This window comes from Kitasatospora xanthocidica (assembly GCF_014656195.1).
GTDB classification, from domain to species: domain Bacteria; phylum Actinomycetota; class Actinomycetes; order Streptomycetales; family Streptomycetaceae; genus Kitasatospora; species Kitasatospora xanthocidica.
Genome location: NZ_BNBY01000004.1, coordinates 169,505 through 250,990 on the forward strand (window position 1 = coordinate 169,505; position 81,486 = coordinate 250,990).

The following is an 81,486-nucleotide window of genomic DNA, read 5'->3' on the forward strand; positions in this document are numbered from 1 at the left end:
ACCATGGCGGAGACGAAGGTCAGCACGGTGGTGGAGGCCCCGGCCGAGCGGGTATGGGAACTGATCGGGAGCTTCCACGGCCTCGGCGACTGGCACCCGGACCTGCCCGAGAGCAGCCTCGGCAACGAGCTGACGGGCAACGCGATCGGCGCGGTGCGGGTGTTCGAGTTCGACGGCACCGTGCTGCACGAGACCCTGCTCGGCTACGACGAGGACGCCCGGAGCTACACGTACAGCTTCCCCGACGGGACGTTCCACCTGGACGGTTACCGGGCGACGCTCAGGGTCACCCCGGTCACCGAGCTGGGCGCCAGCTTCGTGGAGTGGAAGGCGACGTACGACGCCGAGGCCGCGCACCGGAAGGAGTCGGGCGACCTGGTGCGCGGCGTCTTCGCGTCCGGCCTCGCCGCCCTGCGCGAGCGCTTCGCGGCGTGAGGATCACGACTCCGCCAGCGCCTCGGCGGTGATGTACGCCCAGCCGATCACCGTGATCGCCGCACACGCCCAGGCGACGCCCGCCGCCGCCTGCCCGCACTCACGGCCGCGGGCCCGCTGGAACGCGGCGATCAGGCCGGCGATCGCGGTGCTCGGCAGAGCGAGAAAGGCCAGATAGAGGGGCCAGCCCTCGATCGCCACCGCGAACAGGATGCCGACGAGACCCGCCGGGATCGACGCCGCCGCGACGCCCATCCCGGCGGCCGCACAGGCGACCCGGAAACGCTTCGGGTCACGAAAGAAGGGCGGCACGGCACAGGCGACGACACAGAGCAGCCCGGCCGCGTACAGGAACACCGCGGCCGTACCCAACTCGTCTGCGACAGCGACCACCGGCAGCAGGAACGCGACGACGCCCAGCCCGGACAGCCACCGGGCACTCACCGGCACCGCATCCATGACTCCCCCTGCACGCGCCTGAACTTTTGAACGCGTTCGAACCTAGCATGCAGGGGATCGTCTGCCACATCGCTACGCCGACTACCGCCGATCACTCGCGATCGTCGCGAGAACGCGGCGCCGAACGGCCGCCGACGCCTCGGGCAGCCAGCACGCCAACTCGGCGTCGAGGCGGCGCCGCTCGGCGCGGAAGAGTCGAGCGAGGCGGCTGCGGGAGCAGTGCAGGAACCACCAGTCCCGGATCACGCGGGCTCCCCGGAGGGGTTCGCCCAGCTGATGCGGACTTCGCGGTCGCCGACCGGGAGGACGAGGACGGGATCGGCGGCGAGGTCCCGGATCACGTCGCGCTTGGCGCAGGGGCCGGTGAGGCGGCGCTCCAGGGCGTGGTGCTGGGATCGGGGCATCGGGAGGTGGCAGATCACCGCCCAGATCCTCTCCAGCGCTCTGGGATCGAGGGTGACGATGACCGGCGGCCTGACGCCCGGGATTTCGACGAGGACGTCGTGATCGGCCCTCACGCGGCCACCTCACACCAGACGATCTTGCCCCGGGGCTCGCGCGGGCAGCAGCCCCAGCGCTTGGCGACCGAGGTGACGAGGTGCAGCCCGCGCCCGGCCTCGCTTCCGAGGCCGGGCGCGGAGAGGACGGGCACGTGGTCCCGCCGGGCGTCGTGCACCTCGATCCGGAGGCGGGTCGGGTCGACGTCGAGCGAGAGGTAGATGAGGTAGCCGGGCGGCGTCCCGTGCAGGACGGCGTTGGTGACCAGCTCCGAGACGGCGAGCAGCCCGGAGTCCTGGAAGCGGTCCCCATCCGGGACGGCGGAGAGGAGGGAGGAGAGCCGGCGGCGGGCCTCGGCCGGGGATCGACGGCTACGCGGCAACCAGATGGTGGAGGAGGTGGAGGACATGGCGAATTCACCTTCCGGGGAGAGGGGTTGAAGCCATGCGAGGACCGGGCGACGGCATGGGGATGCCCGGTCGCAGATCCGATCTTGATCACTCAGGCGATCCGCCGGACTACTCCCTGTAGCATGCACCCGCGAAGCAATTGCATGCAACTGCTTCCATCGAGCAATTGCATGATCTAGAGCGGGGGTTCAGCTCCCGAAGGGGTGGCAAACTATGCAAGGAAGCGAACAGCCAGGGAGTGTGACGCGTGGGCAGTCCGACCGTGCTGCGGCGTAGGCTCGGCAGCGAGCTTGGCAAGTTGCGTGCATCGCGCGAGATGAATGCCAAGGACGTAGCCGCCGCGCTGGGTTGGTCCGCTTCGAAGCTGAGTCGCATCGAGAGCGGCTTGGTACCACTACAGGATCGCGACGCCGCGAGACTGCTCGCTCACTACGGCATCACTTCAGCCGATGAGGTGAAGCACTTCCTCAATCTGACGCGCCAGAGCCGCCAGCAAGGTTGGTGGCACGCATATGGCGAGGCGGTCCCGGAGCGATTCCGTGCGTACGTGAGCTTCGAGTCCGACGCCACGAAGATCCTCACGTTTCAGTGCGAACTGGTTCCAGGGCTGCTGCAGACCGAGTCCTACGCGCGACATGTGATCCGATCGATGCAGCCCACGGAGTCAGCCACCGAGGTCGAACGCAGGCTCGCTCTTCGGATGGAGCGACAGCGAATCCTCGATCAGCACGACCCGCCTCAGATTTGGGCGATCATCGGCGAAGCCGCGATCCGCCGCCCGGTCGGCGGCAACACCGTCATGGCCGAGCAGCTACGACACATCGCCGACCTGGCAGAAGAACGCCCGAACATCACCGTGCAGGTGCTCCCCTTCTCGGCCGGCGCGCACGCCGCCATGGGCGCATCGTTCTCGGTCCTCTTCTTCAGCGACATCCCTGGCAGCATCGCCTACTCCGAGACCATCACCAGCAAGACATACGTCGAGGATCAGGCCGAGATCGCTCGCCACGAAGACGTATTCCACCGACTCATGGCCTCATCGATCCAACCCGAGAAGGCCATCAACCGGTTGAGGAACGTCGCAGAGGAGTACGGCATATGAGAGATCAATTCCATCAAGAGATCTGGCGCAAGAGCACCTACAGCAACGGCGACGGCGATTGCGTCGAGGTCGCCGACGGCATCACTGGCATCATCCCGGTCCGCGACAGCAAGGACCCAGGCGGCCCCATTCTCAGCTTCGACGCCAATGCCTGGCGAGCGTTCGTGGCCGGTATCCAAGCCGGCGAGTTCCCCATCTCCAGCTAGGCCAGTACCGTGGGCTGCCCCGCGCGGCGCGGGGCAGCCCACAACCAACTGGCCACTGCAGGAGGTCGTCCACGTGTTAGCTGACCTGACATGGCGCAAGAGCAGCTACAGCAACGCCGCTGGCGGCGACTGCATCGAAGTCGCCTCCACGCTCCCCGTGCAGTGGAAGAAGGCGACTGCCAGCAACCCGAATGACGATTGCGTCGAGGTCGCCGACGGCATCACTGGCATCATCCCGGTCCGCGACAGCAAGGACCCAGGCGGCCCCATTCTCAGCTTCGACGCCAATGCCTGGCGAGCGTTCGTGGCCGGTATCCAAGCCGGCGAGTTCCCCATCTCCAGCTAGGCCAGTACCGTGGGCTGCCCCGCGCGGCGCGGGGCAGCCCACAACCAACTGGCCACTGCAGGAGGTCGTCCACGTGCTAGCTGACCCGACATGGCGCAAGAGCAGCTACAGCGGCAGCGAGGGTGGGAACTGCATCGAAGTCGCCTCCGCACTCCCCGTGCAGTGGAAGAAAGCAACTGCCAGCAACCCGAACGACAACTGCGTCGAAGTCGCCGACGGCATCACCGGCATCATCCCGGTCCGTGACAGCAAGGACCCCCACGGCGCGGCCCTCACCTTCACCCCCGAGGCCTGGCAGTCCTTCCTCGCCGGCATCCGCTCCGACGACTTCCCCACCACCCTCTGAAGAACCTCCCGGGCGGCCCCGCGCACCACGCGGGGCCGCCCGCCTACCAGTGCGAGCGCTCCGCTCATGCGCCCCCGTACGCCTCTTGACTGGTCGCCAACTCCGCGAAACCGTCGCGCAAGTACCGGCAAGTGTGGCTCGCTACAGGAGGGCACCACCATGGCGCTACAGTTCACGGGCATTGATCCGAACACCGAGCACGAGGGATCGCCCACGGTGTGGGTGGACAACGAGACGCGGGAGATCGTGATCCAGGGATGGCGCCCGGATGCCGCCCTGCTGAGCGAGATCATCGACACCGAGTGGGCACCCGGCCATGCCAAGGGCATTCCCGACCCCGAAGCCGTGGTCCGTATCCCGGCCAGGATGGTTCCGATCTTGAGGAAGGCATGCGATGACGCGGAGCGCCAGTAAGGTGCCGGATTTCGCCGACCTGCTGGAGGGCGCTCAGCACTCGGCAGTTCACCTGGAGATGCGGGACACCTACGCCGGCCAGGACAGCGGCGGCTTCGCCGAGTACCTTCGCAGCGGGTACGCCGACAACGATCCGGAGTCACAGCACTGGACCCGGTGGGGGGCGATGGTACGTGCGGCCACCAACCGTGGTGTGCAGATGCGTCGAGCCCGGATCGTGTCCGAGCCGGTCACCGACTACATCCGCTACGAGCATGCCCTGACCGTCGCGAACCTGGCACTGGGCGAGCAGGTCCGCTGGCTTCCCCGCCGCGGCTCCTCCGACATCGCCCTGCCGGGCAACGACTTCTGGCTGTTCGACGGCACCGCCGTGCTGTTCAACCACTTCGCCGGCGATGGCGCGTGGGCGGAGCCGCGACTCACGTTCACCGAGGACCCGGCTGTGGTGAAACTCTGCGCCTCGGCTTTCGAGGCCGTATGGGAGCGCGGCATCGACCACGACGAATACACGGTGTAGCGCCAACTCGCCGGACAGACACCCATGCCCTCCTCTCCGTCCTCCAGCGCCCAGGCCGCCCGGCGCGCAGTCGCTTCGCGGCTCCGGGAGTTGATGCTGGACGCGGGGCTCCGGGGGCAGGAGCTGTCTGTCCGGTGTGGCTGGCACGAGTCCAAGACCTCCCGCATCATCAACGCCAAGATGCCGCCGTCCGACGCTGACATCCGGGCATGGTGCGCTGCCTGCAGCGCCGACGATCAGGCCGCCGACCTCGTCGCCACCACCCGCGCTGTCGAGTCGATGTACATGGAGTGGCGGCGTATCCAGCGCAATGGAATGCGCAAGGCGCAGGAAACCATCAACGCCCTGTACGAGCGGACGGCGCTGACACGGGTGTACGTCTCCAACGTAGTCCCGGGCTTCTTCCAGACACCCGCCTACGCCACCGCGCTGATGCGCAGTATCCGCCAGTTCCAGGGCCACCCCGACGACGTCACCGAAGCGGTCGCAGCCCGGATCGCCCGCAGCCGATTCCTCTACGAGGGCGGACACCGCTTCGCCGTGGTGATGGAAGAGGGCGTCCTGCGGCATCGGATCGGCAGGTCCGAAGAGATGGCCGGCCAGTTGCGGCATCTGCTTGCCGTCCTGCCGCTCGCCTCCGTCTCGCTCGGGGTCATCCCATTCGGCGCGGAACGAACCGTCTGGCCCCTGGAAGCCTTCTACCTTCACGACGACGAGCACGTCATGGTGGAGACTCTGACGGCAGGAATCGACGTCACCCAACCGCGAGAAGTCGCCGACTACGCACGAGCGTTCGCCGAGCTGAACCGGATGGCTGTCCACGGCAACGACGTGAGAACGCTGATCGCATCCGCGCTCGCTGCACTTGGGTGAATCCGCGCAAGAAGCCGCAAGTACGTTGAGTACCGGGTCAATTACTCCATACCGTCGGTGATGCCGCCCGGCGCGAGGACACCGATCCCCGCAGACACCGGCGCCGGCAGCATCCACCGCTTCGAGCACGAGAGGAGACCTCCATGCCCACCGCCTCCACGGCCCAACAGCCGTTCGCCATGCGCTTCGCCGCGCGGCAGACCAGCGAGCCGGCCGACGCCGCCGGCGTCACGTACGACCACGCCCTGCAGATCGCCGTCACCTCCGACGGCAACCCCTGGGCGCACACCGCCAGCGGCGAGACCAGCAGCAACACCAACTCCGACAGCAAGAACGACGAAGGCACCGACTTCTACTAGGAGAACCGAGGTGACGGAACCCGACGGCGAGGCGGTGCTCGTTCTCACGAACCGCCTCGACTCCACTGCGGATCTGGTGGTCGAGCACCTGAACAGCCGGGGCGTCCCGGTGTTCCGCTGCGACACCGCCGAGTTCCCGACCGAACTCACCCTGGCCGCAACCCTGGAGGACGGCTGGGCCGGGGTGCTCGACAACGGGCACCGCACGCTCGACCTGTCCCGGGTCCGGTCGGTGTACTTCCGCAGGCCCGAGGAGTTCCGGCTGCCCGACGGCATGTCCGAGGCCGGGCGGCGGTTCGCCGCCGCCCAGTCCCGGGCCGGCTTCGTCGGTGTCGCCGTCTCTCTTCCCTGCCTGTGGATCAACCACCCCGCGCGGGACCTCGATGCCAACCACAAGCCGTGGCAACTCGCGGTCGCCCGGCAGCTGGGGCTGAATCCACCGCGCAGCATCATCACCAACGACCCCGAGGCGGGCCGGCGCTTCGCCGCCGACCTCGGTGGTGTCCCGGTCATCACCAAGAGCCTGGGCGCCCCCGTGGACACCGTCGTGATCGACCCCGCGGCCCTGGACGACTCGGTGCGGCTGTGCGCCCACCTCTTCCAGGAGTGGATCGACAAGGCCCACGAGGTCCGGCTGACCGTGGTCGGCGACCGCTTCTTCCCCGTCGAGATCCACGCCGGTTCGGAGGCCGCCCGCATCGACTGGCGCACCGACTACAAGAGCCTCACCTACCGGCCGACGACCGTCCCCGGCCCGGTTCGCGAGCGCGTGTCCGCGTTCATGCGCGAATTCGGACTCGTCTTCGGGGCCTTCGACTTCATCGTGACCCCGGCCGGGGAATGGCGGTTCCTCGAAGTGAACCCCAACGGGCAGTGGTCGTGGATCGAGCACAGGACCGGCGTGCCGATCTCGCGCGCCATCGCGGATCTTCTGGAGAAGGGCAGCACAGGTGAGTGACAACCTGGACGGGACCGACGAGACGGCGCACCGACTGCGCGCCGAACTCACCGAGGAACTGGCGCGCGACGGCTCGCTGCGCAGCCCGCACTGGCGCGACGCGGTGCTGGCGGTGCCCCGCCACGTCTTCCTGCCGGCGTTCTACACCGCCGAGGACGGCCCGGACGGCATCACCCGCTACACCGCCGTCAGCCGGGACACCGACCCGCAACGGTGGCTGCGGCTGGCCTACGAGAACACCACGTGGGTCACCCAGCTCGACCACGGCGCCCTCCCCCGGCCGCATGCCGAACCCCGCACCGGGACGCCCACCAGTTCCTCCACCCTCCCCGGCGTCGTCGTCCGGATGCTCGAAGACCTCGACGTCCCGGACGGCGCGAACGTACTAGAAGTCGGAACCGGCACCGGCTACTCCACGGCGCTGTTGTGCGCCCGGCTCGGCGACCGGTACGTGACCAGCGTGGAGCACGACGCCGTCCTGTCCGCCGCCGACGGCGAACGGCTCGCCTCCCTCGGCCACCGGCCCCGCCTGGTCGTCGGCGACGGCGCCAAGGGCTGCCCGGACGGCGGACCGTACGACCGGATCATCGCCACGTACTCGCCCGACCACGTCCCGCCCGCCTGGCCGGCCCAGGCCCGGCCCGGTGCGATCATCCTGGTGTCGCTGGTCGGCGGCCTCGACGCCTACGGGTACGTGAAACTGCGGGTCGGCGACGGCGGCGAAGCACAGGGCCGGTTCATCGACTCCGACGTCTCGTTCATGCTCTCCCGCGAGACCCGGCGGCCCCCGATCGGTCCCCTCATGCGCGCCGCCCTCCGGGACCGCCACGACACCGCCGGCCTCGACACCGCCGTCCGTCCCGACACCCTGGACGACCCGTCCTTCCTGTGGACCGCCCAGATCGCCATGCCCGGCACGACCCGGCTGCGCATGGCGGCCGACGGCGTCACGGGCCGGTGGTTCCTCCACGCCGACGGATCATGGGCGGTCCTGGAGAGCCGACCCGACGGCACCACCCGCGCCTTCCAGGGCGGCCCGCGCTCCCTCTGGTCCGAGCTGGAGGCGGCGGCCACGGCGTGGATCTCCAACGGCCGCCCCGTGCTTGAGCGTTACGGTCTTACGGTGACCCCGGAGGCCAACACCGTCTGGCTGGACGACCCCGGCAGCCCGGTCGGCATCCTGGGCCGGTGACCGGATCACGAAGCCGTCGTCCGCATCGCCACACGGACGATTCCACTCCTACGAGAGTCCGGGAAACGGTCGGCCGTGGCGTGGTGATGCGACGTGCCCGGATCGTCTCCGATCCGGGCACCGACGACGGCCGCGACGTGTCCGAGCGCATCCCCTGCAACTGGAAGGCGGTAAAGGCATGGGCGAGTTCGCTCCCTGCCCCGGCGAAGCGCTGAAGGCCGCCGAGTCGATCTGCGGTCCGGTCACTCTCACCGGGATCACCGACCGACGAGGCTCGGCCGTCTGGAAGGCGACCGGTGTCCGGGGCTCCGTGGCGATCAAGGCCGGCCACGGCGAGGGCGAGGAGATCACTGCCCGGGAAAGCGCCGTCCTGGACCAGCTGCCCGGCTACACCGTCATCGCCGGCCGCTACGCCGGCGGCGTCTGGTACGTCACCCCCTGGCTCGCGGGACCGTCCACCTGGGACCTGTTCAAGCCCATCCGCGCCGACGGCGGCGACCCCGCGCAGGCCCTCGCCGGAGCCACCGCCCTGTGCCGGGCCGTCGCCGAACTGCACTCCGCCGCATGGGTCCACGGCGACCTCCAACCCGCTCACGGCGTCCACACCGCCCAGGGCGCGAAGCTGCTCGATCTGTCCTGGGCCTGGTCGCCGACGTTCCCTCCGTCGCCGATCTTCCAGGGCGGCATCACCCACCTCGTCGCCCCCGAACTGGCCGCCGCCGTCGAATCCGGTGAGCGTCCGGTCAGGACGACCACCGCTTCCGACGTGTACGCCCTCGCCGGAACGCTGTGGACCTGCGTCACGGGCCGGTGGCCGCTCGACTACGACGCCGCCGGCATCGGCCCCGATGCCGGCCCCTCCGCCCGTCGGGCCGCCATCGCCACCGGCACGATCCCCCTCTGCTCCGCCCCGTCCTGGCCCACCCTCCTGACCCCGCTGCGGGCGGTCCTGCGCGCACCCGCGCAGGACCGCCCCACGGCCGCCGAACTCGGCCTCGCCCTCGCGAAACTGTGAGCCTCCGGGAGCTCACGACCGATGATGCCCGCGCCGTCCAACGGATCTACAGCAGCGCATCGGTGCTCCACCTCCCGCGCGCGGCGATGGAAGGCACCGAAGCACAGCGGTTCGTGGAGCGGGCCGTCCGGTGCGCACGGGAGACACCGCGCACTCACCACGTCCTCGGGATCGACATGAACGGCGACCTTCTGGGCATCATCAAGCTCAACCGCACCAGCACCAATGGCAAGCTGAGCTACATCCTGCGCGATGACGCCTGGGGCTGCGGGGTCGCCACCGCCGCCGTCACCGAGCTTCTGGTTCTCGCCTTCGGCGTGCTCGGCCTGCCCGTCGTCACCGCGAAGCATCACGCCGACAACGCCGCTTCCGGCCGCGTGCTGGTCAAAGCCGGGTTCAGCCGGACCGAAACGACCGGCGGATTCGTGCACTACGCAGCCGAGCCGGGGTCGGCCGACCGACCCCGGCTCGGGCTCTCTCGATGCTCGACCGTCGTCCCCGCAGGGATGCGGACGATCCCGATCCCAACGAAAGGCCGGCAATGACGCAGAAGGTGCCCGACCTGACCGACCTGCTCAGGGGAGCACAGCGGACTGCGGTCCACCTTGAGATGCGCGACGGCTACATGCGCGACGACCCGCTGCTCCTCCGCTGGCTCGGCGGGCACCGGGACGATCCGGCGGACCGTACATCGTGGTGGAATCCCTGGTTGCAGCTGATGGAGGAGACCACCAGCCGCGGGGTCGACGTGCGACGAGCCCGGATCGTCTCCGAACCGGCGAGCGAGTACATCCGCTTCGAGCACGAGATCACGTTCCGGAACATCGCCTCCGGCGAGCAGGTCAGATGGCTCCCCCGCTGGCAGGCGACCGATCTGGCCCTCCCGGGCAACGACTTCTGGCTCATCGACGGGCGAACTCTCGTAGTCCACCACTTCAGCGGCGAAGGTGACGTCGTGGATCACGAAGTCACCAAGGCCCCTGGGACCGTAAGACTCTGCACCTCGGCGTTCGAGGCCGTCTGGGAGCGTGCAGTGCCTCACGAGGACTTCCGGCTGACCTGACCCGTGTCCGCCCTCCTGAGCCCGCTGCGGGCGGTCCTGCGCGCACCCGCGCAGGACCGCCCCACCGCCACCGAACTCGCCCTCGCCCTCGCCCTCGCCCTGGCAAATCTGTGAAGGTGCGGGCGATGCCACTCCTACGAAAGGCATGTGATGACGCAGAAGGATCCGGACTACACCGCTCTGCTCCGGGGCGCTCAGCGGACGGCCGTCCATCTGGAGATGCGCGACGTCTATGGAGTCGCCTACGAGGCCGAGGACTTCGAGGAGTTCAGGCGCTCGGGCCGGGTCGATCTGGATCCGGATTCCGAGGGCTGGGCCGGCTGGGTGCCGCTGGTCCGGGAGACCGTCGGACGTGGTGTCGTCATGCGGCGGGCCCGGATCGTCTCCGAGCCGGTCACCGAGTACATCCGGTGGGAGCACGCGCTCACGCCGGTGAACATCGCGGCCGGGGAGCAGGTGCGGTGGCTGCCCCGGCGGCTGGCCTCCGACATCGCGCTCCCCGGCAACGATCTCTGGCTGATCGACGACTGCTTGGTGCTGTTCCACTGGTTCACCGGCGACGGTGACTGGGCAGGCCACGAGTACAGCGAGGACCCGGCCGTGGTGAAGCTGGTCGCCGACGCCTTCGAGGCGGTGTGGGAGCGCGGCACCCCGCACGACCGGTACGCCGTCTGACCCGCCGCCCTTTGTCGAAGCTTTGCTCCGACCCCCTTCGGAGCAGCCCTCAGCACCGCGCGGAACGGCCCTTTCCCGGCCCCGCGCCGGGGCGTCACCGCGCCCCGGCCCGGGGCTGAACCACCCGTTCCCACCGCGACCACCGGATCCCCAACAGCCCACGTCACAGCGGGTTTTGGGGCACTCGCACGCATCCGCCGGGCCGCCTAGGCTCGACCGTATGAACCGTACGATCCGCACCACCGAGGACGTTCTGGCGCTGCTCGACCGGCTCTTCCCACCGGCCGAGTCCTGGTGGGACCGTTTCTACGCGGACCGGTCCGCCGATCGCCCGTTCTTCACCCCGGCGCCGGACGAGAACCTGGTCTCCTACCTCGACCGCGGCCTGCTCCTCCCCGGCCGCGCTCTCGACCTGGGCTGCGGCCCCGGCCGGAACGCCGTCCATCTGGCCTCCCGCGGCTTCGAGGTGGATGCCGTCGACCTCTCCTCCGCCGCCGTCGCCTGGGCCGGGGAGCGCGCCCGCGAGGCCGGTATCGGCACCGGGCTGCGCTTCCACCGGGCGAGCATCTTCGAGGCCGAACTCCCCTACGCACAGTACGACTTGGTCTACGACTCCGGCTGCCTGCACCACCTCCCGCCGCACCGCCGGGTCAGCTACCTCGCGCTGCTGGACCGTGTCCTCGCGCCGGGCGGGCACTTCGCGGTCACCGCGTTCGCGGCCGGGGCGATGGGGTCCGAGCGGCCCGACGAGGAGCTGTACCGGCTGGGCGAGCTGGAGGGTGGCCTGGCCTACTCGCCGGACGAACTCCGGTCACTGTTCCGCGACTTCACCCCGCTGGAGGTCCGCCCGATGCCCGCCCAGGAGCCCGGTTCGGCGACCTTCGGCCTGCCCTTCCTGCTCACGGCCCTGTTCCGGCGGCCCACCGGCACCTGACCCGACCCCCGGCCGAAGGCGTCAGTCCCGCTCGGCGCCCACGGCGGCCTCGTACGCCAGGAGCGTGTCGACGGCCAGCCGCCGCTGGGCCGGGCCGAGCGGGCCGAGGGCGGTGCGCCAGGCGGTGGCGCCCGGCTCCGCGCTCTTCGGCGCCCCCTTCCCCCTTCCTCCCCCACCCTCTCACAGCTCCCTCCCAGCGAACTGCCAGCCTCTCACCAGGCTCTCATCCTCCCCGCGTAGCCTCCGGCCGCATGAACGTCTCCCTGCTCGACGGCTGGTTCCCGTGGACGGTCCAGGCCGCGGCGCTCGTGCTGTTCCTCGGCGCGGTGGGCCGACGGGACCGGGCGTGGCGGGTGAAGTGGGGGCCGATCGCGCTGGGGACGGCGCTGGTGGTCACCGTCGTCGCCGCCGTGGCCGTGCCGGCGCTGAGCGGGATCACCGACCCGATCCCGTACGGGGTGTGGCTGTGGAGCGGGGTGGCGGTCGGGGCGTTGTGCGTGCTCGGGTTCGGCTGGCGGGGCGCGCGCTGGTGGCGGCGGGCGCTGGTGGTGCCGACCGCGCTGCTGGCGCTGTTCTGCGCCGCGAACAGCCTGAACGCCGCGACCGGCTACTACCCGACCCTGGGCGACGCGTTCGGTGAGCTCAGCGGGCAGCCGCTGCCGGAGCAGATCACGCTCGCCGAGCTCGCCTCCGTCCACGGGAAGACGAGGACCGGCCGCATCGTCCAGGTCGACATCCCGGACACCGGCGGCGGCTTCGCCCACCGCCCGGAGCTGGTCTACCTGCCGCCCGCCTGGTTCCGCAGCCAGACCCGGCCCAAGCTGCCGGTGCTGGAGATGATCGGCGGCGAGTTCGCGGCGCCGGACAACTGGATCCGCTCCGGCAACGCGGTGAAGACCGCCGACGAGTTCGCCGCCCGGCACAACGGCTTCGCCCCGATCCTGGTCTTCGCGGACGCCACCGGCGGCTTCCGGGTGGACACCGAGTGCGTGGACGGTCCGCACGGCAACTCCGAATCCCACCTGGTCAAGGACATCCCGCCGTTCGTCCAGAAGACGTTCAACGCCGCCACCGACCCGCACAAGTGGGGCGTGGCCGGCTGGTCGATGGGCGGCACCTGCGCCGTCGACCTGACCGTCGAACATCCGGGTGTCTTCACGCACTTCGGCGACTTCTCGGGCGACAAGGGCCCGTTCATCGGTGACAAGGACCACACCGTCCAGGAGCTGTACGGCGGGGACGCCGCGGCTTGGGCCGCCCATGACCCGCTGACCGTGCTCGCCCACCACCCCAAGTACCAGGGCGTCTCGGGCTACTTCGGCCAGGGCGACGAGGAGCACGGCCAGATCGAGTCCGCCAAGGCCCTGGACGCGGCGGCCAGGAAGGACGGCATCCGCACCGTGTCCACCGTCGGCTCGGGAAAGCACAGCTGGCAGACCGGCGCCGCCACCTTCGCCCAGGCCCTCCCCTGGCTCGCCCAGCAGCTCGGCGTCCCGGGCGCCCACGGGTAGCGCACCGTACGCGGGCCGCTCGGAAGCCCCCGGAGGCCGCCTCGGCGGCACCCATCGCCCGCCGCCCGCTCCAGAATTCCCCCGCGCCCCGCCCATAGCTCCCGCCACGCCCGCACACATGTTCCCCACCAGTGCCGGGCGGCCCTCCCGGCCGCCCGAGCGTCCGCCGGAATCCCGCTTTGCTCCCGGCGGTCGCTTGGCGTAGGTTTCGACCGCCGTCGACGCAGCACCGGCGCTGACCGCCCCTCAGACCCGAGCGGGCCGCAGCGACCAGGAGCCGGACGGCCGCACGACAACGGGGGAGGAACAGCCATGCCGAGTGCCCGCGACCACGGGTCGCCCGGGCGGCGGGGGCGAACGGGCGGTGCCGCGGATCCGCGGCCCGCGGCCGATGCGCACCGGACCCCGATCCACGCCACCGGACACTTGAGGAATCGTCAGTTGCGCAGCACCCGACTGGTCACCGCCACCGCCGCCGCCCTCGTCTGCCTGGGCGCCCTGAGCGCCTGCGGCCCGGACAACGCGGGTCAGGACGCCGGCAAGACCGCCGCCCCCGCACCGTCCGCCACCGCCGCCCCGGCCGGCACCGGAACCGGTGCCCCCGCCACGGGCGCCCCGAAGCCGGCCGGCACCGGCGGCGCCGAGGGCGCGGGCAAGGGCATCCCGGCCAAGGCCTGGATGGACACCAAGAGCATCCCGATGGACGAGACCTACCACTACGCGCCGCTGGCGGCCAACGCCAAGCCGCAGACCGGTCCGGTCCAGTTCAAGGGCATGGAGCTGTGCCACGCCCCGATCGCCAAGGACGACGAGTACGGGTTCGCCGGCGCCGCCTCCGCGAAGGCCTCGGTCGGCTTCGGCGGCGACCGCTGGACGGCCCAGCAGACCCTGCTGTTCGTCGGCGACCCGACCCACAGCAGCGGCACCAAGCAGACGACCAACATGGTCGACTCGCGCCTGACGGACGCGCTGAAGGGCTGCGCCAAGACCGCGCCCGGCGCCACCGTCAAGGTCAACAGCGCCGCGGACGCACCGTACTTCGCGGCCGTCCTGACCGTCCCGCAGGCCGACGGCGGCACCGTCACCCTGCACGAGTACGTGGTCACCGACGGCGGGGCGGTCAGCGAGCTGTCCGTCTGGGCGACCACCAAGGGCGGCGCCCAGCCCAAGGACGCCTGGAAGGCCCCCGAGGACCGCTACGTCGGCACCGGCATGACCGCGCCGATGTGCGAGGCCCTCCCGGGCTGCGGCTGATCCGCACGACGGCCGCAGCCGATCCAACACGACGGCCGCGGCCGATCAGCACGACGACTGCGGCTGATCCGCACGACCGCCGCGGCTGATCCGCGCGGTCGGCTCGCGCGGCGCTCCATCCGAGCGCCGGCACCCCATAGACGGCCGCCCGGTCCGCCCGGCACAGGGGACCGGACGGGCCGGGCGGCTCCTTCACGCCCGGGCGCGGTGAACCGGCTTCACCACGCCCGGGGCGCGGGTCACAGCCCCAGGACGCCGAGGGCGGTGGTCCAGTCCTCGGCGATCGCGGCGCGGGCGTCGTCCAGGCCGACCCGGCCGCCGCAGACCGCGTTCTTGAGCTTGGTCTCGACGGAGTCCTTGCTCTGCGCCGGCTGGCTGCCGTAGCGGGGCTCGGGCCAGAGGTTGGCCGGGTCGCGCGGGGCGCCGCCGAGCTCCAGCGGCACGAGGTGGTCCTCCTCGTAGTCGGCCGTGCTGGTGTCCGCGTAGCCGTACTGGGCGATCTGCCGCACCTTCAGCGGGTTGGTGTAGCTGGTCGGCGGGCGGACGGTGGCGGTCCAGCCGGAGACGCAGATGGTCTGCCCGATGGTGTCCTGGGTGACGTCCGGGTTGTACGCGCCGGGGGTGCAGCTCGGGTCGGGCAGGGGAAGGTAGGCCTGCGAACAACTCGCGGTGACGGTACGGGAGTTCGCGGTGACGGCGTGGGCGGTGCCGACGGCGAGCCCGGCGGCGGCGAGGGCGGTCGCCGTGGCGACGACGGTCAGGCGCTGACGGAGCATCATGGGGAAGTCTCCTGGGCCGGCCCGGTCGGTCACCGGGCGACTGTGTTCATGACACCACCGCACCGGCGACGACCGTCAGTCCCGGTGCGTGAACGCCCGGTGACCCGGTCTTCACAACCCCGGCCGGCCTTCACAACCCTGCCCGGCCCTGGCCGACCGCGACCGGTCCCGGCCCCGGCCCCGGCCGTCGAGGAGCCCCGATCAGCCCCGGAGCACGGCGAGTTCGATCTCCCGCCCCGGCACCCCACCGGGCACGGGCAGCGCCACGCCGGTGTGCTCGAAGCCGGCCTTGACGTACATCGCCTCGGCCCGGGCGTTGTCCTCGTGGACGAACAGCCGCACCCGCTCGATCCGGGGGTCGGTCAGCGACCACGCCCAGTCCCGGGCGGCCCGGATGAGGTCGGGCGCCAGCCCGGTGCCACGCGCCTCGGGCCGGACGTAGACCGCGACGATGTGCGCCTGCTCGACCTCGATGACGTCGCCCTCCAGGGCGGCCGGCCCGCCGGGGTGCTCGATCAGCACGCTGACCGTGCCGAGCCAGCGCCCGTCCGCGTCCTCGGCGACGAACTGCGCCACCGCGGAGCCCTCGGCTGCGCCCGTCGCGCGGCCCTGCCAGAACTCGTCGGGCCTGGCGGCCGCCTGCTCGTGGGTCTCCAGGAAGGCGATGGCCGCGACCGGGTCCCGCAGCGCGTCCAGCCGGATCTCCCTGACCCGCGCCCAGTCCTCTTGCCGTACACGTCTGATGATGGTGCTCATCTCGTGATCATTTCATCGGCCCCGGTGGCCGCCGCAACCGGAAATCCGGGTGCCCTCCGCAGCACGCCGACCCGCACCACACCGCCCCGCCTCAAGCCGCCCCGCCACCGCCCTCCCCCAGCAGCCGCGCCAGCAGCGCCGCCGGCCCCTCCGGCAGGCTGCCGTGCACCAGCTCGGTGCGGTGCACCAGCCGGGGCGCGGCGATCGGCGCGCACGCCACCCCGGGCACCCCGGCCGGCAGCGGTTCGGGCAGCAGCGTCAGCCCGTGCCCGGCGGCGACCAGCGCGAGCAGCCCGTGCAGGTCGGTGCCCTCGTAGCGGGTGGCGGGCCGGAAGCCGTCGACGCCGGTGGCCGCGCGCAGCCGGGCCACCGGCGGGGTGAGGTCGGGGGCGTCCAGCCAGCGAGCGGCGGAGAGGTCGGCGAGCGCGAGGCCGCCGCGGCCGGCCAGCGGGTGGCCGGCCGGCAGGGCGACGGCGACCGGCCGTTCGGCCACCGCGACGGTGCGCAGCGGGCCGACCTCGGGCAGCGGCAGCGGGTCGCTGGGTGCGGCGAGGCCGTCGATCAGGGCGAGGTCGACCTCGCCGGTGGCGACCTGGGCGGGCAGCACGTCCTGGGCGAGGACCCGGACCACCGGTTCCACCCGCGGGTACGCCCGGCGCACCTCGCCGAGCGCGCGCCCCAGCGCCGCCCCGACCGCCAGCGGGGTGGCGCCGAGAACCAGCCGGGCGCTCGGGGCACCGGCCAGGCGCGCGACGTCGGCGCGCGCCGCCTCCAGCCGGACCAGCAGCGGCGCGGCGTGTTCCAGCAGCCGCCGCCCGGCCTCGGTCGGGCCGACCGGGCGGCGGACCAGCAGGGCGGTGCCGAGGTCCGCCTCCAGCGCGGCGATCTGCTGGGAGACCGCGGACTGGGTGTAACCGAGTTCCCGCGCCGCGTCCGAGAAGGAGCCGACACGGGTGACGGTGACGAAGGTGCGCAGCTGCTGGGGATCCACGGCGGCCATCAACCGATCTGATCGAGAGGTAAGAAATCATCGTTGGCGCTGATCTCGGGTGCGGGGTCAGGATAGCCGCATGACCTACCTGACCCCGCGGATCGCCCTGGTCGGCGACCGCTCCCCCGCCGTCCGCTCGCACGCCCGCATCCCCGGCCTGCTCGACGCCCTCGCCGAGCACGACCGGCTCGTCCTGGACGCCTACTGGATCCCGACCGAGAACGCCGGGGAGCCCGGCGCCCTGGACGGCTTCGACGCGATCTGGCTGCTCCCCGGCAGCCCGTACCGCAGCGAGGCCGGCGCCCTGGCCGCCGTCCGGACCGCCCGCGAGCGCGGCATCCCCTTCCTCGGCACCTGCGCCGGCTTCCAGCACGCGGTGCTGGAGTACGCCCGCGACGTCTGCGGCCTGACCGACGCCGTCCACGCCGAGGAGCACCCCGACCGGGAGCAGCAGGTGATCGCCCCGCTGAGCTGCTCGCTGGTCGGCCACGAGGGCGCCGTCACCGTCACCCCGGGCAGCCTCGCCGAGCGCGTCCTCGGCACCACCCGCACCCAGGAGCGCTACCACTGCGCGTACGGTCTCAACGCCGCCTACCTGGACCGGCTGCGCGCCCACGGCCTGCGGTTCAGCGGCGCCGACGAGTCGGGCGAGGTGCGGATCCTGGAGCTGTCGGACCAGGACCACCCGTTCTTCCTCGCCTCGCTGTTCCAGCCCGAGCTGTCCGGCGACGGCACCCGGGCGCACGCCATGATCCGCGCGCTGGCCGGCGCCGCCGTGGCCCACGCGGACACCGCCTGGTCCGTCACCGCCTGACCCGGCCGTCGCTGCCTGACCCGGCTGGCACCGCCCGACCCGGCCGACACCGCCCGACCCTGCCTCACATCGGCAGCGACCGCAGCCGCACCGGCCCCTCCGGCCACCCGGCGCCCGCCGCCAGCGGCGCCCACATGGTGCGCAGCGGCATCACCGCCAGCCGCCCCTCCGGCTGCTCCACCGTCACCTCCTCCGCCACCTCCCGGAAGCCCATCCCCCGGTAGAAGGCGGCCAGCGGTGGACGGCAGAACAGCAGCGCGTGCCGGTGGCCGAGCGTGCGCGCGTGGTCCAGGGCGGCCCCGACCACGGTGCGCGCGAGGCCGCCGCCGCGCCGGTCGGGGGCCACGCAGACCCCGCCGACGCCCATCACCACCAGGTCGGTACCGCCCGCGGTGAGCGGCAGCGGCAGCAGTCCGGTGTGGGCGACGAGCCGGCCGTCGGCGGCCCGGACCCCGAAGTGGATCTCCTTGGGCAGGAAGGTCAGCCCGGTGTACGCGACGCCGTACGGGTCGGCCCCGGGGCCGAGGACCTCCTCCTGCTCGGCGCGGGTGTACCGCGCCAGCCGCTCGACGGCCGGCGGCCCGGTGACGACCGGCGCCCCGGCCGGGTGCTGCTCGGTGCCGTCCTGCTCGCTCGGGTGCTGCTCGGCCGGGTGCTGCTCCGGCTGAAAACGATCATTCATCCCGCCATGCTCTCCCCCACCGGCGGCTCTTCGACAGTCCCTTCCCGGCCACTCGCTCCGGAGACCGTCCCGGCCGCACCGCGCTGTGGAACCATTCCCCTCATGCAGCAGCCCACCGACCCGTCGGTCGCCGACCCCGACGCCCCGCTGCTCGGCCCGCCGCTGCGCCTGCCCCACCCGGTCCGGGCCCTGGGACCGACCGCGCTGGTCCTGCTGGTGCTCGTCCCGCTCGCCGCGAAGGACCCCGACTTCGGCCCGACCGTCTCACCGCCGGTCAACGCCGCCCTGATGGCGTTCGGCGGCCTCGCCCTGGCCCTGCGCCGCCGGCACCCGGCGGCGGTCACCGCGGCCACCCTGCTGAGCGGTCAGCTCCCGCTCGCCATCGCCCTGTACGGGCTGGCGGCGCGGCGCGGCGGCACGGTGCCGCTGTACGCGCTGGCGGCCGCGGCCGAGCTGCGGCTGCTCGTCCCCTTCGACCTCGGGGACGTCGGCACCCCCTCCTCGCTCGCCGGCCTGGTCGAGGACCCGCTGGTCTTCGGCGCGGTCCCGCTCGTCCTCGGGCTGGCCACCCACGGCCGCGCCCACACCGTCCGGGTGCTCGCCGAGCGCAACCGCTTCCTCGGCGAACGCAACCGGCTGCTGGAGGAGGCCCGCCGGCACGCCGGGGAACGCGCCACGGCCGCCGAACGCGCCCGGCTGGCGCGGGAGATGCACGACGTGGTCTCCAACCGGGTCTCGCTGATCACCCTGCACGCGGGCGCCGCCCAGGTCGCCCACGCCGGGGACCCGACCGCCGTACGGGAGACGCTCGGCCTGATCCGCGCCCTCGGCCTGCAGGCGCTCACCGAACTGCGCGGCCTGCTGGGCGTACTGACCACGCCCGCCGACCGGGCGCCCTCGCTGCGCGGCCTGCCCACCCTCGTCGAGGAGTCCCGGCAGGCCGGCCTCGCGGTCGGACTGACCGTCACCGGCCCGGCCGACGGGCCGGCCGCGCCCGGGCCCGCCGTGCAGTACGCGGCCTACCGGATCGTCCAGGAGGCGCTGACCAACGCGCACAAGCACGCCCCGGCCGCCGAGGTGGCCGTCACCGTCGAGGTCCGGCCGGACGGGCTGCGCCTGGCGGTGGTCAACTCCCCCACGGGCGGCACCGACCTGAGGGACACCGGGCCGGACGGCGGCCCGGAGCTGCCCTCCGGCGGCCACGGCCTGACCGGCATGCACACCCGGGCCGGCGACCTCGGCGGCGCCCTGCACGCCGGACCGACCCCGGAGGGCGGCTTCGCCGTCCGGGCCCGGCTGCCGCTCGGCGCCCCGCGAGCCGTACCCGCCACCTGAGCCCCGCGGGCCCCGAGCAGCCCTGAAGGCCTCGCACGGCCCCCGGCTCAGGCCCGGCTCAGGCCGCCGCGCGCTCCGCCAGCTCCGCCCAGACCTCGTCCACCCGGGCCGTCAGCTCCGCCAGCCCGCCACCGTTGTCGATCACCAGGTCCGCGATCGACAGCCGGTCCACCCGGGAGGCCTGCGCGTCCATCCGGGCCAGGGCCTCCGCCTCGGCCATCCCGCGCAGCCGCACCAGCCGGTCGAGCCGCACCTCGTCGGCCGCGTCGACCACCACGATCAGGTCGAACAGCGACGCCAGCCCGTTCTCGGCCAGCAGCGGCACGTCGTGCACCACGACCGCGTCGGGCGCGGCGGCGGCCTCCAGTTCGGCGGAGCGGGCCCGCACCAGCGGGTGGACGATCGCGTTCAGCGCCTTCAGCCGCTCGGGGTCGGCGAACACGATCGCCCCGAGGGCCGGGCGGTCCAGCGTGCCGTCCTCCCGCAGCACCCCCGGGCCGAACTCGGCGGCCACGGCCGCCAGACCGTCCGTCCCGGGGGCGACCACCTCGCGGGCGATCACGTCGGAGTCCACGATCACCGCGCCGTGCGCGGCGAACAGCCGGGACACCTCGCTCTTGCCCGCCCCGATGCCACCCGTCAGTCCGATCTTCAGCATGGCGCCAGGCTACCGGCGCACCACCGGACCCGTCAGCACCGGGCAGCCGCCCCCGCGGCAGCAACCGGTCAGCCCAGCTCCAGGCTCTCCCCGTCCCCGAGGAGCGCCAGCTCCGCGCCCGTGCCCGGCCCGTCCGGCCCGACCAGCCGGCTGTGCACGGCGAACCCGGCCGGGCTGAGCACCGCCTCGTGGACCGGCACGGCCCGGCGCGGCCCCGCCTCCCGGACGTAGTCGACCACCTCGGAGGCCTTGCTCCACGGCGCGGCGAGCGGCAGCAGCAGGGTGTCCACGGCGTGCGGCGGCACGGTGAAGGCGTCGCCGGGATGGAAGAGCCGGCCGTCGAAGAGGAAGCCGATGTTCCTGACCGGCGGCATGTCCGGGTGGATCACCGCGTGCCACTCGCCGTGCACCGAGACGCCGAGCCCGCCGAGCTCGAAGGCGTCGCCCTCGCCGACCGCGGTGACCCGCTGCGCGACGCCCTCCAGCTGGGCGGCGACGGTGCTGTTGGTCCACACCCGCAGCGCCGGGTCGGCCTCCAGCGCGGCGCGCAGCCGGGACTCCTCGAAGTGGTCCATGTGCTCGTGGGTGATCAGGACGGCGTCCGCCCCGGCCAGGGCGGCGGGGTCGGTGAACACCCCGGGGTCGACGACGACGGTGGTGTCGCCGTGCTCGACGCGTACGCAGGCGTGTCCGAACTTGGTGATTCGCATGGCAAAACACTACAGCAAAGCTGTACAGCAGTGCTGTGGAAATTCCGGATAGACTGCTCCCATGCCCAACGACGCCCCCGACACCGGCACCCCCGGCACCCCGCACCCGGACACCCTGGAACTCGCCGCCGACCTGCGCGCCGCCCTCGGCGGCCTGGTCCGCGCCCTGCGCGACAGCGACGACCTGCCGCCGAACCAGGCCGCGGTGCTCGGCCTGCTGGTCCGCGACGAACGCTCCTGCACCGTGGCCGAACTCGCCGACCTCCGGCGCGTCCGCCACCAGTCGATGGCCCGCACCGTCGCCCTGATGGCCGAGGCGGGCCTGGTCGCCCAGCAGCCCCACCCCACCGACGGCCGCAAGCAGCTCATCGCCGTCACCGCGGCCGGCCGCGCCGCCCTGCTCGACCAACGCGCCCGCCGCGAGCACCACATCGCCACCGCGATCGAGGCCCGTCTCACCCCCGAGGAACGGGCCCGCCTGCGCGGCGCCGTCGCCCTGCTGGACCGCCTGCGCTGAGCTTCGGCCCAGCTGGGCCTCGGACCAGCTGACCCTCGGACTAGGAGACCTTCACCAGGCCCTTGTCCACCGGCTCCCCGGCCACCGACTCCCCCTCCGCCGCCCGCGGCGTCGGGATGACCGCCGCCGGCCGGATCTCCGGCAGGTCGACGTGCTCGCTCAGCCCGAACCGCCGGTGCAGTCGCCGCAGCGGCGCGGGCGCCCACCAGTTGAACTCGCCGAACAGGCTCATCGCGGCGGGCACCAGCAGGCAGCGCACCAGGGTGGCGTCCACGGCGACGGCGACGGCCAGGGCGATGCCCATCTGCTTGACCATCAGCATGTCCCCGAGCGCGAACCCGGCGAAGACGATCACCATCAGCAGCGCCGCCGAGGTGATGATCCGGCCGCTGCGCTGGACGCCCAGCTCCACCGCCCGGGTACAGCTGTGCCCCTTGTCCCGCAGTTCCTTGATCCGGGCGAGCAGGAACACCTCGTAGTCCATGGACAGCCCGAAGGCGAAGGCGAAGACCAGCACCGGGATGAAGGTCTCCAGGCCGCCGGTCGGGCTGAAGCCGAGCAGCCCGCTGAACCAGCCGTCCTGGAACACCAGGGTGAGCGCGCCGAGCGAGGCGCCCAGCGAGAGCAGGTTCATCAGCAGTGCCTTGACCGGCATCACCACCGAGCCGGTCATCAGGAACAGCAGCACCAGCGTCCCGACCGCGACCAGCCCGAGCGCCCACGGGCCGCGCGAGAGCAGTTCCTGCTGGAAGTCGACCACCGAGGCCGCGCCGCCGGTGACGTAGGTCTTCAGCCCGCCCCGGTCGGCCCGCAGTTCCTCCACCACGTGCTTGGCCTGCCCGCCCTGCGGGTCGCCGTGCACCAGCACGTCGATCGTGGAGACCGCGTCGTTCACCGGGCTCACCGCCCGGACCCCGCTGACCCCGGGCAGCTTGGCGACCACCTCGTCCGCGTACGCCTGCGCCACCGCCGCGCCGCCCTCGACCACCACCGTGATCGGCGCGGCCGCGACCTGCGGGAAGCGCTGGTCGACGGTCTCGGCGACCTGCCGCCCGGCCGAGGAGGCGGGCAGTACGGCGGCGCCGGAGTTGCGCATCTCGGCGTGCAGGAAGGGCGCGCCGGCGGCCATCAGCAGCGCGGTGCAGGCGAGCGCGACCGCGACCGCCCGTTTGCGGACCCGGCGGACGGTCCGGCTGAAGAAGCCCTCGTCGGGCACCGGCGCGGTGGGTGTCTTGATCCGCGAGCCGGCGAAGCCGAGCAGCGCGGGGATCAGGGTGAGCGCGGCGGCGACGGCGATCACCACCACGCTCACCCCGGCCGCGGCCACCGCTCCCAGGACCGGGCTGGTGAAGACGAACAGGCCCGACAGCGCGACGGCCACGGTCAGTCCGGAGAAGGCCACGGTGCGCCCGGCGGTCGCCGCGGTGCGTTCGACGGCGGCGGCGATGCCCGCGCCGTGGCCGCGTTCCTCGCGGAAACGATTCACCATGAGCAGCGCGTAGTCGATCGAGAGTCCGAGCCCCAGCACGGTGGCGATCGGCAGCACGCTGGTGTCGATGTCCATGATCTTGCTGAACCCGAACATGGCCAGCAGCGCGCCGCCCACCGAGGCGACCGCCCCGATCACCGGCAGCGAGGCCGCCGCGAGCCCGCCGAAGACCAGCACCATGACGACCAGCGTGAGCGGCAGCGTCACCATCTCGCCGAAGCGGGTGTCCTTCTCCGTCTGCTTCTTGACCTCGTCCTGCAGCACCAGGTCCCCGCCGACGGTCACGTGCGCGCCGCCCGCGCCGTCCAGCGCGGCCAGCCGCTGGGTGACGGCGTCGGTCTGGGCGGAGGTGGCGGTGTCGGCCAGCCGTACGGTGACCAGGCTCGCCGTCCCGTCGGCGGAGCGCAGCGCGGCCGACGCCGGGCCGGAGCCGTACGCGTCGAGGGCGGAGGAGACCCCGGGCAGTCCGGTGATCTCGGCGGTGGCCTTCTCGACGGCGGCCCTGACCGCCGGATCGTCCACCGGCTTGCCGTCCACCACCGCGGTGACGGTGCCCTTGGCCGGGTCGACCGCGGCGACCACCGCGCCGCCCCGGTCGGCCTCGGCGGTGGCGGAGGAGGCCCCGGCCACCGAGCCCTCGAACACCCGACCCCCGATCAGGACGCCGACGACCAGGACGACGGCCCAGAAGCCGAGCACCCAGCGGCGGTGGCGGAAGCAGAACCGGCCGAGTGCCGCGAGCCGGCCGCCGACCACGGCGTCGGGGGCGGCGGAGGAGGGTTTGCGCATGAAGGAGCCTTTCGGGCAGTTCCACTCAATGTAGGTGCAACCCGAACTCCGGCCTATAGAAGGGCAATGAGCCCCTTCTCACACTTGCCTTCACATAAAGAACACATCAGTTGCAAAGTGCAAAAGTCACCCGGGAAAACGAATTGGGCCCCACCCGGAAATCCGGGTGGGGCCCAATTACCAGCTGTCAGCTAGTAGGAGGCGAGAGCGTCAGCTCTGGCCGCCCGCCAGCTTCTCGCGCAGGGCGGCCAGGGCCTCGTCGGAGGCCAGGGCGCCGGAGCCCTCGTCGCTGGAGGACGAGTAGGAACCACCGGCGGCGGCGGCGACGGCGTCGCCACCCTCCTCGGCGGCCTGGGCGTCGGCCTCACGGCTCTTGATGACCTGGGCCTGGTGCTGCTCGAAGCGGGTCTGCGCCTCGGCGTACTGGCGCTCCCACTCCTCACGCTGCTTCTCGAAGCCGGGCAGCCAGTCGTTCGCCTCGGGGTCGAAGCCCTCCGGGTAGATGTAGTTGCCCTGGTCGTCGTACGAAGCGGCCATGCCGTACAGGGTCGGGTCGAACTCGACCTCGGCCGGGTTGGCACCCAGCGCCTCGTTGGCCTGCTTCAGCGACAGGCTGATGCGGCGACGCTCGAGGTCGATGTCGATGACCTTGACGAAGATCTCGTCGCCGACCTGGACGACCTGCTCCGGGATCTCCACGTGGCGCTCGGCCAGCTCGGAGATGTGGACCAGACCCTCGATGCCCTCGTCCACGCGGACGAACGCACCGAACGGAACCAGCTTGGTGACCTTACCCGGGACGACCTGGCCGATCTGGTGCGTACGGGCGAACTGCTGCCACGGGTCCTCCTGGGTCGCCTTCAGCGACAGGGAGACGCGCTCGCGGTCCATGTCAACGTCGAGAACCTCGACGGTGACCTCCTGGCCGACCTCGACAACCTCGGACGGGTGGTCGATGTGCTTCCAGGACAGCTCGGAGACGTGCACCAGGCCGTCGACGCCACCCAGGTCCACGAAGGCACCGAAGTTGACGATCGAGGAGACGACGCCGGAGCGCACCTGGCCCTTCTGCAGGGTGGTGAGGAAGGTCTGGCGGACCTCGCTCTGGGTCTGCTCCAGCCAGGCACGGCGGGACAGGACCACGTTGTTGCGGTTCTTGTCCAGCTCGATGATCTTGGCCTCGAGCTCCTTGCCCACGTAGGGCTGGAGGTCGCGGACGCGACGCATCTCGACCAGCGAGGCGGGGAGGAAGCCCCGGAGGCCGATGTCGAGGATGAGACCACCCTTGACGACCTCGATGACGGTACCGGTGACGATGCCGTCCTCTTCCTTGATCTTCTCGATCGTGCCCCAGGCACGCTCGTACTGAGCGCGCTTCTTGGACAGGATCAGACGACCCTCCTTGTCCTCCTTCTGGAGAACCAGGGCCTCGATGTTGTCACCGACGGCGACGACCTCGTGCGGGTCAACGTCGTGCTTGATCGAGAGCTCGCGGGACGGGATGACGCCTTCGGTCTTGTAACCGATGTCGAGGAGGACCTCGTCACGGTCGACCTTCACGATGACGCCCTCGACGATGTCGCCATCGTTGAAGTACTTGATGGTCTCGTCGATGGCGGCGAGGAAGGCCTCCGCGTCGCCGATGTCGTTGACCGCGACCTGCGGGGTGGTGCTGATGGAGGAGTCGGTGGGGCTCGTCATTAGGAAAAGGGCTCCGGTACGGACATGAAGTCGTAGGTAATGCCACGCGGAGGGCCCGTATCGCTCCCACCGAAAAGCCGGACAGCCCAAGACACGGCCCACCGGAACTTCCCGCACAGCGAGAAAACCGGCGTCCGTCTTGCGACCGTGGGGGTCTTCGACAGAATGCGAGCGCGACCTGCTCCGTCCGAGGCGCGCAGGCCCGCAGCGCAACTTGTAGCATACGGGGACGGCCAGGCACGGTCAACGCCAAGAGAGACAAGACGGTGGAGCCTGGTACGGATCAGGCCATATCCTCACGGTTGCGCGCCTCGCGGCGGCGCCCGCAGAGGGGCCCTTCCCCGGATGCCACCGCCAGGATCCGGACCCTCTCGGGCCGGTTCGCGGCAGCGGCGCTTCCGCACTCCATACCCTACGCGATGGGCATTGTCACCGTGGCCACCACCCCCCAGTCCTCCTTGGACGATCTTGCCGACGTCGAACTCGCGCCCGAGACCGAGGCCGGTGCCGAGGGCTACGACGAGGCCGACGACGAGGGCGACGACGACGCGGTGCGGCGCGAGGCCGGCGTCGGGGAGAGCAGCCGGGCCAGCCGCCACTGGTGGGACCGCAACGCCGACGAGTACCAGGACGAACACGGCGAATTCCTCGGCGACGACCGCTTCACCTGGTGCCCCGAGGGCCTCGACGAGGCCGACGCCCGCCTGCTCGGCGACGTCCGGGGCAAGGACGTGCTGGAGATCGGCGCCGGCGCCGCCCAGTGCTCGCGCTGGCTGGCCGGCCGCGGCGCCCGCCCCGTCGCGCTCGACATCTCCCACCGCCAGCTCCAGCACTCCCGCCGGATCGACCTCGGCCGCGGCGTCACCCCGGTCGCCGTCGTCCAGGCCGACGCCGCCGTCCTGCCCTTCGCCGACGGCGCCTTCGACCTCGCCTGCTCCGCGTACGGCGCCGTCCCGTTCAGCGCCGACACCGAGGCCCTGATGCGCGAGGTGCACCGGGTGCTGCGGCCCGGCGGACGCTGGGTGTTCTCGGTGACCCACCCGATCCGCTGGGCCTTCCCCGACGAGCCCGGCGTCGAGGGCCTCACCGCCGTGTCCTCCTACTTCGACCGCACCCCGTACGTCGAACAGGACGAGCAGGGCCGCGCCACCTACGTCGAGCACCACCGCACCCTCGGCGACCGGGTCCGCGAACTCGTCGCCGCCGGCTTCCGGCTGGTCGACCTGGTCGAGCCCGAGTGGCCGGCCGCCCTGGAGCAGGAGTGGGGCGGCTGGTCCCCGCTGCGCGGGCGGCTCATCCCCGGCACCGCGATCTTCGTCACCGAGCGGGGCTGACGCCTTGCCGAACCCGGTCTCACCGAACCCGGCCTCGCTGAACCCGGCCTGGCGCGACCTGCCCGTCCGCACCGCCCTGCCCGCGCTGGCCCGTGCGCTGAACGAGCACGGCACCGCCGTCCTCGCCGCGCCGCCCGGCACCGGCAAGACCACCCTGGTGCCGCTCGCCCTGGCCGGGCTGCTGGAGTCCGGACCGGTTCGCCGCGTCCTGGTCGCCGAGCCGCGCCGGCTCGCCGTCCGGGCCGCCGCCCGGCGGATGGCCTGGCTGCTCGGCTCCTCCGTGGGCCGCGAGGTCGGGTACACCGTGCGCGGCGAGCGCCGGGTCGGGCCGGAGACGGTCGTCGAGGTGGTCACCACCGGCGTGCTGCTGCAACGGCTCCAGCGCGACCAGGAGCTGCCCGGCGTGGACGTCGTGGTGCTGGACGAGTGCCACGAACGCCACCTGGACGCCGACACCGCGCTCGCCTTCCTGCTGGACGTCCGGGCGGCGCTGCGGCCCGAACTGCGCCTCGTCTGCGCCTCGGCCACCTCCGACACCGAGGCCTGGGCCGAACTCCTCGGCGGCGCCCCGGTGGTGGAAGCCCACGGGGTCTCCCACCCGGTGGACGTCGTCTGGGCACCGCCACCGCGCGCCGTCCGGCCCGCACACGGCACCCGGGTGGACTTCGCGCTGCTCGACCACGTCGCCGCGACGGTACGGCGGGCGTTGAGCGAGCGGGAAGGGGACGTGCTCTGCTTCCTGCCCGGCGTCGGCGAGATCGCCCGGGTCGCCGGCCAGTTGGGCGGAGTGGCGGCCGAAGTGCTGCAACTGCACGGGCGCGCCCCGCAGGCCGTCCAGGACGCCGCGCTCACTCCGTCCGAAGGGCGGCGGGTCGTGCTCGCCACCGCCGTCGCCGAGTCCTCGCTCACCGTGCCCGGCGTGCGCGTCGTGGTCGACGCCGGGCTCGCCCGGGAGCCGCGCACCGACCACGCCCGCGGCTTGGCCGCACTGGTCACCGTACGGGCCTCGCTCGCCGCCGCCCGCCAGCGCGCCGGACGGGCCGGGCGCGAAGCCCCGGGCACCGTCTACCGCTGCTGGCAGGAGGCCGAGGACGCCCGCGCCGCCCGCTTCCCCACCCCCGAGATCGCCCTCGCCGACCTCACTTCCTTCGCTCTCCAGGCCGCCTGCTGGGGCGACCCGGACGCCACCGGCCTCGCCCTGCCCGACGCTCCGCCCGCCGGGGCGATGGCCGCCGCCCGGGAGACCCTGCTCGCCCTCGGGGCGGTCTCCGCCGACGGCCGGGCGACCGACCGCGGCGTCCGGCTCGCCCGCACCGGGCTGCACCCCCGGCTCGGGCGCGCCCTCGTCGACGGCGCTCCCGCCGTGGGCGCCCGCCGGGCGGCCGAGGTGGTCGCCCTGCTCTCCGAGGAGCCGCCGCGTGCGCTGGGCGACGACCTCGGCGCGGTGTGGCGGACGGTGCGGTCCGCCAAGGACCCGTACGCCGGGCGCTGGCGGGACGAAGTCCGCCGGCTGCAGCGGGCCACCTCCGACGAACCCGCCACCGCCTTGCCCGACGCGACCGCCGTCGGCCTCGTCGTCGCCCTGGCGTTCCCTGAACGCATCGCCCGAGCGAGGGTCGAGCGACCCGCCCCGGGCGAGCGCAGCCCGTACCTGATGGCCTCGGGGACGGCGGCCGAACTCGCCCCGGGCACGGTGCTCGGCGCCGTGCCCTGGCTCGCCGTCGCGGTCGCCGACCGGCCTGCGGGGGCGCACTCGGCGCGGGTGCTGCACGCCGCGGCACTCGATGAGGAGACCGCCCTGCTCGCAGGCGCGTCCCTGCTGAGCACGCGCGAAGAGGTCCACTGGGACACCCGGCGCGACGAGGTCACCGCCCGCCGGGTCGAATCCCTCGGCGCCATCGAACTCGCCGAGAAACCTCTGGCCCGTCCCGATCGCGCCCTCGTCCGCGCCGCCATCCTCGAAGGCCTCACCCGCGAGGGCGTCAGCACGCTCCTCACGTTCACGGGCAACCTGCGCGAACGCCTCGCCTTCCTGCACGCTGCCCTCGACGAACCGTGGCCGGACGTCAGCGACGAGGCGCTGCTCGACCGCGCCGAAGAGTGGCTGGAGCCCGAGCTCTCCCGCGCCCGCCGCCGCGCCGACCTCGCCCGGATCGATACGACGGCCGCCCTGCAACGCCTGCTCCCCTGGGCCAGCGGACAGGCCGGCCGCCTGGACGAGTTGGCACCCGAGCGCATCACGGTGCCCAGCGGCTCGAAGATACGGGTGGACTACAGCACCGAACGCCCGGTACTGGCCGTCAAGTTGCAGGAACTCTTCGGCTGGAAGGCGGCCCCTGCGCTCGCCGGCGGCCGGGTACCGCTCACCGTGCAGCTGCTCTCCCCCGCCGGCCGCCCCGCCGCCATCACCGGCGACCTGGAGGGATTTTGGCAGAACGGCTACCACGCTGTCCGCGCTGACCTCAGAGGTCGCTACCCCCGCCACCCCTGGCCCGAAGATCCGACCACGGCCGAGCCCACAAAGCGCACCAACGCCCGGAAGTGACCGAAGTTCAACGGGTACGGTCCTGAAAAGGCCACTCCACCGGAGGACGGAACGCGCCATGGCACTGACCACACCGAGCGTCACCCGCTCCCCCGCAGTCGAACGCCCCTTCTCGGCCCTGATCCTGGACTTCGTCGGCGTACTCACCGCCAATGCCGGGCCCGCCCACCGCACGTGGTGCCTCGCCCAGGGCCTCGACGCCGACGCATGGCGGCACACGCTCGGCCACGACCCGGAGGCCGGGCGCCTGTACACGGAACTCGAAGCCGGACGACTGGGCCAAGCGGAGTGGAACAGGCAGGTAGCACCGATACTCGGCCTGGCGGAGCACGAGAACCTGATGGGCCGGGCATGGGCAGGCGTTCGACCGGCGGGCGACATGATCGCGCTCGCCCGCTCGGCGCGGCAGGCCGGTCTGGCCGTCGCCCTGCTGTCCAACTCCTTCGGCCTCGACCCGTACGACCCGTACGAGGCCCTGGGTGTGTGGGAATTGTTCGACGTGGCGGTGGTCTCCGAGCGGGAGGGCATCGCCAAGCCCGACCCGGCGATCTACCAGCTCACCCTGGACCGGCTCGGGCTGCCCGGCGAGGCGTGCGTCTTCGTGGACGACCACCCGAGGAACCTCCCCCCGGCCGAAGCCCTCGGCATCACCACCGTCCTCGCGGACGGTGCCCCAGGCATTGCCGACCGCATCGCAGCCCTGCTCGGCCTCCCCGCACCCACAACCAGCTGAGAAGCCGTCAATCCGGCTGGTCATCCCTCGATTCCGGTTCCGGGAGCAGGACGGCGGGGGTACGGTCCGCCTTGAGGCCGCTCACCTTCGGAGGCACCCATGACGCAGTGGTCCGACTACTCCACCGGCCAGCGGATCAAGATGCTGCGGGCCGGGATGACGCAGGAAGAACTCGCCGAGGCCGCCGGCGTGTCCGTGCCGACCGTCCGCAAGGCCGAGAAGGAGGGAGGCAGCATCGGACTGCCCTCACTGCTCAAACTGTCCGGCGCACTGCACGCGGACGTGTCGGTGATCCTCGGGCAGCAGGCCCCCCGGAGGGCGTCGCTGATCGGCGACCGGGCGATGCTTCGGGCGCTGTCCCGCGCGGTGCACGACACCGCCGCGGGAGTCGGCGCCGACGTCGAACCGCCGGACGCCGCAGTGCTGCGAGCCGACCTGGATCGGGCTTGGGCGGACTACCGAGCCGGGGACTACACCCGGGCCGGCAGCCTCGTCGTCCCCGCCATCACCGAGGCGGCCGCCCTGCTGAACTCCGCCCCGGAAGACGAGCGGTGTGCGGCCCACGGCACCCTCGCCGACGCATACCGACTCGCCTCCTACACAGCCCAGTTCCACGGCGCCCGAGACCTCGCGTACGCAGCGATCGGCCACGCCCGCCACCACGTCCACAAGGCCGCAGACCCGCTGCGGGCCGCGATGGTGGAGTGCGGCCGGTCCTGGATCTACATGCGCGATGCCCGCCTGGACCAGGCCACCACCACTGCCGAGGACGCGTTCACGTCGATCGAGCCCCGTTACGCGGAACGGAATCCGGAGACGCTGGCCACCTACGGGTGGCACGTCACCTTCGCCGCCGTGGTCGCCTCCCGCCACGGTGACGCCGACCGGGCTCGCGACCTGCTCTCCCAGGGACATGCGGTCGCCGCCCGCATGGGCCGCGATGTCATGATCAACGGCACCAGCTACGGGCCCACCACGGTAACCGCACAGGCCATCGGTATCCACACCGTCATGGGCGACCCCGCCAAAGCCCTGGCGCTCGCCCGCAACCTCGGCGACCTGTCCCCGCTGCCTCAGGCCGCCCGCAACCGGCTCGCCCTGGATGTCGCCCTCGCCCAGGCCGACACCCGCCAGTACGACGCCGCCCTGGACACACTGCTCCAGGTGTGCAGTGCACAACCCGACTGGGCCCGCCACCAGGCCCTTCCGGGGGCGATCATGCAGCGCGCCGGCCATGCCAGCACCACCCGCGTACGAAAGCTCGGCGGCATCCTCGGTATCAGCCTGTTCACCCACTGAGACCGTACCGATACGAGACGTATCACGCGAGGCCGGTATGACTTCCAGAACTGGCACGCACCGCACGTTCACGATGGCCTGACTCGACGAAATTCTTGGCGTCATGACGCCAAATCAGCCCGACCGTACCTCCGTCCGCCGCGTCCCCGTCGCCCTGTACATCGCGACCAGCGGCGCGGCCGCCGCCCTCCCCCTCACCGGCCATGCCCGCGCCTTCGCCGAGGCCCGCGACTGGACGGTCATGCTCACCGTCGTGGATGACGACCCGACGCATCCCCTTGACCAGCGGCCGGGCTGGCAGGTCATCGTCAGCGCCCTGCGCGCGCGCACCATCGACGGCGTGGTCACCTGGACCCACGACATGGTGACCGGCGGCCGGGCCGTCGAGACGCGCGACCACCTCCCCAAGGTCTTCAGCGACGGGGGCGGCTTCCTCGCCGCCGCCATCCCCGACTTCTGCGGCGAGCACCCATCGCGCCCCACCTCGGGAGACCCCGTGCGCCGCCGCCCCCGCACGTTCGCCGCCCGGCTCGACTCCCACCCCGCCTCCACCCCCATCGCCCGCCACCTCCTCCGCGCCTACCTCACCGCCCTCCCCGCCGGCGACCGCTACCGCGACACCGCCGAACTCCTCCTCGGCGAACTCTTCGCCAACGCCGTCCAGCACTCGGACGCCCCCACCGACCGCCTCATCGAAATCCGCTTCGCCCTCATCGGCGACCGCCTGCGCCTCGAAGTCCACGACGCCGGCACCGGCCACCCCACCCCCCGCACCACCACCCCCGACGACGAACACGGACGCGGCCTCCACCTCGTCAACGAACTCGCCGAACGCTGGGGCCACCACCCCCGCACCGGCGGCATCGGCAAGTTCGTCTGGGCCCACATCGCCCCCACCCCCCACCCGCCTCGCCGCCTGAAAGCCACCCCACTCATGCGACAGCCCTGCCTCACCACCCTCGCCCGCGACGCCCTCAACCACGCCGCCACCCCCGCCCAGGCCTACGCCCTCCTCGCCCGCCGCACCCACCAGCCCCTCCCCTCCGCCCGCGCCGTCTGCCTCGCCCTCTCCATCCCCCTCGCCGAGACCACCCGCCGCCTCAACGACTGCTACCACTCGCTCCTCGCCCACCCCCGCCCCAGCTCCGAGAACGACACCGGCGAACTCCTCGAAGCCCTCGGCGTCTTCGACATCCCCGCCACCCTCACCCCCACCCAACACGCCGTCATCGACCTCTTCCTGGTCGCCATCGACGCCATGGGCGGCATCCGACCCGGCCACCACCACGGCCTCACCCGCTGGTTCACCACCGGCAACCTCACCACCGCCTACCTCTCCCTCACCGCCGCCAGACCCCTCCCCCGCACCGGCGACCCCACCACCTACTGGACCACCCTCGTCCAGGCCGGCGAACTCCTCACCACCACCACCCCCGACACCCGCATCACCTACGCCCTCACCCACTGCCGCACCCAAGCGGCCAATCTCTGATCGCGCACTGGGAGTCGACCCCACCGACTTCCCACGCGTGGGCATCGCCACGCGGAACGCCTCCCCGGTCAACGGGGGAGATCGGCATGCCTCTCCAGGAACGTGCCCACTGCGACCGGGTCCTCCAGCGGCAGCGGGTAGACCAGCAGCCGGTCCACGCCGAGTTCCGCGTAACGCAGCGCGCTGTCCGCGTCCACCTCGACCAGATCGATCTGCATGAAGTTGATCTCCAACCGGCCCAGCCGCGCCGGTCGGCACACCTCGGTCGCCGCCTTGCGCAGCCCTTCGAGGTGGGTGGCCAGGTCCTCCGGGGAGCTGCCGTTGCCGATCCAGCCGTGCCCCTTGGCGACCGCCCGCCGGTACGCGGCCGGGCTGTGCCCGCCGATCACGATCCGCGGACCGTCGGGCCGCACCGGGCGCGGATGGGCGTCCACGTGTTCGAAGTTCGCGTACCGGCCGTGGAACTTCGGGTCCGATTCGGTCCACAGCTGCCGCATCGCGTCCAGGTACTCGTCGGTCCGGCCGCCGCGCTCGGCGAGCCGGACGCCCACCGCGGCCATCTCCGGTTCGAGGTAGCCGGGTGCGACACCGAGGAGGACCCGGCCACCGGACAGCACGTCGAGACTGGCGACCTGCTTGGCCAGCACCACCGGATTGCGTTGCGGCAGGATGAGGATCCCGGTGCCCAGTTCCAACCGCTCGGTCAGCGCGGCGACGTAGGACAGGTGCACCAGGGGGTCGAGAATCGGGTCGGTGGGCGCCATCGGCGAGTCGGGTACCCGGGGGCTGGGCAGCACCACGTGGTCCCCCACCCACCAGGAGCGGTAACCCAACTCCTCGGCCCGGCGGGCCAGCCGTGCCGTCTCCGCCGGCCCCACCGTCGCCTTGGCGCTCAGACCGTACACACCCAGTTCCACGAGGCCTGCCTCCGTCGATTCCCGCCCGACAACCGCACCGCGGCCCCGGACCGCACACGAGGTACGCACGGCCGGGTCGCCGCCGAACGGCCTCGAACACGCCGAGTCCGTCGGCACGGCCAACCGGCCGTGCCGACCGCCCATTCCCGAGCGGCACGCGATACTTGCTCCAACCTTCCTTCCCCACCGGCTTGTTGGGAGAGCACTGTGTACCGCGACGACCGCCCGCGCGAGCTCCGCATCCCCACCGACCGCGAGACCGCCGAGGAGTGGGGCGAGCGGATCGCCGTACTCCGCGACGCGCCGCCCGGGTGGTTCGTCCTCCTCGGCCGGCAGTCGACCAACGACTACCTCTGCCACCTCGACCTCGACTACCACCTGGGCCGCGAGTTCATCGCCATCGTCCAGACCTCGCGCCCCCTCCCACCGGTCCACCGGATCGGCTCCGTCACCACCCCGGAGTCCCAACTCGGCAACTTCCTCGCCAACTCGGGCCGCATCGACCCCCGCACGATGCTCGGGCCGCTCGACACCGTCACCTCCACCGGCGAACTCCGCCTCGACGGCACCCCCACCCCCGTCGAGATCCACCACAGCCACGGCTGCCGCAGCGCCCTGCTGCCTCGACTTCCCTCCCAGCAGGGCTACGTGATCGTCACCGCCCCGGATGAGCACTGGCCCGCCGTCACCGACCTCGCCCTCGCCTCCCCGTCCGCGTTCTGACCCGGGCGGCGGCACGGAAGGGGCCCACCCAAGGACCGACGGGGCGCGCCACGGGTCGAGTGGATCGAGCGAGGCGAGGCCAACGCCCTGGCGCTGCTCGACGCGACCGGCTGCCCCGCCGCCTGCCGGCCGTGGCCCGAGGTCCTCGGGCCACGGCCGAACCCACCCGCCGGGTCGAACACCCGGAAGTGACGCCGGTACTCAGGCGGTCAGGGCGATGATGCGGGTCCAGTCCGGTTCCAGCTGGCCCTCGGCGAGTTCGGCGAAGATCCCCTCGGTGTCGATCCGGCCGGTGGAGATCACCCCGTCACCGGCCCGGTAGAACAGCAACTCCCGCCCCACGGGGACGATGATCGACCAGTTCGGCGCCAGACCGCCCTCGGCCAGCTCGGTGAAGAGGCCTTCGGTGTCGATCCGGCCGGTCGAGATCACTCCGTCACCCGCCCGGTAGAACAGCAACTCCCGCCCCACCGGCACGATCAGCGACCAGTTCGGCGCCAGACCGCCCCCGGCCAGGTCGGTGAAGATCCCGTTGGTGTCGAGGTTGCCGGTGGCGATTCCGCCGTCGCCGGCGCGGTAGAACAGCAGCTCGCGGTCCACCGGCACGATGTGGGTCCACCCGGCCGCCAGCTGCCCCTCGGCCAGCTCCGCGAAGATCCCGTTCGTGTCGATCCGGCCGGTCGAGATCACCCCGTCACCGGCCCGGTAGAACAGCAACTCCCGTCCCACCGGCACGATGTGGGTCCACCCGGCCGCCAGCTGCCCCTCGGCCAGCTCCGCGAAGATCCCGTTCGTGTCGATCCGGCCGGTCGAGATCACCCCGTCACCGGCCCGGTAGAACAACAGCTCCCGCCCGACCGGCACGATGATCGACCAGTTCGGGGCGAGCTTTCCGTCGGCCAGTCCGGCGAAGATGCCGTCGGTACCGAGTCTTCCCGTCGCTATCAGGCCGTCGTCGGTCCGGTAGAAGAGCAGTTCCCTGGACATGCTTCCTCCTCAGTCGCAGGGACCGGGGCCGCGTCGTCCGAGGTGGACGCACGGTCACCGTCGGGTCGGTCCCGTGCCGACCGGCTCCCTCCACGCTACGCGCACGCACCGTCGGGTGTCACCAGCCGGACCGGCCGCCACCGCGATGCCTTTGAAGGCTCAACATCCCGATGACGGAGCGCAGTTACGGTGACCACGAGTCACCGGCGCGGCCCTACCGCCCGTCCGTCCGCGCGCAGGAAGTCGGCCCCACCGACTTCCTGCGCGGCACGGGGCGCGAGGCCGTCGTTCAGGAGGACGCCCACCAGGTCGAGGGCGTGGCGACGGTGTAGCCCAGCGACTCGTACAGCGGCCTGCCCAGCTTCGAGGCGGTGAGCGTGGCCGGCAGGTCCGCCAGGTGGGCGAGGGCGCCGAGCATGACGGCCCGGCCCACGCCGCGCGACCGGAACGCCGAGGACGTGGCGACCCAGTAGTGGCTGCCGACGCCGTCGTCCAGCACGCTGACGCAGGCTCCCGCGGTCTCGCCGTCGATCGAGGCGATGAAGACGTCCACGCCCGGCTGTTCGATCAGTGCCGCCGGGAAGAGCTCGCCGGCGCGGTAGGGCTCGAACCCGTCCAGCTCGAAGCCCTCGATCACGACCCGCTCGGCCGTCCGGAGGTCCTCGGGCTCCCGGACCCGGATCACGTCCAGCGCCGGTTCGGCGACGGGCCCGGGCAGGCGGAGCATGATCGGCATCTGCCAGTTGCGCAGGCCCAGGTGGTTCAGGTCGGTCGAGCTGAACGGGTCCTCGACGTACGCCGTCCCCGCGGCCCCGCGGACCAGCTCGCTCACCTCGGCCAGTTCGCCGGGGTCGAGGTCGGGCTCCTGGATCAGGACCCGCAGTCCTGCCCGCTCGTCGCCGTCGACCGCGACGTATCCGCGGCGCCGGATCACCTCGTGCCCCCGGCTCCGGCCGGTCGCGGTCCAGAAGGCGGCGGAGTTGCGGGCCTGGCGCGTCGGCGCCTCGGCCAGGGAGACGGGCTGGTCGGTCGAAGTGGCTCCTGTTGTCATTGTGCCTACGGTAGTACGGAATTGACCCATCGCACGGGCCAATTCCGCACGGGCCGGCTGGGCCACCGGCCACCCCGGGCCCGCACACGCCCCGCACACGCCCACTGCACCACCGTCGGGCCGACGTGACGGCGGGCCCGGACGCTCCACGCGTCCGGGCCCGCCGGGTACCGCACGCCGCCGTCAGTGCGCGGCGGCCTCCCAGTTGGCGCCGAGGCCGACGGAGACGTCCAGCGGGGCGCGCAGCGGGTAGGCGCCCGCCATCTGCTCGCGGACGATCGCCTCGACCTGCTCGCGCTCGCCGGGGGCCAGCTCCAGGACGATTTCGTCGTGGACCTGGAGCAGCATCCGGGAGGTGAGCCCGGCCGCCCGCAGGGCCTCGTCCACCCGGAGCATGGCGATCTTGACGATGTCGGCGGCCGAGCCCTGGATCGGAGCGTTGAGGGCCATCCGCTCGGCCATCTCGCGGCGCTGGCGGTTGTCGCTGTTGAGGTCCGGCAGGTAGCGGCGGCGGCCCAGCAGAGTCTCGGTGTACCCGGTGGCACGGGCCTCGTCGACGACCCGGCGCAGGTAGTCGCGCACGCCGCCGAAGCGCTCGAAGTAGGTGTCCATCAGGCCCTGGGCCTCGGCCGGCTTGATGCCGAGCTGCTGCGAGAGCCCGTACGCGGACAGGCCGTACGCCAGGCCGTAGGACATCGCCTTGATCTTGCGCCGCATCTCGGCGTCGACCGCGTCGCCGGGGACCTCGAAGACCTGGGAGGCGACGGTGGTGTGCAGGTCCTCGCCGGTGGCGAAGGCCTCGATCAGCGCCTCGTCCTCGGAGAGGTGCGCCATGATCCGCAGCTCGATCTGGGAGTAGTCGGCGGTGAGCAGCGACTCGTAGCCCTCGCCGACGACGAAGGCGCGGCGGATGGCGCGGCCCTCCTCGGTGCGGACCGGGATGTTCTGCAGGTTCGGGTCCTGCGAGGAGAGCCGGCCGGTGGCGGCGACCATCTGGTTGAAGGTGGTGTGGATCCGCCCCTTGGGCGAGACGGTCTTGAGCAGGCCCTCGACGGTGGTGCGCAGCTTGGCCTGGTCGCGGTGGCGCAGCAGGATGACCGGCAGCTCGTTGTCGGTCTGGGTGGCCAGCCAGGTGAGGGCGTCGGCGTCGGTGGTGTAGCCGGTCTTGATCTTCTTGGTCTTGGGCAGGGCGAGCTCGCCGAAGAGGATCTCCTGGAGCTGCTTGGGCGAGCCGAGGTTGAACTCGTGTCCGGCGGCGGCGTGCGCCTCCTCCACCACGCGCTGGATCTCGGCGGCGAACTGGGCCTCCAGGCCGGTGAGCCACTCGCGGTCGGCGGCGATGCCGTAGCGCTCCATCCGGGCCAGCAGGGCGGCGATGGGCAGTTCCATGTCGTGCAGCAGCCCGGCGGCGCCGACCTCGGCGAGGCGGGTGTCGAAGAGCGCGGCGAGGTCGAGCACGGCGCGGGCCTGGAGCATCAGCGACTGCGCGGCGGCCGTCTCGTCCTCCTCCGGCGCGTCGAAGGTGAGCTGGCCGCTCTCGGCGGCGGGGGCCGGGGTGAGGGAGCGGGCCAGGTACTCCTCGGCGAGCACCTCCAGGGTGAAGGTGCGGCGGCCGGGCTTCTCCAGGTAGGCGGCGAGCGCGGTGTCGGCGACGACCCCGGCGATGGTCCAGCCGCGCTCGGCGAAGGCGCGCATGACCTGCTTGGCGATGTGCAGGGCCTTGGGGGCGGCCGGGTCGGCGAGCCAGTCGGCGAAGGCCCGCTCGTCCTCCTCGGCGAGCAGCGTCGGGTCGAACCAGGCGGCCGACTCGCCCGCGGCGAGGGCCACTTCGGTGACCTCGCCGGTGCCGAGCGCCCACTGGTAGACGGCGGCGAGGGCGACCGCGTTCTTGCCGTCGGAGGCGTGCTCGCGCAGCCAGGCGGCCAGGGTGCCCGGGTCGGTGAGCAGTTCGCCGTCGACCTCGACGCCGGGGGCGAGCTCGGCCTCCTCGGCGGCCTCGCCGGCGGCCGGGTCGATGCCGAAGACGCGGTCGCGGAAGTTGGCGTTGCGGAACTCCAGCGACTCCATCAGGGTGCCGACGGCGGACTTGTCGAACGCGGTGCGCGCCAGGTCGGCGACGCCGAGCGGGAGTTCGACGTCGCGGACCAGCTCGGTGAGGACGCGGTTGCGCTTGACCGAGTCGAGGTTGTCGCGCAGCTTCTCGCCGATCTTGCCCTTCACCTCGTCGGCGCGGGAGACGAGTTCGTCGAAGGAGCCGAACTGGTTGACCCACTTGGCGGCGGTCTTCTCGCCGACGCCGGGGATGCCGGGCAGGTTGTCGGACGGGTCGCCGCGCAGCGCGGCGAGGTCCGGGTACTGGCGCGGGGTGACGCCGTACTTCTCGGTGACCTTCTCCGGGGTGAAGCGGGTGAGCTCGGAGACGCCCTTGGTGGGGTAGAGGACGGTGACGTGGTCGGTGACCAGCTGGAGCGAGTCGCGGTCGCCGGTGACGATGTCGACGTCGTAGCCGGCCGCCTCGGCGGCGGTGGCGAGGGTGGCGATGATGTCGTCGGCCTCGAAGCCCTCGGCCGTCAGCCGGGGGATGTTCATGGCGTCGAGCAGCTCGCCGATCAGGCCGACCTGGCTCCTGAACTCGTCCGGCGTCTTGGCGCGGTTCGCCTTGTAGTCGGGGAACTCGACGGAGCGGAAGGTCTGCCGGGAGAGGTCGAAGGCGACGGCGAGGTGGGTGGGCCGCTCGTCGCGGACGGTGTTGGCGAGCATCGACGCGAAGCCGTAGACCGCGTTGGTGGGCTGCCCGGTGGCGGTGTTGAAGTTCTCCACCGGCAGGGCGTAGAAGGCCCGGTAGGCCATCGAGTGCCCGTCGAGCAGCATCAGCCGGGGCCGCGGACCGGCTCCGCCGCCACCCGTCGCGCCCTTGTCCGTACTCTGCGTAGCCACGTCAACGTCCGTTCCTGCCGATTCCACTACCGGCCACCGATCCTATGGCCCGGCACCGACAAAAGGGGCACGGCACCGGCGGGGTCGGGGCCGTACCGGCGGCCGGCCGGCGGACCCGTCGGCACCCACCCGGCCCCGCCACGCCAGCCCCCGCCCGCACGGGGTACCGCCGAGTAGGACGGTCGTACGATCACAGGCAGCAGCACCCGTGATCCCCCAGCGGCAGGAGTTCCCCGATGACCGATGCGGCCCCCGACACCGCCCCCGACACCGTCCCCGACAGCACCCCCGTCCTGAACGTCCCGCAGGAGGTGCTGGACCACTTCGCCAAGCTCGGCGTCAGCCCGGAGACCTTCTCCGGCGGCCACCTCGGCGAGAAGCTCGGCATCCGGATCGTGGAGGCCTCCGGCGACCGCGTGGTCGGCACCATGCCGGTGGAGGGCAACCAGCAGCCGTACGGGCTGCTGCACGGCGGCGCGTCGGCGGCGCTGGCCGAGACGCTGGGCTCGATCGGGGCGATGCTGCACGCCGGCCCCGGCCGGTACGCGGTCGGTGTGGACCTCAACGCGACCCACCACCGCTCGGCGACCTCCGGCCTGGTCACCGGGGTGGCGACGGCCGTGTTCAAGGGCCGCACCGCCGCCACCTACGAGATCGCGATCACCGACGACACCGGCAAGCGGGTCACCAGCTGCCGGCTGACCTGCATGCTGCGCGACCTCTGACGGCCACCGCACCACCTCCGCCACACCCGCCACACCCCCGACCTCCACGACGTCGTCAACGTCTTCAACGTCTTCAACGTCTTCAAGGCCTTCGACGTCCGCACGGTCGGCGCAAGTTCAGTCAAGACAGCATCAAGTCCCTTTACCGCCCCCTTGTTTGACCATCTGCCACTCTGGGCAGGCGTTGGTCTGGACGAGGGGGCGGTTCGCGTCTCCCGCGCGCGCCGATGTTTTCCATGCGCGTAACGCTGTGTAACAGGCAGGAAATCCGGGCGCGCTTCGGTTCCAGGACCTCCCGCCACCGCCGAAACCGCGTCGCCACACGCTCAAGGTCCGGATTCCGGACTCGCGCGGCCGAAACGCGGGAATCGAACGCGACCGTCCGGATATCGGTGATGCCAGCTGCAACCCCTATTTCTGGGCCTTACATCGCCCCATCAGCGCCTAAACGCCCACGATCGCCGGATCGATCGAGCCGAAACGACCACATGCTGAGACAACTGCTCCGTGTGCTCATAACAAGAGAATCACAGCCTGCTCGCAGCACTGCCCGAGCCGCCCAACGGCGCCTAGAGTCACGGCCAGTCACCGCGCCATCCGATTGGGCCTGGCCCTCCGCGCACCCCGGCTCCCGCCACTCCGGCGCGGGCGCATTCTGAACCGAAGGGGACCCTCGTGCGTCACCGTTCAGCAGTTGTCGTGAGCATTGCCGTGATCGCCGCCCTCAGCCTCAGCGCCTGCGGCTCCCGCGATGACAAGAAGTCCGGTGACGGAGGCAGCGGCGGCGGCTCCGCCACCACCGTCACCATCGGCATCGACGCCCCGCTCACCGGCGACCTCTCCGCCATCGGCCTCGGCATCCGCAACTCCGTCGAGCTCGCGGTGAAGAAGGCCAACGAGGCCAACGAGGTCCCCGGCGTCAAGTTCCAGATCAAGGCCCTGGACGACACCGGCAAGCCCGGCCCCGGCCAGCAGAACGCCACCCAGCTCGTCGGCGACACCAGCGTCATCGGCGTCGTCGGCCCGCTGAACTCCAGCGTCGCCCAGTCGATGCAGCAGATCTTCGCCGACGCCAACCTGGTCGAGATCTCCCCCGCCAACACCGGCGTCGCCCTCAGCCAGGGCGAGAAGTGGGCCAGCGGCGAGAAGACGCGCCCCTTCAAGACGTACTTCCGCACCGCCACCACCGACGCCGTCCAGGGCCCCTTCGCCGCCCAGTACCTCGCCAAGGACGCCAAGAAGTCCAAGGTCTTCCTCATCGACGACCAGAAGACCTACGGCGCCGGCCTGGCCGCCACCTTCAAGGCCGAGTACACCAAGCAGGGCGGCACCATCGTCGGCGAGGAGCACGTCAACCCGGACGACCGCGACTTCGCCGCCATCGTCACCAAGGTCCGGGCCTCCGGCGCCGAGGCCGTCTACTACGGCGGCGAGTACCCCGCGGCCGGCCCGCTCTCCCTCCAGCTCAAGGACGCCGGCGTCAACATCCCGCTGATGGGCGGCGACGGCATGCAGAGCAAGGACTTCATCAAGCTCAACCCGAAGAGCGCCGGTGACCTCGCCACCGCCGTCGGCGGCGCCGTCGAGCAGCTCCCGACCGCCGCGAAGTTCATCGCCGACTACAAGGCCGCGGGCTACAAGGACGCCTACGAGACCTACGGCGGCTACTCCTACGACAGCGGCTGGGCCATCGTCCAGGCCGTCAAGGCCGTCGTCGCCGCCAACAACGGCAAGCTCCCGGCCAACCCCCGCGCCGCCGTCGTCGACGCCGTCCAGAAGGTCTCCTTCGACGGCGTGACCGGCAAGGTCTCGTTCGACGAGTTCGGCGACACCACCAACAAGCAGCTCACCGTCTACGCCGTCAAGGACGGCAAGTGGGACGTGGAGAAGACCGGCACCTTCAGCGGCTGACCCGGCGTCACCACCAAGCCGGGCGGCAGCACGTCGCCACCCGGAAAACCGGCTCCACTTCACCACCCAGCGCGCGGGGGCGCCACGAGTGCCCCCGCGCGCCCCCACATCCACCACCCACGCGGACACCCCCGAACGCACTACGGAGGCCCAGCGGTGCACGACCTACCGCAGCAGCTGGCCAACGGCCTGATCCTCGGAGCCCTCTACGGGCTCGTCGCGATCGGCTACACGATGGTCTACGGCATCGTCCAGCTCATCAACTTCGCCCACGGCGAGATCGTCATGGTCGGCGGCTTCGGCGCCCTGACCGCCTACCTCGCCCTCCCCGGCGGCACCACCCTCTGGCTGGCCCTACCGCTGATGCTGATCGCCGGCGTCCTGGTCTCCACCCTCACCGCCGTCGCCGCCGAGCGGTTCGCCTACCGCCCCCTGCGCAACGCGCCCCGGCTCGCCCCGCTGATCACCGCGATCGGGCTGTCCATCTTCCTGCAGCAGCTGGTCTTCTCCTTCTACCCCGACGCCAAGAAGGCCCGGGTCTTCCCCAAGATCCCCGGCGACCCCTTCAGCCTCGGCTCCGTCACCATCCAGCGCAGCGACCTCTTCCTGATCATCGCCGCCCCGCTCTGCATGCTCGCCCTCGGCTGGTTCGTCACCCGCACCCGCTCCGGCCGCGCCATGCAGGCCACCAGCCAGGACCCGGACACCGCCAAGCTGATGGGCATCGACACCGACCGCATCATCGTCATGGCCTTCGCCATCGGTGCCGCGTTCGCCGCCGTCGCCGCCGTCGCCTACGGCCTGCGCAGCGGCCAGGTCGACTTCCGGATGGGCTTCATCCTCGGCCTCAAGGCCTTCACCGCCGCCGTCCTCGGCGGCATCGGCAACATCTACGGCGCCATGCTCGGCGGCCTCGCCCTCGGCCTCGCCGAGGCCCTCGCCACCGGGTACATCCAGCACCTGCCCGGCATGCACCTCTTCGGAGGCGGCGCCTGGAAGGACGTCTGGGCCTTCGTTCTCCTCATCCTCGTGCTCCTCGTCCGGCCCCAGGGCCTGCTCGGCGAGCGCGTCGCGGACAGGGCGTGACCACCATGACCACCACGACCACCGAGACCACCCCGGTCATCCCCCTGCCGGCCCGCGCCGCCGCGGCCCTCACCGGCCTCGGCGCGCTCGCCACCGCCGCCTCCGCCGCCATGGCCTGGACCTGGACCTCCGACTTCCCCGGCGACCTCACCTTCTACGGCTCCCCGGCCGGCCTCCAGTGGCTCGCCCTCGCCGCCGGCCTCCTCACCCTGGTCGTGCTGCTCGGCTCCCAGGGCGTCCCCGGACTGCGCTGGGCCACCCCCGCCGGCAGCAACAACGCCGTCCTGTACGCCGCCACCGGCACCCTGGCCGTCAGCGTCTACTCCGTCGCCTCGATCGCCGTCGAACTCGACGGCCTCGTCAACCTCGAACCCGGCGGCTGGGTCCTCGCCGCCGGCGGCCTGATCACCGTCCTCGGCGCCCTCGGCCTCCCGCTCGACCGGCGCACCGCCGTCCCGCTGCGGATCGTCGACAAGCGGCTCTTCCTGCTCGTCCCGGCCGCCCCCCTCGTCTGGTTCGGCACCCACGCCATCCCCGAGGACAAGCCGGTCGCCCCCGTGCTGACCGCCCTCGCCGGCGGCGTGGCCATCGCCACCGGCGCCGTCCTCCTCGTCCAGCTCGGCCACCTCGCCAACACCTGGCTGCGCCTGGGCAAGATCGAGCGCCCGCTCGACGCCCCGCGCGCGCTGCCGTCCTGGGTCGAGGTCCTGGTGATCATCGTCGCCTTCGGGCTCGGCCTCTTCGCGATCACCTTCGGCATCGACACCGAGTACGGCGAACTCTTCATCGGCTGCCTGCTGTTCGCCGGCCCCACGCTGGCCGCCCTCACCAAGTCCGGCCTGATCGCCCGGCTGCGCGCACTGACCGTCAAGCACCGCCCGGTCACCACCGGCGCGGCCTTCGCCGCCGCCGCGAGCTTCCCCTTCACCCAGAGCAGCGACCAGTACACCTCGGTCGCCACCAACATCCTGATCTTCGCCACCGTCGCGCTCGGCCTCAACATCGTCGTCGGCCTGGCCGGCCTGCTCGACCTCGGCTACGTCGCCTTCCTCGGCGTCGGCGCCTACTCCGCCGCCCTGGTCTCCGGCTCCCCCGCCTCGCCCATCCACGTCCAGTTCCCGTTCTGGGCCGCGATGCTCACCGGCGCCGCCGTCTCCATGATCTTCGGCGTCATCATCGGCGCCCCGACCCTGCGGCTGCGCGGCGACTACCTCGCCATCGTCACCCTGGGCTTCGGCGAGATCTTCCGCATCACCATGCTCAACCTCAACGGCACCACCGGCCCCAAGGTCACCAACGGCTCCAACGGCATCCCGCGGATCCCCGACCTGGAGATCTTCGGCTTCGACCTCGGCAAGCCCCACACCGTGGCCGGCATCGAACTCGGCCGCTTCTCCAACTACTACCTGCTGATGCTCCTGGTCACCGCCGTGGTCGTGCTCATCTTCGCCCGCGTCGGCAACTCCCGCATCGGCCGCGCCTGGGTCGCCATCCGCGAGGACGAGACCGCCGCCGAGGCCATGGGCATCAACGGCTTCCGCCTCAAGCTCCTCGCCTTCGCCCTCGGCGCCTGCCTCGCCGGCCTCGCCGGCACCGTCCAGGCCCACGTCAGCTACACCGTCACCCCCGACCAGTACACCTTCGCCGAGGCCCTCCCGCCCAACTCCGCCTTCCTGCTCGCCGCCGTCATCCTCGGCGGCATGGGCACCATCAGCGGCCCGCTGGCCGGCGCCACCCTCCTCTTCCTCATCCCGAAGAAGCTCGAGTTCCTCGCCGACTACCAGCTCCTCGCCTTCGGCGCCGCCCTCATCGTCCTGATGCGCGTCCGCCCCGAGGGCCTCATCCCCAACCGGCGGCAGCAGCTGGAGTTCCACGAGGCCGCCATCCCGGCGCAGCCCACCGGCGAGCCGACCGCACTCACCAAGGCAGGGGCGTGACCGACCCGATGACCACCACCGCCGCACCCCTGCTCGAAGTCACCGGCGTCACCATGCGCTTCGGCGGCCTCACCGCCGTCAACGACGTCTCCCTCACCGTCGGCGAGGGCGAGATCATCGGCCTCATCGGCCCCAACGGCGCCGGCAAGACCACCTTCTTCAACTGCCTCACCGGCCTGTACGTCCCCACCGAGGGCACCGTCCGCTACCGCGACGTCCAGCTGCCGCCCAAGCCCCACCTGGTCACCCAGGCCGGCATCGCCCGCACCTTCCAGAACATCCGGCTCTTCGCCAACATGACCGTCCTGGAGAACGTCCTCGTCGGCCGGCACACCCGCACCAAGGAAGGCATCTTCTCCGCCATCCTCCGCGGCCCCGGCTACCACCGCGCCGAAGCCGAGAGCCGGGCCAAGGCCATGGAACTCCTCGAGTTCACCGGCCTCGCCGACAAGGCCGAACACCTCGCCCGCAACCTCCCGTACGGCGAGCAGCGCAAACTGGAGATCGCCCGCGCCCTCGCCTCCGACCCCGGCCTGCTCCTCCTCGACGAGCCCACCGCCGGCATGAACCCCCAGGAGACCCGCGCCGCCGAGGAACTCGTCTTCGCCATCCGCGACAAGGGCATCTCCATCCTCGTCATCGAGCACGACATGCGCTTCATCTTCAACCTCTGCGACCGCACCGCCGTGCTCGTCCAGGGCCAGAAGATCGTCGAAGGCGACCGCGAGACCGTCCAGAACGACGAACGCGTCATCACCGCCTACCTCGGCGCCCCGCTCGAAGAGGCCGCCCCCGCGGCAGAAGGCACCACCCCCGCAGCACCGGAGGACACCAAGTGACCGCGCTCCTCGAAGTCCAGGACCTCCGCGTCGCCTACGGCAAGATCGAAGCCGTCAAGGGCATCAGCTTCACCGTCAACCAGGGCGAGGTCACCACCCTCATCGGCACCAACGGCGCCGGCAAGACCACCACCCTGCGCACCCTGTCCGGCCTCCTCAAGCCCACCTCCGGCCGGATCACCTTCGACGGCCAGGACCTGAGCACCGTCCCCGCCCACAAGATCGTCGCCCTCGGACTCGCCCACTCCCCCGAAGGCCGGCACATCTTCCCCCGCATGACCATCGAGGAGAACCTCCTCCTCGGCGCCTTCCTGCGCACCGACACCGCCGGAATCACCGCCGACGTCGAACGCGCCTACGGCCTCTTCCCCATCCTCGGCGAACGCCGCAAGCAGGCCGCCGGCACCCTCTCCGGCGGCGAACAGCAGATGCTCGCCATGGGCCGGGCCCTGATGTCCCAGCCCAAGCTGCTCATGCTGGACGAGCCCTCCATGGGCCTCTCCCCGCTGATGATGCAGAAGATCATGGCGACCATCATCGAGCTCAAGGCCTCCGGCACGACCATCCTCCTGGTCGAGCAGAACGCCCAGGCGGCCCTGTCGCTGTCCGACCAGGGCTACGTCATGGAGACCGGCCGCATCGTCCTCTCCGGGACCGGCGCGGACCTCCTCCACGACGAGTCCGTCCGCAAGGCCTACCTCGGCGAGGACTGACCCCGTACGCACGAAGGGCCCGGCGGACACTGTCCGCCGGGCCCTTCGCCGTGTCCGCGTACTACTCGGACGTGCCCTCTTCCGCCTTCTTGCGGTCCTGGGCGTCGCCCTCCTCGATGACGGCCTCGGCCACGGCCGCCATCGTCATCCGCCGGTCCATCGAGGTCTTCTGGATCCACCGGAACGCGGCCGGCTCGGTCAGCCCGAACTTCGTCTGCAGCACGCCCTTCGCCCGGTCCACCAGCTTCCGGGTCTCCAGCCGCTGGGTGAGATCCCCGATCTCCTTCTCCAGCGCCCGCATCTCGGTGTGCCGCGACACCGCCATCTCGATCGCCGGCACCAGGTCCGCCTTCGAGAACGGCTTGACGATGTACGCCATCGCCCCCGCGTCCCGCGCCCGGTCCACCAGCTCCCGCTGCGAGAACGCCGTCAGCATCAGCACCGGAGCCAGGTGCTTCTCGTGGATCTGCTCCGCGGCCGACAGCCCGTCCAGCACCGGCATCTTCACGTCGAAGATCGCCAGATCCGGCTTCAGCTCCTCCACGAGCTTCACCGCCGTCGCCCCGTCCCCCGCTTCGCCGACGACGGTGTACCCCTCCTCCTCGAGCATCTCCTTGAGGTCGAGGCGGATCAACGCCTCGTCCTCGGCGATCACGATCCGGGTGATCTGGGGCGTATCGGTCTCAAGCGGCTGTGCCTGCTCGTCGGCGGTGCTCACGGGGCTCCTAGTTCCGGCGGGGTACTGCATGCACGAGGGTACCTAGACACGGTATGTTTGAACTCAGCAGGGTCGGGGGGCAACCTTCGAATCTGCGCATGCCCCGGTAGTCCAGCGGGAGAGACACGGCACTCAAAACGCCGCCAGCGTGGGTTCGAATCCCACTCGGGGCACTTTTCCTTCGATTCCAAAGTCATTTAGGGTAACCTAATGCTTGGCGATCTTCATCCGTCCGGGTGGAAACTGTCCAATTCGCCCGCGCATTCAGCCTACGCTGCGCAAGATCACCCGTATGGCAGTTCGATCCACGCGTGAAGAAGCCGTCCTGCTGCTACGCCAGGGCACCCGAAACTGTGACGTCTCCCGCCGGCTCGGGGTCCCATCCGGCACCGTCTCGTGGTGGAAGCAACAGGATCGTGCCAAGCACGGAAATTTCCCCGCCCCTGAGCGCACCACATGCCCCCGCTGCTACGCCGACGAGCTCAACCACCCGGCCTATGCCTACTTGCTCGGCGCCTACCTGGGCGACGGCCACATCACCCGCTCAAAGCTGTGCCGGGCCCAGAGCTTGTTCATCACTTGCGACGACAAGTGGCCGGGAGTCATGGATTCCATCGAGCAAGCCATGCGTCAGGTATTTCCGAGGAACAACACCTACCGGCTGCAGCGCCCCGGCTGTCACAACGTCAAGCTCCACTCAGTTCACCTGACCTGCCACTTTCCCCAACACGGCCCTGGCAAGAAGCACGAGCGCACCATAGCCCTGGCCCCCTGGCAACAGGAGATCGTCGACGAGCACCCCTGGGAGTTCCTGCGCGGGCTGATCCACTCCGACGGCTGCCGCATCACCAACTGGGCCACCCGCACAGTCCGTGGCGTCACAAAGCGCCACGAATACCCGCGATACTTCTTCACCAACACCTCGACCGACATCATCGCCCTCTTCACCGCCACCCTCGACGCCGTCGGCGTCCAGTGGAAGGCCGCGATCCCCCGCCCCACCGGCCAGGTCAACATCTCCGTCGCCCGCAAGGACTCCGTGGCCCTCATGGACGCCCACATCGGCCCCAAGTACTGACGGCGGCGCGGNCCCCCCCCCCGCCGATGGGCCGCTCAGGCGTCCAGGGTTCCCACGTGGTGGACGCGGACGAGGTTGGTGGAGCCGGCGAGGCCGGGTGGGGAGCCGGCGGTGATGACGACGATGTCGCCCTTCTGGCAGCGGCCGAGGGAGAGCAGGGCCGCGTCGACCTGTTCGACCATCTGGTCGGTGGTCGGGGCGAACGGGCCGAGGAAGGTCTCCACGCCCCAGGTGAGGGCGAGTTGGCTGCGCACGGCGGGCTCGTAGGTGAAGGCGAGCACCGGGATCGGCGAGCGGTAGCGGGTCAGCCGGCGGGCGGTGTCGCCGGACTGGGTGAAGGCGATCAGGTACTTGGCGTGCAGGAAGTCGCCGATCTCGGCGGCCGCGCGGGCGACGGCGCCGCCCTGGGTGCGCGGCTTGCTGCCCGCGGTCAGCGGGGGGAGGCCGGCGGCGAGGATGTCGTTCTCGGCGGCTTCGATGATCCGGGCCATGGTCTTGACCGTCTCGACGGGGTACTTGCCCACCGAGGTCTCCCCGGAGAGCATCACCGCGTCGGTGCCGTCGAGGACGGCGTTGGCGACGTCGGAGGCCTCGGCGCGGGTCGGCCGGGAGGCGTTGATCATCGAGTCGAGCATCTGGGTGGCCACGATGACCGGCTTGGCGTTGCGCCGGGCCAGCTTGATGGCGCGCTTCTGGACCAGCGGGACCTGTTCGAGGGGCATCTCCACGCCCAGGTCGCCGCGGGCCACCATGATGCCGTCGAAGGCGTCCACGACGGACTCGAGGTCCTCCACCGCCTGCGGCTTCTCGATCTTGGCGATGACCGGGACGTACCGCCCCTCCTCCGCCATGATCCGGTGGACGTCCTCGATGTCGCGCCCGCTCCGGACGAAGGAGAGCGCGATCAGGTCGGCCCCGGTGCGCAGCCCCCACCGCAGGTCGGCGACGTCCTTGTCGCTGAGTGCGGGGACGGAGACGGCGACGCCGGGGAGGTTGAGGCCCTTGTGGTCGGAGACCAGGCCGCCCTCGATGACGAGGCACCGCACCCTGGGGCCGTCGACGGCGACGACTTCGAGGGTGACCCGGCCGTCGTCGACCAGGATGCGTTCGCCGCGGCTGACGTCGCCGGCGAGTCCGGAGTAGGTGGTTCCGCAGCCGTCCTTGTCCCCCACGACGCCCTTGTCGGTGGAGATGGTGAACTCGTCGCCGCGTTCGAGGAGTACCGGCCCGTGGGCGAAGGTGTCGAGCCGGATCTTCGGGCCTTGAAGGTCGACGAGGACGCCGACGCTGCGGCCGGTCTCGTCGGCGGCCTTGCGGACGCGGCGGTAGCGTTCCTCGTGCTCGGCGTGCGTGCCGTGGCTGAGGTTGAATCGGGCGATGTCCATTCCGGCGTCGACCAGGGATTTGATCTGGTCGTACGAGTCGGCGGCGGGCCCGAGGGTGCAGACGATTTTTGCTCGGCGCATAGTGCTGAGACTAGGCATTACCGGCGCGTAACAACGAGGCGGGTCCGGCTTGCGGGATGACCTTTGGCGTAAGGCGAGTTGAACAATCTGACACATCCTCGGACCGGTGTGCGAGCGCCGCCTCCGGGGCCTCTCCGGGCGCTCCGGCGAACGGGTCGGTCGATGCGATTCCGTGAAGGGGTGTTCACCCTTCGTTCATCGTGGCTTCCGTTGCCGCTCCCCGCCCGGCGGGACGCTCGTCACCCCCGGGTGACACCCCGGAGGTTCCGGGTGACCACCCGGACGACGTAGAGGACGCGGCAGAAGTCGCGTACGAGGGGGAGGCGTTCGGCATGAAACGCGGCGCACTGGGGGCGGTGCTGATCCTGGCCCTGCTGGGCTGGGTGGCCTACGCGCTGATCCCCGAGGGGGGCAACGGGGGGTCCGGCCCGGCCACGGTCACGGTCACCGGCCTGATCGGCTCGGAGAAACGCAACTTCTTCGAAGACCCGAACGTCAAGGCCGAGTTGAAGAAGAAGGGCCTGGAGGTCCGGACGGACTCGACCGGCTCCTGGACGATGAGCGAGCAGGCGAAGAGCACCCAGGGGCTGGACTTCGCCTTCCCGGCGAGTGCCGCGCCGGCCCGGGAGATCCAGCAGAACTGGGGGCTGAAGGACTCGCCGCTGGTGCCGTTCTACTCCCCGCTGGTGATCGTGACGCACAAGCCGGTGGCGGAGATCCTGAAGCAGAACCAGCTGGCGGAGCACGACGACGGCCCCAAGGGTGTCTGGACGTTCAAGATGGACAAGTACGTGGAGGCGCTGACGGCCGGCCGGAAGTGGAAGGACCTCGCGGGCTCCGAGAAGGACCCGGAGCTGACCGGCCCGGTGTTCGTGTCCACCACCGACCCGGACACCTCCTCCTCGGGCGCGATGTACGTGGCGCTGCTGTCCTACATCGCGAACGGCAACCAGGTGGTGCAGGACGACGCCGGTGTCGACGCCGTCCGGAAGGTCCTGGTCACCGCGAACGGCCACCAGGGCATGCAGAAGATCAGCAGCGACGAGCCGTTCCGCGACTTCTTCGCGGGCGTCGGCACGCTGGTCTTCGCGTACGAGTCGCAGGCCGCCGCGCTCCCGCTGCAGGGCAAGGACACCGGGGACATGGTGGTGATGTACCCGGACACCACGGTCCAGTCGGACCACACCCTGGTGGCCCGGACGGACGGCGGCCGCAAGCTGGCCGACGCGCTGCAGAACGACCCGGTGCTGCGCGAGCTGGAGGCCCACTACGGCTTCCGCCCGCAGGCCGACCAGGAGGCCTTCTGGAAGCAGCTGAACGGGAAGTCGCCGCAGTTCGCGCCCGACCTGAGGAAGTCCGGGTTCAAGCAGGCCACGCTGCCCTCGCTGGAGAACCTCACCAAGCTGACCACCGCGGCGAAGGGCGGGAGCCCCAAGTGAACCTCCGTACGAACCCCCGGGGCCGGCTGGCCGCGGCCCTGCTGGCCGCGCTCGCCGCGGTGACCGCCTGTACCTCCTCCGGCGGCGACGGGCCCGGCCCGCGGCCCTCCGACCCGCCCGCCGAGACCGCCCGGCCCGGGGTGCTGCGCATCCTGGCGGGCAGTGAACTGCAGGACCTGGCCCCGGTCCTGGAGGACGCCCGGAAGGCCACCGGGGTGACCGTGCAGTTCTCCTGGACGGGCACCCTGGACGGCGCGGACGCGGTGTCCTCGGGCCGGGCCGACGGCAAGTACGACGCGGTGTGGTTCCCGTCCAACCAGTACCTGCGGCTGGACCCGGCCGGGAAGTCGAAGGTGCTGTCGGAGACCCCGGTGATGGTCTCGCCGGTGGCGATCGGGGTGCGTTCCTCGGTCCTCGGCGACCTCGGCTGGGGTGACGGTTCGAAGGTCACCTGGGCGCAGGTCGGCGACGCGGCCGCGGCCGGCAAGCTGACCTACGGGATGGCCGATCCGTCGCGTTCCAACTCCGGCTTCTCCACCCTGGTGGCGGTCGCCTCGGCGTTCTCCAAGGCTGACGGGGCGCTGGCCGAGGCGGACGTGCAGAAGGCGACGCCGCAGCTGAAGCAGTTCTTCACCGGCCAGAAGCTGACCTCCGGCTCCTCGGGCTGGCTGGCGCAGGCGTACAGCCGGGCCGAGTCGGGCCTGGTGGGCGCGCTGGTGAACTACGAGTCGGTGCTGCTGTCGATGAACAGGACGCTGTCGCCGCAGCAGCAGCTGACGGTGGTGCGCCCGGTGGACGGCGTGGTGTCGGCGGACTACCCGCTGTCGCTGCTGTCCGCGGCCGCGCCGGACCAGCGCGACGCCTTCCAGCGGCTGACCTCGTACCTGCTCAAGGACGAGGTGCAGAAGCGCATCTCCGAGACGACGCTGCGCCGCCCCGCGACGGTGGGCGTGGCCCCGGCGGCCGGGCTGCCGACGGACCGCCGCCGGGAGCTGCCGTTCCCGGGCACCCGGGCGGTCGCGGACGGCCTGCTGGCCTCCTACCAGAACGACCTGCGCCGCCCGTCCCGGACGGTGTACGTGCTGGACACCTCGGGCTCGATGGAGGGCAACCGGATCGCGGCGCTGAAGTCCGCGCTGGGCCGGCTGACGGGGGCGGACGACACCCGCGGGGTGCGCCGCTTCCGCAACCGCGAGGAGGTCACCCTGGTGTCCTTCGCGTCCTCGGTGAAGTGGTCCAAGACGCACGTCGTGCCCGCCACCGGGAGCCAGCCCGGCCCGCAGGACGAACTGGCGGCGATCAACACGGACGTGCAGTCGCTGGCGGCCTCGGGCGGGACGGCGGTGTACGGCTCGCTGGAGGAGGCGTACCGGGTGATCGAGCGGCAGCAGGCGGCGGCGAACGACGACCGGTTCACCTCGATCGTGCTGATGACGGACGGGGAGAGCAACTCCGGCCCCACGGACTCCGACTTCAAGCGCTTCCACGACGGGCTGCCGGCCTGGGAGAAGTCGATCCCGGTGTTCCCGATCAAGTTCGGCGAGGCGGCGGTGAACCAGCTGCAGGGGATCGCGGACGTGAGCGGCGGCAAGCTGTTCGACGGCTCGGGCTCGCTGGACGGGGCGTTCGAGGAGATCCGTGGCTACCAGTGACGGTCCGGTCCGGCAGCCGTGGCGGTACCTGGGGTCGAACAAGAACTGGGCCGGCCTGGCGGGGGCCGCCGTCGGGGCGGGGCTGCACCAGATCGGGCTCGGCGGGAACCTGTGGCCGGGGGTGGTGGCCGCCCTGTACGGGGTGGGCGCGCTGGTGATGCCCGACCGCAGGACCGACCCGCCCGTGGAGCCCCCGGCGCCGATCCCGCACCCGGCCCCGGACCCGGGCCCGCTGACGACGGATCCGCCGACGCCGGGCCCCGGAGCGGGCACGCCGTCCGGATCGGCGTCGGCCGCCACGGGGGTCCCGGCACCCCCGCCGCCGTCCGACCCCGAGCTGGAGGAGCTGGCCGCCTACCTGGGCGACCTGTCCCTGCCGCCCTCGGCCGGGGTGGACGCCCTGCTGGCGGCGCTGCGCGCGGCCGGCCCGGGCCCGGTGACGGAGCGGATCGTCCGGCACCGGCTGCCGCTCGCGGTGGCCGGCTACCTGCGGGCGCTGACCTGGCGGCCGTGGGCGGGTCCGGGTGCTCCGGACCCGGCGGCGGAGCTCGGCCGGGAGGTGGTCCTGCTGACCGCCGAGCTGGCCTGACCCGGGGTCGCCTCCCAGGTCAGGCCCGCCGGGGCGCCCATATCACCCCCGGCCCCACCCGTTCCCGTCATGAACGAGTCGCCAAGATCTCACCTCTTGGACAGGTCCGGGGGCTATTCAGCGACCGGGCCCGCACGGCACACTTCTACGCGCGTCCCTCTACGCGCGTCGACGCAGCGACGCCGCACCGCCGTGATGCGGCGGCGCGGTGACGCGGCAACGCGGTGACGCACCCGCACTCACGTACACAAGTTGACGGTCCAGCTGCCGTCGCCCTCCTCGGGAGAGTCGTCCATGCCCCTGAACCGCCGTGACTTCGTCACCCGGTCCGCCGCCACCGCCGCCGGTGCCGCCATCGTCGGCGGTTCCGCCGTGGCCGCCGCCCCCTCCGCCGCGGCCGCCGAGCCGGACACGGCGGCCGCCAAGGGCCGGCAGCGCAAGCCGCGCAAGCAGGCCTTCACCGTCATGGGCACCACCGACCTCCACGGCCGGGTGCTGAACTGGGACTACTTCACCGACGCCGAGTACGTCGACAAGGCCCACAACGCGGTCGGTCTCGCCAAGATCTCCACCCTGGCCAACCAGGTGCGCGAGGAGAAGGGCTGGAACCGCTGCCTGCTGATCGACTCCGGTGACATCATCCAGGGCACCCAGCTGACCTACTACTACGCCCGGATCGAGCCGATCGCCACCGACGGCGACACCGTGCCGGACCACCCGATGGCCGTCGCCATGAACCTCATGGAGTACGACGCCGCCGCGCTCGGCAACCACGAGTTCAACTACGGCATCCCGACCGTCAAGGCCTTCGAGGACCAGCTGGAGTTCCCGCTGCTGGGCGCCAACGCGCTGCACGCGAAGAACGAGAAGCCGGCCTTCCCGCCGTACGTGATCAAGGAGCTGCACCTCGGCGAGGGCAAGCCGCTGAAGGTCGGCATCCTGGGCCTCACCAACCCGGGCATCGCGATCTGGGACAAGGCCAACGTCAGCGGCCAGATGGTCTTCCCGGGCATCGTGGAGACCGCCGCCAAGTACGTGCCGCGGATGAAGGCGGCGGGCGCGGACGTCATCGTGGTCTCGGCGCACTCCGGCATCGACGAGGCGACCACCTACGGCGACCAGCTGCCCTGGCCCGAGGACGCCTCGGGCGAGATGGCGGAGACCGTCCCGGACATCGACGCGGTGCTGGTGGGCCACACCCACAAGGAGGTCCCGCAGCGCCTGATCGTCAACAAGAAGACCGGCAAGACGGTCGTGCTCTCCGAGCCGCTCTGCTGGGGCCAGCGCCTGAGCTGCTTCGACTTCGAGGTCGAGTTCGCCGACGGCGCCTGGAAGGTCACCTCGGTCTCCTCGCGGGTGCTGAACTCCAACACCGTGCCGGAGAACCCGGAGATCACCAACGCGCTGACCGAGCAGCACAAGAAGGTCGTCGCGTACGTCAACCAGAACATCGGCACCAGCAAGATCGAGCTGTCGATCGCCGAGGCCCGCTTCAAGGCCACGCCGATCATCGACCTGATCGGCCGGGTCCAGGCCGACGCCGTCAAGGCCGCCCTGGCCGGCGGCCAGTACGCCGACCTGCCGGTGCTCGCCCAGGCCGCCCCGTTCAACCGCACCGCCGTGATCCCGGCCGGCCAGGTCAAGCTGCGCGACGCCGCGGGCCTCTACATCTACGAGAACACCCTGGAGGCCCGCATCCTGACGGGCGCCCAGCTCAAGGACTACCTGGAGTTCTCGGCCAAGTACTACAACCAGCTCGCCCCGGGCGCCCCGGTCGACAAGGACGCCCTGACCGGCGCCGAGGCCACCCCGGACTACAACTACGACTCGCTCTACGGCCTGAGCTACGACATCGACATCGCCCAGCCGAAGGGGCAGCGGATCCTCAACCTGTCCTTCCAGGGCAAGCCGATCGACCCCGCCGCCCAGTTCGTCCTGGCCGTCAACAACTACCGCGCCAACGGCGGCGGCAACTTCCCGCACGTGGCCAAGGCGAAGCTGGTCTGGTCGAACTCCGACGAGATCCGCAACACCATGATCGCCTGGGTGAAGGCCAAGGGCGTCCTGGACCCGGCCGACTTCTTCACCAACTCCTGGCGCCTGGTCCGCGCCGGCCAGCCGGTCTTCTGACCGCCGCTCCCGCCCCACCGAGGCGCCGCCGGGCCCGTCCGCCCGGCGGCGCCTCGCCGCGTCCGGGGCGGTGGGAGGATGCTCGCATGGTCGAGTCGGATCACCGAGTCCTCACGTACGCACGCACGCTGGTCCCACCACCAGGCTGGAAGGTCGAAGCCTCCGGTGGCGCGATCATCATCACGGCAAGCCCGTCCACCGCCCACGCACACACCCTCTGGCTCGTCCGCCACCAACTCGACGCGCACTGCCCGTCCGACCTGATGCCAAGTGAGAACACCGACCTCGTCTCCCCGGGCATCAGCAGGCTACGCAACCCCGACCTGACGTATTTCCCTTGCTCCGTCGTCGAATCCGGCGGCAACGAGGTGCCCGCCGAGCAGGCGGCCATCGCGGTGGAGATCGTCTCCCCGTCGAACCCCGAGAACGACCTGGTCGGCAAGGTCCGCGACTATCCGCTGATGGGCATCCCGCTGTACCTGCTGATCGACCCGCGCACCGGCGCCGTCACGCTCTACTCCGAGCCCTCCGCCACCGGCTACCACCGGCAGTGGACCGGCAAGTTCGGCGACCGGGTGCCGATCCCGGCCCCCTTCGACTTCGAACTCGCCACCGACGGCCTCGTCCGCTACCCGGCCTGACCCACTCGCCCGTCGAGACGATCGGACATCTGACGGAGACTTGAGGATATTCATCGGCTCGCCCGCCCTCCCTATCGTTGAACACATCGAGAACGGCCCCACGGGGGGCCTGGGTTGACCGGAGTGGGAGTGAGTGCGATGCGTGCGATCGTTCAGCGGGAATTCGGCGGGCCCGAGGTCATGGAGGTCGCCGAGGTGGAGCGTCCGCGGCTGCTGAGCGGCGAGGTGCTGGTGCGGGTGAAGGCGGCCGGGGTGAACCCGGTGGACGTGGCGGTGCGGGCGGGGCTGTTCCCGCTGCTGGGCGAGCCGCCGTTCACGGTGGGCTGGGACCTCTCCGGGGTGGTCGAGGAGGCCGCGCCCGGCGCCCGGTACCGGGTGGGCGAGGAGGTGTACGGGATGCCGTTCTTCCCCCGGGCCGCGAACGCCTACGCCGAGTACGTGGCCGCGCCGTCGCGCCAGCTGGCCCGCAAGCCCGCCTCGGTCGGCCACGTGGAGGCCGCCGCGCTGCCGCTGGCCGCGCTGACCGCCTGGCAGGGCCTGGTGGACTTGGCGAAGGTCGGCGAGGGGCAGCGGGTGCTGGTCCACCGGGCGGCGGGCGGTGTCGGCCACTTCGCCGTGCAGATCGCCAAGGCCCGCGGCGCGTACGTGATCGCGCTGGCGAGCGAGCCCAAGCACGCCTTCCTCAAGGAGCTCGGCGCCGACGAGGTCGTCGACTACCGCACCACCGACTACACCCAGGCGGTCAAGGACGTGGACGTCGTCTTCGACTCGTCCTCCGAGAACACCCGGGCGCTGGAGGTGCTGAAGCCGGGCGGCGTCCTGGTGAGCATCATGGAGCACCACGACCGTGAGCTCGCCGCCGCGATCGAGGCGGCCGGCCGCCACTTCGCGGGCGTCTCCGTGGAGCCGGACTACGCCGCGCTGGAGGAGATCGCCGCCCTGGTGGACGAGGGCCGGATCCGTCCGCACGTCGCTCAGGCCTTCCCGCTGGCCGAGGTCGGCCGGGCGCACGAGCTGGTGGCCTCCGGTACCGTCCAGGGCAAGGTCGTGCTCACCGTCGACTGAGCACCTCGGCCGAGGGCGGACCACCGTGGAAGGCACCGAAGGGGGACGGGCGTTGGACATCCTGACCGAGGCACTGGGCTCGATGCGGACGGCGTACCCGTCCTCCGTCCGCACCGAGGGCCGCGCCCCCTGGGCCCTGCGCCTGCCCCCGGTGCTCGGCGCCGGCTTCCACGTGGTGCTGTACGGCACCTGCTGGCTGCTCCCGCTGGGCATCGGGAACGGCACCGGGGAGAGCACCGGGCGGCACGAGCCGATAGCCCTCAGCCCGGGCGACGTCGTGTTCCTGCGGGACGGCGGCGGCCACGTCCTCGCCGACCACCCGGACACCCCGCCGGTGGACGCCCGGGACTGCGAGGCGGACTCCGCCCCGCCGATCGGCACCGTGTCGCTGGGCGGTGGCGGCGCCCGTACCAGCCTGCTGTGCGGCAACTACCACCTGGACCAGGGCCGCCCGCATCCGATGGTCCGCCAGCTGCCGGCCCTGATCCACCTGCCGACCCGGCACGGCCGTCACCCCGAACTGGCCGCCGCCGTACAGCTGTTGGGCAGTGAGCTGGAGAATCCGCGGATCGGTTCGACCGGGATCGTGCCGGCCCTGATCGACTCGCTGCTGCTGTACATCCTGCGGGCCTGGTTCGAGGACCAGCCCGCCGCGTCCGCCGCCGGCTGGGCGGCGGCGCTGCGGGACGCCGCGGTCGCCCCGGCGCTGGAGGCGATCCACGAGGCGCCGGCCACCCCGTGGACGGTGGAGTCGCTGGCGGACCGGGCGGGCCTGTCCCGGGCCGCTTTCGCCCGCCGGTTCACCACCATGGTGGGCGAGCCGCCGATGGCGTACCTGACCCGTTGGCGGATGACCACGGCGGCCCGGCTGCTGCGCGAGTCGGAGGCGCCGCTGACCTCGGTCGCGGCGCAGACCGGCTACGGCTCGGAGTACGCCTTCGCGAAGGCGTTCAAGCGGGAGTTCGGCCTGGCCCCCGGCGGTTACCGCCGGGAGGCCCGCGCCGCGTAGTCCCAGGGCGTCAGAACGGGAACCGCGCCCGCCCGTGCTGCACCGAGATCCACTTCAGCGTGGTGAAGGCGTCCACCGTGCACTCGCCGTTGAGCCGCCCGACGCCGGAGTTCTTCTCGCCGCCGAACGGCACCCCGGGCTCGTCGGCGATGGTGCCGCCGTTGACGTGGATCATGCCGGTCTCGATCCGCTGGGCGAGCCGCACCCCGCGTTCGACGTCGGCGGTGTGCACGGCGCCGCTGAGTCCGAACGGCGAGTCGTTGGCGAGCCGCACGGCCTCGTCCTCGCCGTCGAAGGGCAGCAGCAGCACCACGGGGCCGAACAGTTCGCGCCGCAGGATCGGCGCGTCCTCGGCGAGGTCGGTGAGGACGGTCGGTGCCATCAGGCTGCCGGTGGTGGTGCCGCGCAGCAGGGCGGTGGCGCCGGCGGCGACCGCCTGGTCGATCTGGGTGGAGAGGGCGTCGGCCTGGACGGTGTTGATCAGCGGGCCGATGTGGGTGGCCGGGTCCTTGGGGTCGCCGACGGTGAGCGAGGCGACCTTGGCGACGAACTTCTCGGTGAACTCGGCCTGGACGCTGCGGTCGACGAGGACGCGGTTGGCGGACATGCAGACCTGGCCCTGGTGGACGAAGCGGCTGAACACCGCCGCGTCCACGGCGTAGTCGAGGTCGGCGTCGTCGAGGACGATCAGCGCGCTGTTGCCGCCGAGCTCCAGGACGGACCGCTTGAAGTGCGCGGCGGCGACGGTGCCGACGTGCCGGCCGACCTTGTCGGAGCCGGTGAAGGAGATCACCTTGGGCACCGGGTGCTCGATGAAGCTGTCGCCGATCTCGGCGATGTCGGTGATCACGACGTTCAGCAGGCCGGGCGGCAGGCCCGCGTCCTCGAAGATCTTCGCGATCAGGCCGCCGCCGACCACCGGGGTCTCCTGGTGCGGCTTGAGGACGACGCCGTTGCCGAGGGCGAGGGCCGGGGCGACGGCCTTGAGGGCCAGGAACAGCGGGAAGTTGAACGGGCTGATCACCCCGACCACGCCGACCGGCAGCCGGTAGAGCCGGTTCTCCTTGCCCGGGGCGGGCGAGGGCAGCAGCCGGCCCTCGGCGGCCACGGACAGGTGCAGGCACTCCCGCAGCATGTCCTTGACGAGCGAGAGCTCGAAGCCCGCCTTCAGGGCGGTGCCGCCGAGTTCGGTCATGATCGCCGCGACGATCTCCGGCTCGCGCTCCTCGAAGAGGCGCAGCGCGCGCTCGAAGACCAGCCGCCGCTCGTAGGGGCTGGTGGCGGCCCATTCCTTCTGGACGCGCTCGGCGGCGCGGTAGGCGCGGTCGACCTCGTCGACGGTGGCGACGGTGATGCCGGCGAGCTTGTCACCCGTGTAGGGGTCGACGTCGACGATGTCCCAGGAGCCGCTGCCGCTGCACCACTCGCCGTCGATGTACTGCAGCGCCAACTCGGAGAAGTACGACATCTGCTCCCTCTCGTGCACGACCTGATGGGACATCATCGTACTGACGTATCAGAGCTCCTGGCGTATCGCATACAGCAGATCCCTGGTCCGCGCCGGTTCCAGGCTGTCGGCGACCAGGGCGTCCATGGCGTGCCGGTACTCCGCGACCTCGGCGGGTTTGTCCAGGTAGAGCGCGGTGGTGAACTGCTCCAGGTAGACGACCTCGGAGAGCTCCCGCTCGGCGAAGCCCAGCACCGTGAACGCGCCGCTCTCGGCGGACAGTCCGGCGTTGCCGAACGGCAGCACCTGCAGCCGGACGTTGGGCAGTTCGCCGAGTTCCAGCAGCCGGTCCAGCTGGCCGCGCATCAGCTCGGGCCCGCCCCAGGGCCGGCGCAGCGCGGCCTCGTCCAGGACGGCGACCAGCCGCGGCGCGCGTTCGCCGGTGAGCAGCGCCTGGCGCCTGATCCGTACGTCGACCCGGCGCTCGATCTCCTCGGCCCCGTGGTCGTGGCTGCCGGCGGTGACGACGGCCCGGGCGTAGTCGGCGGTCTGCAGCAGCCCGTGGACGAACTGGACCTCGTAGCTGCGGATCTCGGCGGCGGCCTCCTCCAGCCCGAGGTAGTTCTGGAACCAGCCGGGCAGCACGTCGCCGTACTCGTGCCACCAGGAGCTGGCGTTGGCGTCCCGGACCAGCCCGAGGACGTCGGCGCGCTCCTGCTCGGCCTCGACGCCGTAGAGGGTCAGCAGGTCGGCGACGTCGCGCTCCTTGAAGCCGACCCGGCCGAGCTCCATCCGGCTGATCTTGGACTCCGAGGCGCGGATCGAGTACCCGGCCTCCTCCCGGCTGACGCCTCTGGCCTCGCGGAGCTTGCGCAGCTGGGTGCCGAGCAGTAGGCGCCGTACCGTCGCGCCCCCACCTGCCTGAGTCGTGCCCATCGAAGTCAACCTCCGCACTCGCGCAGCCCCCCGGCCGTCGGCGGCAGTCTGCCACCTGGCACCGACGAACAACAGCCCGTGCAGAGACCCTTTCCGGCCGCTGTGAGAACGCTGTGGCTCCGCTGTGAGCCGACCCCGGAAACGCGAAGGCCCCGGAGAACGCGAAGGCCCCGGAGAACGCGACGGCGCCCGCCCTCCAACTGGTCGGGGAAGAGGGCAGGCGCCAGGAGACCGCGTTGGCCCGGCGACTCTGACGGGGCAGCGGGTTGAGCTCCCGGCGATGCGGCGCCGGGGGTTCGGGGGGGCCGGTCGGACCGTCAGACCACCAGGGGGCGGTCCGTGGGTCGGATCGGGGCGGGAAGCGGGGTCTTGCCGCCCAGGTACTTGTCCACCGCGGCGGCGGCCGAACGGCCTTCCGCGATGGCCCAGACGATCAGCGACTGGCCTCGGCCGGCGTCTCCGCAGACGTACACGCCATCGACATTGGTGGCGAACCGGCCGTCGCGGGCAATGTTACCCCGCGCGTCGAGGTCGGCTCCCAGCTGCTCGACCAGCCCGTTCTTCACATCCGTACCGGTGAAGCCCATGGCCAGGGTGACCAGCTGCGCCGGGATGGACCGCTCGGTGCCCGGCACGGCCTCGAAGCGGCCGTCCTTGAACTCCACCTCGACGAGGTGCAGCTCCTGGACGTTGCCGTCCTCGTCGCCGGTGAAGCGGGTGGTGTTGACGGAGTAGATCCGCTCGCCGCCCTCCTCGTGGGCGGAGGTGACCTTGTACGTCATCGGCATGGTCGGCCACGGCTGGTGCCCGGGCCGCTCCTCGCCGGGCCGCGGCATGATCTCCAGCTGGGTGACGGAGGCCGCGCCCTGCCGGTGGGCGGTGCCGACGCAGTCCGCGCCGGTGTCGCCGCCGCCGATGACCACGACGTGCTTGCCCTTGGCGCTGATCGGGGACTCGACGAAGTCGCCCTCCTGCACCTTGTTGGCCAGCGGCAGGTACTCCATGGCCTGGTGGACGCCCTTGAGCTCACGCCCGGGCACCGGCAGGTCGCGGGCGGTGGTGGCGCCGGCCGCGACGACGACCGCGTCGAAGCGCTCGCGCAACTGCTGCCCGGTGATGTCCTCGCCGACGTTCACGCCGGTGCGGAACCGGGTGCCCTCCGCGCGCATCTGCTCGATGCGGCGGTTGATGTGGCGCTTCTCCATCTTGAACTCGGGGATGCCGTACCGCAGCAGGCCGCCGATCCGGTCGGCCCGCTCGTACACCACGACGGTGTGCCCGGCGCGGGTGAGCTGCTGGGCGGCGGCGAGGCCGGCCGGGCCGGAGCCGACGACGGCGACGGTCTTGCCGGAGAGCCGCTCGGGCACCTGCGGGGTGACGCCGCCGCGGTCCCAGGCCTTGTCGATGATGGTGACCTCGACGTTCTTGATGGTCACCGCGTCCTGGTTGATGCCGAGGACGCACGCGGACTCGCACGGGGCCGGGCAGAGGCGGCCCGTGAACTCCGGGAAGTTGTTGGTGGCGTGCAGCCGCTCGATCGCGCCGACGAAGTCGTCCCGGTAGGCGAGGTCGTTCCACTCGGGGATGAGGTTCCCGAGCGGGCACCCGTTGTGGCAGAACGGGATGCCGCAGTCCATGCAGCGGCCGGCCTGCTTGGTGATGATCGGCAGGAGGCTGCGCTCGACGTAGACCTCGTTCCAGTCACGGAGACGAACGTCGACCGGGCGGCGCTCCGCCAGCTGCTTGGGCGTGGTCAGGAAGCCCTTGGGGTCAGCCATTAGCCGCCTCCATCATCTTGCGAGTGGTCTCGGCCTCGGAGAGGCCATCGCGCTCAGCGGCGTCCTTGGCGGCGAGCACTGCCTTGTAGTCGGTCGGCATGATCTTGGAGAAGCGGGAGACCCCGCTGCCCCAGTCGGCCAGGAGCTCGGCGGCGACGGTGGAGCCGGTCTCCTCGTAGTGCTGCTGCACGGTCTCGCGCAGCCACTCGCGGTCGTCGGCGGTGGGGGCTTCGATGCCCACCATGCCGTCGTTGACGTTGGCGGGGCGCAGGTCCAGGACGTACGCGATGCCGCCGGACATGCCCGCCGCGAGGTTGCGCCCGGTCTCGCCGAGGACGACGACCCGGCCGCCGGTCATGTACTCCAGGCCGTGGTCGCCCACGCCCTCGACGACCAGGGTGGCGCCGGAGTTGCGGACGGCGAAGCGCTCGCCGGCCTTGCCGCGCAGGTGGATCCGGCCGCCGGTGGCGCCGTAGCCGATGGTGTTGCCGGCGATGACGTGGTTCTGGGCGCCGTTGCCGATGGCCGCGGCCTCGCGGGCCGGGCGGACGACGACCACGCCGCCGGAGAGGCCCTTGCCGACGTAGTCGTTGGCGTCGCCCTCGAGCCGCAGCGTCACGCCGCGGGGCAGAAAGGCGCCGAAGGACTGCCCGGCGGAGCCGGTGAAGGTGACGTCGATGGTGCCCTCGGGCAGGCCCTCGCCGCGGTACCGCTTGGTCACCTCGTGGCCGAGCATGGTGCCGACGGTGCGGTTGACGTTGCGGATCGGCAGCTGGATGCGGACGGCGTCGCCGCGCTCCAGGGCGTCCTCGGCCAGCGCGATGAGCTGGTTGTCCAGGGCCTTGTCGAGCGCGTGGTCCTGGGTGGTGGTGCAGTGCCTGGCGGCTCCCTCGGGCAGCTCGGGCACGTGGAAGAGCGGGGCCAGGTCGAGCCCGGCGGCCTTCCAGTGGTCGATCGCGCCCTGGGCGTCGATGTGCTCGGCGTGGCCGACGGCCTCCTCGATCGAGCGGAAGCCCAGCGAGGCCAGGATCTCCCGGACCTCCTCGGCGATGAACTCGAAGAAGTTGACGACGAACTCGGGCTTGCCGGAGAACCGGTCGCGGAGCACCGGGTTCTGGGTGGCGACGCCGACCGGGCAGGTGTCCAGGTGGCAGACGCGCATCATGATGCAGCCGGAGACGACCAGCGGGGCGGTCGCGAAGCCGAACTCCTCGGCGCCGAGCAGCGCGGCGATGACGACGTCGCGGCCGGTCTTCAGCTGGCCGTCGGTCTGGACGACGATGCGGTCGCGCAGCCCGTTGAGCAGCAGGGTCTGCTGGGTCTCGGCGAGGCCGAGCTCCCAGGGGCCGCCGGCGTGCTTGAGCGAGGTGAGCGGCGAGGCGCCGGTGCCGCCGTCGTGGCCGGAGACCAGCACCACGTCCGCGTGCGCCTTGGACACGCCGGCCGCGACCGTTCCGACGCCGACCTCGGAGACCAGCTTCACGTGGATGCGGGCCGCCGGGTTGGCGTTCTTGAGATCGTGGATCAGCTGGGCGAGGTCCTCGATGGAGTAGATGTCGTGGTGCGGCGGCGGCGAGATCAGGCCGACGCCCGGGGTGGAGTGCCGGGTCTTGGCGACCCACGGGTACACCTTGTGGCCGGGCAGCTGGCCGCCTTCGCCGGGCTTGGCGCCCTGGGCCATCTTGATCTGGATGTCGTCGGCGTTGACCAGGTACTCGGAGGTGACGCCGAAGCGGCCGGAGGCGACCTGCTTGATCGCCGAGCGGCGCTCCGGGTCGTACAGGCGCTCCGGGTCCTCGCCGCCCTCGCCGGTGTTGGACTTGCCGCCGAGGCGGTTCATCGCGATGGCCAGGGTCTCGTGCGCCTCCATCGAGATGGAGCCGTACGACATGGCGCCGGTGGAGAAGCGCTTGACGATCTCGGAGACCGGCTCGACCTCGTCGACGGGGATCGGCTCGCGGCCGAGGCCGTCCAGCTGGAAGAGGCCGCGCAGGGTCATCAGCCGGGCGGACTGCTCGTTCACCCGGTCCGTGTACTGCTTGAAGATGTCGTACCGGCGGTTGCGGGTGGCGTGCTGCAGCCGGAAGACGGTGTCCGGGTCGAACAGGTGCGGCTCGCCCTCGCGGCGCCACTGGTACTCGCCGCCGATCTCCAGCGCGCGGTGCGCGGCCGGGATGCCGGAGGCCGGGTACGCCTTGGCGTGCCGGGCGGCCGTCTCGCGGGCGATCTCGTCCAGGCCGATGCCGCCGAGCTTGGTGGTGGTGCCGGCGAAGTAGCCGTCCACCAGCTGCTGGGAGAGGCCGATGGCCTCGAAGACCTGGGCGCCGCGGTAGGAGGCGACGGTGGAGATGCCCATCTTGGACATGACCTTGAGCACGCCCTTGCCGAGCGCCTTGATCAGGTTCTTGATGGCCTTCTCGGGCTCGACGCCCTCGATGAAGACGCCCTGCGCGACGAGGTCCTCGACCGTCTCCATGGCCAGGTACGGGTTGACCGCGCCGGCGCCGTAGCCGATGAGCAGCGCGACGTGGTGCACCTCGCGGACGTCGCCGGCCTCGACCAGCAGCGACACCTGGGTGCGCTGCTTGGTGCGGATGAGGTGGTGGTGGATCGCGGAGGTGAGCAGCAGCGAGGGGATCGGGGCGTGCTCGGCGTCCGAGTGCCGGTCGGAGAGCACGATGATCCGGGCGCCGTCGGCGATCGCGGCGTCGGCCTCGGCGGCGATCGTGGCCAGCCGGGAGGCCAGGGCCTCGCCGCCGCCGCCGACCTTGTAGAGGCCGGAGAGCGTGACGGCCTTGAGGCCGGGCTGGTCGCCGTCGGCGTTGATGTGGACGAGCTTGGCCAGCTCGTCGTTGTCGATCACCGGGAAGGTGATGCCGACGGAGCGGCAGGCGGAGGCCTCGGCGGCCAGCAGGTTGCCCTCGGGGCCGAGGTTGGAGAGCAGCGAGGTGACGAGCTCCTCGCGGATGGCGTCCAGCGGCGGGTTGGTGACCTGCGCGAAGAGCTGCACGAAGTAGTCGAACAGCAGGCGCGGCTTCTCGCTCAGCGCGGCGATCGGCGAGTCGGTGCCCATCGAGCCGAGCGCCTCGCCGCCGGTGCGCGCCATCGGCGCGAGGATGACCCGCAGCTCCTCCTCGGTGTAGCCGAAGGTCTGCTGGCGGCGGGTGACGGAGGCGTGGGTGTGCCAGATGTGCTCGCGCTCGGGCAGCTTGGCGAGCTGGATCTGGCCGGCGCCGACCCACTCCTCGTAGGGGTGCTCGGCGGCGAGGGCGGACTTGATCTCCTCGTCCTCGACGATGCGGCCCTCGGCGGTGTCGATCAGGAACATCCGGCCGGGCTGCAGGCGGCCCTTCTTCGTGACCTTCTCCTGGTCGAGGTCGAGCACGCCGACCTCGGAGGAGAGCACGACCAGGCCGTCCTCGGTGATCCAGTACCGGGCGGGGCGCAGGCCGTTGCGGTCGAGTACGGCGCCGATCTGGGTGCCGTCGGTGAACGTGACGCAGGCCGGGCCGTCCCAGGGCTCCATCAGGTTGGAGTGGTACTGGTAGAACGCGCGGCGGGCCGGGTCCATGGTGGCGTGGTTCTCCCACGCCTCCGGGATCATCATCAGCACCGAGTGCGGCAGCGAGCGGCCGCCGAGGTGGAGCAGCTCCAGGACCTCGTCGAAGGAGGCGGAGTCGGAGTGGTCCGGGGTGCAGACCGGGAAGATCCGCTCCAGGCCCTGCCCGTTCCGGTTGGCGGGGATCAGGTCGGTCGCCAGCTGGGACTCGCGGGCGCTCATCCAGTTGCGGTTGCCCTTGACCGTGTTGATCTCGCCGTTGTGCGCGACGAAGCGGTACGGGTGGGCGAGCGGCCAGCTCGGGAAGGTGTTGGTGGAGAACCGCGAGTGCACCAGGCCGATCGCGGACGCGTAGGTGCGGTCCGACAGGTCGGGGAAGAAGGGCTCCAGCTGGCCGGTGGTCAGCATGCCCTTGTAGACGATGGTGCGCGCGGACAGCGACGGGAAGTAGACCCCGGCCTCGCGCTCGGCCCGCTTGCGGACGACGAAGGCGGTCCGGTCCAGCTCGATGCCGGCCCGCTCGCCCTGCGCCAGGAAGAGCTGGCGGAAGCGCGGCATCACGCCGCGCGCGGTGGCGCCGAGCAGGTCGGGGGTGACCGGGACGTCGCGCCAGCCGAGGACGGTGAAGTCCTCCTCGGCGGCGATGGCCTCGATCCGCGCGACGGCGGCGGCGTCCGCCTGGTCGTCGTCGGGCAGGAAGGCGATGCCGACGGCGTAGCGGCCGGCGGCCGGGAGCTCGAAGTCGACCTTGCCGCGCAGGAACGCGTCCGGGATCTGGGTGAGGATCCCCGCGCCGTCGCCGGAGTCCGGCTCGGCGCCGGTGGCGCCGCGGTGCTCCAGGTTGCGCAGGACGGTCAGCGCCTGCTCGACGATGGTGTGGTCGGCGATGCCGGTCAGCGTTGCGACGAAACCGACGCCACAGGCGTCGTGCTCGTTCCGCGGGTCGTACAGGCCCTGAGCAGCAGGTCGCGCATCCGGCACGAGCGCGTACGGCCGGCGGGAGGCGCCGGCCTGGGGCTCGTTGGCGGAGTGCATGGATGCAGACAGCATCGGCTCTCCCGTCGTCGTCTTTCGGCAAGTTGGTGCAAGTAGGGACGACGTTGGCCCTGATGCGGTGGTGCGTGTCGTGCAAGTTACATGATGCCCAGGATCCCGAGAAGCGGAATATCCCGTCCACATGGCGGGACGAGTCGCAGGTCAGGGGGTGTGGGGAGAAGGACGCGCCACAGTGCGCGTCCCGACGATTGTGCCCAACCACCCGCGGCCTGAAACAGGGGCGAAACCGGATCGCCACACAGGCCGATCATGACCGCCTGCGAATCCATTCCGGGAGCTCGCCCACGGATGCGAATCCGCGGCACCGAGGCCCGGATGATGAGACTAGGCCAGGCATGACGCGACGCCCATGTGTGAAACGTCACGCGCTGCCCAGCATAATCATGCAGAGTTCTGGGTCATCCCACAGACACCACCGAGCCCTCCGTGGGGCCTCATCCCACGTGCCCGCCGATCAGCAGGCCCAGCAGATAGGTCACCCCGGCCGCCGCCCCGCCCAGCACCAGCTGCCGCAGCCCGCTGAACCACCAGCTGCGCGCCGTCACCCGGGCCACCACCGCGCCGCACAGGAACAGCCCGGCCGCCGCCAGCACCAGCGCCGGCAGCAGCGAGGTCGCCCCCAGCAGGTACGGCAGCAGCGGCAGCAGCGCGCCGAGCGCGAAGCACAGGAACGACGAGCCGGCCGCGACCAGCGGCGAGGGCAGGTCGGTGGGGTCGACGCCCAGCTCCTCGCGGGCGTGCACCTCCAGGGCCAGCTCCGGATCGGCGGACAGCTGCCGGGCCACCTCGCGGGCCAGCTCCGGCTCCACTCCGCGCGAGACGTACAGCTCGGCCAGCTCGGCCAGCTCGCCGTGCGGGTTGCGGCTCAGCTCCAGCCGCTCGGCCTCGATCTCGGCCTGCACCAGTTCCCGCTGCGAGGCCACCGAGGTGTACTCCCCCGCCGCCATCGAGCAGGCGCCGGCCGCCAGGCCCGCCAGCCCGGTCAGGATCACCGTGCCGTTGGACACCGCGCCGCCGACCACACCGGTCATCAGCGCGAAGTTGGACACCAGCCCGTCCACCGCGCCGAACACGGCCGGACGCAGCCAGCCGCCGTTGACGTCCCGGTGGTGCCCGGCCGCGGGTATCCGGGGCTGGTGTCCGGCGTCCGGCTCCAAGGTGGTCACGCTCATCGTCTCTTCCCCTCCGTCGTCGTTCCTCCGCCCCGACCGTAGCCCTCCTGACCTGCGCACTTCCAGCAAAGTAAGGCTGTCCGAACACGACTGAGGCCACCCTTCGCAAGCCGTGCGAAGGGTGGCCTCAGTCGGGGGGAAGCCCCAGGTCAGATCGGGTTCCTGGCGTCCTTGCCGACGCTCTCGGCCGTGTCGGACACCGCGTCCGCGTCCGTCTTTTCGTCCGCCTGCCGAGACAGCTCGGCGGTCTCGCCCGCCCCGGCGACCTTCTCGGACGGGGCGGCCTTCCCCACTGCGTCAGCCTTCCCGGCCGCGTCGGCCTTCCCGGACGGGCCCTCCGCCGCGGCCTCCTCGGCGTGCGCGGCCGGGTCGATGCTCGCCGGGTCCTCGCGACCGGGCCGCTTCTTGCCGACGATCACCATGTACGCCACGGCGCCCAGGAACACCGCGATGGACACCCAGTCGTTCAGGCGCAGGCCGAAGTAGACGTGCGCCTCGTCGATCCGCAGCCACTCGGTCCAGAACCGGCCCACCGTGTACGCGGCCACGTACAGCGCGAACGCCCGCCCGTGGCCGAGCTTGAAGCGGCGGTCCGCCCAGATCACCAGCAGCGCGACGCCGACGCACCAGAGCGACTCGTACAGGAAGGTCGGGTGGTAGACGCCCTTGACGACCTCGCCGCTGGGCAGCGTCTTGTCGATCTCCAGGCCCCACGGCAGCGTGGTCTCGCGGCCGTACAGCTCCTGGTTGAAGTAGTTGCCCCAGCGGCCCATCGCCTGCGCGAGCGCGATGCCCGGCGCGATGGCGTCGGCGTAGGCGGGCAGCGGCACGCCGCGGCGGCGGGCGCCGATCCAGGCGCCGACGGCGCCCAGCGCGATCGCGCCCCAGATGCCGAGGCCGCCCTCCCAGATCTTGAAGGCGTCCCAGGGGTTCTTCCCCTCGGCGAAGTACAGCCGGCCGCCGTCGGTGATCACGTGGTAGAGGCGGCCGCCGACCAGGCCGAACGGCACGGCCCAGACGGCGATGTCACCGACCGTGTGCTTGGCACCGCCCCGGGCGACCCAGCGCTTGCTGCCGAGCCAGACGGCGGCGACGACACCGAGGATGATGCAGAAGGCGTAGGCGCGCAGCGGGACGGGTCCGAGGTACAGGACGCCCCGCGACGGGCTGGGAATGTAGGCGATATCCATGGCGGTTCCGACGCTACAGGGTCGACGGCCCCGGTCGGACACCCCCGGGGTCACAGATCCCGAACAACGGACCGCGGGCCGGCCGCCGCGTCCTCCCTCCGGAGGGTACGGCGGCCGGCCCGCGGCCGGGGTGCGGGGCTCAGCCGGCGTTCGGCGACGGGTTGTTGGCCTCCGAGGCGGCACTGGTCGGCGCCGGGGTCTGCCCGTTCGAGCCCGCCGTGCCCAGCTGCTTGCCCTGGTTGGCGGCGTCCACCCACTTCACCAGGTTCTCCGGGGTGATCTCGTCGTTGCCGTTCTTCGGATAGACCGGCTGGCCGTTGAGCAGCACCGTCGGGGTGGACTTGTAGCTGGACTTGTCGAAGTCCTGCTGCACCGAGGAGACCCACCCGCCGTACTTGTTGTCGTTGACGCAGGCCCGGAACCCGGGCGTGTCCAGGCCGTTGACCTGCTTCGCCAGGTTGAGGAGGACGGCCTTGTTGCCGAAGGCGTCGTTGGTCTCGTCCGGCTGGTTGCGGTACAGCACGTCGTGGAAGTCCCGGAAGTGCCCGGCGTCCTGGGCGCAGGCCAGCGCGTTGGCGCCGGTCCTGGAGCCCTTGCCCGGCACGGCCCGGTCGATGAACGACACGATGTGGTAGTTGGTGTAGACCTTGCCGGCGTCCTCCAGCTGGTCGATCGTCGACGAGAACTCCCGCTCGAAGATGCCGCAGGCGGGGCAGCGCGGGTCCTCGTAGACGGTGAGGACGGCGGGCGCGTTGCCCGCGCCGACCGGGATGACCAGGTTCTTGTCGCCGATGGTCCCGGCCGGGGCGGCGGTCGGGGTCTCCGGCTTGGAGCGCTCGTTCTGCACCACGACGCCGGTGACCACGGCGGCGGCGATCACCGCGAGCACGGCGCCGCCGACGATCAGCTTCTTCTTGCGCCGGGAGGAGGCCTCCTCGGCCGCCCGCTGCTCCTGCATCCGCTCGCGGGCGGTGCGCTTGCCTTCTCGGTTCTTCTCGCTCATTGCCTTGACATCCACGGTCGGGGGCCTTCGTCGGGTGCGGGGGACGGGGGTGCGGCGGGGCCGGTGAGATCGGGTGGGGCCGGTGGGATCAGGTGGCGCCGGTCGGATCGGGTGGGGCCGGTGGGGGCCGGCGGGTCAGCCCGCCAGCCAGCCGTCCGCCGAGAGCCGGGTGCGGGGCCGCCACAGCAGCCACCCGGCGAGCACCAGGAACCCGGTGTCGCGCAGGATCTCCTGCAGGTACTTCGTCTGGGACTCGTCGACGTGCCCGCCGCCGCCGAAGCAGCCGCAGTCGATCGAGATGCCGCGGGCCCAGGCGGAGGCGATCCCGGCGACGAAGACGAGCAGCAGCAGCGCGGAGACCCCGGCGACCAGCCGGACGCCGAGGCCGATCACCAGCAGCAGCGCGAGCGCCAGCTCCAGGAACGGCAGGCCGTAGCCGATCGGCTTGACCAGGCTCTCGGGCAGGATCTCGTAGGCGCGGACGGCCTGGGCGGCCTCCGCCGGGTCGGCGACCTTGGCCAGCCCGGCCCAGCCCCAGACCACCGCGAGGGCGAGCCGTACGACCGTGCCGACCCACTCGCTCCACACCGGCACCGGCCGCCGCGCCGACGGCGTGGGCGCCGGCCCACCGGGCTGCGCTGCCGGGCCGGCCATCAGGGAACCCCCCTCGGGAAACTCGTTCACTTCCTGATGAACCGTAAGGGATGAAGGGCGGTTCCTCCGTCTTCACGAATTAAGCCGGAAGAGTGACGTTACGCCCGAATCGACCGAACACCCGTCCGTCAGTGGCAGCCCGGCATCCGCCCCGGATCGAACAGGTCCGGGTACCCGTGCCCCGCCCGCTCGGCGGCGTCCCAGCGGGCCGCCTCGGCGCAGGCGACCGCCTCCCGCTCCGCCCGCTCGGCACCCCGCTTCGCCAGTGCCTGCCCCACTTCCGCATGGGCGACGACGGCGGCGGCGAGCGCCAGCGCGGCGGCCGCGGCCCTCAGCAGAACGGCCCTGTGGAGACCCCGCACCGGCTCACCCCTTCGTTCGCTCCGCGACCCGCGCACTTCGTTCGTGCACTCGTCCCTCCACTCAACGCCGGTCAACCCCGGCTGATGCGTGTCGCCGCCGCTGTTCACTCGTTCGGGGCTGCCCCGAAGTCGACGCGCCGCCCGGGCCCCGGAAACCGACGGCCGACGGCGGACGGCCGGGCGAGGAAGCGCCGACGGCCCGCCACTCCGCGAGGAGTGACGGGCCGCCGGAAGGAGGGGGAACCGGTCTCAGCGCCGGCGGACCCCCTCCGCCAGCTCCCCGGCCAGCGCACGCACGGCGTCCAGCGCCGCCGCCTCGTCCTCGCCCGCCTCCAGGATCCGCTTCACGAACGCCGACCCGACGATCACGCCGTCCGCGAAGCGGGCGACCTCCGCCGCCTGCGTCGCGTCGGAGACGCCGAGCCCGACGCAGACCGGCAGGTCCGTGGTGGCGCGGGTGCGGGCGACCAGGTCCTCGGCCAGCGAACCGACCGCCGAGCGGGTGCCGGTGACGCCCATCACCGCGGCCGCGTACACGAAGCCGCTGCCCGCCGCGGTGACCTCGGCCAGCCGCGCGTCCTTGCTGCTGGGGGCGACCACGAACACGGTGTCCAGCCCGTGCTCGCCCGCCGCCTTGCGCCACTCCTCGGACTCCTCCACCGGCAGGTCCGGCAGGATGCAGCCGGCCCCGCCCGCGGCCGCCAGGTCGGCGGCGAAGCGCGCCACGCCGTAGCGGTCGACCGGGTTCCAGTACGTCATCACCAGCACCGCCGCACCGGGGTGCGCGGAGGAGACCTCCTGGACGGTGCGCAGCACGTCCTTGATCCGCACGCCGCCGCGCAGCGCGATGTCGTCGGCGGTCTGGATGACGGCGCCGTCCAGCACCGGGTCGGAGTGCGGCAGGCCGACCTCGACCACGTCGCAACCGCCCTCGATCAGGGCGTTGACCGCCCGGATGCCGCCGTCGACGGTCGGGAAGCCGGCCGGCAGGTAGCCGATCAGCGCGGCGCGGTCCTCCGCCTTGGCGGCCGCCAGGACACCGCTGAGCTTCGAAGCAGCCATGGTCACTTACCCCCGTCGGCGGAACCGTTGGCGGAGCCGGCGCCCGGCTCGTCGTACAGGCCGAAGTACTCGGCCGCGGTGTGCATGTCCTTGTCGCCGCGCCCGGAGAGGGAGACCAGGATGGTGGCCTCCGGCCCGAGCTCGCGGCCGAGTTCCAGGGCCCCGGCCAGCGCGTGGGCGCTCTCGATCGCCGGGATGATGCCCTCGGTGCGGGACAGCAGCCGCAGCGCCTGCATCGCGGCGTCGTCGGTGACCGGACGGTACTCGGCCCGCCCGGTGTCCTTCAGCCAGGCGTGCTCCGGGCCGACGCCCGGGTAGTCGAGGCCGGCCGAGATCGAGTGCGACTCGATGGTCTGGCCGTCCTCGTCCTGCAGGACGTAGGTGCGGGAGCCGTGCAGCACGCCCGGGTCGCCCTTGGTGAGGGTGGCCGCGTGGCGGGGGGTCTCGGCGCCCTCGCCGGCCGCCTCGCAGCCGATCAGCCGGACGCCGGCGTCCGGGATGAACTCGTGGAAGATGCCCATCGCGTTGGAGCCGCCGCCCACGCAGGCGACGACCGCGTCGGGCAGCCGGCCCGTCCGGTCGAGCACCTGCTGCCGCGCCTCGACGCCGATGATCCGGTGGAAGTCGCGGACCATCATCGGGAACGGGTGCGGCCCGGCGACGGTGCCGAACAGGTAGTGGGTGGAGTCCACGTTGGCGACCCAGTCGCGGAACGCCTCGTTGATGGCGTCCTTCAGGGTCCGGCTGCCGGACTTGACGGCGATCACCTCGGCGCCGAGCATCCGCATCCGGGCGACGTTCAGCGCCTGGCGCTGGGTGTCGACCTCGCCCATGTAGATGGTGCAGTCGAAGCCGAACAGCGCGCAGGCGGTGGCGGTGGCCACGCCGTGCTGGCCGGCGCCGGTCTCGGCGATGATCCGGGTCTTGCCCATCCGCCGGGTCAGCAGGGCCTGGCCCAGCACGTTGTTGATCTTGTGCGAGCCGGTGTGGTTGAGGTCCTCGCGCTTGAGCAGGACGCGTGCCCCGCCCGCCTCGGCGGAGAAGCGGTGCACGTCTGTCAGCGGGCTCGGGCGCCCGGTGTAGTCCTTCAGCAGCGCGTCGAGCTCGGCGGCGAAGGCCGGGTCGGCCTTCGCCTTCTCGTACTCCTCGGCGACCTGCTCGACCGCGGCGACCAGCGCCTCGGGGATGAAGCGGCCGCCGTACGCGCCGAAGTATCCGCGCGCGTCCGGCACCTGGGCACCGGGCAGGTAGTCCTTCTCGGACATGTGGTTTCCCTTGGGGAGTGGGACGACAGTGACGTCTGGTCGGCCGACTCCAGCGGATCCGCCTCCGGCTGGTCCGCTGGTTCAGCCGTGCGTCACGCGCCATCGCCGTCCCGGCACCTGCCCGGGCTCGCAGCCGATCACGTACCGCACCCGACGCCCCAGCGCCCGGCGTGCGGGAGCGCGGCAGCCGCGCGGGCGGCAACCGGGGGCGAGTCGGGCGGCGATCTTCATCGGGCGGGTCAGTCCTTGTGCCGGACGGCGGGGTGGGCCCCGGCGGCGACCAGGTCGGCGACCGCGGCGCGCGGGTCCTTGCCGGTCACCAGGGACTCGCCGACCAGCACCGCGTCGGCGCCGAGGTTGGCGTAGTTGATCACGTCCAGCGGGCCGCGCACCCCGGACTCGGCGATCTTCACGATGCCGTCCGGAATGGCGTGGACCACGTTGCCGAAGGTGTTGCGGTCCACCTCGAGGGTCTTCAGGTTGCGGGCGTTGACGCCGATGATCCGGGCGCCGGCGTCCACCGCGCGCTTGATCTCCTCCTCGTCGTGCACCTCGACCAGCGGGGTGAGGCCGATCGACCCGGCGCGCTCGATCAGCGACTCCAGGGCCGGCTGGTCGAGGGCCGCGACGATCAGCAGCGCGAGGTCGGCACCGTGCGCGCGGGCCTCCCACAGCTGGTACGAGGTGACGATGAAGTCCTTGCGCAGCAGCGGGGTGTCCACCGCGGCGCGGACGGCGTCCAGGTCGGCCAGCGACCCGCCGAAGCGGCGCTGCTCCGTCAGCACGCTGATCGCGGCGGCACCGCCGGCCGCGTAGTCGCGCGCCAGGGCGGCCGGGTCGGCGATCGAGGCCAGCGCGCCCTTGGAGGGGCTGGAGCGCTTCACCTCGCAGATCACCCGGACCCCGTCGCCCTTGAGGGCGGCGACGCCGTCCTTGGCCTCCGGGACCTTGGCGGCCCGCTCCTTCAGCTCGTCCAGGGAGACCCGGGCCTGCCGCTCGGCGAGGTCCTCGCGGACCCCTTCGATGATCGAGTCGAGCACACTCACTCAGGAGCCCCCATCTTTGTCTGCCGCTTGGATCTGCCGGTCGGCCAGCGAGAGCCGGACGGGCGGCAGCCCGCCGACTCCTTCGATGGTATCGGCACCCGGGGGCGCGGGGCGCATCAGCCCGGCGCGCGTCTCGCGGACCGGACTCCCGCCCCATCCGTCCTCAACTGCGGTTTCACCGCTTCTCCACCCGGATCCGAGGTGTGCGCGCGATCAGACCGCCGGAGGCGCCAAACCCGCTCCGACCGGCGAGTTTCGCACCACGGTGAACACCACCACGAGCAGCACGATCAACGCCCAGCGGCGGCCCCCGACGGCGACCCGGGGCGTCGGCCCGCCGGTCAGCGCGGCCCAGGCCCAGCGCAGCCAGAGCACCCCCAGCACGCCGAACAGCAGCACGGCCACGGCGTTGTCGTGCAGGGCCCCGGTGAAGTCCCCGCGGGCCAGCGCGTGGACGCAGCGCAGGCCCCCGCAGCCGGGGCACCACCAGCCGGTGGCCGCCAGGAAGGGGCAGTCGGGGTAGTGCCCGGGGCTGTTGGGGTCCACCACCGCGACGTAGGCGGTCGGGACGGCCACCGCCGCCAGCGCGGCCAGCGGCGGGCCCAGCCGGCGCGTCACGGGCGGCGGGGCGGAGGCGGTGGGCGCGGCGTTCACGCCCCGATTCTGCCCGCGCCCGGGCCCGGGAACGACGAAACGGCGGGCGCGGCGCGCCCGCCGTTCGGTTGTGCGAAAGGCGGTCGTACGGAACCGGCCGGTACGAAACCAGTACGGAAGGCGTCCCGTACCGGGGACCGGACGTACGGAGGGCCGGTCGTCAGGCGGTGACGGCGGCGACGCGGGCCTCGCGGGCCGCGCTCTGCTCCTCGACCGACTTGTAGACGTTGGTGCTCGCCTGCTGGCCCATCCCGGCCATCGACATGGCCTTGCCGACCACGCCACCGGCCACGACGACCGCCAGGCCCGCCCACACGAGCAGCACCGACGGCAGGATCATCGCGACACCCGCGATGCCGAAGCCGACGAAGGAGATGACGACGCCGGTCCAGGCGGCGGGGGTGTGGCCGTGTGCTGCTGCTGCCATCTGAGTGGTGCTCCTTGGCTCTCGGGGCCCGGCCGGGCCTGCGGGGCCGCCGGCGGGTTGACGGGTTCCATTGTGCCGGGCCACACACCGGCTCCCCAAAGCGGGTGGCGGGTCTATCGCGTCACATGCGCGGTGGGCCTGCCCCGCAGGCTCAGACCGCGGTGGGCCGTCCCCGGGCGTCAGACCGCGGTGGGGTCCTCGCCGCGGTCCAGCGCCTTCCAGAGGTCGCCCGGCGTCTCGGACTTGGCCGGGGCCTTGCGGGTCGGCGCCTCGTAGCGGCTGCCCATGGCCGGCCAGCGGCGGCCGTAGCGCAGGGTGAGCAGTCCGGCGAGCGCCAGCAGCACCCCGCCGACCAGCGCGACCCAGGGCCAGCCGGAGTGCGCGACCTCGGTGGCCGCCGAGCCGGTCAGCGCGAGCTTGCGGGAGGCCTCGGCGTCCAGCGCGGCCGTGTCGCCCGCCCCGGCGGCCGAGGCGACGGCCACACCGATCCCGGCGAGCAGGGTCAGCGCGCCGACCGCGAGCCGGCCGGCGCCGCGCACCGCGAACACCGCCACGGCCGCGGCGAGGCCCACCAGGGCCAGCCCGCCGGGCACCTCGGAGATCCTGCCGCCGGTGACGGACACGCCCAGGGTGCCGGCCCGGCCCTCGGCCCAGGTCCGCCCGGCCGCGGTCAGCACCAGCACCGCGCTCAGCACGGTCAGCAGCAGCATCACGCCGAGGGTGCGGCGGCCGGAGGAGGCGGGGGCGGGGGTCTGGTCAGCGCTCACCCGTCCACTATCCCCCGGCCGACGCCTCAGTCCGTACCCGGGGTGGGGAACGGCGCGGTGGGCGGCGCGGGGAACGGCGTGGGGAAGGGGTCCGTCCGCAGCACCACCGTCCGCCCACCCAGCGGCAGGAACAGGTCGTTGCCGAACGGCACCCGCTCGGCCTCCCGGTACACCCCCGCGGCGGGGGAGGGCGCGGTGTGCACGGTGCAGACCGCGCCCGCCGGGTCGACCACCACGTACAGCGGCACGCCGCCCCGCGCGTACGCCCGCCCGGCCTCCGCCAGACCGGGCCGGGCCACCTCCAGCACCGCCTCGACCGCGGCCGCGCCGAACCGGCCGTCCGCCGCCCGCACCGCGCCCGGGGCGAGCACCGTCAGGTCCGGGGCGAGCACCGCGGCATCAGGGGTGAGCGCCGCGGCGTCCGGGGCGTGGCCGCCGGGCGCCGCCGGGAAGTCCAGCGCCACACCGGACAGCACCCGGCCGTGGCCCGCCGGCTGCTCGCCGAACTGCCCCGCCGCGCTCAGCACGACCCCCCAGCGCAGCTCGTCGTACGGCACCTCGGGCATCCCGGCCGCCTCCCTCACACCTCAGGACAGTTCCGGCCTCCGCAGCGTATTGGCGGTGGCGACGGCCCGCAGCACGGCGGCCGCCTTGTTGCGGCACTCGGTGTCCTCGCCGTGCGGGTCCGAGTCGGCGACCACGCCCGCGCCGGCCTGCACGTACGCGGTGCCGTCGCGCAGCACCGCGGTGCGGATCGCGATCGCGGTGTCGGAGTCCCCGGCGAAGTCCAGGTAGCCGACGCAGCCGCCGTACAGGCCACGGCGGGTGGGCTCCAGCTCCTCGATGATCCGCATCGCCCGCGGCTTGGGCGCGCCGGACAGGGTGCCGGCCGGGAAGCAGGCCGTCAGCACGTCGAAGGCGGTCCGCCCGGGGGCGACCCTGCCGGTGACGGTGGAGACGATGTGCATCACGTGGCTGTAGCGCTCGATCTGCATGAAGTCGACCACCTCGACGCTGCCCGGCTCGCAGACCCGCCCGAGGTCGTTGCGGCCGAGGTCCACCAGCATCAGGTGCTCGGCCCGCTCCTTGGGGTCGGCGAGCAGCTCGGCGGCGAGCGCCGCGTCCTCGTGCGGGGTCGCGCCGCGGTGCCGGGTGCCGGCGATCGGGTGCAGCATCGCGTCCCCGTCGGTGACCTTGACCAGCGCCTCCGGGCTGGAGCCGACCACGTCGAAGCCGCCCTCGGCGGTGCCGTCCGGCCCGGGGAAGCGGAACAGGTACATGTACGGGCTGGGGTTGGTGGTGCGCAGCACGCGGTAGACGTCCAGGGCGGAGGCCGGGCAGGGCGCCTCGAAACGCTGCGAGGGCACCACCTGGAACGCCTCGCCGGCCCGGATCCGCTCCTTGATCTCCTCCACCGCGGCCCGGTACGGCGCCCCGCCGAACGGCGAGCGCGCCTCGCCGGGGCCGGCCGGGGTGAAGGTCGCCAGGCCCGGGTCGACCGGCTTGAACAGGTCGGCCTCCATCGCGTCCAGGCGGCCCACCGCGTCCGCGTACGCCTCGTCCACGCCGCTGGCCAGGTCGTTGTGGTTGACGGCGTTGGCGATCAGCAGCACCGTGCCGTCCGCGTGGTCGAGGACCGCGAGGTCGGTGGCCAGCAGCATGGTCAGCTCGGGCAGCCGGAGGTCGTCCGGGTTGAGGTCGGGCAGCTTCTCCAGGCGACGGACGATGTCGTAGCCGAGGTAGCCGACAAGGCCGCCGGTGAGCGGGGGCAGGCCGTCGTCGGGGCGCCGCGGGGTGTGCAGCGCCTCCAGGGCGGCGCGCAGCACCTCCAGCGGGTCGCCCTCGGTGGGGATGCCGACCGGCGGGGTGCCCAGCCAGCGGGCGCCGCCGTCCGCGCCGACGGTGAGCGTGGCGGCGCCGCGCACGCCGACGAAGGAGTAGCGCGACCAGCTGCGGCCCTGCTCGGCGGACTCCAGCAGGAAGGTGCCGGGCCGCTCGTCGGCGAGGCTGCGGTAGAGGCCGATCGGGGTGAGGCCGTCCGCGAGGAGCCTGCGGGTGACCGGAATGACCCGGGTGTCGACGGCGAGCTTGCGGAAGGCTTCGAGGTCCATGCGGGGCGGCACCTTCTTGAGTTCTGTGAGTGGACGGGGATCAGGAGAGCGGGAGCACGTCGGCGTCGAAACAGGTGCGCTCACCCGTGTGGCAGGCCGCGCCGGTCTGGTCGACCTTGACCAGCAGGGTGTCGCCGTCACAGTCCAGGGCCACCGACTTGACCGCCTGGACGTGACCGGAGGTGTCGCCCTTCACCCAGTACTCGCGGCGGCTGCGGCTCCAGTAGGTGCAGCGGCCGGTGGTGAGCGTGCGGTGCAGGGCCTCGTCGTCCATCCAGCCGAGCATCAGCACCTCGCCGGTGTCGTACTGCTGCGCGATGGCCGGAATCAGGCCGTCCTCGGTGCGCTTGAGGCGGGCGGCGATCTCGGGGGCCAGGGCGGTGGTGCCGGGAGTGGCGGGTGTGGTGGACATGCGGCCCATTGTGTCAGCCCGGCCGCCCGGTCCCGGCGGATCCGCCCGAACCTCCGCTCCCGGACCGTCCGCCCGTACGGGGCGAGTTCGGCCAACCAGCTGCCGGGCGGGGCCCGCGTGGGCCATCCTCATGGCCATGACCTCCGAGCAGCCGCCCGCAGCCGCCGCCCGCCCCTCCCGCGGCCTGGTCCTCACCGTCGTCGCCGTACTGATCGTCCTGCTCGCGGTGGTGGCCACCGCCGTGCTCTGGCCGGACGACCGCAAGCCGGCCGCCGCGCCGCCCCCGCCCACCCCCACGGCCACCCCGACCCCCACGCCGACGCCCACCCCCACGCCGACCAAGCCGCAACCGCCGTACGCCTTCTTCCCGGTCGGCACCTGCTTCGACCACCCGCAACTGAGCCCCGTCATCACCCGGGCCGAGGAACGCCCCTGCACCGGCGAGCACGACGGCGAGGTCATCGCGAACCCGAAACTGGCCGACAACCTCACCGGCGAGATCCCGATCGCCCTCGCCATGCGGGACGGCTGCAAGGAGGCCGAAGCCGCCGCCAAGGCCCGGCAGGGCGACGGAAAGCCCTACTACGGGCGGCAGTTCGGCCCCGCCATGGTCAACTACCAGCAGGGCTGGCGCGACTACACCTGCACCCTCACCGGCAGCAACAAACAGGGCGGCCCCAAGCTCACCGGCCAGCTGCATCCCTAGGGCCCGTCTTCGAGCCCCCGCCTGCGGGCCGACGCCGGCGCACGCACCTCGCCGCGTTGTCGTCGGTCGCCGATGGCCCCCAGCCTTCGGCCGGGAGGTGCCCCCACCGCATGGACTCTCCCCCAGCCTTCGGCCGGGAGGTACCCCCATCCTCCGCCTTGCGATGCACGCACCCCAACGCCGCCCCGCCCGCCCTCCGGGCGGACGACGGGGGCTCGAAGACGAGCCCTAGGCTTGCGGCCATGTCGAACCACGCCCTCGCCGAACGCCACCGCCTCGCCCAACTCCTCACCGCCGCCGGGCCGGACGCCCCCACCCTGTGCGCCGGGTGGACGACCCGCGACCTCGCCGCCCACCTGGTGATCCGCGAGCGCCGCCCCGACGCCGCGGCCGGCATCCGGATTGCCGCCCTGGCCGCCCGGACCCAGCGGGTGCAGGACGACTACGCCGGGCGCCCGTACGAGGAACTGGTCCGACTCTTCCGGGCCGGGCCGCCGCTCTACTCCCCCTTCGCCCTGCCCGGCGCGGACGAGGCGGCGAACACCGTCGAGTACTTCGTCCACGCCGAGGACGTCCTGCGCGCCGCCGACGACTGGACCCCGCAGCCCGTCCCGCCCGGCCGCGCCGAGGCCCTGTGGCGCCGGCTGCCCATGATCGCCCGCTTCGAGGCCGGCCGCCGCTCCCCCGCCCGCCTCACCCTCACCCACCCCGACGGCCGCTCCCTCACCGTCGGCCCGGCCGACGCCCCCGCCGTCCACCTCACCGGCGAACCCGCCGAACTGATCCTCTTCACCTACGGCCGCGGCGCCCGCACCACCCTCACCGCCGACGGCGACCCGGACGCCCTCGAAGCCCTCCGCCACGTCCTCCCGCTGCCCAGCGAGCGATAGAGCGCCACTCCCCAGCGAACCAGAATCGCTCTGCCTATGTACGAGGACGCCTGCGCAAAAAAGCAGCAGGAGAAGCCAACTGACAGCGGCGCCCCCTTGGCAAGCCAAGGGGGCGCCGCATAAAACACTCCGGCCTCGCAAAACCCGCATGCCTTCCCATTTCCAGATATCTGATTCCGCCGTTT

Annotated in this window: 80 protein-coding genes and 1 tRNA gene (1 of these 81 running past the window's edge); 45 read left to right on the forward strand and 36 right to left on the reverse strand. The window is 72.0% G+C overall.

What is annotated here, in order from left to right:
• Positions 1-435, forward strand: partial view of an SRPBCC family protein gene (locus IE332_RS09095; RefSeq protein WP_189914904.1) — the 3' portion only. Its footprint begins 9 nt before the window's first position; the window shows 435 of its 444 coding nt (coding positions 10-444); its start codon lies off the left edge, out of view; it ends in the stop codon at positions 433-435.
• Between the two features lie 3 nt (positions 436-438).
• On the opposite strand, the gene IE332_RS09100 is transcribed toward IE332_RS09095, so the two are convergent.
• From IE332_RS09100 to IE332_RS09110, 3 genes are all read right to left on the reverse strand, one after another.
• Positions 439-894 carry a hypothetical protein gene (locus IE332_RS09100; RefSeq protein WP_189914907.1) on the reverse strand — a complete coding sequence of 152 codons (456 nt, stop codon included), beginning with the start codon at positions 892-894 and terminating at the stop codon, positions 439-441.
• Between the two features lie 242 nt (positions 895-1,136).
• The gene (locus tag IE332_RS09105) at positions 1,137-1,412 is read right to left on the reverse strand and encodes a hypothetical protein (RefSeq protein WP_189914909.1); all 276 of its coding nucleotides are present in this window, start codon (positions 1,410-1,412) and stop codon (positions 1,137-1,139) included.
• Positions 1,409-1,801 (reverse strand): ATP-binding protein, encoded by a 393-nt coding sequence (locus IE332_RS09110; protein ID WP_189914911.1) that lies wholly within the window; start codon positions 1,799-1,801, stop codon positions 1,409-1,411. The genes IE332_RS09105 and IE332_RS09110 overlap by 4 nt, the downstream gene beginning before the upstream one ends.
• Before the next feature lie 248 nt (positions 1,802-2,049).
• On the opposite strand from IE332_RS09110, the gene IE332_RS09115 reads away from it, so the two are divergent.
• The 17 genes from IE332_RS09115 to IE332_RS09195 all read left to right on the forward strand — a co-directional run bounded on the left by IE332_RS09115 (position 2,050) and on the right by IE332_RS09195 (position 14,567).
• The gene (locus tag IE332_RS09115; protein WP_189914913.1) at positions 2,050-2,904 is read left to right on the forward strand and encodes a helix-turn-helix domain-containing protein; all 855 of its coding nucleotides are present in this window, start codon (positions 2,050-2,052) and stop codon (positions 2,902-2,904) included.
• Positions 2,901-3,110: a DUF397 domain-containing protein gene (locus IE332_RS09120; protein WP_189914915.1), complete on the forward strand. Its 210-nt coding sequence runs from the start codon at positions 2,901-2,903 to the stop codon at positions 3,108-3,110. Before IE332_RS09115 ends, IE332_RS09120 begins: the two co-directional genes overlap by 4 nt.
• 73 nt (positions 3,111-3,183) lie before the next feature.
• Entirely contained in the window at positions 3,184-3,456 is a 273-nt protein-coding gene (locus tag IE332_RS09125) for a DUF397 domain-containing protein (protein ID WP_229928459.1), read from the forward strand.
• Positions 3,457-3,529: 73 nt separating this feature from the next.
• Positions 3,530-3,802 carry a DUF397 domain-containing protein gene (locus IE332_RS09130; protein WP_229928460.1) on the forward strand — a complete coding sequence of 91 codons (273 nt, stop codon included), beginning with the start codon at positions 3,530-3,532 and terminating at the stop codon, positions 3,800-3,802.
• 159 nt (positions 3,803-3,961) lie between these two features.
• The gene (locus IE332_RS09135) at positions 3,962-4,216 is read left to right on the forward strand and encodes a hypothetical protein (RefSeq protein WP_189914922.1); all 255 of its coding nucleotides are present in this window, start codon (positions 3,962-3,964) and stop codon (positions 4,214-4,216) included.
• Positions 4,197-4,733: a DUF6879 family protein gene (locus tag IE332_RS09140; RefSeq protein WP_189914924.1), complete on the forward strand. Its 537-nt coding sequence runs from the start codon at positions 4,197-4,199 to the stop codon at positions 4,731-4,733. The genes IE332_RS09135 and IE332_RS09140 overlap by 20 nt, the downstream gene beginning before the upstream one ends.
• Positions 4,734-4,757: 24 nt before the next feature.
• Positions 4,758-5,606: a helix-turn-helix domain-containing protein gene (locus IE332_RS09145; RefSeq protein WP_189914926.1), complete on the forward strand. Its 849-nt coding sequence runs from the start codon at positions 4,758-4,760 to the stop codon at positions 5,604-5,606.
• A 143-nt stretch (positions 5,607-5,749) separates the two neighbouring features.
• Entirely contained in the window at positions 5,750-5,965 is a 216-nt protein-coding gene (tgmA, locus tag IE332_RS09150; RefSeq protein ID WP_189914929.1) for a putative ATP-grasp-modified RiPP, read from the forward strand.
• A gap of 10 nt (positions 5,966-5,975) precedes the next feature.
• Positions 5,976-6,923 carry an ATP-grasp ribosomal peptide maturase gene (gene tgmB / locus IE332_RS09155; RefSeq protein ID WP_229928461.1) on the forward strand — a complete coding sequence of 316 codons (948 nt, stop codon included), beginning with the start codon at positions 5,976-5,978 and terminating at the stop codon, positions 6,921-6,923.
• Complete coding sequence (gene tgmC, locus IE332_RS09160) at positions 6,916-8,115, forward strand: ATP-grasp peptide maturase system methyltransferase (protein ID WP_189914931.1); 1,200 nt, start codon at positions 6,916-6,918, stop codon at positions 8,113-8,115. Before tgmB ends, tgmC begins: the two co-directional genes overlap by 8 nt.
• A 178-nt stretch (positions 8,116-8,293) precedes the next feature.
• On the forward strand, positions 8,294-9,130 hold the full coding sequence (locus IE332_RS09165) for a protein kinase family protein (protein ID WP_189914933.1): 837 nt from the start codon (positions 8,294-8,296) through the stop codon (positions 9,128-9,130).
• Positions 9,127-9,675 (forward strand): GNAT family N-acetyltransferase, encoded by a 549-nt coding sequence (locus tag IE332_RS09170; protein WP_189914935.1) that lies wholly within the window; start codon positions 9,127-9,129, stop codon positions 9,673-9,675. Before IE332_RS09165 ends, IE332_RS09170 begins: the two co-directional genes overlap by 4 nt.
• Positions 9,672-10,193 carry a DUF6879 family protein gene (locus tag IE332_RS09175; RefSeq protein ID WP_189914937.1) on the forward strand — a complete coding sequence of 174 codons (522 nt, stop codon included), beginning with the start codon at positions 9,672-9,674 and terminating at the stop codon, positions 10,191-10,193. The genes IE332_RS09170 and IE332_RS09175 overlap by 4 nt, the downstream gene beginning before the upstream one ends.
• A gap of 150 nt (positions 10,194-10,343) precedes the next feature.
• Positions 10,344-10,868 (forward strand): DUF6879 family protein, encoded by a 525-nt coding sequence (locus tag IE332_RS09180; RefSeq protein ID WP_189914939.1) that lies wholly within the window; start codon positions 10,344-10,346, stop codon positions 10,866-10,868.
• A 220-nt stretch (positions 10,869-11,088) separates the two neighbouring features.
• The gene (locus IE332_RS09185) at positions 11,089-11,802 is read left to right on the forward strand and encodes a class I SAM-dependent methyltransferase (protein WP_189914941.1); all 714 of its coding nucleotides are present in this window, start codon (positions 11,089-11,091) and stop codon (positions 11,800-11,802) included.
• A 251-nt stretch (positions 11,803-12,053) separates the two neighbouring features.
• Positions 12,054-13,313 carry an alpha/beta hydrolase gene (locus IE332_RS09190; protein ID WP_189914942.1) on the forward strand — a complete coding sequence of 420 codons (1,260 nt, stop codon included), beginning with the start codon at positions 12,054-12,056 and terminating at the stop codon, positions 13,311-13,313.
• A gap of 441 nt (positions 13,314-13,754) precedes the next feature.
• Positions 13,755-14,567, forward strand: coding sequence for a hypothetical protein (locus IE332_RS09195; protein WP_189914944.1), 813 nt, complete (start codon positions 13,755-13,757; stop codon positions 14,565-14,567).
• A 239-nt stretch (positions 14,568-14,806) separates the two neighbouring features.
• Here IE332_RS09195 and IE332_RS09200 read toward each other — a convergent pair whose 3' ends face one another.
• From IE332_RS09200 to IE332_RS09210, 3 genes are all read right to left on the reverse strand, one after another.
• The gene (locus tag IE332_RS09200) at positions 14,807-15,346 is read right to left on the reverse strand and encodes a hypothetical protein (protein WP_189914946.1); all 540 of its coding nucleotides are present in this window, start codon (positions 15,344-15,346) and stop codon (positions 14,807-14,809) included.
• A 201-nt stretch (positions 15,347-15,547) separates the two neighbouring features.
• Complete coding sequence (locus IE332_RS09205) at positions 15,548-16,102, reverse strand: GNAT family N-acetyltransferase (protein WP_189914948.1); 555 nt, start codon at positions 16,100-16,102, stop codon at positions 15,548-15,550.
• A gap of 91 nt (positions 16,103-16,193) precedes the next feature.
• Positions 16,194-17,102, reverse strand: a complete 909-nt coding sequence (locus tag IE332_RS09210) for a LysR family transcriptional regulator (RefSeq protein ID WP_189914949.1) — start codon at positions 17,100-17,102, stop codon at positions 16,194-16,196.
• Positions 17,103-17,172: 70 nt separating this feature from the next.
• On the opposite strand from IE332_RS09210, the gene IE332_RS09215 reads away from it, so the two are divergent.
• Positions 17,173-17,907: a CTP synthase C-terminal region-related (seleno)protein gene (locus IE332_RS09215; protein WP_189914951.1), complete on the forward strand. Its 735-nt coding sequence runs from the start codon at positions 17,173-17,175 to the stop codon at positions 17,905-17,907.
• 64 nt (positions 17,908-17,971) lie between these two features.
• Here IE332_RS09215 and IE332_RS09220 read toward each other — a convergent pair whose 3' ends face one another.
• The gene (locus IE332_RS09220) at positions 17,972-18,589 is read right to left on the reverse strand and encodes a GNAT family N-acetyltransferase (protein WP_189914953.1); all 618 of its coding nucleotides are present in this window, start codon (positions 18,587-18,589) and stop codon (positions 17,972-17,974) included.
• Between the two features lie 102 nt (positions 18,590-18,691).
• Between IE332_RS09220 and IE332_RS09225 the strand changes: the two genes are divergently transcribed.
• Positions 18,692-19,924, forward strand: a complete 1,233-nt coding sequence (locus tag IE332_RS09225; protein ID WP_189914955.1) for a sensor histidine kinase — start codon at positions 18,692-18,694, stop codon at positions 19,922-19,924.
• A gap of 58 nt (positions 19,925-19,982) precedes the next feature.
• On the opposite strand, the gene coaE is transcribed toward IE332_RS09225, so the two are convergent.
• The gene (coaE, locus tag IE332_RS09230; RefSeq protein ID WP_189914957.1) at positions 19,983-20,582 is read right to left on the reverse strand and encodes a dephospho-CoA kinase; all 600 of its coding nucleotides are present in this window, start codon (positions 20,580-20,582) and stop codon (positions 19,983-19,985) included.
• Between the two features lie 68 nt (positions 20,583-20,650).
• Positions 20,651-21,292 (reverse strand): MBL fold metallo-hydrolase, encoded by a 642-nt coding sequence (locus IE332_RS09235; protein WP_189914959.1) that lies wholly within the window; start codon positions 21,290-21,292, stop codon positions 20,651-20,653.
• 61 nt (positions 21,293-21,353) lie between these two features.
• On the opposite strand from IE332_RS09235, the gene IE332_RS09240 reads away from it, so the two are divergent.
• Positions 21,354-21,809: a MarR family winged helix-turn-helix transcriptional regulator gene (locus tag IE332_RS09240; protein ID WP_189914961.1), complete on the forward strand. Its 456-nt coding sequence runs from the start codon at positions 21,354-21,356 to the stop codon at positions 21,807-21,809.
• 40 nt (positions 21,810-21,849) lie between these two features.
• On the opposite strand, the gene IE332_RS09245 is transcribed toward IE332_RS09240, so the two are convergent.
• Both IE332_RS09245 and rpsA read right to left on the reverse strand, forming a co-directional pair.
• The gene (locus IE332_RS09245; protein ID WP_189914963.1) at positions 21,850-24,087 is read right to left on the reverse strand and encodes an MMPL family transporter; all 2,238 of its coding nucleotides are present in this window, start codon (positions 24,085-24,087) and stop codon (positions 21,850-21,852) included.
• A 210-nt stretch (positions 24,088-24,297) separates the two neighbouring features.
• Entirely contained in the window at positions 24,298-25,788 is a 1,491-nt protein-coding gene (gene rpsA, locus IE332_RS09250; RefSeq protein ID WP_189914965.1) for a 30S ribosomal protein S1, read from the reverse strand.
• A gap of 419 nt (positions 25,789-26,207) precedes the next feature.
• Here rpsA and IE332_RS09255 point away from each other — a divergent pair, with 419 nt between their 5' ends.
• The 5 genes from IE332_RS09255 to IE332_RS41835 all read left to right on the forward strand — a co-directional run bounded on the left by IE332_RS09255 (position 26,208) and on the right by IE332_RS41835 (position 33,191).
• Positions 26,208-27,122 carry a class I SAM-dependent methyltransferase gene (locus IE332_RS09255; protein ID WP_189914967.1) on the forward strand — a complete coding sequence of 305 codons (915 nt, stop codon included), beginning with the start codon at positions 26,208-26,210 and terminating at the stop codon, positions 27,120-27,122.
• Between the two features lie 4 nt (positions 27,123-27,126).
• The gene (hrpB, locus tag IE332_RS09260) at positions 27,127-29,667 is read left to right on the forward strand and encodes an ATP-dependent helicase HrpB (protein WP_229928462.1); all 2,541 of its coding nucleotides are present in this window, start codon (positions 27,127-27,129) and stop codon (positions 29,665-29,667) included.
• Between the two features lie 58 nt (positions 29,668-29,725).
• Positions 29,726-30,400: an HAD family hydrolase gene (locus IE332_RS09265; RefSeq protein WP_189914969.1), complete on the forward strand. Its 675-nt coding sequence runs from the start codon at positions 29,726-29,728 to the stop codon at positions 30,398-30,400.
• 99 nt (positions 30,401-30,499) lie between these two features.
• The gene (locus IE332_RS09270) at positions 30,500-31,699 is read left to right on the forward strand and encodes a helix-turn-helix domain-containing protein (RefSeq protein ID WP_189914972.1); all 1,200 of its coding nucleotides are present in this window, start codon (positions 30,500-30,502) and stop codon (positions 31,697-31,699) included.
• Positions 31,700-31,802: 103 nt separating this feature from the next.
• A complete protein-coding gene (locus tag IE332_RS41835; protein WP_268256545.1) occupies positions 31,803-33,191 on the forward strand; it encodes an ATP-binding protein in 1,389 nt (462 codons plus the stop codon).
• A gap of 68 nt (positions 33,192-33,259) precedes the next feature.
• Here the strand turns inward: IE332_RS41835 and IE332_RS09280 are convergent, their stop codons facing one another.
• A complete protein-coding gene (locus IE332_RS09280; RefSeq protein ID WP_189914974.1) occupies positions 33,260-34,108 on the reverse strand; it encodes an LLM class F420-dependent oxidoreductase in 849 nt (282 codons plus the stop codon).
• Between the two features lie 207 nt (positions 34,109-34,315).
• Here IE332_RS09280 and IE332_RS09285 point away from each other — a divergent pair, with 207 nt between their 5' ends.
• Positions 34,316-34,831 carry a hypothetical protein gene (locus tag IE332_RS09285; protein ID WP_189914976.1) on the forward strand — a complete coding sequence of 172 codons (516 nt, stop codon included), beginning with the start codon at positions 34,316-34,318 and terminating at the stop codon, positions 34,829-34,831.
• 201 nt (positions 34,832-35,032) lie between these two features.
• Here IE332_RS09285 and IE332_RS09290 read toward each other — a convergent pair whose 3' ends face one another.
• Positions 35,033-35,818: a hypothetical protein gene (locus IE332_RS09290; RefSeq protein WP_189914978.1), complete on the reverse strand. Its 786-nt coding sequence runs from the start codon at positions 35,816-35,818 to the stop codon at positions 35,033-35,035.
• A 170-nt stretch (positions 35,819-35,988) separates the two neighbouring features.
• Here IE332_RS09290 and IE332_RS09295 point away from each other — a divergent pair, with 170 nt between their 5' ends.
• Positions 35,989-36,150, forward strand: coding sequence for a hypothetical protein (locus IE332_RS09295; RefSeq protein ID WP_189914980.1), 162 nt, complete (start codon positions 35,989-35,991; stop codon positions 36,148-36,150).
• Here the strand turns inward: IE332_RS09295 and IE332_RS09300 are convergent.
• Positions 36,108-36,869: a GNAT family N-acetyltransferase gene (locus IE332_RS09300; protein WP_189914981.1), complete on the reverse strand. Its 762-nt coding sequence runs from the start codon at positions 36,867-36,869 to the stop codon at positions 36,108-36,110. The genes IE332_RS09295 and IE332_RS09300 overlap by 43 nt on opposite strands.
• Before the next feature lie 183 nt (positions 36,870-37,052).
• A complete protein-coding gene (gene polA, locus IE332_RS09305) occupies positions 37,053-39,740 on the reverse strand; it encodes a DNA polymerase I (RefSeq protein ID WP_189915386.1) in 2,688 nt (895 codons plus the stop codon).
• Between the two features lie 302 nt (positions 39,741-40,042).
• On the opposite strand from polA, the gene IE332_RS09310 reads away from it, so the two are divergent.
• The 6 genes from IE332_RS09310 to IE332_RS09335 all read left to right on the forward strand — a co-directional run bounded on the left by IE332_RS09310 (position 40,043) and on the right by IE332_RS09335 (position 47,017).
• On the forward strand, positions 40,043-40,531 hold the full coding sequence (locus tag IE332_RS09310; protein WP_229928463.1) for a PaaI family thioesterase: 489 nt from the start codon (positions 40,043-40,045) through the stop codon (positions 40,529-40,531).
• Positions 40,532-41,206: 675 nt separating this feature from the next.
• Positions 41,207-42,442, forward strand: coding sequence for a branched-chain amino acid ABC transporter substrate-binding protein (locus IE332_RS09315; RefSeq protein WP_189914982.1), 1,236 nt, complete (start codon positions 41,207-41,209; stop codon positions 42,440-42,442).
• A 156-nt stretch (positions 42,443-42,598) separates the two neighbouring features.
• Positions 42,599-43,528 carry a branched-chain amino acid ABC transporter permease gene (locus IE332_RS09320; protein ID WP_189914983.1) on the forward strand — a complete coding sequence of 310 codons (930 nt, stop codon included), beginning with the start codon at positions 42,599-42,601 and terminating at the stop codon, positions 43,526-43,528.
• A 5-nt stretch (positions 43,529-43,533) separates the two neighbouring features.
• A complete protein-coding gene (locus tag IE332_RS09325; RefSeq protein ID WP_229928464.1) occupies positions 43,534-45,465 on the forward strand; it encodes a branched-chain amino acid ABC transporter permease in 1,932 nt (643 codons plus the stop codon).
• Positions 45,466-45,473: 8 nt separating this feature from the next.
• Entirely contained in the window at positions 45,474-46,304 is an 831-nt protein-coding gene (locus IE332_RS09330; protein ID WP_189915392.1) for an ABC transporter ATP-binding protein, read from the forward strand.
• Positions 46,301-47,017 (forward strand): ABC transporter ATP-binding protein, encoded by a 717-nt coding sequence (locus IE332_RS09335; RefSeq protein ID WP_189914984.1) that lies wholly within the window; start codon positions 46,301-46,303, stop codon positions 47,015-47,017. The genes IE332_RS09330 and IE332_RS09335 overlap by 4 nt, the downstream gene beginning before the upstream one ends.
• A gap of 61 nt (positions 47,018-47,078) precedes the next feature.
• Here the strand turns inward: IE332_RS09335 and IE332_RS09340 are convergent, their stop codons facing one another.
• Entirely contained in the window at positions 47,079-47,735 is a 657-nt protein-coding gene (locus tag IE332_RS09340; protein WP_189914985.1) for an ANTAR domain-containing response regulator, read from the reverse strand.
• A 100-nt stretch (positions 47,736-47,835) separates the two neighbouring features.
• Between IE332_RS09340 and IE332_RS09345 the strand changes: the two genes are divergently transcribed.
• Both IE332_RS09345 and IE332_RS09350 read left to right on the forward strand, forming a co-directional pair.
• Positions 47,836-47,908: transfer RNA gene (locus IE332_RS09345), tRNA-Leu, on the forward strand.
• A gap of 119 nt (positions 47,909-48,027) precedes the next feature.
• On the forward strand, positions 48,028-48,813 hold the full coding sequence (locus IE332_RS09350; protein WP_189915394.1) for a helix-turn-helix domain-containing protein: 786 nt from the start codon (positions 48,028-48,030) through the stop codon (positions 48,811-48,813).
• Between the two features lie 35 nt (positions 48,814-48,848).
• Here IE332_RS09350 and pyk read toward each other — a convergent pair whose 3' ends face one another.
• Positions 48,849-50,279: a pyruvate kinase gene (gene pyk, locus IE332_RS09355; protein WP_189914986.1), complete on the reverse strand. Its 1,431-nt coding sequence runs from the start codon at positions 50,277-50,279 to the stop codon at positions 48,849-48,851.
• A 332-nt stretch (positions 50,280-50,611) separates the two neighbouring features.
• On the opposite strand from pyk, the gene IE332_RS09360 reads away from it, so the two are divergent.
• From IE332_RS09360 to IE332_RS09390, 7 genes are all read left to right on the forward strand, one after another.
• The gene (locus IE332_RS09360; protein ID WP_189914987.1) at positions 50,612-51,718 is read left to right on the forward strand and encodes a substrate-binding domain-containing protein; all 1,107 of its coding nucleotides are present in this window, start codon (positions 50,612-50,614) and stop codon (positions 51,716-51,718) included.
• Positions 51,715-53,370, forward strand: a complete 1,656-nt coding sequence (locus tag IE332_RS09365; RefSeq protein WP_229928465.1) for an extracellular solute-binding protein — start codon at positions 51,715-51,717, stop codon at positions 53,368-53,370. Before IE332_RS09360 ends, IE332_RS09365 begins: the two co-directional genes overlap by 4 nt.
• Positions 53,357-53,959 (forward strand): hypothetical protein, encoded by a 603-nt coding sequence (locus IE332_RS09370; protein WP_189914988.1) that lies wholly within the window; start codon positions 53,357-53,359, stop codon positions 53,957-53,959. The genes IE332_RS09365 and IE332_RS09370 overlap by 14 nt, the downstream gene beginning before the upstream one ends.
• Positions 53,960-54,253: 294 nt before the next feature.
• Positions 54,254-56,089, forward strand: coding sequence for a bifunctional metallophosphatase/5'-nucleotidase (locus tag IE332_RS09375; RefSeq protein WP_189914989.1), 1,836 nt, complete (start codon positions 54,254-54,256; stop codon positions 56,087-56,089).
• Between the two features lie 86 nt (positions 56,090-56,175).
• Positions 56,176-56,730: a Uma2 family endonuclease gene (locus IE332_RS09380; protein WP_189914990.1), complete on the forward strand. Its 555-nt coding sequence runs from the start codon at positions 56,176-56,178 to the stop codon at positions 56,728-56,730.
• 138 nt (positions 56,731-56,868) lie between these two features.
• Positions 56,869-57,795, forward strand: a complete 927-nt coding sequence (locus IE332_RS09385) for an NADP-dependent oxidoreductase (RefSeq protein ID WP_189914991.1) — start codon at positions 56,869-56,871, stop codon at positions 57,793-57,795.
• A 52-nt stretch (positions 57,796-57,847) separates the two neighbouring features.
• On the forward strand, positions 57,848-58,804 hold the full coding sequence (locus IE332_RS09390; protein ID WP_189914992.1) for an AraC family transcriptional regulator: 957 nt from the start codon (positions 57,848-57,850) through the stop codon (positions 58,802-58,804).
• Positions 58,805-58,814: 10 nt separating this feature from the next.
• Here the strand turns inward: IE332_RS09390 and IE332_RS09395 are convergent, their stop codons facing one another.
• The 19 genes from IE332_RS09395 to hisI form a co-directional block, all read right to left on the reverse strand.
• Entirely contained in the window at positions 58,815-60,272 is a 1,458-nt protein-coding gene (locus IE332_RS09395; protein ID WP_189915397.1) for an aldehyde dehydrogenase family protein, read from the reverse strand.
• A 48-nt stretch (positions 60,273-60,320) separates the two neighbouring features.
• On the reverse strand, positions 60,321-61,187 hold the full coding sequence (locus IE332_RS09400; RefSeq protein ID WP_189914993.1) for a Sco1979 family transcriptional regulator: 867 nt from the start codon (positions 61,185-61,187) through the stop codon (positions 60,321-60,323).
• 317 nt (positions 61,188-61,504) lie between these two features.
• Positions 61,505-62,965 (reverse strand): glutamate synthase subunit beta, encoded by a 1,461-nt coding sequence (locus IE332_RS09405; RefSeq protein WP_189914994.1) that lies wholly within the window; start codon positions 62,963-62,965, stop codon positions 61,505-61,507.
• Complete coding sequence (gene gltB / locus IE332_RS09410) at positions 62,958-67,559, reverse strand: glutamate synthase large subunit (RefSeq protein WP_189915399.1); 4,602 nt, start codon at positions 67,557-67,559, stop codon at positions 62,958-62,960. The genes IE332_RS09405 and gltB overlap by 8 nt, the downstream gene beginning before the upstream one ends.
• Positions 67,560-68,014: 455 nt before the next feature.
• A complete protein-coding gene (locus tag IE332_RS09415; protein ID WP_189914995.1) occupies positions 68,015-68,752 on the reverse strand; it encodes a VIT1/CCC1 transporter family protein in 738 nt (245 codons plus the stop codon).
• A 149-nt stretch (positions 68,753-68,901) separates the two neighbouring features.
• Positions 68,902-69,942, reverse strand: a complete 1,041-nt coding sequence (gene lgt / locus IE332_RS09420; protein ID WP_189914996.1) for a prolipoprotein diacylglyceryl transferase — start codon at positions 69,940-69,942, stop codon at positions 68,902-68,904.
• 139 nt (positions 69,943-70,081) lie between these two features.
• A complete protein-coding gene (locus IE332_RS09425; protein ID WP_189914997.1) occupies positions 70,082-70,945 on the reverse strand; it encodes a DsbA family protein in 864 nt (287 codons plus the stop codon).
• A 135-nt stretch (positions 70,946-71,080) separates the two neighbouring features.
• Positions 71,081-71,599: a MauE/DoxX family redox-associated membrane protein gene (locus tag IE332_RS09430; RefSeq protein ID WP_189914998.1), complete on the reverse strand. Its 519-nt coding sequence runs from the start codon at positions 71,597-71,599 to the stop codon at positions 71,081-71,083.
• 128 nt (positions 71,600-71,727) lie between these two features.
• Positions 71,728-71,961: a hypothetical protein gene (locus tag IE332_RS09435; protein WP_189914999.1), complete on the reverse strand. Its 234-nt coding sequence runs from the start codon at positions 71,959-71,961 to the stop codon at positions 71,728-71,730.
• Between the two features lie 249 nt (positions 71,962-72,210).
• Positions 72,211-73,023 (reverse strand): tryptophan synthase subunit alpha, encoded by an 813-nt coding sequence (gene trpA, locus IE332_RS09440; RefSeq protein ID WP_189915000.1) that lies wholly within the window; start codon positions 73,021-73,023, stop codon positions 72,211-72,213.
• 2 nt (positions 73,024-73,025) lie between these two features.
• Entirely contained in the window at positions 73,026-74,288 is a 1,263-nt protein-coding gene (trpB, locus tag IE332_RS09445; protein ID WP_189915001.1) for a tryptophan synthase subunit beta, read from the reverse strand.
• A gap of 81 nt (positions 74,289-74,369) precedes the next feature.
• Complete coding sequence (trpM, locus tag IE332_RS42345) at positions 74,370-74,519, reverse strand: tryptophan biosynthesis modulator TrpM (RefSeq protein WP_373313690.1); 150 nt, start codon at positions 74,517-74,519, stop codon at positions 74,370-74,372.
• An 8-nt stretch (positions 74,520-74,527) separates the two neighbouring features.
• A complete protein-coding gene (trpC, locus tag IE332_RS09450) occupies positions 74,528-75,334 on the reverse strand; it encodes an indole-3-glycerol phosphate synthase TrpC (RefSeq protein WP_189915002.1) in 807 nt (268 codons plus the stop codon).
• A 213-nt stretch (positions 75,335-75,547) separates the two neighbouring features.
• Positions 75,548-75,988, reverse strand: a complete 441-nt coding sequence (locus IE332_RS09455) for a DUF2752 domain-containing protein (protein WP_189915003.1) — start codon at positions 75,986-75,988, stop codon at positions 75,548-75,550.
• Positions 75,989-76,148: 160 nt separating this feature from the next.
• Positions 76,149-76,415 (reverse strand): HGxxPAAW family protein, encoded by a 267-nt coding sequence (locus IE332_RS09460; RefSeq protein WP_189915004.1) that lies wholly within the window; start codon positions 76,413-76,415, stop codon positions 76,149-76,151.
• 179 nt (positions 76,416-76,594) lie between these two features.
• On the reverse strand, positions 76,595-77,182 hold the full coding sequence (locus tag IE332_RS09465) for a TIGR02234 family membrane protein (RefSeq protein WP_268256546.1): 588 nt from the start codon (positions 77,180-77,182) through the stop codon (positions 76,595-76,597).
• 26 nt (positions 77,183-77,208) lie between these two features.
• Positions 77,209-77,748 carry a Uma2 family endonuclease gene (locus tag IE332_RS09470; protein WP_189915005.1) on the reverse strand — a complete coding sequence of 180 codons (540 nt, stop codon included), beginning with the start codon at positions 77,746-77,748 and terminating at the stop codon, positions 77,209-77,211.
• A gap of 21 nt (positions 77,749-77,769) precedes the next feature.
• Positions 77,770-79,293 (reverse strand): anthranilate synthase component I, encoded by a 1,524-nt coding sequence (locus tag IE332_RS09475; protein WP_189915006.1) that lies wholly within the window; start codon positions 79,291-79,293, stop codon positions 77,770-77,772.
• 40 nt (positions 79,294-79,333) lie between these two features.
• Positions 79,334-79,705, reverse strand: coding sequence for a phosphoribosyl-AMP cyclohydrolase (gene hisI / locus IE332_RS09480; protein ID WP_189915007.1), 372 nt, complete (start codon positions 79,703-79,705; stop codon positions 79,334-79,336).
• Positions 79,706-79,841: 136 nt separating this feature from the next.
• On the opposite strand from hisI, the gene IE332_RS09485 reads away from it, so the two are divergent.
• A complete protein-coding gene (locus IE332_RS09485; RefSeq protein WP_189915008.1) occupies positions 79,842-80,411 on the forward strand; it encodes a hypothetical protein in 570 nt (189 codons plus the stop codon).
• A 242-nt stretch (positions 80,412-80,653) separates the two neighbouring features.
• Complete coding sequence (locus IE332_RS09490; protein ID WP_189915009.1) at positions 80,654-81,301, forward strand: TIGR03085 family metal-binding protein; 648 nt, start codon at positions 80,654-80,656, stop codon at positions 81,299-81,301.
• Positions 81,302-81,486: the final 185 nt, after the last annotated feature.

Excerpts from the sequence above, each read along its gene's own strand:
- IE332_RS09350 (WP_189915394.1), top strand. The coding sequence starts at position 48,028 with ATGGCAGTTCGATCCACGCGTGAAGAAGCCGTCCTGCTGCTACGCCAG.
- IE332_RS09220 (WP_189914953.1), bottom strand. The coding sequence starts at position 18,589 with ATGAATGATCGTTTTCAGCCGGAGCAGCACCCGGCCGAGCAGCACCCG.
- IE332_RS09190 (WP_189914942.1), top strand. The coding sequence starts at position 12,054 with ATGAACGTCTCCCTGCTCGACGGCTGGTTCCCGTGGACGGTCCAGGCC.
- IE332_RS09120 (WP_189914915.1), top strand. The coding sequence starts at position 2,901 with ATGAGAGATCAATTCCATCAAGAGATCTGGCGCAAGAGCACCTACAGC.
- IE332_RS09375 (WP_189914989.1), top strand. The coding sequence starts at position 54,254 with ATGCCCCTGAACCGCCGTGACTTCGTCACCCGGTCCGCCGCCACCGCC.
- IE332_RS09295 (WP_189914980.1), top strand. The coding sequence starts at position 35,989 with ATGACGGAGCGCAGTTACGGTGACCACGAGTCACCGGCGCGGCCCTAC.
- IE332_RS09415 (WP_189914995.1), bottom strand. The coding sequence starts at position 68,752 with ATGAGCGTGACCACCTTGGAGCCGGACGCCGGACACCAGCCCCGGATA.
- IE332_RS09310 (WP_229928463.1), top strand. The coding sequence starts at position 40,043 with ATGACCGATGCGGCCCCCGACACCGCCCCCGACACCGTCCCCGACAGC.
- IE332_RS09325 (WP_229928464.1), top strand. The coding sequence starts at position 43,534 with ATGACCACCACGACCACCGAGACCACCCCGGTCATCCCCCTGCCGGCC.
- IE332_RS09255 (WP_189914967.1), top strand. The coding sequence starts at position 26,208 with ATGGGCATTGTCACCGTGGCCACCACCCCCCAGTCCTCCTTGGACGAT.
- IE332_RS09210 (WP_189914949.1), bottom strand. The coding sequence starts at position 17,102 with ATGGCCGCCGTGGATCCCCAGCAGCTGCGCACCTTCGTCACCGTCACC.
- gltB (WP_189915399.1), bottom strand. The coding sequence starts at position 67,559 with ATGCACTCCGCCAACGAGCCCCAGGCCGGCGCCTCCCGCCGGCCGTAC.
- IE332_RS09100 (WP_189914907.1), bottom strand. The coding sequence starts at position 894 with ATGGATGCGGTGCCGGTGAGTGCCCGGTGGCTGTCCGGGCTGGGCGTC.
- IE332_RS09270 (WP_189914972.1), top strand. The coding sequence starts at position 30,500 with ATGACGCAGTGGTCCGACTACTCCACCGGCCAGCGGATCAAGATGCTG.
- lgt (WP_189914996.1), bottom strand. The coding sequence starts at position 69,942 with ATGGATATCGCCTACATTCCCAGCCCGTCGCGGGGCGTCCTGTACCTC.
- IE332_RS09135 (WP_189914922.1), top strand. The coding sequence starts at position 3,962 with ATGGCGCTACAGTTCACGGGCATTGATCCGAACACCGAGCACGAGGGA.
- IE332_RS09140 (WP_189914924.1), top strand. The coding sequence starts at position 4,197 with ATGACGCGGAGCGCCAGTAAGGTGCCGGATTTCGCCGACCTGCTGGAG.
- IE332_RS09425 (WP_189914997.1), bottom strand. The coding sequence starts at position 70,945 with ATGAGCGAGAAGAACCGAGAAGGCAAGCGCACCGCCCGCGAGCGGATG.
- IE332_RS09265 (WP_189914969.1), top strand. The coding sequence starts at position 29,726 with ATGGCACTGACCACACCGAGCGTCACCCGCTCCCCCGCAGTCGAACGC.
- IE332_RS09485 (WP_189915008.1), top strand. The coding sequence starts at position 79,842 with ATGACCTCCGAGCAGCCGCCCGCAGCCGCCGCCCGCCCCTCCCGCGGC.
- IE332_RS09490 (WP_189915009.1), top strand. The coding sequence starts at position 80,654 with ATGTCGAACCACGCCCTCGCCGAACGCCACCGCCTCGCCCAACTCCTC.
- IE332_RS09200 (WP_189914946.1), bottom strand. The coding sequence starts at position 15,346 with ATGATGCTCCGTCAGCGCCTGACCGTCGTCGCCACGGCGACCGCCCTC.
- polA (WP_189915386.1), bottom strand. The coding sequence starts at position 39,740 with ATGCTGCTCGACGGGCACTCGATGGCCTACCGGGCCTTCTACGCCCTG.
- IE332_RS09300 (WP_189914981.1), bottom strand. The coding sequence starts at position 36,869 with ATGACAACAGGAGCCACTTCGACCGACCAGCCCGTCTCCCTGGCCGAG.
- rpsA (WP_189914965.1), bottom strand. The coding sequence starts at position 25,788 with ATGACGAGCCCCACCGACTCCTCCATCAGCACCACCCCGCAGGTCGCG.
- hisI (WP_189915007.1), bottom strand. The coding sequence starts at position 79,705 with ATGTCCACCACACCCGCCACTCCCGGCACCACCGCCCTGGCCCCCGAG.
- IE332_RS09460 (WP_189915004.1), bottom strand. The coding sequence starts at position 76,415 with ATGGCAGCAGCAGCACACGGCCACACCCCCGCCGCCTGGACCGGCGTC.
- IE332_RS09180 (WP_189914939.1), top strand. The coding sequence starts at position 10,344 with ATGACGCAGAAGGATCCGGACTACACCGCTCTGCTCCGGGGCGCTCAG.
- IE332_RS09385 (WP_189914991.1), top strand. The coding sequence starts at position 56,869 with ATGCGTGCGATCGTTCAGCGGGAATTCGGCGGGCCCGAGGTCATGGAG.
- IE332_RS09475 (WP_189915006.1), bottom strand. The coding sequence starts at position 79,293 with ATGGACCTCGAAGCCTTCCGCAAGCTCGCCGTCGACACCCGGGTCATT.
- trpM (WP_373313690.1), bottom strand. The coding sequence starts at position 74,519 with ATGAAGATCGCCGCCCGACTCGCCCCCGGTTGCCGCCCGCGCGGCTGC.
- trpB (WP_189915001.1), bottom strand. The coding sequence starts at position 74,288 with ATGTCCGAGAAGGACTACCTGCCCGGTGCCCAGGTGCCGGACGCGCGC.
- IE332_RS09470 (WP_189915005.1), bottom strand. The coding sequence starts at position 77,748 with ATGCCCGAGGTGCCGTACGACGAGCTGCGCTGGGGGGTCGTGCTGAGC.
- IE332_RS09380 (WP_189914990.1), top strand. The coding sequence starts at position 56,176 with ATGGTCGAGTCGGATCACCGAGTCCTCACGTACGCACGCACGCTGGTC.
- IE332_RS09205 (WP_189914948.1), bottom strand. The coding sequence starts at position 16,102 with ATGAGCACCATCATCAGACGTGTACGGCAAGAGGACTGGGCGCGGGTC.
- IE332_RS09395 (WP_189915397.1), bottom strand. The coding sequence starts at position 60,272 with ATGTCGTACTTCTCCGAGTTGGCGCTGCAGTACATCGACGGCGAGTGG.
- coaE (WP_189914957.1), bottom strand. The coding sequence starts at position 20,582 with ATGCTGAAGATCGGACTGACGGGTGGCATCGGGGCGGGCAAGAGCGAG.
- tgmA (WP_189914929.1), top strand. The coding sequence starts at position 5,750 with ATGCCCACCGCCTCCACGGCCCAACAGCCGTTCGCCATGCGCTTCGCC.
- IE332_RS09215 (WP_189914951.1), top strand. The coding sequence starts at position 17,173 with ATGACCTACCTGACCCCGCGGATCGCCCTGGTCGGCGACCGCTCCCCC.
- IE332_RS09225 (WP_189914955.1), top strand. The coding sequence starts at position 18,692 with ATGCAGCAGCCCACCGACCCGTCGGTCGCCGACCCCGACGCCCCGCTG.
- IE332_RS09430 (WP_189914998.1), bottom strand. The coding sequence starts at position 71,599 with ATGGCCGGCCCGGCAGCGCAGCCCGGTGGGCCGGCGCCCACGCCGTCG.
- IE332_RS09330 (WP_189915392.1), top strand. The coding sequence starts at position 45,474 with ATGACCACCACCGCCGCACCCCTGCTCGAAGTCACCGGCGTCACCATG.
- trpA (WP_189915000.1), bottom strand. The coding sequence starts at position 73,023 with ATGGCTGCTTCGAAGCTCAGCGGTGTCCTGGCGGCCGCCAAGGCGGAG.
- IE332_RS09235 (WP_189914959.1), bottom strand. The coding sequence starts at position 21,292 with ATGCGAATCACCAAGTTCGGACACGCCTGCGTACGCGTCGAGCACGGC.
- IE332_RS09360 (WP_189914987.1), top strand. The coding sequence starts at position 50,612 with ATGAAACGCGGCGCACTGGGGGCGGTGCTGATCCTGGCCCTGCTGGGC.
- IE332_RS09165 (WP_189914933.1), top strand. The coding sequence starts at position 8,294 with ATGGGCGAGTTCGCTCCCTGCCCCGGCGAAGCGCTGAAGGCCGCCGAG.
- IE332_RS41835 (WP_268256545.1), top strand. The coding sequence starts at position 31,803 with ATGACGCCAAATCAGCCCGACCGTACCTCCGTCCGCCGCGTCCCCGTC.
- IE332_RS09110 (WP_189914911.1), bottom strand. The coding sequence starts at position 1,801 with ATGTCCTCCACCTCCTCCACCATCTGGTTGCCGCGTAGCCGTCGATCC.
- IE332_RS09290 (WP_189914978.1), bottom strand. The coding sequence starts at position 35,818 with ATGTCCAGGGAACTGCTCTTCTACCGGACCGACGACGGCCTGATAGCG.
- pyk (WP_189914986.1), bottom strand. The coding sequence starts at position 50,279 with ATGCGCCGAGCAAAAATCGTCTGCACCCTCGGGCCCGCCGCCGACTCG.
- IE332_RS09245 (WP_189914963.1), bottom strand. The coding sequence starts at position 24,087 with ATGCGCAAACCCTCCTCCGCCGCCCCCGACGCCGTGGTCGGCGGCCGG.
- IE332_RS09400 (WP_189914993.1), bottom strand. The coding sequence starts at position 61,187 with ATGGGCACGACTCAGGCAGGTGGGGGCGCGACGGTACGGCGCCTACTG.
- IE332_RS09185 (WP_189914941.1), top strand. The coding sequence starts at position 11,089 with ATGAACCGTACGATCCGCACCACCGAGGACGTTCTGGCGCTGCTCGAC.
- IE332_RS09145 (WP_189914926.1), top strand. The coding sequence starts at position 4,758 with ATGCCCTCCTCTCCGTCCTCCAGCGCCCAGGCCGCCCGGCGCGCAGTC.
- IE332_RS09240 (WP_189914961.1), top strand. The coding sequence starts at position 21,354 with ATGCCCAACGACGCCCCCGACACCGGCACCCCCGGCACCCCGCACCCG.
- IE332_RS09405 (WP_189914994.1), bottom strand. The coding sequence starts at position 62,965 with ATGGCTGACCCCAAGGGCTTCCTGACCACGCCCAAGCAGCTGGCGGAG.
- IE332_RS09175 (WP_189914937.1), top strand. The coding sequence starts at position 9,672 with ATGACGCAGAAGGTGCCCGACCTGACCGACCTGCTCAGGGGAGCACAG.